Below are 97,667 nucleotides of genomic sequence, written 5' to 3' on the forward strand. Positions count from 1 at the left end.
CATTCCTACCACAAATGGAATTAGTGATAATAAAGTTAAACGCCAATCTAGTGTAAACATGTAAATAAACAATAGAATAGGTCCTACTAAATTTGCCGTAAATTCTGGCACTAAGTGGGCAAGGGATGTTTCCATAGAATCAACTTGCTCAACTATAATATTTTTTAATTCTCCAGATGATCTTGATAGTACATCTCCCAATGGCATCTTGAAAAGTTTCTTAGAAATATCATTTCTGATTTCTCCTAATGAGTTAAAAGTTGCGGTATGGGAAATACTTGTTGATATTCCTGCTGCCACTTCTTTAATAACAAATGTTATTAAAATATTTATGCATAGTGGAGTATATAAGCTAATATCCCTTATGCCATTAATCAAATTCACAATAATTTTCGCCATGTATATATAAGAAAAAAGCCCAGCCACTACTCCAATTATTGCCAGTAAGATTGACATAAAATATGAGCCTTTTCTTTTATTTACATATTCTTTTACTAAATTCACTTTAAAACCTCCTTTAGTAATATTTTTAAATAGTTTATTATATTTTTTTTATTTCAGAGGGCATTCTATTAAGCTCTCCAATCATCATTGCTATTCCAGCTAAAATCATAATTAAATCTACAAGAGGTTCAGCAAACCATACTGCCTTAACTCCAAATATCATTGGTAGAATAATCATGGCAGGAACGAATAAAAATAATTGTCTTAGCATGACGATTATGCCTGCCTTTTTAGCATTTCCTATTGCTTGGAAGAATGTTATAGACATAACCATTACTCCATATAAGATAAATATAGAATAGAATAGTCTAAAGTTTCCTACTCCCTGAGTTATAATACTTTCTTCTACTCCAAATAGGGAAAGGATGTTTTTTGAAAATAATAAGACTGGTAGCCAAAATATGGCTGCAAGAACAAGTCCTCCAATGGAGAATACCTTCATTGCCTCCTTTACCCTGTCATATCTTTTTGCTCCAAAGTTTGTACCAACAACAGGTTGCAAGCCTTGACTCATTCCCCAAAGTGGAATAAAGGAAAAGGCATATATTCTTAAAGTTGCTGCCATTAAGATAGCATTTGTATCTCCTCCATATTTAAAGGACATTTTGTAAAGCATGGTCTGCTGAATCATAAATAAAATTTGCATCATCATAGCAGATGACCCTACGCCAAACATTTCTCTTTTTATTTCCTGATCAGGTTTGATTTTATTTATTTTTACTGCTTTACTTTTATATTTGAAGTAATGGAGTGTTATTATCGCTTGAACAAATTGTGCTGTAATAGTTGCAAGTGCAGCCCCTTCTATTGCGTATTTTCCCATTAATTTCATTAGAATGGGATCAAGAATTATGTTTAAAAAAGCCCCTAGCCCCATAATGAGCATTGCTTTTTTCATTAATCCTTCTCCACGCATAACCATGTTTGCTGATTGAGTAAAGTTTACAAATAAAGAACCAATGAAAATTACTCGTAAATATCTGATACCATATTCTTTAATTTCTCCACTTGCTCCAACCATATCTAAAAAATGTGGTGCAAGTAAAATTCCGCCTATTGTAATAATTGATGAGAATAGAATAACCCAAAAGATTAAATTTCCCATAATTTTATCAACTGTTTTTTGGTCACCCTTTCCTATAGCTCTTGATAAAACTGATGCTGAACCTACACCAATAAGTGTAGATACACCACTATTGAAAAATGTAAGTGGCATAGCTACACCACAAGCTGTCATTGCTGTTTGTCCTATAATATTTCCTGCAAAAATTCCATCCATTAGTGGATAAAGACCTATTACTATCATTCCTATTACAGCAGGGATAGATAATTGAAAAAGTAAATCTATAGGTCTTTTTGTTAATAATTGTTCTTTCATATCTTGTTTCAAAAAATCAACTCCTTACACAATCAGTCCATCTTTAATAAATTTCAAAATATCTTTTTCATGTCCTTGAACATATACTTTCTTATATCCATCTTCTTCAAGCATTAACACAGAATTACAAACTTTAAAAATAAGTTCTATATCATGAGTTATTATGGCAAAAGGATATATTTTTGAATATCTTTTTATTATTTCAGAAATATCATTCATCCTCTTGTAATCTAAACCTGACGTAGGTTCATCAAGAATTATTAGTTTTCTAGCACTTAAACAAGCAGTTAATAGTGCAAGTCTTTGTTTTTGTCCACCAGATAGATTTTGTGGATGGTCATACCTATTTTCCCAAAGGTCAATATGTTTTAATTCGTTTCTAAGTCTATTTAAATATTCAACGTCATTAATTCTATCTTTTTGTAAAAGCTCATTTTCCACTGTATCAAAAAATATTTGGTATTCTACATCTTGCATCATATAATAAGCGTTTCTTAATCTTTCTTTTTTATTTCTCCCAAAGCTTGTCTTGCCTTTAAAGTTTAATAAACCAGCTAAAGATCTTGCAAGAGTCGTTTTACCTACTCCATTTTTACCTATAATCGCCATTATCTCATTTTCATATAAGCTTATATTTAAATTTTTTATTAATTCTTTTTTACCAATAGAAATACCAACTCCTCTTATATCCTCAACTACATTTTTGGAATTATCAATATTTTCAGATAGCAAAAAATTATAGTTAGTTGTTCTTAAAGAGTAATTTTTACAATCCTCTTCTGTTAATTCACCTTTTTTAAAGACTTTTTCGATTTTACCATCTTTCATATACAGAAAACGATCATATAAATCATTTAAATAGAACAATCTATGCTCAGATATTATTATCGTTTTTCCTAAGGATTTTAATTTTTCAAGAATATTCTTAAGTTCGACTATTCCCCTATAGTCTAAATTTGATGATGGTTCATCAAAGAAAATTATTTTAGTATCATAAACAAGAGTAGATGAGATAGCAACTTTTTGCTTTTGTCCACCTGATAAAGAATTGATATTTCTATATTTTAAATTTTCAATTCCCATCACACTCAAAGAGTCATCAACTCTTTTCTTTAATCCTGAAAGCTCCATTCCTAAATTTTCTCCAACAAAGGCAAGCTCATCCTCAACAATATTTGCGAAAAACTGATCTGTTGGATTTTGAAAAACATTTCCTATATATTTTGCCAATTCTCCATTTTTATATTGCGAAATATTTTTTCCTAAAATAGATACTTGTCCATATAATTGTCCTTGATAATGATTCGGAATTAAACCATTTAATATTCTTGTTAGAGTAGTTTTTCCACAACCAGATAAACCACTTATAACAACAAGTTCCCCTTCTTTAATATTTAGCTCTATATCTTTTAAAATTACCTTATCATTTCCATCATAAGAGAATTTTTTAATATCAGCTTCTATTACATTCATATTGACCTCCACAATAAGAAAATAGCTAAAAGTAAGAATACGATATCAAAAAATTTAAAAGTTATTTTATGATAATTGGTCCTTTCCCCTCTATATTCTGCTCCTTTAGATATAATAGATGAAGTCAAAGTTTCACTCACTTGCAAACATTTATAGATAAGAGGGATGAAATAAAGTTCAAAAGACATAATAGGATGGAGGGGACTTAATCTTAGTCCCCTTACCTTCATGCCATTCTTTATTTCTTTAAGCCTTAACCCCATCTCTGATATAAACTTCATTCCTATCACTATGCTTAGAGCAAACACATTTGGAATGTGTAAAAACTTAAGTGAACTCATCATTTTAAGTGGTGATGTATTCACAAGAATACCGCCAATAATAAATATCGGAAAGAGTTTTAATACAATTTCTACAAGACCTAAAATTGCATTTCCACCTATTCCTAAGTCTGTAATAGTTAATGTTTTGCCAACAATTAACAAGATAAGAACTGTTGCTAGTTGTTTAATAAATTGTTTTAAGGAAAAAGTTAAAGTTAGAAACATTGATATTCCTATCATAATATAGTAGCCAATATCATCTGTTATAAATAATATAATCGAAAACGCTAAAATTAAAACAAATAAGATTATAGGATTTACAAGACAGTTGTCATCTCTCCTTATTTTTTCCATTACAATATTCCTGATTTTTTACTCTTTTTAAAAAACTTATTATTTATATATAATCCAAATCTTCCTGCTATTAATACCAAGACGATATTAATGCCTATTGAGATTAGCATTGCCTTTGGTGTAAAAAAGGCATCCATAAAGGCAGCCTGTTCTTTAGTAAATACGCTAAAAACTTCAACAATTTTTTCTGGTCCAAGTAGTCTTACAAATGTCATTGCATGCATTGAAATAACAAACATTCCAGCAGATACTGCTAAGGCAACTCTATTATCATTTTTATAGTTACCTATAATTAATTCTGCTACAATAGCTGCGATGGCATTTACTATAAGCATTGGCCAATATCCACTTAATGCATAAAATACACCAAGCAACATGAAAAATATAAAAGCTATTCCTCTTTTTTGTAATTTTTTAGCCATAATTATAAATGGCGGAGCTACTACAAAGGAAGAAAATCCTGCCGCTATATATAAGGATAAAGTTCCTAACATTCCTGTGGCTGTTGATACAGCCATGTTTAATATAAACGCCACTACTGTAAAAATTGTAACTTGTACGATATCTTTTAATTTCATATAAACCTCCAATTTAAGATATATTTTTTCTTTCTGAGTAAACCCTAAGATTTACTTAGCATTATTATCTAAGATAATTCCTATCATTTTTTTTAATGCAAGTTTGTTCTTCACAAAATTTTCTCTTGCATTTAGAACTTCACAACCTAGAATAAATGTGTTAATCAAATCAGTTATTAATTCGATAGCTTCACTTAATTCACCTCTTACATCTTCATCAAATAACATTAGAATACTATCAGATGATGATTTTTTTAGTTTCTTATATAAGTCTTTTAACTTATCGTCATGATTTAATTCCTGCAAAAACATTGCATAAATTGAAACATAGTCACTCTGATATAGCATTTTTTCTAAAATAATCTCAGATAAAACTTCGCTAAAATCCTGACTTGTATTATTCATCTCATCATAGATTATCTTCTCTCTGTATTTATTTCCTTCTAACATAATGTCGTATAAAATTTCATAGGTAGAACCATAATGATGATACAACCCACCTCTAGAAAGCCCAGTAGCTTCCATAATGTCATTCATAACTGTATTTCTAAATCCCTTATCCAAAAAGACTTTCATAGCTGCTTGTCTAATCTGCTTTTTTCTTTCTTCAGCTTCCATTTTCATTTCATAAATAACCTCCAAACCGACACTATTGTCGGTATTATTGTATCAACTCTGATAATCATTGTCAATAGCTTCGCTTATACTTCTTTATTAATTTTTTTAAATGCGGTATAATTAATAAAACCTAATAAACGCTTAACGCTTATAACTTTAATAGCAAGCACAGTAAGTGTACGGACACTTACGAAAAAATTAATGGAGCAGCCCTTTACGGAATGCTCCATTTTTTTAATTTTTACCTTGTTAGGGAGAACCCTAAGACCCCGAAATATATTTTATAAAGGAGAATAAAATGGCAAATAGATTTAGAAATGAAAGAATAGAAATAAAACTAACTAAAGAAGAAAAAGAAGTTTTTGAAAAGAAAATGAAACTTGCAAACTGCAAAACTATGTCCCACTTTCTTAGGAAATGTGTATTAGAAAAAGAGATTTATGTTGTAGATTTAGAACCATTTAGAAACCTACAATGGCTACTTTCGAATGCAACAAATAATATAAACCAGATTGCAAAAGCTACTAATACAACTGGTGTTATTTACAAAAATGAAATTGAATCAATGAATAAACAGATAGAAAAATTATCAAAAGAAATATGGCAGATCCATTCCCTACTTCTTAACAAATCAAAAGAAAGTTCTGGTGATTAGTATGGCAATTACAAAAATACATCCTATAAAATCAACTCTAAATTTGGCAATAGATTACATTACTAAGAGTGAAAAAACTGATAAAAAAGTCTTGGTATCTTCATTCAAATGTCATCCATCTACTGCCCACATACAATTTATGAAAACACGAGAAGATAATGATACTAAAGGTACAGTTTTGGCTAGACATTTAATCCAATCTTTTCTACCAGGAGAGGTTGATCCTATAAAAGCTCACGAAATTGGAATGGAGTTATGCAAGAAAATTTTAAAAGAAGATTATGAATTTGTACTTGCAACTCATATAGATAGAGGACATATCCATAACCATATTATTTTTAATAATGTTAATTACAAGACTGGTAAATGCTACCAATCTAACAAAAAAACTTACCATAAAATCAGGTATCAAAGTGACGAATTATGTAAAGAAAATAAGCTTTCAGTTATTGATAAATACTATGAAGCTAACAAAAGAAAATATAAAACTGCAGGTAAATCCTGGTATGAGTATGACCAAAACAAGAATGGAAATTCTTGGAAATCTAAACTTCAATTTGATATAGATAGAATGATTAATAAATCTAGATCTTGGGAAGGATTTTTAGAAAATATGAAATCTCTTGATTATGAAATTAAGTTTGGTAAACACATTGCTTTTCGTCATAAAGATAAGCAAAGATTTACAAGAGCTAAGACTATCGGAGAAGATTATACTGAGGAAAAAATCAAAGAAAGAATAGATATAACTATTAAAAACAAAGCTAATCCTATTAAAAAACGTGTAGGAAATATTATTGATATATCTACTAATGAGAAAGCTCAATCCTCTAAAGGTTATGAAGTTTGGGCAATAAAATATAATATCAAAACAATGGCAGATTCAATAATTAAACTTCGAGAACAAGGAATTAATTCAATTACTCAACTCGATGACCTGATCAAAAAATCTGCTGATGATAGACAAGACTTATTAGATAAAATAAAGAAGATTGAAACTGAAATGAAGAGTTTATCCGAGAATATGGAAAATATAAATACTATAAATAAGTATCGTGAAATCTATAAATACCAAAAGAAAAATCCTGATGATAAGCAATTTGCAGAAGAATATTATAGCGAACTTTCCGTATATAAAATTGCCGCTAAAGAAATTTTAGAAAACTATAAAAAACTACCAAACACAAAAGAAATACTATCAAACCTCGATAAATTGCAAGAAAAAAAGAACACCCTTATGCTAGAGTATTCTTTGAATAAAGAACAATTTTCTGACCTTGTTCAATATAGGAAAAACTATGAAAATTATTATGGAAAGGAAGTGGAGAGATAAAAAGCTATGAAAGAGTAAACGATAACTCTGTGTAATTGCATTAAAGGGTATTATAATATTTATTGTTAAGTATAAGAATTTAAGAGTCAAGTCCATAATATTGTGTAAATTAAACTAGTACAATATTATGGACTTGACTAAATTTTTTAAATACCATTATATTTTAAAAAAACAATTAATACTAAACTTATAAAAATAGCACTAATAAAAGCTATCCAAAAAATAAATTTATCTACTTTAAACTTAGATTTAAATTTTTTTAAAGCTAAATTATATATTCCCACGCCCAATACACCACCTAATGTATTATTAATTATATCAGTTATATCAAATACTCCAATTGACAATGCGTACTGTAAAAACTCTATAGCTAAACTAAAGAAAAATACAAAAAGAATACTTTTTAAATTGTTTTTACGAAATAAAATAGATCTAATCATAATTCCCAAAGGTAAAAAAATGAGTATATTTGATACCATCTCATCAAAAATAACTTTAATATTAACTGTATTGTCATAATAAAATGGTAGTAAATTTATTTGTCGCTCAATCAATAAATTATTGATTGAAAATGTCATTTTAAATACTACAATAAAGATTAACCAAATTATATAGTATACAGTTAGCACTTTCATCCCAACTGAAATATATTGATTTTTCAATTTCATAATTAATTCCCCTTCAATCTATTAAAGTCACTTAAATTCCTTATTATACATTAACTTATATCTATTACAGTTTTCAATTAAATCATCGTGACTCCCATCACCTACTATTTTTCCATTATCCATCACAATAATTCTATCAGAATTCATCGCACATCTTATCCTATGGGTGATATATATAATAATCTTATCATTCAAATTATTTAAAATATTATCAAATATGATTTTTTCAGAAATTATGTCTAATGACGAGCTTGGCTCATCAAATAACAATAGACTTGATTTTCTATACATAGTTCGTGCTATTGCAATTTTTTGCCATTGTCCGCCTGAAAGTTCCTGCCCATTTTCAAACCAATTACCTACTACTTTATTAATATTATATTTACCATCATTTTTTAAAAATTTTGCATCAGCACTATTTAATGCTGTTAGAATCGAAAAGTCGTCTTCATTTCTATCAATTTGCCCTAATATAATATTCTCTTTTATTGTCCCCTCATATTTCAAATAATCTTGAAATAATGAACTAATCTGTATTCTATAAGATTCTATTTCAATATCATCAAATTTCATCCCATTAATTAAAAACACACCTGAATCTGGACTATATAATCCAGCTAAAATTTTTAGAAGTGTACTTTTTCCTGAACCATTTTCCCAAATTATTGCAATGGATTCTCCTTTTTTTATCTTTAAAGAAATGTCTTGCAGAGCTAAACTATTATCATCATAAGAAAAGCTTATATTAGATAACGATATTACATTAATGTAGCATCTTGCTCTATTCTGTTCAAAATATCGTAAGTTTTATTATCTTCAAGTTTTTTTAAAGGCAAATCAGCACATTTTCCCATTACTTTCCTCATAGAAGAATAAGTAACTTCATTACTTAACCTTTGTAAATAGTAGTTTTTAATATTATCTACTATTACAGATATAAATTGTAAAGATAAATATATAAGTATAAGTATTATAATATTATCAAATCTAGTGGAATGAATTTGAATTATATTAATTATTGTTTGTCCTAATTTAAGAACTAAAAACGGAAAAACACCACTTACAATTGACAATATTATAGTAATCGCAAAAGAATTTTTATCTACTTCATAAATCATCTTGAATGCTATTTTTATACATTCAAGATGATTTATTTTATCCTTACCCATATATTTATCCTCTACTTCCCATTAAAATATTTATTGCTCTATTTTGTTATATGATTTTATACTTAGCAATAAATACAGAGCAATATTAATTAAAGCCATTATTACTAGAAACTTTGGAATCCATAAAATTTTACCTGGCAACTTAACAAATTCAAATTTTTGATACTGTTCAATTAAGCTATTTTCTGCAGTACCTAATCCCAAAGACGGCAAAAAATAAAATATTGATTTAAACAATTTTTTTCCATACAATAATGATGGAATAAAAAATAAAACACTCGATATGGCTGATGAAACCATAGAAACTTTTGAATTTATAGCGACAAATATTGACATCATTGAACTTGCAATAGTAAATAATATACTTAACAAAAATACACTTAATATAACTTTACCTATAGTTAAATTAGATATTGACAGTTGATTAAATAGTAACATTTGAAAAGATGAATCTAAACCATTAGTATAAAGATATTTAATAGTTCCATAATAAATAGATATATTTAATATCAAATAAAGCGATATAATACTTGCTAAGGCAAGTATCTTGCTGCAAATATATTTATTTCTTCCATTTCTAGTTGTTCTAAAAATTGAATCTAGGTAATTTTCTTTATCTTCAACAATGCATTGTGATGAAATCAATATACAAATTAGTGATAATACCGTTATAAAAATATTTACGAAAAATAGTATATCTTCACTAAAATATCCTCCATAATAAAATGGTTTATTTACCTCTTTATATTTTTCTAGAGCAAATTCTGTTATCTTGTCATTGTCATATTTCTGTTTTATGTCCCTTTCCAATGCATCATAACAACTTTGATAAAAATTTAAATCTTTTTCTGTATCAAGTTCGTTTACATCAAGTAAACTTCCAGATGTTGTAATTGTATATGGGTATGTTATTACTCTTAATATAGGATCAAATTTCGATATATTTTTTTTAGCATCCTCTGATAAGTTTTCTCTACTGTTTACATTTTCATTATTTAATATTTCTTTATAAGATTTTACTACTTTAGTTATTTTTTCTTCTGTCAAATAACCTTCAGAGGCTTTATTATCCTCATTAAAATGATCTATAGCCTCTTTTCCAAAATAGGTAATTGTATCACCAGAACTTATATCATCATATTGTACACTTCTATAAGTAATAAATGATATCAAAAAAGTAAAAAATAAACCCACGACCAAAAAAACTCTTACTGATTTTTTAGATAAAAATCTTTTTAGTTCCTGTAAATATATGTTCATAATCTATACCTCCCCTACAGCTTTGACAAAGCAAACTAGTCTTATTATTTATAATTAATATAGAAGCCCACAAAATATAGACTAAAATTTCTATATAGTGTGAGCCTCTATGATTCATCATTAATATGATGCTCTAAGAGTTTTTAAAGCGCGAACTCTGTTACCAGTTCTATATTCTCCTTATTTTATTTTTTTCATCCCACGATAAAATTGGATCATAATAATCTTTTAAAATCATTCTTTCTTCATAAGATTGTGGTCTTGTATATATGCTTTCATGTGGTCCATAATCTATGGAAGATGTTAATATGTTTATATTCTTAGGCAACCAATCGCATTCATTTAAATAAACTTGTATCTTATCATACTTATCCTCATAATCAGGTCCTTCGATTACCATGTTTAAGGTAATGTTTTCTTTATTATTATATTTTTCTGCTTCTAGGGTTATTAAGTCCATAATTACCTCCAATTTTTGAATACATCATTACTACTAAACTTGGTAAAATAATAATATATATTACAGCTGATATCATTATAAGACTTGATGAACTCATCCAATTTCCAAAAACATTTACAAAATTAAAATCAGCTATTTGATTTTGTAATGAATTGAGTAGTCCTACTCCTGAAGATGGAAAAATATAGTTTATAGCACTAATCATACCAATAGGAGAAATTATTGTTGGAAATACTGCTAATAAAATTGATTTCATTATGGATTCAACTTTTCTTTTACTTAATACAGAAATAATTAGTGTAGCAAGAATGGTTGAAATCAATATGATACTATTACAAATAAGCATATATTTATTAAACTGTCCAAAGTTCCAATTATGCAAACTTAAAGCACTAAACATCATCTGAACAGAAGTCTTTTTATACTCTGTTCCAAAAGCATAGTCTAATATAGAGCCTTGTATGAAGTTTCCTAAGAGCAAAGTTAATACCGAAATCGTAAGTATTGCTAGGATTTTATAGATGGCAAACTTTCTTCTGCCATATTTAGTTGTTTTAAATATATAATCTAAATCATTCTCACTATCTGACGAGAATATTGGAGCTGCTACTACAACCATTAAAATTATTATTATCGTATTATAAAATCCTCTATAATCATTTGCATCTGTACTATAATATCCATAATATTCATATGGAGTCTTTATTTTACTCAGTGCTTTTTCAGATTTTTCTATAATTTGATTCTGAGCTTTATTAGGATATTCATTTTCAATTACTTTATTTAGATAATCAAATACTTTATTGTAAAAATATTTGGTATCATTGATATCTATGCTTAAAACTGGAGGAAGGTTATTACTTTGAGAATCAGTGAATACTTCATTTACTTTCTTACTTATATGTTCTATAGGCATAAGCTTCTTTGTATTAATTTCAGGTTTTAATTCAGACCTATCAGTAACATTATATTCTCTTAGTATTTCTCTATATTTTTTTGTGCCATTATAAATTAAATCTTCTGTTATCTTTCCTGAATAAGGCTCTTTAGCTTTTTTAATATATTCTATTGCTTCTTTTCCTTTTAAATTTTTTACTTGATCTCCTTCTCCATAGGTAATTTTTGTAAAATTAATTGGAGCTATGGAAAGCAATATAGCAAGTAGTAATGAAAACAATATTATAATTTGATTTGATCTTATTGATAAAATCCTCTTTATCTCATTTAAGTAAATTTTCATTTTAATTCACCTTAAAACTTCTATCTTCTGGAAAGACCCATAAATAGAAGTCTTCTAGATGAGCTTTTGTTAATTTAGAATTATTTAAAACATCATCTTTATCTGATATGTATCTAATGAGTACGTTTCCATCATCTTGTTGTTTTACATTAACAACATTCAATTGTGTTTCTTTTTCTGCATATTCTCTATTTGATATAGATGCTTCGTATACCTTATTCTTAATTTTAGATATCAGTTCATCAGTTGTTCCAGAATATACAAATTTACCATCTTTCATAATTAAATTTGATGTTGATATATATTCAATATCAGAGACTATATGAGTCGAAAGCAAAACTATTTTATTTTTTGATATTTCCGTGATAAAATTTCTTAATTTTATTCTCTCACCAGGATCAAGTCCTGCTGTTGGTTCATCTAAAATTAATATTTTAGGATCATTTAAAATAGCTTGACATATTCCTACTCTCCTTCTCATTCCTCCTGAAAGCTTTACTACTTTTTTGTACTTGACATCAGATAAGTTTAATACTTCTAGGAGTTTATCAATCATTTCTTCTGTTTTGCTCTTGTCTATACCTTTTAAAGCAGCTACATATTGTAAAAATGAATTTACAGTAAACTCTGGAGCACAAATAAATTCTTGAGGTAAAAACCCTAACAAATTCCTATATTCTTCTCCTAATTTGTTGATTCTTTCCCCATTATATAAAATTTCGCCTTGACTCGGTGTACTAATTCCAGTGATCATTTTTATTAAAGTTGTTTTCCCAGCACCATTTGCACCTAAGAGTCCCCAAACACCTGGACATAACGTAGCTGATGCATTATCAACCGCTAATTTATCTTTAAATTTCTTACTTACGTTTTTAATCTCTAATTCCACTAAACTACCTCCCTTATCTTTTATGCTTCCTTATTAAAAAGTAAAAAAATACATCTTCATGTTAGTGATAAAAATTTTACTCCTCTATGATTTTATTTTAATTGATACAATAAAAAAGTGTTTTAATATTCTATTGATTAATTCTTAAGATTTCATTAATTTTTAAAAAATAAAAAAACACCTTAATTATGTAGTTTTATACATAATTAAGGTGTAATCCTCATTTATTTTTTAATCTTACAATGACAATAACTTCATTATTAGAACTTTCTACCTCTATCTTACCCTCATGTAATTCAATAATTTCTTTTGCGATAGGTAAACCTAAGCCAGATCCCACTTTTTTTGAATTTCTTGCTAGATTTAATCTAGTAAATTTGTTAAACATATTTCTTATCTGCGCTTCTTCTAGTGTATCGGCCTTGTTAATAATTTTTAATATTACACACTTATACGTTTGATATATTTTAACTTTTATCTCTGTATTTGCATAAGAATATAAGATTGCATTTTTTAAAATATTCTCTAAGGCTCTTTTCATTTTATTTGGATCGACATTTACAAATATTGAGCCTTCACTTGAGATATTTATCTTATGATTATTCTCTTTCATCATAGGATAAAGCTCATCTCTTAATTGTATTAAAAAATATTCTAAATCAATTTTTTCTTTATGAATACTAAATTCACCATTATTTAATCTAGCAATTTCAAAAAATTGGTTTATAAGATCTTCTAATCCTAATGCTGTTTCTAATAATTGTCTAATATATTTCTCTCTTTGCTTATTAGGCAAGTCTTTCATTTCATCGAGCATTGATAAATATCCAATGATAGATGTCAAAGGAGTTCTTAAGTCATGTGCTAAGTAGGTGATTAAATCATTATCTTCATTTTCTCTTTTTTTAAGCGTATATTCTATCTCTTTTTGTTTAAATTTTAATCTATTTATGGAATCTTCTAAAGTTTTATAAGGAGTCGGGAAACTAACAACATTCTCATCCAAATCGTCTATTTTTTTGCATAAGTCAATATAATCTTTCTCTAATTTTGAAAATTCTTTTATTATAATAATTAATATCCCCAATAATAAAATAACAAAAAAAATCAGATCCAATCTATTAACAAAAAATTCGTGTATTTCATTATTAAATCTAAAAATATTGCTATCTATTGCAAGCATACAACTCATTAGAATAAATAAAAATACCATAATTTTTATTACTATTTTTTTTAGTATATATTTAAAATATTGATCTTTATCCAATTTTATACCCAACTCCCCATACAGTTGTTATTATATTGTTTTGCACTCCTAACTTTTCCCTAATATGTCTAATATGAACTGAAATAGTATTGTTTTTTACATAATAATCATTTGGATAAATTTTATAAAACAAATCCTCAGATTCTAAAACTTCTGATTTTTTTTCTAGTAATGACTTTAAAATAATAAATTCAGTAGGAGTCAAATCAACATTTTCCCCATCTACTAATACCTCTCTTGATTTTATATTTAGATCTACATTTTTATAAGTCAAAATATCTTCAGAATTTTCTCTAGTTTCTAAATTATAATTATTGCACCTTCTTAATTGTGCCTTTACCCTTGCAACTAACTCTCCTGGCAAAAATGGTTTAGTTACATAATCATCCGCTCCAAAGGTTAAGCCCTTAATTTTACTTGACTCATCATCTTTTGATGTAAGCATAATAATTGGATAATTAAAAGACTCTCTAATCTTTTTGCATAAATAATATCCATCTTTATCAGGTAACATAATATCTAAAATCGCTAAATCAAATTCTTCTTCCTTAATATATCTAATTGCTTCCTCTGAACATGTTGCCTTTTTTATAATATAATTTTCATTTTCTAGATATATCTCTATTAAATCTAAAATACTTTCATCATCTTCTACTACTAATACTGAGTAATTCATAACTAAATTTCCACCATTTTAAATCTATCACTTTTGTCAAAACAACTTTAAAAAAATAAAGAAATTTTTTAATTAAAAGAATCAAGAAGAACAATACAACATCCTTTTAATGAATTAAATATATCTTTCTAAATTTCTTAAATCTATAATTTTTGATTTAATATACATTTCTTTCGTTGTTTATAAATGTCTACTTATAGATATTGTACCATTATTCTTTATCTCATTTCAATATCTATATCTACTATATTGATAATAGATTGTCTTTGCTGTCATCACATATACTATATCTTTTAAAAAGTTTTCGTCTGTTCTAGCCTTCTAATCGTCTTTTCTTTTTCAGACTTCAAATCCAAAACATTTTAGCTTTGTTGGTTTAATAACTTTGAATTTTGTTGCATTTATTTTAATCCTAACTTCTTTTCTATACATTGGTTACTAAAACTATTACTCTATTTGCCACTACACTGTTTGCTACTGTTAGTATACTGTAATCTACATATCTAACCAACCTTAATATCATATTCATGTTCATCAAGTCAGGTCGTTCCTCTCTTCCACATATCTCCATGTGAAATTTCAGGATTGCTATGGAATTCGTCGACAAATACGCTGTTTAGGGACTTTCACCCCAGTATTGGAACTTGCCCCATCATACAATACAGTAAGCAGACAAAAACCTGCCCCCTATAATCTTTTACCTTTCTATGCTTTTATCATTTTTCTTCTTTTCATCCACTTTCATATCCCCTTTAGTCTTAAATTTCTTTAATTTCTCTATTGTTGATATTTTTGCTTTAGTATGCTCTTTAGCTTTTAATAATTTGGCAGAGTATACTTTTAGACTTGTGTATTCCTTATTATCTTTTCCTATGCTTTTTAGCTTGCTTTAGGTCTTTTTTAAATCTACTTGTAAACTTTATCTTATACTTCAAGGGCTTTCCTCAAGTCATCCATATTGTCATAGGATTTCACATTCGTATCTTTAGCTATCATTCTTCCTTCTTCAATCGCTTTTATAGTTTCATCACTTGGAACATTAAGTTTTAAATCAAAAGGAATGCCACTTTCTCTAATACTCGCCCTTAAAAACATGTTAATGGCAGTAGTCATATTTAAGCCTAGACTGGAGTAGATTTTTTCGGCAGCTTCTTTTATTTCTTTATCTGTTCGTATATTCAAATTTGTTGTAGCCATTTCCCCATCTCCTTTGACCTTATTATATGACCAAATTTGTGCGTAGTCAATACACTGTCATTATATTTTATGCATTAATTTTACTGTTGATATTCTTCATTATCATACTCAAGTAAATCACCTGGTTGACAATCAAGCTCCTTACAGATGCTAGCTAAAGTATTAAATCTGATACCTTTGGCTTTTCCTGTTTTTAATATTGATAAATTTGCTTCGGTTATCCCTATCCTTGCTGCAAGCTCTTTCGATGTCATATTTTTCTTTTTTAACTCTTGATCAAGATTTATAATTATTTGATCCTTCATTTTCAAATTATACTTTCCGAATCTTCTTTTAAGGATTTTCCCGAATTAAATATAATCATTGATGAAAATGCTATAACCACCAAAATTATGTTCGTTAAATAATCCTTAATAGTTAAATTAAAAACACTGCTAATATTGTCCACTTTAAAATAATTGAAAACTAGCATAGAAATAATTTGACAAATCGTCAGAATTATAAGTGCTATTAATATATCTCTCGAATATTTTGAATTTAAGTCTGAAAAATAATCTTTCTTCTCTAAATTCACTAAAATCTTCTCAAATTTATCCAATGAGAAACCAGCAACAATGAATACCATAAGGGCACTCAAGCATGAATAAATAATAAAAGGAAGTGAAACTTCTTGTAGATTAAATTGATAAGATTCAACTACTTGTATTACATCATCTTTAAAAATCAGAGTTAATACACTTCCAAGCAAGGTAAAACCTGCTCCTAAATATGAAATATATCTTAAAACCTTAGATAATATAATCGCTATTTTAAAAATAAAACTCTTCATAACTTCTCCTCAACACTTTCATTTATCTATTATCATCTACATCTTTCAATTCTTGTACTTTATCTTCCAGATTATTTAAATCATCTTTAGAAAGTTCCCAGGTTAATGATGATGGCATCAAGGGCATTCCCTCCATTGTAATATATGGATAATTTTCATAAATATAAAAATCTATCTTTGTAGCTTTTTTATCCTCTCTCTTGCTGGTTAATATGAAATGGTAAGACTCTATTGCATCATCTGGTATTTCTTTAAAATAATTGTCGAAGTTTTTATCATTAATATTTGCTACGCTCATTCCTGTTAAATTGCCAAAGTAGTCTAAAACTTCTTGTTCTTCTGTTTCAACAATTTTTTTATTGTTAGAATCAAATATTTCAATCTTTTCTTCTTTTTTACTACTTGTTTGTTCTGTTGTAGTATTTGGACTACAAGAAGTTAAAACTATAGAAAAAACAAGAAAAATAGTCATTGTTAAAAATCTTTTTCTCATAATAATCCTCCACATCGAATTATTGTAAAACGATAATTGTCTTTGATTATTATTGTAAAACAATAATTATAATTTGTCAATATCATTCGTAATGACTTAAAACTTATCAAAGTCTTCTTGCGTAGCTACTTATTTGTATTTATATTCATCGTTATTCTTTTCTGTAAACATATCATTTACAAGTCCAATTGTTAGTAGAGATAAATCAGAAACAGAAAGACCAAGTTCCACTGACCTTAGTAAAAACAAGGGTGTAGTCATTGGTCTTTCTGTTGGTCTTACTTTTTTTAGGGACTTCTTCTGACTTTATGTTTAGCCCCCATAATTCAATTATTTGAGGCAGAATTTTAAGACTCATTTAGAACTTTGTTAGAATCCGATTTTTCCATCAAAACATTAGTTCTAAAAGTTCTGGAATAAGAGCGATTTATAAGTCTCCATCATATCCCATATTTTTCTCAGTTAAAGCTGTTTCAATTTTACTGAGTGCAATCCTACTTTTATAATCTGTTATCTTATTATCTATACATCAATACTACAATCTCCACATATAGCACCATTATACAACCTATATACATATAAAAAAATAAAGGCAGTCCGAAGACTGCCGATATTTACCTCTCTGCACCTTTGCTATGGTCTTTCTTGTTTGACTTAACTTTGTCATCTGTCTTAAAGCTTTTTATTTGCCCTAATATGGACTTTTTATCCTTGCCTTGACTCTTTACTTGTTCTTTTGCTTTTAAGAGCTTAGAAGACAAAATACGAACATTTTTATGTTCTTTTCCTTTGTTGTCAATGCTTGTTTTTACTTGACCAAATATTTTAACAAAATCTCCTTGTTTTAGGTTCTCTAAATCTTTTGTCTTATCTCCATAGGCTGAACAATTCGTATAAATTTTATTCCCATCGTCATCTTTTGAAACAAGAGAAAAATTACTTACTTTGAACTTTTCTCCATTAGCATTTTCTCGTTCAAGATTTTCTACTTTGCCAGCTATATTACCCACGAGATTTATAAAATCATCTTTTTCTTCAATATCACTGACATTTTCAACAATCTTACCTTGTTCTTTCATATCATCAATCATATAGTCAAAGTCTTCATTTAGTAGACCTGTTGTGTCATTGTTCATATATAAAACATAGACTTCTTCAAGTGCCTTTTCATCATTGACACCTTTTTCTATGCTCACAAGTGCTTTTATAAAATCCTTGTAATTATCATTCATCATTTCTTCTAAGTTTTCTCTAATATCTTTGTATTCCATAATTTCCTCCTTGTACTAAATAAGGAGAAATATATGGATAATAGAACAAGAAAAAATCAACTTAAAATATATTTAACAGATGAAGAAAAAGAAATATTTGAAAAGAAAATGAAACTTGCAAATTGCAAAACAATGTCCCACTTTCTTAGAAAATGTGTATTAGAAAAAGAGATATATGTTGTAGACCTAGAACCATTTATAGATCTCCAATGGCTACTTTCAAATACAACAAATAACATAAACCAGATCGCAAAAGCCGCTAATACAACTGGTGTTATTTACAAAAAAGATATTGACTATATGAGAGAAAAAATAGAAAAATTATCAAGAGAAATATGGCAGATCCATTCTCTACTTCTAAATAAATCAAAAGAAAGTTCTGGTGATTAGTATGGCAATTACAAAAATACATCCAATAAAATCAACTCTAAATTTTCATGAAAAATTGATAGTTTATCAAAGTTGTGTAAAATTAAGTAAAACTCCAATTCTAGAGGAATAGATAAACATTGATAAATAAAAAATGTATCAACCCTTACCTTTTTATCAGGATTTAGGTTGATACACAAAATTATTTACAGACCCTTAAGATTTTAATTATTGATTTTATGACATTTTATATATTCCATCTGCTACATTATTTAAAAACTCATAATCATGCGAAACAACAATTACAACTTTATTGGATTTTTTCGCCAAATCTTTTATAGCTTCTGATACAATTATCATATTTTTGAAATCTAAACCACTTGTAGGCTCATCAAAGATTATGATTTCTTTATTTGAAAGTAGAGCTAAGGCAATTGTTAACCTTTGTTTTTGTCCTCCTGAAAGCGACATTGGGTGCTTATCTTTATATTTATCTAATCCAAGCCTATTTAGAACTACATCTACCTGATTTAATCTATCCCCAGGTAAATTTAATTCACATTCTTCTTTTACGCTTCGAGTGAATAATTGTGAATTAATGTCCTGTGTTACAAGGTATGTATTTTTTAATCTATCTTTATTATTTAAAAGTTTATTGTTAAAAAAAACACTTCCTGTATTTTTCTTCATAAGTCCTGAAATGCACTTTAACAGACTAGTTTTTCCTATACCATTTTTTCCTATTATTCCTAAAACTTCTCCTCTATTTAAAGAAATATTAATATCTTTAAATATTGGATTTCCATTTATTGTATACGATAAATCTTCACATAAATACTCATCATTTTTATTAAATTCTTTTTCAAGAACTTCCAACTTAGGAGTAGATAAGGTTCTAATTTTGAGATTATTTTCTTTTTTTGAATTAAATGATTTTATCTCTTCTTGTGTAAAACAATCCTTAATTATTCCTTCGTCTATATAATATGCTTTATCAATTATGTCTTTTAAGTAATATAATCGATGTTCTGCAACTATAATTGTCTTCCCTTCTTTTTTAAATATTTCAATATTGTTTTTTATCGTTTCAATTGTATCCATATCAAGATTTGAAGATGGCTCATCCAATACGACAATATCTGTGTTTAATGCAAAAATAGATGCAAAAGCTAAAATTTGTTTTTCTCCACTCGACAATGAGAAGACATTTTTCCCTAATAATCTATCTATATTTAAATTATTAATAGTTTTTTTAAAGCTTTTTTTTATTAACTCTGGATCAATTCCCATATTTTCAAGACCGAATACAATTTCTCCCTCAACATCAGAATTAAAAAATTGAGATTTTGGATTTTGAAATATTGAACCAACTTTTTCTGAAATTTTATATTGCGATATATTTCTAGTAGATTCTCCCTCTATTAAAACTTCTCCAACAAAGTCAGTTTCTTCTTCAAAATGTGGTATAATTCCATTTATTAATTTAGTCAATGACGTTTTGCCTGAACCACTTAGCCCCATAAGTAGTATACATTCGCCTTTTTCAACATTTAAGTTGATATCTTTTAATATTTTATATCCCGTTTTAGAGGTACAAGATACATCATTTATATTTACATAACCCATTCTAACTCACCTAAAATATAACCATAATTAAAACAACAAATAAAATAACTAATACATCATAAACAGTGAATTTAAAATCAATTATAGTTGTTTTTCTACCTGGATTCTCGACTCCTCGTGTTACAGCTGCCTTAGATAACTCTTCAGACATATCAATTGCAGAATTTATTATAGGTACAACAAATATATCCATGTTTTTAATCATACTAATCCCCCTAATCTTCATTGATTCTCTAACACAATGTATATCTTGTCTTAATGTGGGAAAATATCTATAAGTTATCATAAATGCTAAAATAAAATTTTCTGAGAATTTAAATTTTCTAAAAACTCCTGCAATTCCTCTTACGGTCACCGTTTTGTATAACAATGTTCCTGCCATTATGCAAGGAAAAATCTTCCTTGCATAAGAAACAGGTACAATAAATGTCGTTACAATCCACTTAGGTGAATAGGGAAAAACTAAATAATTTATTATTAAAAAAGTAATAAAAGTTAAATATACTTTTAATCCCGGTTTAAAATTTCCGCAAACTGTCAAAATAATCAACAAATAGCTCATTAAAATTAATTCACTTGCCAACGATCTACTTTTAAAGAAAAATATATTTACTAATAAAAGCAATATTATTGAGGTTCTAGGATCTAATTTTAATCGCTTGAACATTTCAATTCCTCGCCTCAAAATTTTTATATAGAAATGATTTTAAAATCCCACAAGATAATAATCCAAAAACAAATGGTGTTACAATTAATACAATTAACATCGGTGTGTTAATAAAAGTTTTTAATATATTAACATAATCTACTGGCATCCCCATTTTAAGAATTTTTGATATGAATTCATCTTTTAGAATCCATATTTGTGCTGGAGACCCTACCATACCTAATGAAAAGAAAGCATATGAAAGTGAATTCCATTTATAACTGTCATACTTTGATAGGTATCTTATCACTTCTGCCAAAATACTGGCAATTGCTAATGATGCAATTATTATTAAACTAAATTGACCAGTTAAGTAGTATATTATAGCAACAATAGCTCCCATTATTATGACTGCTCCTGTTTTTTTTACTTTTTGAACCATAATCATATATGGTATAGAACCAACTAAGGCTATAAAGCCAGGCATAAGTATCCACATTAATGGATGAAGACCGCCTAAAAGCATAAACCCAAAATTGATTGCAAAATATATTGCAGTAAATATACCTATCGTAATAACATCTTTTCCTTTTAACTTTTTATTATTCATTCTAATCCTCCTAATAAATAAATTCTTCTGCCATTTTTGTTTTTTCTATTAAATTCTTGTAAACTTTTGATTTTTGTAAAAGCTCTTCATGCTTACCTTCGCTTTCTACTCTTCCGTTTTCAAGAACTACTATCTTGTCAGCATTTTCTATGGATTTCATTCTGTGTGAAATGATTACAACAGTTTTATCTTTAATTAAATTATTTAAAGACTCTTGGATTTTCTTTTCATTGTCCACATCTAAACTTGCTGATATTTCATCTAATATAAGTATTGGTGCGTCCTTCAGAAAGGCTCTAGCTATAGAAAGTCTTTGTCTTTCACCACCAGAAAGCTCTGACCCATTTTCTCCTATAACTGTATCTAACCCATTAGGAAGTTTATTAATAAAATCCATACAATTTGCAAGGGTAGCTGCCTTTACAACTTCTTCATCGCTGGCATCTTTTTTACCTATACGAATATTTTCTAATATAGATGAGTTAAATAAAGTAACATCTTGAAAAACAATAGATATTTTCTTAAATAAAGAATCTGTGGAAATGTTTTTTATATCCTTTCCATCTATTAAAATTTGACCTTTATCATAATCATATAATCTTGATATTAATCTTAATATGCTTGTCTTTCCAGAGCCAGAAGCTCCAACTAGAGCCGTTACCTCTCCCTGTTTCGCAGTAAAGCTAATGTCCTTTAAAACCTGATTATCATCATAAGAAAAAGCTACATTTTTGAAGACTATATCAAACATATTCAGTTCTACATCTTTACCCTCTTGAATTTTTGTTTCCTTAATCTCCCTAATCCTTTCAACACTTGGATCTATATAGAACACTTCTAATAATCCTTCTTTTGATAAATCGAAAATATCTTTTATCTTTATGGCAGCCATTAAATAACCTAAGAGATATAAAATGTCAATCTCCCCAGATAGAATAAGGCTAATCCCAACAAAACTAACTACTGCAATACTTACAAAGCCAAGAGCAGAGGATAAACCCATTACAAAAAGAGAGCCTTGTTCAACTTTAAGATGTATTTTTTCACTTTCATCCATCTGCATATATAACGAAGACCTCACTTCATCGGATAAGTTAAAACTATTTATTTCTTGTTGAAGTTCAATGGTTTCTTGGAATTTTTCTGAGTTTTCTCTAAGTACCTTGTGATATTTCTTGTTTCCTTTTACCTGCGACTTTTTAGCAATAGGTATTAGTATAAAACTTAAAATAGTTGGGATCATTACTGCAAGCCCCATCTTAAAATTACCTATCATTAACATAATTCCAATTAGTGGGAAAAATAAAACCATTCCTCCTACTTTAGGAATTGAATGACTCATAGCGTGTTCTACTTTTTCCACATCTGCCATAATCGTTTGAGATATATCTGATAAATTATGTTTTGAAAAGTAGGATAGGGGAAGTTTTGATAGAGTTTCTGCAATATCTATTCTTAAATTAGCACTCTCTTCATAAGTTGTAGTATAAAGATCATCATATTCTTTGGCTAACAAAACATACATTAATACTAATGTAACAACAGAAACACCAAAATATAAATAAGGGCTTTTAACATTTTTCAAAATAAGCTCATCTGTTAACATCATTAAAATAAAGGCAGGAACCATATTAATACAGTAGACCAAGAAACTTGATATAGTAGATTTAGTGAGATCTTTAGCCCCTTTATCAGTCAGACAAAAGCGATTTTTATAAAATTTCCTCATCTTTAACCCTCCATTGATTTGCACTGTCATAAAGCTCTAATAATTCCTTATATTTTCCACCTTTTGAAATAAGTTCTTGATCACTGCCTCTTTCAATTATTTCTCCATTCTCTAAAACTAAAATTTCATCAACAGAACGAATACTACTCATCCTATGGGCAATCATAATAACTGTTTTATCTTTCATAAGGTTTTTAAAGGCCTTTTGAAGCTCATACTCATTGTCTGGATCAATAGAAGCACTAGCTTCATCCATAATTACAATTTTAGATTTCTTGAGCATGGCTCTCGCAATAGCAATTCTCTGTTTTTCTCCTCCTGATAAATAGACTCCTTTTGAGCCAATCATGGTATTCTCCCTTTCAGGAAACTTATTTAAAATAACATTACAACCGGCAAGTTCCATAGCCTTCATAACTTCTTCTCTACTTGCCTTTCTATTAGCAAGAGCAACATTTTCGTAAATAGATGTCTTAAAAAGTTTGCTATCCTGAAAAACAAAAGAAATTGTGTTTATTAGAGCATCCTTACTATAAGATTCTAAGGGTCTCTCTCCAATCTTTATACTGCCACTATCTACTTTGTAAAAACCAGATAATAGCTTTACAATAGTCGATTTACCTGATCCTGAATGACCCACCAAAGCATATTTTTTTCCTTCTTCTAATTTAAAAGATAAATTTTCTAGTACTTTGTTTTCATTATAAGAAAAATTCACTTTTTCAAACTCTATATTATAGTTTTTGAAATCACCAATCTCTCCATAATTTAATTTATCTTCATTCATTTTTTTATATAAGTCTTCTAAAGTATCTACAGCATACCTAGCGTTAAAGATGTTCATACTAGCCCACATAATTTTCATAAATGAAACCATCATTACTCCACTTAAAAACAAAATCATGAATAGTTCAACAATAAGCAAATTAGCATTATTAACTTTATTTATGGTAAAAACTAAAGGGATAGACAAAATTGCAATAATTCCAAAAAATATCCATTGATATAGAACATAAGGTTTTTTAGAACTAATTGAGTAATCAAGAGCATACTTAGAATAATCCTTAATCGCCTTATAAAGAGTTTTAAAAGACTCTACAGTAGCTCCGAATATTTTAACAACTTGCATGCCTCTGACATATTCAACTGTTTCACCACTTAAAATTTCTAAGGATTTTTGGTAGTATTCCATGAACTCTCCTCCACCCATCATGTTCTTTAAAATAAGAGCCCCTACTATTGTTAGTATAAGAATAACTAATCCCACTCTGCTACTAATAGAAAAGGCAAGTATTAAAGATAATACTGGAATTAAAAAAGCTTGAGAGTTATCTGGTATCATATGTGCTACTGCCGTATGAGTTTTAGCTGCATTATCATCAATAGTTTTTCTTATAATTCCAGATGGGTTTAAATCATAAAAGCGAAAACTTGCTCCTGTAAGTCCATCTATACCTTTTTTTCTTAAATTAGTTTCTAAGCGAAATCCAAGTTTATGAGAAAAAAAGTTTGACAAAAAGTAAACTAGTGCCCCTATCGTCAAATATAAGACAGCTTGAATGGACAAAGTCCTAGCTACTAATAAATCTCCTTCAACAATTGAACTTCTTAAAAGTTTATACAGTAACGAATATCCGTACACCATTAGAAATGCAGATAGTGCTGATAAAAAAACTGCTATATATCCATTATGTTTTTCTTCAGGCACATAGGAAAAAAGCCTTTTATAAATTTTCATATTTTCCTCCTTTAATATTCCTATTAGATTCAAATTCGCCTGAACGATAATAATTATCATTGCATTTTTATTATACATCAGTTATAATTACTAATACAATAGTTTTGAATTAATAAGGCTAATTGGAATATTGTCTAAAAGGGATAGTGTATTATGACATATTATGATTTTGTAAAAGAATATATGAACGTAGATGAATGTAAAAATAATAAGAAATATTCAAGTGCAGGGCATACATTTTGTTGGAGTAAAGATGATTCAATTAATGCAGAAGGCCTATATTGGTTTTATGAAGGAAATGGATTTATTATTGATATCCACGATTTTTATATCAATAAAGAAGTAATTCAAAATAATACTTATAGTATGTCGGACTATGTTTCGATATGCTCTAGCTATATTGTAAGTGCAAACGGCGAAAAATTTAACCCTTATCAAACTTTGACGCCAAACTCCTTATATACTCTTGATTTTGACAATATAGAAGATGACTTTCTATTTTTATTACACGAGAATAGTTACTATCTCACTGTTTCTGTTGGATTTAAAAGAGAACTTTTAGAAAAGCACCTGTCATCCATTAATATCGATCTTGAATCCTTTTATAGGGCTTTACTTCAAACAAATCAAATAATACTTACAAAGTCATTAGAAAAAGTAGCAATGGAAATATTAAATTGTAAGATGGACGCTCCTGCCGCTGATTTTTTCTTTAAAGCCAAGGCAAATGAGTGGATAAGTATAGTAATCGATACCTACTTAAATAGAAAAAAATATAAAATTGAGTCTGACGATAATAAAGCACTTGAAGATGTATCCAGGTTTTTAGATGATCATTTTGCCATGACTGTAAATCAGGAAACCCTTGAAAAAATATCTAAAATGAGCGGAACAAAATTAAAGAATTTGTTTAAAGAAAAATATGGTCAAAGTATTACAGAATACACCCAAAGAAAAAGAATGAATGTAGCTGAAACTCTTCTGTTAAATACTAAACTTCCTATAAAGGAAGTAGCAGAATCTGTTGGATATACATCCCATAGCAAATTTTCCATTTATTACAAAAGATACAAGGGAAAACTTCCTAGTGAAGTTCGTCATTTAGCTTGCAAGGATCACAAGTTAAAATGCGATTATTGTGATTAAGTATTTTTTTTACAAGCAATATTTTTGTATGAGTTTAAGTGGATATGCATATATGACCTAAATAAATTAGATTAAAAAATGAGCAAAAAATAAAGGCAGTCCGAAGACTGCCGATATTTACCTCTCTTCACCTTTGCTATGCTCTTTCTTAGTTGACTTAGTTTTGTCATCTGTCTTAAAGCTTTTTATTTGACCTAATATGGACTTTTTATCCTTATCTTGACTCTTTACTTGTTCTTTTGCTTTTAAGAGCTTAGAAGACAAAATACGGACATTCTTATGTTCCTTTCCGTTGTTGTCAATGCTTGTTTTTACTTGACCAAATATTTTAACAAAATCTCCTTGTTTTAAGTTCTCTAAATCTTTTGTCTTATCTCCATAGGCTGAACAATTGGTATAAATTTTATTCCCATCGTCATCTTTTGAAACAATTGAAAAGTTGCTTACCTTGAACTTTTCTCCATTAGCATTTTCTCTTTCAAGATTTTCTACTTTTCCAGCTATATTACCCACGAGATTTATGAGGTCGTCTTTTTCTTCAAGTTCATTGGTATTTTCAACAATCTTACCTTGTTCTTTCATATCATCAATCATATAGTCAAAGTCATCACTTAGTAGACCTGTTGTGTCATTGTTCATATATAAAACATAGACTTCTTCAAGTGCCTTTTCATCATTAACGCCTTTTTCTATGCTTACAAGTGCTTTTATAAAATCCTTGTAATTATCATTCATCATTTCTTCTAAGTTTTCTCTAATATCTTTGTATTCCATAATTTCCTCCTTGTAATAAATAAGGAGAGCCTTTCGCCCTCCTCTATCTTTCTTGTCCTTTTTCGTTTTTTTCTTGATTTTTATCTTTTTCTTCTTCTGATTTGAATTTTGATATTTGTCCTAATATTGATGGCTTCTCTTCCCTTGCGTGAAGATTATCCTCTACATCATAAGTTGATTCAAAGTAATCACTATCTTTAAAATCATTATCATACCTATCTGGTATTCCGTCATTATCAAGATCTTTTGCAAGTGGATCATAGAAGTTTCCATCATCATCTATTTCTAAGCCTAGAGCTTGTTTTAAATCTTCTTCATCTACTGATACCAGATCATCAAAACTAGACATTTTTATGGCTTCAGTCATATCTTTAATGGCTTGTGAATTAGATATATCTTCCTCTACAAAAGATTCTGTTCTAATAGCTACATTGTCTACATACTGAGTCCATGTTTTTTCTTCCAAATTTACCTCATATTGAATCGAATGCTTACCATCAGGTGTTTCTGTATAGGCAAGTCCTATATGGCTTAAATCAGGATATAATTTGTCAAAGTCTTCATAGCTATTAGATTCTGAAAACTCGTAGTTAGAATAATCAACTATCGCCCTCTTTAAATCTCTAATAGTGGTGATTGGTTTTCTAATTCTTCTACTTCTCCCATATCTAAAAGTTTATTAATTTCAGCTAGTCTTAGTGTCTTATCCCTTAACTCATCTGCTTTTTCAAATGGTTTAGTCAGTTCTACTTTGGCATTTTCTAAAGATTCTTTATAGTTTTCAAGATTTTGATTTAACCTCTCAAGTCTTGAAGGCATTTTTTCAATGGCATTATCCAGTCTTGTTATATTACCATCAGTAGAGTTTGAAAACTCTCCAAAGTATTCTGCTTTTCCTAGAAGTTTAAAGGTGTGAGTATTAGTCATAAAGTTATATGAAACTTGCAAGTCTAAATCTCTATATTTACCAATAACCTTGCTATCATTTATCTTTACCTTTTTTATTTCTTCTAGTAGCTTCTCTCCAGCCTCTTTCTTATCTACAATTTTATTTGTCCCAAGACTGATTGAAGTAAATTTACTATCTCCTTCTCCTAATTTTTCAACACTTGCAATATCTTCTTTAACTGCTTTTATTTCCATTTCAGTTTTTAAAATACTTTGAGGATAAATTTTATTTACCTTATCTTCGAGCTTATATTTATTAGACTTGTAGTTTGCTTCCAGCATTTTTAGTTTTGTAACTTCGTTATCTAAATCCATCTTTTCTTTAATTAGAGGATTACCAGTAGCTAAAGCCTTAATTTCTGAATAAGATAGACTTGCTTCATCAACATCTTCAGCAACACGCACAGGCGTCTTGCTTGTCATAATTTGAGATATGAATTTTTGCTTATTCTCTATTGTCTGGTCGAGTAGGTCGGGGATATTACTATCCCTTTCCCCTCTAAGAACCGTGCATGAGAGTTTCCCCTCACACGGCTCAAGTTTTTATAAGCCCTAATTAAAGAGCCAGCGTATTTTCTTTATCATTTATATTCAATTTTCTATGACACCAAGGGTGTACTAATGTTTTAAGGGTAATATTGTTTTGAGTTGTTTGATGTACTCTAAAGTCTGTATCCAGAGTTATTTTCTCTCCACAAACAGGGCATATTCCGTCTTGAGTTTTATACAGTCTATTTATAACTGTACGCCCTTTAAGTTCGTTTCGTATTTTTAACTCTTCTCTTTCTTCAAAGTATATTTGCCAATTTTCATCAAATGGATTTGCTTCAGCTTGTATCTTGGTAAATCTCTTAATATCAGTATCTGTAGCATATTTAAGACGAAGATAGTATTTCTCGCCATTTTCCATTCTGTCTCCAGTTGCTACACTAAAAGTCCAAGTTCTATTTCCAATCGTATGGAAATACTTTTTAGCTATCCATTTTCTACTTTTCTTAGGATGTCTACGAACACACCAGTTCCACAGGCATTTATATATTTCATAATCAAGTTTTTCAAACGCTTTTGATGAAACATTATATTTCTGATAGTTTATCCAACCTATAATAATTGAATTTAATTTTCTAATCAGAATTTCTTGTTTCATTGACGGATTATCCTTTATGATTTGTCTTATTTTATCAACAATAGCCTTAAAGTTCTTTTCAGATGGTTTTGTTAGTAACTTATCTTTATACATCCTAATATTAACTCCAAGAAAGTCGAAACCGTCATTTATGTGCGTTATGAGTGTCTTTTCCTCAGACAGTTCTAACCCTCTTTCTTTTAAAAATTTTACAATGATTGGCTTAACACCATTTTCAAGCAATTCTGCACTTTCTCCTGTAACAATAAAGTCATCTGCATATCTAACAAAATTAACTTTTGGAAAATATGCTTTCTTATTTACTGTTCTTTTATGATATTTCTCTTTGATTGCTTTTTCTAACCCATCTAATACCATATTAGATATTACAGGTGATATTGGTGAGCCTTGTGGGCTTCCAGTTTCTGTAGGAAATAATCTTTGCTTTTCTATATATCCGCATTCAAGCCAAAGTTTCAATAACGACTTGTTCATTGGAATATTATTCATTATCCATTCGTGGCTAATATTATCAAAGCAACCTTTTATATCTCCTTCAAGTATCCATTTTGCAGATTTCTTTTTATTTAGAGATGTAAAGCATTGCTCAATAGCGTCCTGCGTACACCTTTTCGCTCTAAATCCATAAGAGTTAAAATCAGCTGTTGTTTCTGCAATAGGTTCAAGTGCAAATTTATATAGTGTTTGCATTGCTCTGTCTGTCATTGTAGGAATGCTAAGAGGTCTTTTCTTACCATTTTTCTTAGGTATATACACTCTTTTAAGAGGTTTAGGTTTATATCCTCTTAAGTTTAACTTTCCTATTGCATTATACTTTGCCTGTGGTGTTAGCCATAGTTCGCCGTCAACACCACTTGTTTTCTTGCCTTGGTTTTCAGTTACCCTCTTAATAGCCAAGGCTTTTGCATAAAATGAAGTTGTTAGTAAATGCTGTAAAGATTTTACCTTTCCGTATTTACTCATTTTCCACGCTTTCACAATACGCATTTGTAGTTTTTTAACATAGCTTTCTGCTACTGAAAAATCTATACTTTCCCAGTCTTTAGCTCTGTTAGTAGTAGCACACTTTTTACTGTTCATTTGCTTTCTCCTTTCAAAAATTCTACAAGTTCTCTTGTGATTAAAAACCAAATGGAAGTCTGCACTCTTTCAAGTTAGGGCAAATTTTGAACCCCTATCCATCTCATTACAAGATGGCGTTCGCTTTTTCCATTATCCTTTACCTGCACCATTATCAGCATTTCTTACGATTTACCTTGCCTTTTGGCAACGGTACAGGCTTACCATGTTCCACTTAATTAACATTGATAACTTAGGCTCTACCTCTCTGCCGGTAGTCATTTTGTCCGTGTAATCCCACTGTGGAAAGGATTATCCGACTACGCACCATTTTGGTTCAGGCTTGTCAGCAACTTTAGCCTGTTCACCTTAACGACATTTATCAGTAGTTCACATATGTTAGCCATATTATCAAGCCTCGCTCCCTAACCGCCTTGTTTCTGGCAGTTTCGGTATTCCCTCACGGTTCAACCTCAAGTAGGGCTACTTTAATATCGGCTTACCACACCTAAGTGCAGTCGATACTTGGCTCAACTAACGGAATAGTTGGTTTGGTCATTATGCCAAACAGTTAAATTAAGCGACTTCATGTCGCACCCACAAATAAGAATCAAAGGTATTTTCTGTTACATATCTAAAGATATTGACTTTATCATTTTCATTACCTTGACGAACAATTCTACCACTTCTTTGCTCTAGGTCAGACGGTCTCCATGGGACGTCTAAATCGTGTAAGGCTATTAGTTTATTTTGTACATTTGTACCTGCTCCCATTTTTTGAGTAGAACCTAATAAGACTCTTACTTCTCCTCTTCTTACCTTAGAGAACAATTCATCTTTTTGTTTGTCTGTATCTGCTTCGTGGATAAAGGCTATTTCTTCTTTAGGTATTCCCATATTCACTAGCTTATTTCTAATATCATCATAGATATTAAATTCTCCATCTCCTTTTGGTGTAGACATATCTGAAAATACTAATTGGGTCGATGAATTTTCTTTTGTCTTATCCCAGATTGAAAAGATATTTTTTACACATACATTTACCTTCGAATTAGGATCATCTGGAAGTAGTGGGTTTATTAATCTTTGGTCAAGGGCAAGTTTTTACCATCATTTGTAATCTTTAGCATGTTATCTTCTGTAGGCTCGACTTGGTTATTTCTAACCGCATCAGCTCTTTCTGAAATAGCTTCTAATATTTCTTTTTGTTCCTCAGTAGGTTTTGTTTTAATAACTTCGAAGTTTGCTTCTGGTACTGGCAAATTTAACATATCTGAAGTCTTTATATCTGCTACTTCTTTAAACATGCTCATCAACTCTGGCAAGTTATAAAACTTTGAAAATCTTGTCTTTTGCCTATAACCAGTGCCTTCTGGAGATAATTCAAAGGTGTTTTCTGTTTCTCCAAAAGTAGAAGCCCAAGCGTCAAAATGTTCTAATCCTCTTGCCTTTAAATCGTCATACTGAAGGTATCTTTGCATGGTATAAAGCTCTGTCATTGAATTTGATATTGGTGTACCAGTAGCAAAAACAACTCCCTTGCCATCTGTCATTTCATCCATATACCTACATTTCATATACATATCCGAAGACTTAAAGGCTTCACTCTGACCGATACCCGCAACATTTCTCATCTTGGTATGCAAAAATAAGTTTTTGTAATTATGAGCTTCGTCTATAAATAACTTATCTACTCCTAGTTCTTCAAAGGTTATTACATCATCTTTTTTAAAGTCATCATTTAGTTTTTCAAGTCTTACCAAGAGTTTCTTCTTTGTCTTTTCCAGTTGTTTTACTGTGAAATTTTCTCCTCTATTTCTTTTGTTCTCATCAATAAAGGAAACTATATCATCTATTTGATCTTGTATATGCCTTACCTGGTATTCCTTAGACATTGGTATTTTTTCAAATTGAGAGTGTCCTATAATAACTGCATCATATTCTCCCGTTGCAATCCTGCCAATAAATCTTTTTCTATTTTTAGGTTGGAAGTCTTTTTTATCGGCCACCATAATATTTGCTGACGGATATAATTGCATAAACTCCCTACCAATTTGAGTAGTTAGATGGTTAGGAACTACAAATAATGATTTACTTGCAAGTCCTAACTTTTTAGATTCCATAGCAGAAGCTACCATTTCAAAAGTTTTTCCTGCTCCTACTACATGGGCAAGTAGTGTATTTCCACCATAAAGAGTCCTAGCTATTGCATTTTTTTGATGTTCTCGAAGTCTAATTTCAGTATTCATTCCATCAAAAGTTAAGTTAGAACCATCAAATTTTCTATTTCTAATTGAATTGAATTTTTCATTATAAATCTTCTCTAGCCTATATCTTCTATCAGGATCTTCAAATATCCAATTCTTAAATTCTTCTTTTATCAGTTCTTGCTTTTGACTTGCTAGCATAGTTTCTTTTTTGTTTAATACAGAAGTCTTAGACCCATCATCATTTATTATTTGGTCAAATACTTTTGTATCTTTTAGATTAAGAGCATTTTCAATCAGCTTATAGGCATTTACTCTACTTGTACCATAAGTCATGTTAGCAAGGTCATTAGTCGAGTCAACACTTTTACCCTCAATATTCCATTCACTTGAGTGTGGCGAGAACCTAACATTTATATTCCACCTATCATAACCTGGTGTTTTTAAAAGGTTAAAAGTAAAGTCTTCTATATCTTTTTGAGGTATCCAGGTTGCTCCTAACCTTACATTTATATCAGAAGCAGTAAGTTCTTCAGGCATAACTTCTTGTAATTTTTCTCTTTGATATTTGAGTTTGCCTAACTCGTTTAATAGTGTATCTTTCTTTTCAGAAGGTGCTAAATCTATTACATTTTCAATTTCTCCGATATATGAATTGAGGTAGCCAATCTTTTCTCTGATATTACCACTTAAATATTCATCAGCCGATACATATGAAAAATGAAATGGATCGTCATTGTCAAAGTTCTCAAAGGGCATTCTGTTATTTATTAGGTCTGTATCCTTAATATCTAAAAATATCTCGCCCTCAAGCTCACCAATTAAGGTGTTCCTATCTTTACTTGTGATAGATTCCATATATTCAAAATCTACATATCCTTTTTGTGAAACTGATAAGACTAAAGCTTCAAGGGAAGTGTCTACATGATCTACTACCTTTGCCTTTGTTATTGTTCTTTTTGAGAATATATCACTCTTAGCTTTGAAATTATCCTCATCATCAAGTATTTCTATTGATGAAACCAAAGGAAAGTTTGAGTCTTCCTTTAAGGCTCTAGTATTTGATAAGGAGTTAATAAAGCCATGTTTCTTTGAAAAGTTATCATAGACTTCATTTAACTTTGCTTGTGACTCTTTTATTTCATCGTCTGAAAAATAGTCCTTTTGTTTTTCTATTACATCTTTTAAAGCATTCATTACATCAAGATAATCTTTTATCTTTTCTTTATTTTTATCTGATATATTCTGCTTGATTAAGACTGAGTTTTCTCTTAGGTAGACCTCTTCATCAATAATAGTGTAAGAAAAATTCTTAACATCATCTGTTGCTGGAAGACTTAATTCTTCATCTTCCAATAGTTCGACCTCTTCATATTTTGAATTTGAAGATATTTCCTTACTTGCAATATCCATTAAGTCTTTTAACTTTTCATCTTCTTTTTCATCACAAGTAATAGTATTGCCAAATCTGCCAGATACTTCTTTCATATTCCCTAATACCATCTGAGGATTATCTACAAAGTATTTATTATAAGTCAAACCCTTTTTATCAGTTGCTAGATGAATCCAATCATCATCTCTTTCTATAACTGAATCTCTCTTTTTCAAGAAAATAATATCTGAAGTAACTTCTGTACCAGCAAGTCCTTTAAATATTGTATTAGGAAGCCTCATAGCTCCTAAAAACTCACATCTTGCATTAATATATTTTCTAACAGATTCATCTTTTTTATCCATAGTTCCAGATGAAGTTATGAAGGCAATAATTCCTCCATTCCTAACCTTATCTATTGACTTTGCAAAAAAATAATCGTGAATCAGAAAGTTATTTCTGTTATACTCACGATCGTTAACTTTAAAATCTCCAAAGGGAACATTTCCTATTACCAAGTCAAAGAAATTATTTGAGAAGTTCGTTTCTTCAAAACCTTTAATTTGAATATTGGCTTCAGGATAAAGTTCTCTTGCTATTCTTCCGCTTAGACTATCTTTTTCTACTCCATAGACTTTAGAGCTTTGTATTTCACTTGGCATATTACCAATAAAATTACCGACTCCTGCAGATGGTTCAAGGATATTCCCAGTCTTAAAACCCATATCTGTTATGGTCTTATATATTCCATCCATTACCTCTCTAGGTGTATAAAATGATGTTAGAGTAGACTCTTTAGCATTCAAATACTCTTCATTTGTTAAATTTTCCTTTAAAATATTTCTTGCTTCAAGCCATTGACCTCCCTTTTCTTCATCAAAGACATTGGCAAGACCACCCCAACCTAGATAGTCAGCAAGATAGGCTTGTTCATACTCCCTTGGGCTCCTATTTTCATTTTCAAGTCTTTTGAGCATTTTAATAGCTTTGATATTTTTATCTAGTCTTTCTGATGGTGTTAGGTATTCTGAGTAAATATGATTTTTCAAGTCATAATTTCTAGCAAAACTTAATCTTTCCTTATTAGGTTCATAGCCTAGATTCTTTAAATCTTCTTTTCCCCTCAATAAGTTTTCGGCTGCTTGTCTTGGGACATTATACCTATCCATCACTTGGTCAATTTCAGGATTGTGGTCATCAATAAAGCTTTCTTGTTCTACTTGTCTTTCAATTTGTTTTTCATGCTCAGATAATTTGTGTATCTCATAGTTTCCACTATCTAAAAGGTCATCAATCTTTCTACTTTCTTCAAATGTTTCGCCCTTATATAAGGGGATTTCTTCTCCATTAACTTCTACCTTAGTTCCTGTTTCAATTAATTTAATTCCATTAAAGGTATTCTCATCTTCTAAAATAAATTCCTTACCAACTTTTACTGCTAGTTTTTCTGATGTTTGACTTAGATTTTCAAAGATTTCTTCAAGGTATGAATCGTTTCTATATGGAATTACTTCCGAACCCCTAATCATACCTCCCATATATTCCATATTATCTCTGATAGTGACAGTTTTAAGTCCTCCACTTAGTTCATCAAAATCTGTAATGGTAAAGTCCTTATCTTTATATCTAACCTGATCGCCTATCTTAAATTTAGGTTCTATCTTTTCCTTAACTTCTTCTTGAAAAGATTTTTCCTCACTTAGTGCAACTTGGTCTTCTAAATATGAAAATTCACGCTCATTTACTTCTTCACCATCACCAAGGTCAATCCTATAATGCTCGACAACTTCGCCATCTACATAGTGGTCAAAATAGAATTTGAAATATCCGATATAATCATCAGTCATTTCTCCAAATTCATTTTCTCCAAGAGTTTGATTATGGTCTTTAACATCAATATCCTTTTGTCTTAGGACATTTATTAATTCTTTGGTTACTATTTGCCCACTATAATCGGGAACTAATTCGTGGTTTTCATTAAATTCTACAATCCAGTAATCTTTTCTATTTTCAGTGTTTTTGTCATCAAAAAAAGAAGCTTCATCAGCTTCCTTTTCTTGGCTTATTTCATTTTCTAGGCTTCCACGTATTCCTTGATTGCCATCTTCTTTACTGTTGCCATCAAGTTGTTCATCTGTCCTTGGTATTCCTCTGGATTCTCTCTCATCATCTTCTCTGTCAATCCTTGTGCTTTCATCATTTTGACTTTTTCTCTCTTGATAAAGTCCACTGCCTGATTTTGAATTTCCTTCAGATGGTTCAAAAGTGTTTTCTCCTCGTACATTTTCTGAAGTTTCTTCCAGTTCTCCATCTCCTCGCTCCCTACCAGGTAAGACAGTCTTAGAACTGCGTATGTTGGATTCGGAAATCTCTCCATAAATTCCAGATCCCTCTCCATCATGTCCAAGGTTTTCTCTTCGATCTTCATTGCTATTTCCTCTGTCGCTTCCATCTGTGAAAACTCGTCCATCTCTAATTCTTGACCTATCATCTCGTCTATATAAATCATTTTGACCTCCTCTATCTTCGTTTATATTTTCTATATCTCTATTATAGTCGGCAGCGACCCTTTCTGTCAGCAGCCTAGCACGATCCATTCCCTTAGATTTTTCTATTGTGCTATCTATAATATCTTCACTAACCCTTGATATTACAAGACCTATCTGTTCTAAAGAAATAGTATTAATCCTAGAAAAATTATTTTTTAAATTTTCCGTATCCATAGGATAGACTGTATTAAACCTATTAGCTACTGCATAAGATATTGAGTCTCTCATAAACTTTTCAAAACTCAGTCTATCCTCTATATCTATTCTCAAATCAGCAAGAGCCAAGTTAATATATTCATCTCCATAAATTCGACTCAAAGAAAATATATTTTCATTGAGTGAATCACTATCTTCAAATGAATAATCTCTTATTATTTCTTTTAAAGCCTCGTTATGATTTTCATGATCAAACTGCCATAAGCTAACCTCATTAATATTCCTATCCATTGATGTGGTCTGACTAATATCGAAAATATATGAAATTCTTTGATTTACATCACTTCCAACTAAAGTTGGAATACCCTTTTGACCTCTCATAACAACTCGACCAAAATATTTTTTCCACATATCAAAAGTCGCACAAGCTCTAGCTTCAGGTTCTTTGTTATATATACTTAGTTGGCTAGAAAAATCATATTTTTGATTGTTACCTATAACCTTTAAGAGTTTTAAATACTCTTTTTCATCTTGTAACACTTCATACTTTATTGCTTCTTGTATATTCTTAAAATCATTTACTTGCATTTCCTACCTCCATTCTATGAATTTCTTTTATAATAGCCATTAAAACATCAACCACAATAGAATTGCCGGCCTGCTTATAAAGCTTGCTTGAAGTACAATTTTTTCTTCTTGGATGTGCTTCTTCTAGTTTGTTAATATCAATGTCATCAAAACCCATGAGTCTTAAACATTCTCTTTCTGTTAAATACCTATATTTACCATTTCCAATATCTATTATTCCAGAATTAGGTACTCTCATCTGTTTTGTAGAAATAGTATAAGAAAAATCTTTAATCACTTTTAGTCGCCCTCTAAAACTATTATCTATGCCTTTATTTAAAAATTTCAGCATATAAGGTTGGGTCATTGTGTAAAGTTCACTTACATCCTTTTCTAAAAATTCACTTAGTGATCTTGTTTCTTTCCTCTCCAATTTATTAAAAGAAAAGTTATTTGCTCCAAGACACGAAACAACAAATATCCTTTCTCTTTTTTGAGGTATCCCAAAGTCCATTGCATTTAAGATTTCATATTTGCTTTCATATCCAAGGTTTTCTAGCTCTTTTAGATAAATAAAAAAGGAGTCCCTCATATTTCTATCAAGGACTCCCTTTACATTTTCCCAAATTATCCATTTAGGTTTATCTTTCATTTCTTTGATTATTCTAATTGTTTCAAATAGTAAGCTTGATCTAGTGCCTGAGTTTTTCACTCCTCCCTGCTTTTTTCCAATTCTTGAAAAGTCTTGGCAAGGACTTCCATGCATTATTAAGTCTATATTCTCATTAGGTACTTTATATCCTACTACTGATTTTGGCTTATAATCTTCTCCATAAAGTTCATTATATGATTTAACACAAGCCTTATCTATTTCTACATAATCAACAACTTCATAAGGTATCTTTAAATTAATAAAAGCCTTTCTAATAGCACCTATGCCACCGAAAAGCTCTAATATTTTTACCTTATTCATTTAGATTATTCTTGTACCTATCTACAAGCTCCCTTATACTATCTTCTATTTCTCTTAAAAAGTCTTCTTTATCAACTTCGCCAGAGCTAATCTTTGCAAGTTTCATTTCCCATTCAGATGTTGTTTCTGCTGACTTAAACTTATCCTCTACAATTGATACAAGCCTATTGCCTTTTTCTGTTACAAGTAAATTTTTCTTATCTCTTCTTATGAGATCTTTATAGATAAGATTTTCAATAATTCCTGCTCTTGTAGCTGGTGTTCCTAAGCCTTTTCTTTCAACTTCTATATCTTTATCCAAAGACTCTACTCCTGCACTCTCCATAGCCTTTAAAAGTGTATCTTCATTATAATGACTTGGAGCTTTTGTAAATTTTTTCGATATATTTTTAGAAGTTAGCTTAATTTTATCTCCAGTCTTTACATCTGGTAATTCATTTTCTTGTTTTTCTTTTCCATAGCTCTTTAGATACTTGGTATAACCTTCATCGATTATAGTCTTGCCACTTGCATTGAAGTTAAATTTATCATATTCATATCTGATTTTTCTACTAGATTCCTTTAAATTATCCGAACATGAAGCAAGTAATTTATCCTTAATTAGATTATAGATTTTACTTTCTTTATCAGATAAATCTTTGGCTTTTCCAACGCCAGATATAGTAGGAATAATTGCATAGTGGTCTGTAACCTTAGATGAATTAAAAATAGACTTAAAGTTTGATTCATTAATTTTAAAATCATCTTCAAGTCCTTCTAATAATTCTTTCATAGTAGTAACCATATCATCGGTTAAATACCTGCTATCTGTTCTTGGATATGTGATTAGCTTTTTTTCATATAAAGCTTGTGCCAGATTTAAAGTATCATTTGCTGAATACCCAAAGTATTTATTCGCTTCTCTTTGTAAGGTAGTGAGATCATAAGGCTTATCTGGTTTTGTGCTTATTTCTTTATCTTCTACCTCTGTAATAACTATTTCATCTTCTAGTAGATTTAATAGTTGTTCCGCAACTTCAATTTTATCAATCCTATCTGATACAAGTTTCAATACTCCATAAGATAGGTCAACTGTATAATATTTTTGCTTCTTAAATAGGTTTATTTCACTATCTCTTTTAGCTATTATATATAGAGTTGGTGTTTGTACTCTACCAACTGAATATGTTTCCTTGTAAATGCAAGAATAAAGCCTACTTAGATTCATTCCTACTAGCCAATCTGCAATGGCTCTTGCACTTGCTGATCTATATAAGTCTTCAAAGTTTTCTCCGTTTTTAAGATTTCTAAAACCATCTTCAATAGCTTTGTTTTCCATTGAAGATATCCAAAGTCTTTGAATCTTCTTCTTACACTTAGTTTGATTATATACAAGCCTAAAAATAAGCTCTCCTTCTCTACCAGCATCACAAGCATTTATTACTGTATCGATGTTCTTATCGTTTAAAAGTTTCTTTAAAACTCCATATTGTTTCTTAGTGCTTTTAGATACTTCATAAATATATTCTTCTGGAATTATAGGAAGAGTGTCGATTGTCCATTTCTTCCATTTTTCATCTATCTTATCTGGACTTGCCATTTGAATTAAATGACCTACGCACCATGAAACAATGTATCCATTCCCCTCATAATATCCGTTTTTTCTTGTTCTTGCTCCAATTACTTTTGCAATTGTAACCGCTACACTTGGCTTTTCTGCTATTACTAACTTCATTAATACCTCCATAAATAAAAAAAGAGCGAAAGATTTCTCTCTCGCTCAAAGTTTTTCTCCCGAATATTGTATTATTTTCGGGAGAATTCTATTTTCTTTTTAACTTTATTTGTTTACTTTCCAATGTCCATCTTTAGCACTGCCTATATACTCGATTGTTTTTTCGTCTGTTAGAACTTTTAAATCTCTTTTTATAGTTCTATCGGTTACATTAAATTGTTTAGATAAATCATAGGCAGTTATTTTAGGATTACTTTTTATTATTTCAAGAATTTTATCACGCCTAACACTTGGCTTTAATTTTTGACCATTATTTTCTACCTCACTTTGAGTGACATTTTGAGTGACATTTTGGGTGACATTTTGAATGTCATAATTTAGATTTTTTAGAATCGTAATAAAAGAAGATTCTGTTGACTTAAAGACTGGTTTTAATTCTTCTTTATAATTTTCTTCTGCTTCATAAGCTTCTATGATTTTTCTAAGTCCAGATCCTCTCCTTTCCATTAAATCCATTCTTGCAAATACATCCGCTATAATTGGGTTTCTTCTTATTGAAGATACGTTTAATGGATTTAGATCTTGGACGAAAGTTCCATCATACATACCTCCAGGAGAATAGATTTCTAACCTATCATCATAGATATCTACATGAACTTCACTTCCTATCACAGAATAATCTCTATGAATTAATGCATTTACTAAGGCTTCCTGCACTGCTCTTTCTGGATATTCTGGATATTCTATTCTATAGACTGGACCTTTTTTCCACATCTTTTTAGAATTTCTCTTCACAAAGTCTAAAGATGCTTTTAAAAGATAAATTATATTACCTTCAAATTCAGCATCATCTAAGGCATCCATTCGACCATTCGCTTTAGTAAGCCCATTCCACCTAGTACAAAATACTCTTGACTGATAAACTTGATAGTTATCTGCAAATAAAGCTCCTGCTATGGTTAAATTATTCTCGTCATTTACAAGTCCAAAAGATTTCAAATCTTTTTCTTCAAAATCTTTTCCCGTTCTTTCTTTGTACTCAATTTTAAGTTCCTTAAAGCTTACATCTTCTAGTTTTTTCTTTGACTGAAGTGAATCGTAACTTATATGTTCTCCCTTTAAAGACAAATTAAAAAGATCAATTCGACTTGCAGGGACACTTTGATTTCCTACTCTTTTATAAGCAGTTCTCGTTCCACCATCAACTACAAAATATGGTGTGTTCTTCCCAGCAAATACACTTAAAATCAATATAACTTTTCCATCAAGCTCCTTGATTTCCATATCAAATTCTGGATTCGGATCCATTTTAATTTTTATGATTTCAGAAATATTTTCAGAAACTTCTTGATAGTCACTAAGTCCAAGAATTGTGTTATCTTCTTTAACTCCAAATATTAGCTTCCCACCTCTACCATTAGCAAAGGCTGACACAGATTTTAACCAAGACTTTGGTTTGTTCCTTTCTAATTTTTCTTTTTTGTCATATAGATTTGTTTCTCCAAGATAGTCTTTTAAGTTCAAAGTATCCCCCCTCTCTGACAAATATTATACTTAATTATACCATATTTTTGTATTGTTTATTCGATGATAGGACTTGAGATTTATAATAGTTCATCATCTTCATCGTCTTCATCTAAAGACTCTTCATGACTTTCTTCATTGTCAGATTCATCTTCTGACTCACTAATATAATCCTCATCATCTTCTTCAAAGTCTTCCAACATTCTATCTTCTTTTGCTTTGACTACTTTAAAATAATATCCTGCTCCTACAACTCCTCCAATTACAAGTGCAATAATTAGAAATGAACCTATTCCGCTTTTCTTTTCTTCTTTTACTGGTACAGCCTTAGGTTCTTCTTTTTTTACTTCTTCTTTCTTAGGCTCTTCAACCTTTATAGTGTTTTTATCTTCTGATTCAATCATATTAAGCAGGTCTTGCTCTCCTACTTCTGTCAATAGCCTTACATTATCTTGATTTGATGAGTGATCTACTATTAGGTGCATAGTTTTTCCACTTTTGGTTTGAAATGTTAAAAATTGTCTTACATCAACTGGATTTTCTTTATCTTTTTCTGTATCTCCACTTGGTGTAATATCTTTTCCATTCCTATCTACATTTTCAATTACTGAACCTCTTGCCTTATTTTCCTGTGTTGCAAGATTATTTACTGCCTTTGTATTACCACCTTTTACAAGTGGGGTTTTCTTTGGTGGATTATTTGAAGGCTTGGTTGCTTCACTTGTATTTCCTTGTATTCTTGGAACATCTTGATAAGGAATTTCTTCTTTTGATGGTGTAAAAACATCATCTTTCAACATTTTCTCAAATTCTTCTTTTTGTGGTTCATAGATTGATTCGTTTTGACTTTCAATTTGTCCTTCATTTGTCATCGCAAATGTAGTTGCTGGTACTGTAAATGTAAAAAGGAGTAACGCTATGGCTACTCCTCGTTTAATACTCTTATTCATTTTTCTATCCTTTCTTATTTTACATTTTTAAATACATAGACTGCTTTTCTAGCATTGTCCCATTCTATTGTTTGGTTTTTGCCATCTTTAATATCTCCATGACTTGCTCCAAAAGCTTTAGCAATATTTGAAATTGAAGCATGAATTCTTCCATTTATAATCACTGGCTTAACATCTGAATTGTAGACCTTTCCATCTGAATCTTTCATAACACCAGTATCAATATTTAGTCTTAATGTCTTTTTTGCTAGGATATTATTCTCTTTATTTGAGAAAATAGCTTCACGAGTAGAGTTGTCATACTCAACATTAAAACCTAGAGTATAAGCAATATATCTTACTGGAATCATAGTTCTTCCTTGGTCTACATAAGTTTTTACATCCATATATACTGTTGTCTTACCATCTTTGTTGATAATGTTATAAAAGTTTTTGTCTACTTGGAAAACTGCAAATTCTTTTTCATCTTTAACTTGTTTTTTGTCCTGTTTTTCTTCTTGCTTTTTCATCTTGTTAAGATCAAATTGATTTAGGATATTCTTATCATCAGCTTTCAAAATTTCGTCCCACTTTTTATCTTGAGATTTATTATCTTCTTTCTTATCTTTGTTTTCTTTTTGGAGTTTTAGAAGTTCATCTAATTTCTTAGATAAGTCTTGGTTTAGATTTTTGTCTTTTTCATCTTTAACTTGTTTTTCAAGTTCTTCTTTCGCTTTTTTATTTGCTTCCTCGATTAACTTCTTTGCTTCTTCAATTTTCTTATCTAATTCTTCTTTTAGCTTTTTAATTTCTTCTTCAGAAGCTTTTTGTTTTTCTTCTAGTTCTTTAATTTTTTCTTCTAATTCTTTTTTAGTATTTTCAGAAGATTCTTTTAAACTATCAATAGCCTTTTGAAGCTCTTCAATTTTCTTAAAGCATTCTGACTTAGAATTTTCTGTCTCTTTCTTTTTATTCTCTAATTCTTTTATCTTAGTATCTTTTTCTTCAAGAACTTTTTCTAAGTCCTTAATTCTATTATTTTTATCCTCAATTTCTTTAGTCTTCTTTGAAAGTTCCTCTTCTAAAGACTCGAGCTTTTCTTGCATTTCTTTGACTTTATTTTCGTTTTTATCGGTCTTTTCTTTCTCAGCTTCTAACTCCCATTTTGTAGATGAATAATCTTCTTTTAGTTTTGCATTTTCATCTTGTAATCTTTTTAATTCATCTTTAAGTTGAGTAATTTCTGCTATTAGTTCATCATTATTGGAGTTTCTAAGATTCTCAATTTCTTTATTCAATTGAACAATCTTATTATCTTTATCTCTAATCTTTTCTTCTAATTTAGCCTTTTCTTGTTTCAGATTCTCTCCATTATCTTTGCAAGATTCTAACTTTTCCTTTAATTCATCTATCTTTGATTGGTCTTCTTGTTTCTTATCATTTAAGTCTTTGATCTGATTTTCTAAATCACTAATTTTACTTATAGAACTTTCTATCACTTTTTTACTACCATCTGTATCATCAGCTTTAGCTAGTACATTAGTAGTTGAGGTTGATGTTAAAACTAATAAAAGAGCCATAAAAAAGGCTCTTAGTCTGTTCGTATTAAATTTCTTCATTATGAATGTTCTCCTTTTCTTTTAATTTTTCTTCTATTTTTCTGTCATTAATTTTCTCCATTAATTCTTCCAAGCTAATATTGTTTCTCCTAAGAGTTACAATTATTTCTTCATTCTCAACTTGTATTTCTTCATCGCAAATTTCCTTGTATTTTGCATTTAAATCTTTTAACTTCTCTTCTATTTTTTTCTTTTTGTTCCTGATACTTATAAGTTTTCTGTTCACACAATATCTCCCTTCTATCTTGGTCTTCCAAAACCATAAAAGTGTGATTTCCAATATTTTGAATTTATTGATGTGTATTGAATTGGATCTCCTGCGTGAATCATCATTCCATTACCTGCGTATATTCCTACATGAGATATTGGAGTTCCACTGTTATATGTTGAATGGAAAAATATAATATCTCCAGGTTGAGCTTCACTTGGACTTACTGGATTACAATAGTCTTTGTATATTCTCCATGCAGTTGTTCTTGGCATACTCTTTACACCAGACTTTGTAAATGACCAACATACAAAACCTGAACAATCAAAGTTAGATGGTCCACTTGCTCCAAACACATATCTTTTGCCTATATGTTTTTCTGCTTCATTAAATAAGGCTTTTGCAGTAGCTGAATCAAAAGCAAGACCAGGATTTCCAAAGTTTGGATTGTCTACTATTTCTCCTAAGTCCCCATTACCCGATCCAAAAACATCTCCCATATTCCCCTTAGCTTCAAGAAGAGCTTCATAATGAACTACATTGTCTGGATAATCTTTAAATATTTCCCTAACAACTTCATCCATTTCTTTTTTCTTTAAAGTTACAATTAACTTTTTATATTCGTACTCTTCTTTTTCATAACTAGTATAAGGATTGCCACGACTATCATATCTAGTTCTTGCTACTGTTCTTGTTCTAATTTCAATTTCTTCCTTAAAATCAAGCTTATACATCTTATAGAAAAATTCTTTTAAAATTCCTTTTACTTCAGATGCTGATTTTACTTCTCCACATCTTGAAGTTATATAGGATAAAAGTTCATGGGTATTATGACCAATTTCTCCTTCTTTGTTTATGATATATTCGTCATATCCAGGGTGACTTGTCTTTATACTTTCGATTTGTGATTGTAGGTCATACTCCATTGACGAAAATTCTTGATTAACTTCACTTAGAACTGTATCTTGTGATAGGTATGTTGTTGTCATTACTGAGTTTACTGAGTTGCTTAGTCCACTCATACCAACACTTCCACCACCAATCATGATTGATATCATAAGACCTAGTCCTATTACTAGAAATAGAACCATCTTGCTTTTTCTTACTATTAGCTCTTTAGAAGCCTTACCTAAACTTAAAATAGCTTTTTTAACTCTATCTACAAGTCTTGTTTCGTGCTTTTTAGATATCATGCTTTTCATTTGTTTTCTTTGGTAAAACTTTTTAAATCTATTTTTCTTTATATAAGCATCTGATTTTTTTAAATCTTCTAATCCACTTTTAAACTCCAACTTGCTTTTTCTCTTTCTTATTTTCTTATCGAGTTTAGATAGCTTTTTTAAGGACTTTTTCTTTTTGTCTAGCTTATACTTCCTTATTCCATGCTGGAGTTTAGAGCTTACATTGGCGACCTTTTCTCCAGATTCTACACCAGTATTATCAGATCCTGAACTTAAATAATCTCTCACTAACTCTGAAGACTTAGCTCCAGATAATAAAACTCCAGAAGATAGACTTCCTTTAGTTTTATTCTTTAAGATATTATCCTTTAGATTGCTTTTAGACTTTTCAAGCTCTCCAATCTTTTTATCTGATATAAAATCTTTAACATCTTGTGCCTTCTTAGAATCTTTTCTTGTAACTTTCTTAGATTCATCTTTTAAGTCATCGATTTTCTTTCGAGTGAATTTATCACTTTCATAATTTTTTCTTTTGTAGTAGGTCTTCTTTTTGTTAACTTTCTTTTGTTCTGAAGCTTTAAGGCTTGTTTCCTTTTCATCTTTTATAAATTCTTGATTATTGTCTTTAAACTCAGGATTATCAAATGTTTTATCTGTATCAACTTCGCTTAGCTTACTTTCTTTATCTATCTCTTTAGAAATTTTTTCCTTATCTCTAAACTTCTTTTCTTGATAAAGTTTCTGCTTTTGCTTTTTATCGATATTAGTATTACTTTCGTTCTTACTTACTTCATCTTTAACAAGCTTATCTTTTCTATATACTCTCTTGCTTTTCTTTGCTTCGATAGGTTTATCTTCACTTGTCTGGATTCGCTTAGACTCTTTCTCGTTAATTTTGTCTTGGAATTTATCCTTACTATGGATAAGTTTATCCTCGTAATTTTTAAGAACTTGTCTTTTACTTGATTCCTTCTTATTGCTTATTGGTTGAGCCTTAGCTGAAATATCATCTGTTGTTAATTTATTAGAGTTAACATTTCTACTGTTTTCACTATCAAAATTTACCTTTTTGTAGTCTACATCTAAGTCTTCATCAAGTTTAAAGCTTTCATCTGCCCTTATTTCAAGATTAGTCTGTTTAACTTCATTAGCCTTATCCTTATTATCTAAAACTTCTTTTCTGATTCTTTCCTTGTTTTTAGCCTTCTGAAAATCTTTTAGTTTATCCTGTTTTTGATCTTTAGCTAATACATTCTCATGGATAAGTTTAGATTCTTTTTCTGAAATTTTATCTCCGAACCTATCCTTAGTCTTAATTATCTTATTTGTATAATCATCTGAATGAACAAGTTTACTTTCAAGATTCTTTTCAGGAGCGTCCCTATTTCGTATAATTTTCTTTTGAAAATCTTTTTTTAGTTTTTTATCCATATCACACCTACTTAGCTTCTTCTGGTTTAGTTGTCATTAGCTTATATAGCATAGTGTCTTTAGGGAATTTATCAATAAATGGAACAATAGTATTTCCAAAGAATAATAGTCCCTCACCTGCATTTGAGTTAGTAATATAGTTTAACTGATAAGGTGATATTTTTAATTTCTTAGCAAGAATATCTCTATCTCCAGATGCTTGATTTAACATTAGAACAAAGTCTGTATTATCAAAGATATTTTCAATTTCCTGACTTGTTAAAAGGTCTTTTACGTTTTGAGTTATACCTGTTGGAATACCGCCCCATTTTCTAAATCTTTTCCAGATTTCTACTGAATATGAAGCAGTTTGTGGGTCTTTTAATAAAAGGTGGAACTCATCTATATAGTATCTTGTAGACTTGCTTCCTCTATTAAGGGAAACCTTGTTCCAAACCTGGTCTTGAATTACAAGCATACCTATTTTTTTAAGTTGTGTTCCTAGCTCTTTTATATCAAAACAGAGCAGTTGTCTATTTAGGTCAACATTAGACCTATTATTAAATACATTAAGACTTCCTTTAACATAAATTTCCATTTCTGTTGCGAGTTTTCTACCAACTCCCTCTTCTTGGGATAGGAGCATATCATATAAATCTCCTAATATTGGCATATTTTCTAGTTTTGGGTCTTCAAAATATTTTTGATATATCTTTGGTAAGCACCTATCTATAACAGATTTTTCTGCAGCAGTAAGACCAGATCCTCCTACTACAAGTTCAAGCATAGACATTATGAAGTTCGCCTTATCCTTTAAAGGTGCGTCCCCATCTCCATAGTTCATATTTATATCTAGTGGATTTAGGTAGTCCTTTGACTTTGCCGAAACTTTAATAACTTCTCCATTAAATTGTTTTACAAGGTTTGAATACTCGCCTTCAGGATCACAAATAATTACATCATCATCTGTGACAAGAATTGCATTTGCCATCTCTCTTTTTGCCGAGAAAGATTTACCAGAACCTGGTGTTCCTAATATTAGTCCGTTAGGATTCTTTAGTTTCTTCCTATCTGCCATAATCAAGTTTTGGCTAAGGGCATTTAAGCCATAATACAAGGAATTTGCCGAATCAATAAATAGCTCTTCTGTTGTAAAAGGCATAAATACTGCCGTTGATGATGAAGTTAAAAATCTTTTTATCTCGACTTGGTTAACTCCTAGAGGTAAGACAGAAACAAGTCCTTGTTCTTGTTGATGAGATAATCTTTTTACCTGACAATTATGTCTGTTAGCAATTGATGAGATTTGAGCAATAGTATTTTCTAATTTTTGATTAGTCCTAGCAAAATTCATCATTACTATGGTAACTACAAAGAGCCTTTCATCTCTATTTTGTAAGTCAGATAACATGGACTTAACATCCGCACCAAAAGTATTTATATCTGAAGGAATAATATCCATATCATATCCAGCACGAACTGCTTTCTTTTGTTCTTCAATTTTCATTCTGTCTAGGTCTGTATTTTTTCTTTTAATGAGTTTAATAGCTTCTGCTTGTTCAACTACATCTATATGAAAAGCTACATAAATATTGTCATCAATATCTAAAAACTCAGATAACATTCTGTCTGATAACTCACTTGCAAGTATTTGAAAATGACTTACTGCTCCAATGAATTTCCCAAATTTAAAATTATTTGCTGGTGCAAAATTAAAGATATTGGGAGTTATATGTGATTTTGTAGACTCTTTTTTCTTCAAATCTTTATATGAAAAATCAAAGTTCTTGTCTGGATTTAACATATCGTGAACAAGTCTTAATCTTTCTTCGCCATCAAGACTTTCTGCTCTTACTCCCATAGATTTAAAGTTGGATAAAATATCCACTTCAAGTCTATTTAACTTTGCTCTTGCTTGCTCTAGGTTATCGGCTTCTGTTGTAAAGGTTATATACTTCATCTTTTTAAGTCCGTTATTGCCCTTTGCAAGTTGAAGCTTTAACATCTCCCTAAACTCTTTTCTTACATCGTCATAAAAGTCTCCCTTATCAGCAATTTTAATTGCGTCTTGTAGGTCTTTATTTCTCCCTAATTGATTTACATATGAAAGTTCTATGTGGACACTTGGATCAAAAGAATTTAAAAAGTTGGCAAATTGGTTAAAGATTAAATCTCTATCTTCTTCCAATGCCAACTGGTAATTTATATCTTGAAATGAAATTGTCTTTGAATAATTTTTTTCATCTAACTGGCAAATGCCCTCTGGTAACATTCTTATATATGGAATTGTATCCTCAACTGTAAATCTCTTTTTCTCTTTCTTTAAAAGTACACTTAGAAGACTATTTGTCGGATCTTTCTTTGTTTTTAGCTTTCTTACTTCCTTTCGGTCTTTTTTTAATTGTTTTTCCCTTAGATTTAAGTCGCTGATTTGCTTTTTTCTTTGCTTCAAGGTATGCCTCCTTTCTTATTCTCTTAGTTGGTTGATAAAACTTATGAAGATAGAAAAATTTAAAATATTTTTCAAAAGTTAAGGTGTCTTTTTCATATAAGGTTATAAAAAAGATTGGCAGGGTTACTATTAGCATTACAATGATTGAAACATCATTAGGTAGATATTTCTTCATAAATAAATAGGTTGGTATGCCAATTAGTCCTGCCACAGAAAAACCTATAAGTTGTCTTTTAGTTAAGTTAAAGGCAACCTTTGTTTTAATCTTGTCCAAATCTTTTGGTATTGGTACATATGCCATTTTAATCTCCCTCTACTTCTTCTTTGGAAAGTTCAAGTATATGGTCATAATTAGATGTTGTTTCCTCTTCCAGGTAGCTAATTCTTTCTTCTAATTCTTCTTGTTTTTCTTCATTTTTGTCATTGTATTCTCCTTGATACATAACAAATTCATTGTGACATCTTCCGAGTCTATTTATTCTCCTCTTTAAATTTCTAATCTCTTCATTCCTTTTTTTCTCTTTTAAAATTTCATAAGTTCCTCCCAATAAAATTCCAAGTCCCAATAAAGCACAATTTTTCTTTTTTAACATTTATTCCTCCTAGTGCGTATTCATAATACTTTTTGCAACTGTTCCACTCTTAAACATCATAAGTCCAAGTAGTAGAGCATATCCTAATATACTAAACAAGCTTGCGTGAATATCTGTAACCTGTACCGTTCTTATTAAAACGGTGTAGATACCTAAACATACCATCAAAAACAAACCTTGTAGTCCCAAGGCAAAAAGTCCCTTGATATAATTTGTTCCAATCTGACCCCATTCTTTATTTCCCATAGTCGCAAATGGTATGGATGATACTGATGAGTAGACATATATTTCAAACATACGCCCATATACTATTAATGTAATAGTTAAAGATATACATTGAATTGCAATCCTTACAAGGCTTGTTTCAACTAGTATCATTAAAAGCTCACCTATTTCTTTTTCTTTTAATGTATCAACCATTGCAACTATCTGATCTCCTGAAACAGTGGCAGAAGTAGTGATTACCCCTGCCGCTTTGTTTACAAGATTTTGTGCCACATCAAAGACTGCCATTGAAAATTCAAAGGCATGGCTTGCAAGGTAGACTGCTATAAACATCTTTATAATGTATTTGAAAAACTCAAAAGTATCTGTATCATGCATATTATTCTTTTGCATAACCATATTTATGAGTTCAATACATAAAACTGCTGTTATGATAAGACCTGCTATTGGAACAATCACATTATCATTAATGTTTTTAATAAAGTTATATACTTCTCCATTCCAACCCATTGGCGTCTTCCCAACATCAGTTGCAATAACTCCTACCTTGTCATTTATATCTAAGAACATGGACTCAAGATTTGCTTTGATACCTCCGAGTAGCATATCCTTAAAAAATTCAGTTAGCTTGTCAAAGATACCAAACATAGACTTTCTCCTAATTTAAAGCATTTGCAAGTAGTGGAATTAATTTAATACCGATTAGTACAATTCCCCCACCAGCCATAAGCTGCTTAATACCTAATTAGAGATTGTAAAATACTTGTAGTGTGTCTGTATTTCCTATGAAATTGTAGTAAATATCAATTGTTTGGGTGATTTCTCCATTCACTACTTCTTTTTCGTGAACATAGATTTTTGAGATGAGCTCGTTTAAGGTTTCTTTGTCCAGCTTCTTTATATCCCTATGTTTTTTTATGAGTTCAATCCATTTTTTGACATTAATATCTTCAAGATCTTCTTTAACAATCAATTTTTGATTATCTTCTATTCTTTGGTTTAAATAGTCTTGTTCTTTCTGTGATTTTTCAAGAATTTTTTGGAAGTTACTTTCACTTATCTTATTATCTAGCCAGTCATCATATAGTCTTTCAATCTTTTTAGTTAAGTCTTCTACTCTTATCTGATCTTCATAAATCTTATCCATAATAAATTTTTGTTCTTCTTCATTATCAATTTCTCGTGATTTTTCAAGTGCTTTTATAATTTCTTTTTCGTCTTTTAATGCTATTTCTGCATTTTTCCTAATATCTTTAAGCACTATCTCATAAAGAGTATCGTAATAAATTCTATGTTGACTACATAATGACTTTCCATATCTTCTATAAGTGTTACAAGTGAGTAACTTTTCTCTTTTTTTCGATTTGTTTCTTCCAAGATTTAAAGATTTTCCACAATCGGGACATTTCACAATGCCTGCAAATATGCTTTCTTCTCCATTTTTGAATGGTCTTCTCCTGCTCTTTAATTTTTCATTTGCTATATTATAAATATCTTCAGAAATAATTGGTTCGTGTGTATTTTCTACTATTATCCATTCCTCTTTAGGTTTATCGGATAACCAACCTACTTTGAATTTATAATTAACTTTTTGACTAGCAATATGACCAATATAAACTGGGTTTTCAATAATTTCTTTTAGGGTTGTGCAGTCCCACCAATACTCTCCACCATCTACGGTCATTTCTAACTTAGTTTTTTTATTTCTAAGTCCTTTTTTTCTATTCCACCAGGTAGGTGTAGGTATTTTTTCTTCAAAAAGTCTTCTTCTAATTGCCTGGACTCCGTAACCACTAAAAGCAAGTTCAAAAATTTTTTCAACAATCCATGAAGTTTCATCATCGATTACTAATTTATGTGGATCTTCATCGTCTTTCCTATATCCTATTGGAGCAAGACAACCAATAAATTTCCCTTGCCTTGCCCTTGTCATATATGCAGATTTCATCTTTTTGGAAACATCTCTTGAATAAAACTCGTTTAAAACATTTTTAAAAGGAACTATTTCGTTGTTTTCTTGAAAGGTATCTACTCCATCATTTAAGGCTATATATCTGACATTGTTCTTTGGAAAGAAATTTTCTGTATAGTATCCAGTCTGCAAATAGTTTCTTCCAAGCCTTGATAAGTCTTTGGTGATGACTATATCTACTTCTTTATTTTCAACATCTCTAATTAACCTTTGAAATGATGGTCTGTTCGTATTTAATCCAGTATATCCATCATCTATATATACATCGTAAATACTCCAACCTTTTGATTTTACATAGTTTTCTAAAAGTTCCTTTTGGTTTTGTATGCTGGCACTCTCTCCTTTCTGCTCATCATCTTTAGATAGTCTGCAATAAATTGCAGCTTTGAATGAAAAGTGATTTGAATTTGTTTGTATCATTTCCTATTCCTCCTTGTTTGAGTTTTCAGAAATAACACAACTTTCTCTAAAACTATTTTTATTATAGCACTCTTTTTCATTACTATCAATATTATATTTGTTACACTCAATTTCATTGGTCTTGTTTAATTTGCTTGATTTTTTTATTAGTCTTAGAAAAGCGTCTGTATCTGTTCTTCTATTATCATAATTTCTTTTTACAATGTATTTTGTTTGTCTTTTTGTCATAGCTTATCCTTTCATGCAATAAAAAAAGACGATTAGATTTTTAATTTTCTAATCGCCTTTAAAGTGTCATATTTATCTTTTTATTATCTCTGGCATACTTTGATACCTTTTTAGACTTAAAGTCTTTAATAGTGGCTTTCCACCTCTTTTTATCTATAAAGATTCTCCTACATCATAGTTCATTTTTTTATTTAAACTTTTCTGTGTTAGTTTTTCTTTATCTTCTTCATACCATTTTAAGATTGTCACATAGTGGTTTTGATAGGTCTTACCACTGCTTTCCATGTATCTGGATAGTTTATTTATCATTATGTCTGTGTGTGAGTTTAGTTTTTCTTTAAGTTTTTTATATTCTTCTTTGCTTAGCCTTACATTTTTGTATTCTCCATAAAAGATGGGGGTGGACTGTTCTTCTCTCCCCTTATCTATACTAACCTTATCTAATCTACCCTTACCTATACTGGGTTGACCACTTGACAACCTTTGGTCAACCAGATGACAACCAGCTTTTTCTTCTAAAATATATGTTCCATTTTCTGTTTGATAGAGCTGTTGTTTTTGCTCTATATACATTGTTGGTTTATATCTGTCTTTTCTAATATAGTTATTTATCTTCCAATGAGTAATGACGATAATTCCCTGATCAAAGACTATCACAAAGCCTTTGGCAATAAGTATTTTCAGGTCATCTTCATTAGCTCCGATAATTTTGATGATCTTCTTAGGATTATTTACAAAACCATCATCATCTGCCCTCATTGATAGATGAAAATACAGGCATTGACTACTTAGTGGCATATCCAAAAATAAGTCGCTATCCACTATCTTTAGTGAAAACATTCTTTTATCTGCCATGCTCTCCTACCTTTCTTCAAATAAAAAAAGACGATAGTTTTTACTTCTACCGCCTTGCGTACATTTATTATGTTTTTAAAATTTATTTTAGTTCGTTTTCAATTTCTTCTATGGTTGGTAATGCTCCTTTTAAACTTTCGGGAATTAAGTTTTGTAGTTGATATTCTGAAATTCCAATAGGCTCTCTTGAGCTTTCAGAAGCATATTTTGCCAATACATTATCCTTTGTCTTACAGATTAAAAGACCTATTGTTTGATTATCCCCATCTCCCTTTAATATATGGTTTACAGATGTTACATAGGTTCCAAGTTGTCCTATATCCGCAGGTTTAAATGCGGAAATTTTAACCTCCACAACTACATAGCAATGTAGCTTAATATTGTAGAATAACATATCAATAAATTCTTCTGAATTTCCAACTACAAGTCTATATTCTCTGCCCACGAACGAAAAACCTGTCCCTAGCTCCAATAAGAATTTTTGAATATTATCCATCAAAGCGTCTTTCAATTCTTTTTCATCATAATTTTGCCTTATAGATATAAAGTCAAAATTATACGGATCTCTCGTCATTTCATTGGCTAAATCACTTTGTGTAGCAGGCAAATTATTTGTGAAATTTGTTATTGCTTTTCCTTGTCTCTCAAATAGATCTGTATCCAAGAAATTTAAAAGCACAGCTCTACTCCAGCTATTTTCTAATGTTTTAGATATAAAGAAAAATGCTTTATTCAAATTTCCCTCACATCTATCCATAATATATCTTTGATGTCCCCATGGGATACTAAAAATCATATTAAAATCTCCACCGACTTTAGATATTTGTAAATCGTCCACAAGCTGTGGACGATTTAATGGCGAATACATTTCATAAAATTTTTTCATATATTTTAAATTAGTAACAGAAAATCCTTTAACATTGGGAATTTCATTTTTTAAATCCGAACTTAATTTTTTATAGAATCCGCTACCCCATCTGCTTTCTGCCTTTAAACTAATAATTTCTTCTCCTAAACTATAATAAAACTTTAGCATTTCAGAATTGACCGAAACTGCTGCTTTAAGTTGCCTGCTTGTATATGATTTTTTTATTTTCTCAAGCATTTTTATATATTCACTATCTCCTACAATAGCTAAATCTTTTTTATCCATTCTCATCACTCCAATCTGATTCTTTATTTTATTCTGTTTCTTACACCAATGGTGGGAGTTTTAATTTTTTATCATAATCAGCTTACTGTAAACAAGCTCATTTTATCATTACACATTTAGTTTAATTAATGTGATTATACCAAAAATGTTAAATCTTTTCTATCTCTCCCTCTATCTCTATATCTTTATCTATATCTTTCTCTATCTCTATCTCTTGTCGGACATGGGTTGGACTCATTAAGGACAATGTCCTCTGTTTATTTTGTCTGTATCTTCTTTTTTTCTCTGCCCATGCTGTTTCTGATCCGATTAGGTTTGGTATTTCAGTTAGGTAGTATTCATCATTTTCTGTTACAACTTCTAATAAGCCTTGATTGATTAAATAATTTACCGTAACCATTACATCATCGTCTGTTTCATCTATGGTTAGTGCTAACTCTTTTATAAAATCACTTTCTACTCCGTCATAATAGAGTTTGCCCTCATCTTTTAAGCTTAGTAGTAGAAGTTTTAAGTAGATTATCGTGTAGGTATCTCCTCCCGATATTTTCCTTAATCTTTTTATCCTTTTGTCTGTGAAAAATTCCTCTTTTAATTTTATCCAATAATATCTTTTGTTTGTTGCCATATCTGCTCCTTTCTTGATTTTCGATAATCGAAATTCTTGATTTCCGATTTTCGGAAGTCTTGTTATTATGGTTATCTAAGGGAGTAACTTTTCGTTACTCCCTTAGATTTCTCTGGTCATATCTTTTTTGTTTGGTTTTACTTTTTCTTTTACTTTTCTTTTGACTTTCTCTTTTGTCTTATCCTTGTTCTTGGATAGGTCTTTGTATTTCTTTATCTGCTTTAGGATACTTTCTTTTTCTTTTTTATTTTCCTTGGCTATGACTTGCTTAAAGGCATATTCCATCACTTTTATGTCTTTGGCTTGGAAAAATACTTCATAGTTTTGAGTTTCTTTGTTTTTCATTACTGAGAAACTTACTCCAAGTTTGTTTAGTTCTTTTTTTAAGTCTTTGAGGTCGCTTTGATCTATGCTTATATTTTCTAGTTGTCCTTTTTTGTAGAGGTCTTTTATTTTTATTTCATCGCCCATAAGACTTTTGAGGTTTCCGTTTGCTTTTTCTAAAGTATCATTCATCTTTTTTCTTATTTCTTTGTCTAAGTTGATTGATTCTTTTGCTGCCTTTATTGTGTATGTTATTATGGTTTGTGCTGCTTGACCTGCTTCTTTGCTTATTTCTTCGTTTATCATGTTTTATCTCCTTTGTTTGAATTAAAAAAAGGGAAGTATAGGCTTTAATTTTTCTATACTTCCCTTTGCTTGTTTTTATTTGGTTGTTGGTGATGGTGGAATGCTTATTTTAGATGTTTTTATAGCTTACTTAGGTATTTGTACCTTTTATTGTTTTTCTGCTCTTATTTTGCTTTTCCACCTTTAGTAGTTTATGTGTGTTCTTTTATCTGATAGATAGTTTTTCATGTTGGAATATATAATCTGTATTTCTTCATTGCTCATCGCTTTTATTTCTTCTGTGCTTTTATATGTTTTGTATGTTCCATCTTGATCTGCTTTTATGAGTTCGTCTATTAGCTCTTGCCTTTTATTCATCTCTATTACCTCCTAGATCTGCCTTTATTTTCTTGGACATATTATAGCTTGGATAAGATATTTTTACCAGGTCTTATCTTTCTTGATCCATTTTCTTGTTTTTCATCATTTCTCTGTATTCATTGTCTTTAATAACTTGGTCTTGGAATTTTTTAATCTGTGCTATTACACTTGGTTTTTCACCTTGTTTTATTAGCTTATCTATTTCTATGGATAAATCTATGCCAAGTTCTTTGTTTACAAAATCTACTGAATATTTTATATGATTAATTTCCTGATATTCATCTTTTATCTTATCTTTTTCTTTATTTATTTCTTCAAGATTTGCCATTAAAAGATCTTTTTCTTCATTCCATTTTTTAGGACTTAGTTTTTCTTTGTCTGATAGGAGTTTTTTTAATTTCTCTCTTACTACCTTATATTGGTCTATATCTTTCTTATGTTTATTATAAAATGCATCTTTTGTGAATATGTTTTTCTTTTGGTATTCTTCATAAACTTCTTTTTTAGCTTTGTAGATTTCATAGTATAGAATTTTCTTTTCTACATCTTCCATTTCTTTATGGATTGTCTTTGCTTTTTTATTTTGCCTATAACTATTAGACTTTAAACTTTCTATTTTTGTTTGTAACTGACCTATGGTTTCTATGTCATTTTTTCTTAAATAACTATATGCACTTGTTAGCTTTTTGAAGTCATACTTTTCTTTATTAGTTTTTGCATATCCTTTTAGGTATTTACCTTTTTCTTTTTGAATTTCTGAATAAGTTAATAGATAATTTGTTAGATTGAAAAGTTTAGGGTTTTCTATTACCTTATCTCTTTCTATATCCTTAAATTTTTCATAAGCAGTAGATAGGTTATCTAATAAATTCCCTATCCAACCCTTTAATGTTTTTATCTCTTCTTTTATTGTTTTTACAAGTTGATTATATTTTCTTATTTCTCTATTATAGTTTCCCTTGTCAGTTTCTATTCCCTTTCGTTCCATTGCACTTGCTGCTGATCCTAAATGGATTGTCGGTAGATAATCTGAATTTTGTCTTTTAAAACTCCTATGGTCTACTCTTTTTTCTATCTTGTTTTTTGCTAGATATTCGTTGCAAAGGTTTGAAAAATTTTCTCTCCATTTTTCTACATTGCCTTTATCATTCCAGGTTGTTAGTTCTACTTTTCTTGTCTTTGGTTTTCCATTTTTGTTTAAAATCTTTTCCCCTTTTTCATCTAGGATATATTCTTTTTTTGACTTTGCTAAGAACTCTCCTTTTTCGTTTATGGGTCGCATTATGGTCATTATATGACAATGAATATTTCCATTTTTGTCTTGACTCTCATCATGAATTGCATAATCTACTATCATTCCTTGTGATGTTAGATTTTCTTTTATAAATCTTTCAACTAGGTTTTTATTTTCACTTAAAGATAACTCTTTTGGTAGTCCTATTATGAATTGTCTTGCTAGTTGTGCATTAGAATTTTTTTCTGCCATTTCTACTTTATTCCATAAGGTCGACCTATCATTAAATTCTTTTGGTATATGATCAGGTAATATTATATTTTTTACTAATACTTTTTCTTTTCTTGTATAGTCATGGGTTACTCCGTCCCATTCATTTTTTATTTTTTCTCCACTTATATATGCTGCACTTGCTACTGCACTTTTTCCTTTTCCTCTTGATATTATGTTTACTGAAAAATGAAAACTGTCTGCCATTTTTATCATTTCCTTTCTTTCTTTGTTGTTTTAGGTGGAGGCTTAATAGATTTTTTATATCCACTTTGTGAATGAGCGTTTTGAAATGATAGAATTAAAAAAGCCGACTACTGAATTAATTTTTGTTGTTTCAGTATGTCGGCTTAATTGTTTTGTTCATTTCAAATTTTAAAAGTCAAGGGCGAGCCTTAGCGAGTTTATTTACCCTTGACTTTTAAAAAGCGAATGGTTGTTGCTCCCTGCAAGGGTTTGGCTCCGCAGGACGCAAACACCCTTTAGGGTGTATAATTGCGCCCTTAGAAAATCTAAGGGAGATTTAATTATTATATTTTTCCTAATTTTCTCTCATTATTTTTAGTGTTTCTTTAAATTCTTTTGTCTTTGTTGCTTCTTCTAGTAGGATTTTTATTTCTTCATCTGTTAGTTCTTCTGCATTTTCTATAAGGCTTTCTAAGATTGCTCCTCTTGTTATTAGCCTATGAGTTCTTTCTTTTCTTCTTTTCACTATGTCTTGTTTTAATATCTTCTTTTCTTGATTTTTTAGTTGCCTTAATCTTTCTTCTGTATCATCAATTTTATCTTTTATTTCTTTTGATTCTTGTCTTATTTGTTCTAAATTTTTCATACTTATATCCTTTCTTGTAATAAAAAAACGACTAGATTTTTATTTCTAATCGTTTTCGTTTTAAATATTATAATTTGCTATATTCCATTTTAATTTTATGTTTTCTATATTTCTTTCCATGTAATCACAATCTGAAGTACCTCTACTGTCTATTGGCAATTTAATTTTTATATCTGTCAATACTGTGCTAGATATTTGATCTTTATATTCAGTATTTTTTAAAGCTTGCCTAATAATTGAAGTTAAATAGAATGCTACTTCTCTATTCAATTCTTTATTTTTTAATTTTAAACAATGAATTTTCATATCTAGGCTTGCTTCATATTTATGATAAAAGACTGATCCTAAAATGAAACAGATATAAAATTTTCAAAAACTTTATAATTTTTATCATCTTTATACCCCTACTAAAATAATTAGCTTATATTTCTTAAATAAAATTCTTCCAATGTTTCTTCTTTTCTAAAAATTTCATAGACTTTTATGCCATTATTAACTAATAGACTAACAACCTCTGAACTGTCTTCTATATTTTCTTTAACTCGAATCCTGCCATTTTGAATATCAATTTTGGAGATTTCTTGTTCCTTTAATATCTCTACAGTTCTATTAATATCTGAAGTGTAGATTTCTATATAATTAAAATCTCTGCTATGCAAATCATCCAAACTTAATTTATCTATCACTTGACCGTCATTAATAATCGCTATTTTATTTACCAAGTTTTCCAACTCCGGAAGTACATGACTAGAAATAATAATAGTCACTCCATTTTCTTCATTTAGTCTTTTTAATAAGTCTCTTATTTCTACTATCCCGGTAGGATCTATTCCATTAATAGGCTCATCTAAAATTAGAAGTTCTGGTTTCCCCAAAAGACATACAGATAAAGCTAATCTCTGCTTCATACCAACTGAATAGTTTTTAACTACCTTACCATCATTGTAGCTTAATCCAACTAATTCTAAAGATTTCTTTATAGTATTCTCATTAGTAATGCCTTTTTGAATGGCAAAATATCTCAAATTATCTTTACCTGTCAAATTACCAAACAAGGTTGGATTTTCCAAAATTGCTCCAATTTTCTTTCTTCCTTCTGAAAGATTCTTCCCTCCAAACAATTCATAATCACCTTGAGTTTTCTCAGTAATTCCACAGAGAATTTTCATCAGTGTTGATTTTCCAGCACCATTTTTACCAATTATACCATAGATATCTCCTCTATTCACTGTTAGCGAACAGTTATTTAAAGCGTATTTGTCATTATATTTTTTTGAAAGATTATCTGTTTTTACTATAGCATCCATAATCCACCTCAATTGATTTCTTTTCTACTAAATCTTACATATCCGCTCATTAGATAAATTATAAAGATAAAAACAAAACTAATACTAGCTGTCTTCATAAAGCTATTTCCAATTTGCTCTGTTGCCAATCCTAAATCTAATAGCTTGAATGGTTGTATTAGAAGAAGGTTATTAAATACATCGTAGACTTTTCCTTCAGTCATATACATTCCGATTTGAAAAACTGATGGAATTATAACAAAGGAAGTTGCAATGCCTAGAGCAACATTGTTCAATAAATAAGTTAATCCCATGACACCATTGTTTACATTTATCATCAATATTATCATTCTAATCAAGAAAAAGACAAATCCGATATATGATCCTCCAGTGTAATCAGATCCCACTAGATTTTTTAATAAACTGAATAATAAAATTAATCCTCCCATTATTACTATAGAAAAAAGAGTAAAAATTTGTAAAGTAATAAGGTCGCATACAAATATGTGCTTTCTACTAAGCCCCATTGATAGTAGCTCTACTTTTATATCTTTTTTCTTAAAAATAGTCACGCTGAAAAAAATTGAAATTATAATACTAACAATCTTTAAAAATGTTTCCATAGATTCAAAATATTCTCCCGAATTAGAGTCTATGGATGAATAAATCATACTTCCTAGTAATATCAATGTAATAGCAAAGATAAATTTAAGATAATTTCTTGTATGAAAAATTCTAAAAATCTCAGCTTTAATATATTTCATGATCTTTTCACCTCTCATTGATAAATTCAAATCTATTTAGTTTACCTTCTAATTTTATTTTATTGGGCGTATTTTGATTAAATATCTCATCATAATTTTTTAAACCAAGTTCGCCTTCAACAATAGAGAAATTCAATATATTGTCTCCTTTAAACTCATTTTTTTCTCCAAAAATTCGGGATTTATTTAAATTTAGTTTACTATCACTAATATTTGTAGAACTCATACTTAAATCTGATAGTTCTAAATCAAGATTTAATTTGTTTATCGTTGAATCAGTAAGATCAACATCAATTGCATTACCCTTAATCCCTACATTCTTAAGCGTTGCATTCTTAATACTTATTGAACCAACTCTATCATTTATAGAAATCTTATCTATGTTTTGTATAGGTCCTTCAATTACCAATTTCAATTTAGATGATTCTTCGTCTAGTATTCCTATTGGTTTTTGTTTTAATATCTTGTTAGAGATACTAATTACACTATTTTTTTCTTCGACCTCTATAGGACTTACATAGTCTGATTTTAAATTTTCAATCTCTACATTGTAATTTTCACTTGTATTGGATACTAACTCTATATTTGTAATATTTGTATCAATTTGTAGTTCTTTGATTTTTTCAAATTTTTTTGTTCCTGTATAACTAGATGCCACTACAGGATCTAAGCCATTTTTGTCAATATAATATTCATCTTCAGATAATTTTAGATTTAGCTTTCCTCCCATACTGCATCCGACAAGAGTTAAAACTATACCTAATGCCAAGGTAATCCACAATTTCTTTTTCATATTAAAACCCCTTTCTAACTATTGATGTTTTTTTCCTTGATTCTTTTTATTATTAATTTCCCAATTAGGTTAATTATTTCAATCAATATCCCTGTTGCTGAAATAACTAAAAGTATTACTCCCAGTAGCAAACATAAACTTGCTATCGAGAATCCACCTAAAAAGAAGTTTTTTACTGTTCCAATAACTAATAAGATTACAGTGAAATAAGTAGCAGCTATTAAAAAAATAGCTGTAAATAACAAAGCCAAGAATACTATTAATCCTACCAAAATTGTTGGTAGTGATAAAATACTTAAGGTAATTATTGGTATCCCTTTAAAAATTTTCTTAATCGAACTGTTTTCATCTTCCCAGTTATCTATTTTCATAGATACATTTAATTCCCTAGCAATTTTATTTACATCATATTGATTTGGTATTTGATCTTCATCCGCTAAATTCATTTCATCAAATAACTCTGAGTAAAATAGAATTGCCTCTTCTCTTTCTCTGTTATCAAATTTCTTTAATTTTTTATCCAAAGTTTGTAAAAAAGATTTCCTAATCATCTCTACCCTCCTTACTTTTCAAAATAAAATCATCTACTGTATTTTTATACTTTGACCAGCTTTCTAATTGCTTCTCCAATTCTTTTTTTCCATCATCCGTTAAAGTGTAATATCGCCTACTTCTTCCATTTATGGATTTATTATATGTTGCAAGATAATTGGATTTTTGCAACCTTCTTAATACTGGATAAACGGTAGATTCTGAAATATTAAATTCATCTGATAACTCTTGGGTCAACTTGTACCCATAGGTATCTTCCTTATCGATTGCTATTAAAACACATAGCTCTAAAACTCGAGTATCTATTTCAAACAATCCCAATCACCTCACTTTTAAACTTATTATGCTATATGTCATATAGTATCCTTGTCTATATTATATGTCGTATAGTATTAGACGTCAATAGCTTAATTGTATTTTTCTAAGTATTCTTATTTTGACTATTGATGCCTCTATATAATCATCTACTTATTACATTATATGTTATATAACATCAAGATTTCTTGATTTAAATATATCCAGATATCCTAATCATGAACTAACAAAATAATATCTTCAACATTTTCCTAAGTCGACTTATGACGTCATTATACAATCTGTTTAAATATAGCAAAAAAATAAAGGCAGTCCGAATACTGCCAATATTTACCTCTCTGCACCTTTGCTATGGTTTTTCTTAGTTGACTTAGTTTTGTCATCTGTCTTAAAGCTTTTTATTTGACCAGTCTCTTGATCAATGTTGTCTTCAGCTTCATCAAAGCCTAATACCAATTTCGGATAATCCCTAGCTTGATCTTCTATCCTTAAAGTCATTTACTATTCCTCTTCACTAAAATTGTCTTCAAAACTAATAATATCATTAGGGGTGCAAGATAGAGCCTTACATATTCTTTCTAAATTTTTAAATGTAATTGGTTTATCCTTGCCCATTTGTGCCATAACATTTGTTGTAAGTCCTGCCATGGCTATCACATCTGTTTTCTTTAATCCTTTTTTTGCTAACTGTATCCATAATGGTTTATAGTTAAGTGCCATAATATCCCTCTTTTTCTCTTCATTAGATTTATTTAATTATAGCATAAATATTGATTTCATTCAATCTTACATTGATTTAGTGATTTGTTTTAGAGAATTTGTTGTGTTATTCCGTCCTTATTTTGCCATAAATTGCTTAATACCTTGAGATTTAGCACCAGGGTTATCATTACCATAACCCTCCATCAAGTTAATAACTCCCCATGCTCCTAAACCTGCACCAATTGCAGTTACAAGTGTCTTTAAAACTCCAACTCCAGCTGTAAAAAATTCCATATTATTCCTCCTCGTTTTCTTTCTTATTTTCTATTTTGTTTAGTGATTTAACTATAAAATTCTTGTAGACCTTATCTCCTTTTTTATTTTCTTTGAAATAACCAAAAACATGGATTAGATCTCCTTTTTCAAATTCTTTAACAATTTCTACCTTTTCTCCATATACTGAGCAATTTGTATATTCTTTGCCCTTTCCATATTTTTTAACAAGAGCAAAATTTGCTACTTGAACACTTTCTCCATCTTTTTCAAATTCTGAAAATTCAGCTTCCTTAACTAAATTTGCATTAATATTTATCATTTCTCTATCCATTAATTTCTTCTCCTTAATCTGTAAATTTCAATTAAAAAAGCGACTGGATCTATTTATTTCCAATCGCTATACATTATTCCTTATTAAATTGTTCTAAGTAGGAGCTCTTATCCTTAACATCTTAACCTCCTAATTTTGAGTATAAAAAAAGCAGTAAACTTTATAATTACTGCTTTAATAAAATATCCTATATTATTAATCATTAAATGAACAATCTCGACAAATACCACCTACATCTTCTCGCCTATCCTTAAATCCCTTTCCACATTTAGAGCAAATAAATGCATAATCATTATTGTAATTCTCCTCTTCTAAATAAGAGTCATCGTAGTCTTCTTCATTTTTGTTTATAGAATCTTGATCTATCTGAATTTCAATTATTTCAATATCTGTATATTCTTTATCATTATTAATATAAAAAGAATCTTCTTCGATATCATCTTTATTAATTAATCTTGTGACATTAACTATGACACTTCCACTAAATTCTTGTTCTATTGGTGGTGATTGTATGACTTCTTTTGTATCATCATCACGTCCCCAATAATCAAAGGATACACAACTTAAATTTATTAAATATTCTAGCTCATAAGTTATACTAACAATCTCGTCTGTAAACTCTTCATAAGTATCTAATATCTCATTGAATTCACAATTATTTATATCTAATTCTTCAATACCCTCACTTCCAATAACATACGATTCTAGATAATAATAGTTGTTATTATAAATACTGTCAACTATATCATTAGAAATATCTTGTTTTACTCTTTCTACATATGACACATCTTTTCTATTTAAATCTACATAAACATTAAAATCATATCTATCATATACTTTTGAAGCGAAATTCTGAAACATTCCTGTTGTTAAAAATTCAATATTTACATTTGGATTTTTTTCTTTAAATTCACTTAATAATTTATCGTGAACTACTAAATTATCTTGACTATCCTTACTCCACCAGTCTTCTTTTATATCATTCGTAATAAAAATAATATCTTTTACTGATTTTTCAACTGGTAAATCTAATATCTCTTTCCAAACAAATAAATCTCCAAATTTTTCAACTCCATCTTTATTAATGTCCTCATATCCAGGCGGAATTTTATATTTATACCTAAGTTCACCCTCTCTAATAATTTTTAATTGTTCACTAAACCTTATCCTATTACCTATCCTATTATTTTTTTCTAAATATGAAATAAGATTATCTATATCTTTAATTATTTCAGGAGAATCTGTTGTTATTTCATCATATTCAATACCAACACTATTTTTATAAGATTTGATTATTTGTTTTAATTCAACTAACTTGTTATTTAAATCATTCTCCAAATTTTTTCTTCCAAAATAATTATATTTAGATGATTTAATCAAGACACTCTCTAAATTTTTTTGACTCCTTTCAATTACTCTTAGTAAATCTTTTTCAAAATTTTGATACTTTTTTTTCAATTGTCCGAATACGCTATATTTATTTTTATTAAATTCTTTATACACTTGATTCGGAATCCATATTAAATCCTTACACTCCTTGAAAATTTCTAATATGTTTTTGCTACTGTATAATGAATATCGAGCTAAGTCAAGTATTACATTTGTATCTAATACTATTATAGAGGTTTTTCTATTTATTATTTTTTTAAATTTTTCATAATTCAATTAAAGCACCAACCTTATTATTTAATTACATTCACAAAATTATTAAGTTTTTTCCATTTTCTAATCTTAGTCCTAAATGTTCCAAATGGTGCTACTGTATTTACATGGATAAATTTATATACTTCCCAAGTTGCAGTTTTTGTTGCTTCATCTGCCCATTTTCTCATATGTGGTTTAAATAATTCTTCCTCTGTAAGATTATCTATCAAAGAGTAAATATCTTCTATATTCTGTGATAGTTGTTCTTTTAATTCCTTTAACGATTTATGAGCATAGGTATCTGTAAACCATTGATACAATTCTCCAAGTTGATTCCACTTAAATTTGTCAGATGGCGTTTTAACCTCAATTCCCTTTTTTTCATCTTCTTCCCATTTCAAAACTAAAGTTGTCCAACCTACTTGATAGGCAAGATTTTCAGCTGGTGTCCTATCAACTTGATCTACTCTTTTATCTTTTAATTCTTCTGGGATATTATCAAACTCTGAAATATATTTTCCAAAAGTTTTCTTTATCTCATTTTTTAATTCTTCCTTACTTTCATAAGACCTCATATGCCTACCTCCATGGTTTATATAGATATTATACCAAAAATATTTTTATCCTAGGCTTAATTCATAATCTTGTAATCAAACTGTTCCTGTTTATTTTTATTTTATCTCTATTTGTTAAATACTCTTCCACATCAAACAAGTTTTTCTTATCATAATCTTCCAACAACTTGTAATTCTTATGCTTTGTAATATCGAATTTATCAGATAGAAAAGGTCTTACTCCTCTTAACTGATAAATACACTTACCGCCATCCATTACAGTTATTTCATCTTGACTCATAAGTTCCTTGCCAGTTTTTTGGTAATTTAGACCAAAAGATTTTTGATTGGATCTTGTTTCTGATGTGTTATATAGGTCTATGGTTTCTTTTCCTAAGGTTTCAGATAATTCTTTTACTGTTGTTTTTTCTTTTCCTCCTAAAAAGAGTGTAGAGTCGCAGTTACCAACTATTGTATCTGCATGGTCTTTATAGATTGCTTTTAATTGAGATTGTGCTTGCAGTATTATGCTTGCCGATATTTCTCTTGAACGAATTGTTGCAATCAATTTTTCAAATTTAGGAATTAATCCTATATTTGCAAACTCATCAAGTAGACACCTAACATGAACTGGAAGTCTTCCACCATACACATCATCTGCCTTATCACATAGAAGATTAAATAGTTGAGAATACATTATTGAAACTACAAAGTTAAAGGTATCATCTGTATCTGATATTATTACGAATAAAGCAGTTTTTCTATCTCCAATTTTATCAAGCTCTAATTCATCTTCGCTCATTAGTTCTCTAAGCTCTCTTATATCAAAAGGTGCAAGTCTTGCTCCACAAGATATTAGAATTGACTTGGCAGTTTTTCCTGCTGCCAGCTTATATTTCTTGTATTGCTTAACTGCAAAATGACTTGGATCTTTCTTTTCAAGAGCTTCAAAAAGCCTATCAATTGGGTTCATATAGGTTTCGTCATCTTCTCTAACCTCACTTGCGTCAATCATATCTAAGAGTGTTTTAAAATTCTTTTCTTCTTCAGGTGCTTCATAATAAATATACCCAATAAGAGCAGTGTAATATAACTTTTCAGCCTTTACCCAAAAATCTTCTCCTGCCTTTTCTCCATCTCCCTTGGTGTTAGCAATTATGGTTTGGACAAGCTTTAAAATATCTTTTTCACTTCTCAAGTATGCAAAGGGATTGTATTTCATAGATTTTTTAAAGTTTATTGTGTTTAATATCTTTATGTCGTAACCATTTTCATAAAGCATTTTTCCACATTCTAACACAAGTGTGCCTTTAGGGTCTGTTACTACATAGGAAGAATGCATTTGCATTAGATTTGGCTTTACATAAAATCTCGTTTTACCTGATCCAGAACCACCTATTACTAATACATTTTTATTTCTGGCATATTTAGGGTTTTTAGGTCTTGAGTTCATTGTTAGTCTTTCGGTATTAGTTATGAGAACATTGTTTGCAAACTTAGGGTCAATATATGGAGCAATATCCTTACTTTCTCCCCATCTTGCAGATCCATATTCCTTGCCTTGCCTATATTTCTTTTTGTTTTTACCTTTGCTGTAAACAATTAACTTAACAAGACCAGCAACTGAAATACCTACTAACAAGTCCCTTGGATTAAGGCTTGGTATATAAGATAAAGTTCCTATATCAGAAATTCCCACCATTATTTTATCAATAATATCTCCTCCAACATAGGAATTGATGTGCTTAGAAAAGATATTTCCAATGTAGAAGAATGATAGATAAGGAATGTTTGATAATATAAATTTCTTTGGGTTGTCTATTTTAATTAAATTTTTAATATCAGAAAGAATGGCTTCCAATATCTTATTCATCGTAGAAACCTTCACTATCTAATAAAATTAGTAGGTAGTGTCTTCCCTTTGGTGTTATTAATGTTTGTATTCCTACAAGTGTACCTAGTGGATCAATCCATTCTTTTACTTCAAAATATCCCTTGTTCTTATCTGCATAAGGTAAGAGTTTCTTTTTCTTATCTCTGTAAATTAATCCCTTATCCATTAGAAAACTTATAAATTGATTTTGTGGTATTCCTAACTCTTTGGCAGTATTTCTAAAGTTTGTAAGTAGGTTATAATCTACTAATTTGTCATAATAGTCTGCCTTTGGTCTTAATTCTTCAATTTCTTCTTCTCTTTCAGCAATAATTCTATTGGCTACAAGAATTGCATCTGCAAGTAGATCTTCATTAGTTTTCTTTTCTTGCCCTACTATATATCCTCCGTTTTTTCTAATACTTGGTAAGACTTCTCTAGTTACCCAAGCTTTGAATATTTTTGCTTGTGGTAGTTTTGATGAGAGGATAAGTGAATACAATCCTGATTCGTTAATTATTGAAATATTCTGTATTCCTCCAGGGGTGTTCCATTTCGTTACACCCTTATCTTCTTCGTCTACATGGTCATAAATAGCTTTTCTGGGATTGACATATCCCAACATCGTTGCTACTTCATTTGCTATAAAGAAAAACTCACCATCTTTTTCAATAACAGTGAGTTTCCCAAAATTCTTATTTTCAAATGTTTTTAGATTACTTATCATAAGCTTTGCTCCTTATGTTTATTTTTAACTTTATCTTTACTAATGGTGTCCTTAGCCATATCTTTAAACTTATTTATAGTCTTCGTTATTGAATCTTTTCTATCGGCCTTTTTTTCAGAAGCCTTAACTGCTTTTTTAAAGGCGTGTTCCATTACCTTTATATCCTTAGATTGAAAAAACACAGAGTGGTTGCCAGTTTCCTTATCTTTCATAACAGAAAACTTCACTCCGTGTTTATTTAAAATTTTCTTTAGTTCTTTTAACTCAGGATCTTTTAGATTAATTTCTTCTAACTGTCCCTTTTTAACCATATCTTTTAGCTTTACTTCTTCTCCATTATTTTTTATTACATTTTTCAAGCCTCCTTGTTCTTCTATTTGCTTGTGTACTTTCTTTAAGGCATCAAGAATTGCTTTACTTGTTGCTTTTGCAAGTCTTACTTCAAGATTAAGACTCGACCTAGATACTTCTTCATTAATCATCTATTCCACCTCCATATAAAAGTAACTCTTTGTATTTTCTTAACTTCTCTTGATGGATTTTTCTTCTAAAATCTTCTCCTATAACTTTAACTGGTATTGTCATTTCAAGTATTCTTGAATATATCCTCTGATACTCAAGGTCAATATTAGGATTTTGAATAATTTCTAATGATAAGTTTGTAGTGAAAATTGTCGGCCTACCCTTTAAGTATCTTGAGTTTATAATGTTATATACTTGTTCTCTTGCATAGGATGTGTCCCTTTCAATTCCAAGGTCATCTAAGATTAATAAAGGAATATTAGATAGGTTATTTATAATTTCGTTTGAATCTAGCTTAAATGCTGATTTTTGTATTTGATTTATAACCTGGGATAAATTCATGATTTTAACTCTAACTTGTTTTCTTTCAATTAATTCATTTGCAATTGAACAAGCAAGATAAGTTTTTCCACTACCAACATCTCCATAAAATAAAAGTCCTACATTGTCTTCCTTCATTTGTTCAAAATTTTTAGCATAATTATAGGCAACCTTGTAAGCTTGACCTTTTTCATTTAAGAATCTCTCAAAAGTATATTGGTGTTGGTTTGGCGATGAAAAACAATCTCTTTTTAGCGATGATATTCTAGTTAATATTTCTCTTTCTTCGTTTTCCTTATCTCTTTTTATTTCACATTCACATTTAATTCTGGGAATAAACTTTGTAAATCCGAGGTCAAGTAATTCTCCATCGACTCTTTTACCACATGATTTACAATAGATATGTCCATTTCTTTCAATATCATTTTCTCTTAATACAAAATCTTTTAAGCTTTTCATAAACTCTCTCCTATATCGTAATTCATTTTCCTTGTTGTATTATCATTAATGTTTTTTGCCTGATCATTAAGATACCAATTAATTATCGTTGCCTTGTGGTCTTGATACACTCTGTTATTTGCTTTCATATATGACGACAATCTATCAATGTATTCATTAATTCTACTTCCTAACTCATTTGTTAATTCCTTGTATTCTTCATCAGTCAAAAATATATTTTTATATATTCCATAAGGCTTTTGTCCCTTACTAAAATCATTCTTTCTTAACTCATTATTTTTAATATTGTTATAGTTACTTTCCGATTTTCGAAAATCTTGACTTTCGATATTCGAATCTCTTGAATTTCGATTATCGAACTTCTGGAATTTTGTTTTTCGAACTTCTTGATTTTTTAATTCTATATTATTAAATATGCTCATAAAATCTTTAACATAAATTCTGTTAGGCTTTCCCAGTCCTTGTCTTTTCTTTTCAATTAGTCCTATCCCTGATTTAATATCAAGTTCAGCTATTAATTTGTTTGCTTTTTCACTGGCACAATTAAATTGATCTTTTATACTTTCAATTGTGTAGTAAATAAAGACTTTTCCGTCTTCATCTATCCAGCCATTTTTATATGAAAGACCCATTCGATTAAGCATATATGAATACAAAACTTTTGCTTCAATAGAAATGCTCTCAAAAACTTCATCTTCCATTAATACCATAGGTAATCTAATGAAGTTATACATCTCAGATTGCCTATTATAAAAATAATCAAAATTCATTCTTACCTCCTTTCTTTAAAATAAAAAAACGACAGAATTATTGCTTTCTATCGTCTGAGATTTGCATATTAAATTTTCATCACAAAATAAGACTCTTTAAAGAATCTTTAGTTTTATTGGTATGCTATTTACAATATCCATTATTAAAATGGATACTCTAAGCAGCACACCAACTATTTATTTTTTGAATTTTAAACTTTGGTAGAAGTCTTGAACTCCTTGTATTTACATAACTATTTGCCTCTATCACTATTATGACACGAAACCCGTCTGTTATCTCCAAGGCGGGATCACCCCCGCTTACGCGGGTACAACAGAAATCATTGCAGATGGTCTTACGAGGTTAGAGGATCACCCCCGCTTACGCGGGTACAACATACACTTTGCCATGTATCCTACAGCTGAAGAAGGATCACCCCCGCTTACGCGGGTACAACTCTATAAGCTGATCTACTAAATCTAAGCATTCAGGATCACCCCCGCTTACGCGGGTACAACAGTAAATATTTCTCTATTTTAAGCAATTCTTATTATAGCTTTTTTAGAAATTCATTTACTTGGCTTGCTAAGTCAACTGTCACTAGAGCATCAGCTAAGGCTCTATGGTCAACTTTCTTTTTGATCCCGTATTCTTTAAGGACTGTTTCTAGTTTATAGTTTTTTAGAAACATTTTTTCTCTTTTTACATAAGTTTTTAGGTCGTAGGTAGTGTTTGTGATTTCTTTTAGAGAATTTTTCTCTAAATTGTAATTTAGAAACTTCATATCAAAGTTAAAGTTATAGCCAACCAGAGGGTAGTTTTTTATAAAACAAACGAAATCTTCTAGTACTTTCTTTTCGTCCCCTCCATTTATTAGGTCATTACCAGTTATTCCAGTCAGTTTTATTATTTCATTTGATAGTTTTATTTCCTGCCTTATAAGACTTTCGAATTTATCTAAAACTTCACCTTGACTATTAGTGAGTACAGCTCCAATTTCTATTATCTTATGCTTTTCATTGTCTAATCCACTTGTTTCTATATCTACTACTACATATTTTTTCGCTTGAGTTTTTCCTTGGTAGGTTCTAGCTTTACGATGTTTTGCTTGTTTGCTAAATCCATGTTTTATCTTAGTTTCCTCTTTTTTATCTGATCTGACTAATACTAAGGGAATTCCATCTAAGTCTACTATATTTCTATTTGTGTTGTGGGTTTTAAAGGTATATCCAATTTCATTTCTATAGGCGTAAGTCATTGTAGCCGAGCCGTCACCTATATTATCTATTATCCTTTGCCAGAGATTTTCTCGTACTCTGCTATTGAAATTACCTACATACACTCCTGCATCTATTTCTTGCATCCACTTAGTCAAATCTCCCCTAAGAGAATTTTTAACCTTACTTATTGTAATTATAGTTAGAGGCATCAGTCTACCTCGTAGTTAATTCCGTATGGAACATGGTTTTCTTTTTCATCCCATAGATTTATGGTTTCTATTTCAAATATATCCTCGTCATCAATACCCATTAGGAATTGCAAATCTCTGGTAATTTGCTTGGCAATTTTCCTTTCCCTAAATAAGTCTCTCATTTTTCTTCTAGATATACTTCCTATATCATCATCCTCGCTTGATTCTTTCACTATTTCAAAGGCAAGTGGGATGCTTGTTTCTGCCTTGTATAGGTCGGCTATATCATAAACAAAAGATTTATCGTGGCCTGTATGGACAAAACCCAATCCTGGAGCCATTCCAAGGGCAGTAATTATACTGTGGCATAATCCATACAAGCATACATGACATGCTGATAAGGCTTGGTTGATAGGTGTCGAATCATCAAAATCATCTGGGTTGTAGTCTCTTCTTGTCCATTCAACATCAAATAGTTGACTATTTTTCCTATAGACCGATCTAATCCTAGATCCTTCTCTTCCTCTTAGTTGTTGCATGGTTAGTCTGCTTACATCTTCACCTTCAAATCTCATAGCATACATAAGTCTTGCAACTTTTATTCGACTTTTGCTATTTGATACAAGTTTGGCTTGTTTTTCTAATAATTTGGTTGAGTGAGCTAAGGGTCTTCCGTTAGAGTAATTTCTGACTCCATTTTCACCTACCCAAATTACAGAAGTACCCGTATCTCCTAATAGCTCCATAGCCCTATGGGTTATCTCTACTCCAGGACCAAGCATCAAAATTCCAATCATAGCAGCTGGTATTTTTACTAATCCTCTGATGTCTCTGGCAGTTATAGCTCCATCTATCCTGTTAATCTTAGCCCTTTCTATATAGATAAATGTTACCCTATCGGATATTCTAGGTAGATCTTTTAGGTCAGTCTTACTGTTAAATACTTTATTTTTCATAAGGAATTATTGTAAGCATCCCAAAGCCATAAGCTTTTTTTCTGCCAATACCATTTTTTAGGCTTTGTCTAAATGTTTCTATGTCACTTATAGTTAGGACTCCCTCGTAGCTTGCTGACACAAGAGCATAGGGTTTCTTATTAACTTTCTTGTAAGGAAGTAGTTCTTTTTCAAAAATATCAAAATCATTGGGCAAAACTTCAAAACCATTTTTATCAGTTCTGGCTAAAAAGAAATCCGCCAAGTCACGTGTAGGTACAGGTACAATCCTTCCTCTCTCATCTTTATTTCCAGTTGATTTTGATATAACTGTATTTAGTTTTACCCTAAATCTCGCTTTCATCCCTTCTTCTAGACTATCTATAAATTTATCATAGTCCTTACATAAACTAGTTCCAATAACACCATATTTTTCTAGTATTTCTATGTTAGGTTTACTTTGGCTTTGAATTAGTAAGTAGGTTTTCTTGTTTAGTTTATCTATTCTCCAAAGCTTTCTTGTTCTGATTCCTTTTTCTATTTCTTCTGGAAAGCAAGATTCTACAAATCCATGGTAGGAATTTAAGTCCTTGAGATCACGCATTTTTCGTCTATTGTACACATCTAGTTCTACTCTTGATAAATACATTAGCCCTCCTTACAATGCTTTAAATGGGTCATGGCTTGTTTCATAACCAAAGCTTATTGAAGATTCACTTTCAAATCTTGGTATAAATTTTCTTCCTTCATAAGAAAATGATGCCACCCTGTCATTTCTTATTTTTTCTTTACCAGCTAATAAATGACTGTCTGCGTAAAGGCCTGCCACATAGCTAGGATGTCTCTTTTTAAAATAAGAACTTGCCTGCCAGTCTAACTCTTTTAGGGCATCAATTGGACCAAGCTCCTTTACACCAATTAGAAAATCTGCAGGAGGAGGACAGGATCTCCTGCCCATATAGGTTTGAAAGTATGGATTTCCCAAAGCTCTATAGAGCTTTTCAATCAACTCATCATTTGATCCAACAGCTACAACAAATACTCCATCTTCAAGATAATATCTGTTAGTAACATAGTTTCTTTCAAACGTTCCATTTTTCTTGTACTTACTAGCTATATGATAATCTCTTATTAGGTTTGGCCTTTGGTCAACCCTAACCGCAAAGTCTATTTCGTTTAATTCACTTATTCTTTCATCATCTCTCCTGTAACCAAGGCTTGCTGCTAACATCCCAATTATAGCTGATTTTGAGGGATAATGATCTGTATATCTAGTCTCAAACTTAGAACCTGTTCCCCAAGCTTGCATGGGGCCAGATAGTTTTAGAAGTATTGTTTTCACATCTACCTCCTAGGATAAGTTCGCTTTTATTTTCTCTTCTATATCGTAAACTAAGTCTTTTATGGAGTCTTTCCTAGTGTCAATATCATCAATATCCATGTCGTAAGCAACTATACAAGACTTATATGCTGCATTTCCTAATAGCTTTTCATACTTTGTATTTTCATCAAAGAGTCTTTCAACAGATTTTTTCTCATAGCCTTCTTTTGATTTGATTGGATTTTCAAAGGCGGTCACCAAATTTAGCGGTCTATCCTTTCTTAAAGTAAGAAGGATTGCCTTTGGAAGAGTTTGATTAGCAAAAGAATTAATTTTTCCTGTAGGAATTGATTTAATAAAAGCTTCTACGAAAAGCCTAGAAGCATAAGCACAAGCTTCTACATCATCAAGTTGGTTTTTAAATTCATGAAGGGCGATGTTTGCATACCTATATACTGTAGATGAATTGTATTCTATAGTTCCAAGCATCCCTGCACCAACATTATCTTCTTTGGCTAGGTCATCAACAGCTGTAAAATAATCAAATTCTCTTTCTATAGCATGAGTTGAGATTGCATGAGCAAATTGACAAGAAGCATCTTCATTTAAGGTAGGGGCATCTGCTACCATTCTTCCAAATAAGGATATATCTATAGATGGATTATCTTTTAATATTTCTTGAAGGATTTTCTTATCCTTTATGCCATCAAGAGCTGCCTGAGCAAGGTCTGTTGCTTGCTTGTTTGATATAAAGAAAAGAGCCTTAACTTTTTGTTCTTTTGTAGAAATTTTCGCCTTATTTAAAGTTTCTTCGGCAAGTTTTAAGGCATCTTCATGACTTTTATTAGAATCTAAATCTACTATTTTTTCTGCTATATAGTTAACTATATCCCTACTTCTAACGCCTTGATTTTCTAAGTCATATTCGTCCTTAAAATACTTTCTGACTGCTCTCTTCCAAGCTTGCGAACTTACTCTAGCTCTAGTTACTCCTCCATATTGAGCAGTTTTGGGACTTCCTGTATCGTCCCTGTTTACATTTGATGGTGGTAGGGTTTGTATTAGGTGGATATCTAGAAATAATCTGTCTTTAGTCATTTTCTTCTCCTTTTTATCTTGTAATATTCCAATAATAATCTCTTGCCCATTTTATCCTAATAGGGTTTACATCTCCTAACAAGTAAGCATATAAATCATTTGAAAGGCTAAAAAAGTCAACCTGTTCTTCGCTTTTTGCCTTTAATAGTTTTATAATTTGTCTAAGGCGATATTCTAACATCCTATAATTTGGTGAACTAATTAGAGAATTAAATCTTAGATCAACTGACTTATTAGCACTCTTATCCTCAGGATTTCTCAAAGATCTAAGACTTTGACCCAAGCTTTTATATGGAAAATCTTCATTTCTATAAATAACAGACCTATCTTCTCCTTGCTGATAGATTGCATAAATTTGTAGGGTTGTTAGTATAGCTTGTTCATAATAATTTAGATTTTTCCCTGTACCAAGTTTATCTTCTGGTATCATTGAAAAGATAAAAGCCAAAGACTCTATATTTTCGCCAAGATCCTTATTTATTGAATTTCTTAACTGGGCCAAAATCGCCTTAGTGCTAGACTCTTTTTTAGTATTTTCCAAGTAAGTTAGTATATGCTTACTCGTTTTATAAACATTAGTCTCTTTGTTCACTTTATCTCCTTTCTATAACTTTGTTTAATATACTGGTAAACTTATTAAAAGATGTAACAATATTTAAGCTATTCTTAGGGTCACCGATATATCGGTAGTCTCTAATAGAAGCTGATTCAAGTTTCATATAAGCTTCTTTATAAACAATGTCCTTTAATATTTCATCCCATTTTATCAAAATACTTTTCTTATCAGTGGATTCTCCTATTGATTCTATTAGATCTCTAAAGGGTTTATCTACAAGATAATACATCTTTTCTATTTCATTATTTACATAGCCGCTTTTATCAAGACCACGAATATTAACTATATCCCTTAAAAATCCACCATATATATTACTTATGACATTTTTGGTCTTTTCTACCATTTCATAAATATGGTGGGTCCAATCTTCCTTATTTTCACCTATTAGTAATTCTATATACAAAGGCATATAGTCGTAGATTTCATTAACTGGTACCCAAGATGTTGCATTGCCGTCATCTTCTAGAGATAAGGTATTTATCAAAATGTTTCTATCATTTATTTTTCCTTCAATCACTTTTAGCCAAGAAATTATCCCCGGTTTAGGAACCTTATCCTCACTACTTGATCCATAAGAACTTACTTTTCCTAGAGTAATTTGACCAAATGATCTCCACATTGATTGATTAGCAGGGTGTTTTTTAGGTGTGGATCTTTCCTTGTTTGGTCCTGTCTTATTTGTCCCATATATGGTCATTGGTTCCAAGAAATTATCGAGGTGGTCTACTTCAGGAAGCTTTATCAAGTTCATTACAAAGTCTTTACCAATTTTATAAGATGGATCTATATACAGGGCCCTGGAGTATGTCGTATAAAGCTCTGACATATTATCTATAGGTAAATAATTTAAATAAGAATGAAGTAGTTCGCTATCTTTAAACTCCCAAGCAGGTTTTTGGATATTATAAGAATAGCTTTGATTAGTAAATAGTACAAAATTTAGCATCAAGGTCTTAAAGAGATTGTCCCCCTTAAAATAAATCGCACCCAAATCATATAGCCAACCCTTAGAATTTCTAGTCTTGTAATTTTCATTTCCATATATGGTTTTATCAGAAAGTCCAGTATATCCCTGAAAGCAAATTAGCCATCTAGCTATCTCATCATCTCTTAGAATATTTTTACTAGCTTCACTTTTTGGAGAAAAGAGAGCCTTTTTATTATTAGATTCTGTTATAGTTCTATTGATAGTTTTTCCAGAAATTTGTCCTATGGACTTACCCTTGATTTTATCTATACTCATATTATCTTCAGTCACTTGAAAAAACGGATACTTTTCATCATAAAGATAAAACCTATCATGCCACTTATCTAAATAATCTATAACTATCCTTGGGAATTTCCCAGCTTTCCACAAATTTTCCCACGTAGACATCAAGTCATCTTCGTAGTCCTCGTAATCTTCTTCATCTACAGGATAAATTTGTTTCATATTTTCATCCACTTCAATTTCTTCGTAAGGATTTCCAAAAACATCATACCTAGAAAAAACTGTATGCATGACAGATAATAAAACTCTCATAATGGCGAAATCTTGGATATGCATATCACCTGTTATATCAAGGTAGTCCTGAGAGTTTTCAAAAATATCTCTCATAGATACTAAATTCTTCTCTCCCTTCTTATCTACCATGACTTCTATCCACGGTTCATCTATTAAGTTAAATCTTCCCATAATCACTCCTTCCTTTCATATGATAGACCTAATTTTTCAGCATAATTAAGATTACAATTTCCTAGGTCAAAGTCGCCATTTTTATCAAATATTATAGCTAGATTTCCCTTTAGCCAAGTATACTTATCCCAGTTTCTTAAGTATTTGATATAATAGTTTTCCAAAATTTCTATATATTTATCTAAATTTTCGCCATAAGACATACCAGTCGGAAGTTTTATTGTATGTTTTGCTATTTCTTTAGCTAGGTTATTATCAAGCTCTCCTAACGCATTTTTATCCCCAAAATATCCATATCCACCTACTTTTTCTTGTAGGCAAATAAGCTCTATACTATCTGCACTATCTCTTACCTCACAAGCTCCCTTAGTTTCTGATAACTCAGCTATATTATTAGAATTTTCTAACCATTTACTTATATTTTTGTCAGGTCCAACATTATGCTTTGGATTTGCTAGAGCGAATTTATCTGCTTGAAATTTCTTATTTTGCTTGTGTGCATGATACTCAATTTTGCAATCTTCATAAGCCTTTCTATATGTTTCTTCAATTTCAATATCAGTATCAGAATAAACCTTCTGCACAAGATCTGACACATCTTTAGGAATATAAATTTCACCTGGTAAGTAAAATTCCGTTCTCATCAAAATGTATTCTTGATATACATGTGTTGATCCCTTATCAAAATCGTATGATACGGAGTCCATTACATATACTTTAGGGTTAAGAAAATTTTTAGGTCTTTTAGTTTCCTTATGCCTATGAAGTCTTCCAATTCTTTGGATAAGTAAATCAATTGGAGCAAGATCAGTGTATAAAACATCAAAGTCAATATCTAGAGATTGCTCGATAACTTGAGTTCCGATTATTATTTTAAAATCAGGTCTCTTGCCATTTTTCCCAATAGTTTTAAGTAGATTATTTTCTTTTTCTATTCTTTCAGTTGATATGAAGGAAGAATGGAGAATTTCTACCTTATTTTCTCCGAATATTCCAATTAGTTCTTTTGAAAGTTTCTGACACTTCTTAACAGTATTTACTATTACTCCAAAAACGCCTCCACTTTTCGAATCTTTTCTTATTCTTTCCGCTATATTTTCGCTTTCACTCTTATCTAATTTGATTATTTAAAACCTTTTGGAGGAGGTTTTCTCAAAATCTTTAAACTGGATAATATTATTTCCGTCAGTGAAGCTTACAAGAGGATAGGATTTTTCTGTCTCAAAGTCCATTGGTTTTTCTATATCTTTAGATTTTTTGTTTTGGCCTAGAAGATATGCTTTGATTAGCTCATTTCTTCTCTTTAGAGGAAGGGTGGCAGATAAAATTATTACCGGAACTTTATAGGCTCCAAGCCATTTAAGCGCTTGGTCTAGATAGATATTCATGTAAGTAGAATAAGCGTGTGCCTCATCAATTATTACAACCTTATTTGAAAATCCAAGGTGTCTTAACATAAGGTGTTTTTGTTTAAGAGCCATGAGTAGAAGTTGATCGATGGTACCCACCGTAAAATCATCTAATATTGATAATTTGTTACCAGCAAAGTATGAGTTCACACTAACTCCATATTTATCTTCCTCGTAAATATTTGAAGATGGCTTTATAGAAGTAAATTCGTCATTTAGACTTGCCTTTCCATGGATTAGCCTAAGACCCATATCCCCCTTTTTAAGACTAGAGAGGTTATTTAGCCATTCTTTCATCCTTAGAAAAATACCATTAGAAGTTGCTTGACTTGGTAGAGCAAAAAACAATCCTGAACGGTGGGACTTTTCCGCCATAATTTCTGCTCCTATAAGGGCCGCTTCTGTTTTGCCAGATCCTGTAGTTGCCTCATAGATAAGTATTCCTGGTTCTTTTATCTTTTTTACAATATCTGTCAAAATCTCTTGGTCTTTTCGTGGTTTGAAGTTAAATCTTTCTTCAAACATTTTTGACGTATCGCAAGGTTTAGGATCCCAAGGATTTGCTTTATCATTTTGCCAAGATATAAAACCTTCTTCAATTCTATTTTTTGATCCGCAAAAATCATCTATAGGAATTAGAGGAAAATACTTTTCGTTAGATGCTATCCAATCAGCAAGAATTAAAAGACCCGAGAAAATTACCTGAGCACTTTCTTGTAAAGTTACAATCTTTGAAATATCCTCTAACCCACTAATATCTAAAGCATTTTTTATAAAATGTTCATGAAGATTATCCCAATTTTTATAAAGTACGGAAGTTTTATCATCACTTTGATAGACTTCATACTTATATTCCTCTAAAGCTTGATAAGCATCTGTGCTTATTGGTTTCCCATGATGAGCCCCTAGAATAACGGAAACACTAGGATCAAGTCCTTTCTCGTTTAGGATATATTCGCTAACTAAATTGTGTCTAAAGTTCCTTATCATATAATAATTTACAAAGTCAAAACCACCAGATTTAAGTTTATCAAAAATAGCTAAATCTAAATCAGGATCAATAGGGAAAGTTTTTTTGAACTCAAAATTTGCACTACATTTTCCAAGATCATGACTGTATCCTAAAAACATAGATAGATTTTTAGGATAATCCTCATCAATTGGAGAAGTTTTTCTAATATTTTCATAAATATTTTCCTTAACTCCTTCACTTAACCAATGTTCCCACAATAGACCTGCTACATATGCAGTATCTTCTAAGTGGATGTAGAGAGGTAACCAATAATAATCACCATCTATTCTTTTTTTCTTAGCCCATAAATACCTGTAATCCATATTAGCTCCTAGTTTTATTTTCTTCATTTAATTCATGCACTGCCTCTGCTATAATTCAAACAATCGTTTTCTTAGTTGTTAAAATTTTTTCTATTTTAATATTTCTATAGTTAGTTTTTCTAATTAACTTTCTTCTACCAACAATTAAAAATATCTTTTCATAAATTCTATTAGAGGTAAGTTTCCATCCTATTTTTGTATCTTTTGTCTTTTCCATTAATTCTCCTTATTGAATTTATAAATCTAGGAGCCTAACACCCGCTAACGCGGGTACATAAGAGATTACTTTGTTAAGTGTATGATAATCCGGGATCACACAAACTTACGTCTTACATAATGGATTATCATATACTATCTTCTCTTGTCTATATAATAGCAGATAATAAAAATATGTCAATAGTTACTTTAATTTATTTTATGAACTTCATAGTATTACATTATAAAATTTAACTTGTAGTCTTATTATCCCAACAAAAAAAAGACCCTCAGAGGGTCTTTTTGTACGTCATATTTTTTATGTAGTAAAAATTATTCTTGGTCGATTGCTTCTACAGGACATACTGCTGCACAAGAACCACAGTCGATACATGCGTCTGCATCAATTTCGTAAGCTGCATCACCTTGTGAGATAGCTCCTACTGGGCATTCACCTTCACATGTTCCGCAAGAAATACATGTATTTTCATCTATTCTATAAGCCATATTATTCCTCCTATTTATTATTTCTTATGTCTATAATATACAACAGACCAACCCAAAAGTCAAGAATTTTTTTATATTTATTCTAATTTTAATTTAATAATGATAATTTATTCAAATTGATACTAATTATCATTTTTAATATTCTAGTTCTTCGTTAGGATAACTTTTTTCCATTTCTTCATTGGAATCTGAATCTTTAAGTTTTACTCTTACTTTACAGCATTCCCTAACATAATCATTGTCTAAAACTATACCTACTCCGTCACAAGTATTAACCTTTTGACCTTCTTTAGGCATATTGTTTTTAGCTTGTTTATAACATTCTTCTTCATAAGACAGACAACACATGAGTCTTCCACATATTCCAGAAATTTTGCTTGGGTCAAGTGTAATATCTTGGTCTTTTGCCATCTTTATAGATAGAGGTTTAAAATCATTTAAAAATCTTCCGCAGCAGCATTTTTGGCCGCAAGGACCATAATGTTCTATCATTTTTGCATGATCTCTTACTCCAACTTGTCTAAGTTCTATCCTATTTCTATATATTGCAGCTAAATCTTTGACTAGAGACCTAAAATCCACTCTCTTTTCTGATTTAAAATAAAATGTAATTTTACTCCTATCAAATGTAAATTTAGCATCAATAATTTTCATATTGAGTCCATGTTCCTCAGACTTTTGTTGACAAACATCTATGGCAGCTTTGGCATCTTGCTCGTTTTTCTTATGATAATATATATCATCTATTGTTGCTTTTCTTATAACGGGCAATAATTTTTCTTTAAAATTATCCTCGTCCACATCTACATCTGTCAATGCGACTTCTGCTATCTCTACACCATTAGATGTTTCAACTACTGCCAAGTCCTTGTAATCAAAGTCCATACCACAAGAGTCGAAATAATATATTTTTCCTGCTTGTCTAAATCTTACTCCTACGACTTTCAATCAGTGTTTCCCCTCTCTATATATGGTAAAAATGATTTTTTCTATACTTAAATCATAATTAATATTTGTTCTGTATGCTGTCTTTATATCTTCTAATAAACTAATTATTTTTTCTATGATATCTAGATTCATCTTATCAAACTTTCTTATTAGATAAGCTTCATTGCTAGGTAAAGTCATTCCGCTGTACTTATATTTTATAAGATTTTGAAATAGGTTGAGCATAGCATTTATAATTTTTGATCTATCATCTTTAAACTTGCTGAAAAACTCTTTTTCTTTATAATATGCCTCGATTTTGCCGGAATAAACATCAGCTATAATTCTATAAAGCTTGTCTTTATCCACCGATAAATCAATATCTGAAGTTTTTATTGAAATAATCTGGCACCTAGACCTAATTGTTGGAATAATTGAATCCCTATTTACACAAGTGAAGATAATTTTCACATAAGGCTTTAGTTCTTCCAAGCTTTTAAGCATGGCATTTGCTCCAACATCCCTCATATCTTGTGCGTTGTGGATTATATATATTTTAATCTTGCCATTGTCAGGTCTTAGGTAAACGTCTTTTAGAATATTCCTAATACTTTGAATATCTATAACATCCCCTTCTTTATCTAGTACATATAAATCAGGGTTGTTTTCAATATCGCTTGCTACTTTGTAGGAAGTAAAGACATTTTTTGCAAAATCAAGGGCAAATTCCTTATTTGATGAAGGATTTTTTCCCTCAAAAATATAGGCACTTGCAAGTTTATCATTCTTTAACTGTTCGTCTAAGATACTCATAGTTGAATATATTTATCAACATCTATCAAGAAGATTGTAGCTCCTCCTACTGTAATATCTATTGGAACTGTATTTGTTAGAAGAGAGCTTTCTGCTGTTGGATTAATTATTGTTGTTGTAGTACTTCTCTTTTTGCAATTTTTCTCAATAATTCCTAACACTTCATCCAAATCCTCTTCTTCCACACCTATAAGTAAAGTGGTATTTCCCTTTTTAAGGAAACCACCTGTTGTTGCAAGCTTAGTTATTCTGTAGCCCTTATCTGTCAAAGAGTCTACCAAAAAGTTAACATCAGCATCTTGTACTATAGCTATCAAAAGTTTCATTGTTTATCCTCCAATGATTCATATATAAGTTGTATCGCTTGTCTTGTAACATCTTCTATCGACAAACTGGCATCTATCTTCTTTATTTCATCTTCATATTCATCTGCCATTTTCTTGTAAGCATCAAATATTTTTTTGTGAAAATCGAAGTCTTCATTTTCTAACCTATCTGCTGTAAAATTCTTTCTTTTTCTAATCAATGCAGTTTTATAGTCTATATCAAAAAATATAGTAAGGTCAGCTCTAATATTGTCAGTGGCAAAATCATTTATTTTCTTAACTTCTTCTATACCAAGATTTCTACCAACTCCTTGGTATAGAAGAGAACTTAGTACAAACCTATCGCAAAGTACAGTCTTACCAGCTTCTAAGGAAGGCCTAATTTCTTCTTCTATTAGTTGAGCCCTTGAGGCAGCGAATAACAGACACTCGCACCTAGCTGTCATTTTCTCGTTGTCATTGTCTATAATTATATCTCTAATTTTCTCAGATATATCTGTACCACCAGGTTCTCTAAAGGTTAGATATTCGATACCATCTTGGTCTAATATTTTTTTTACTTCGTTTAATACACTTGTCTTACCTGATCCATCTGGACCTTCAAATACAATTAATTTTCCTCTCATATATACCATTATACCATATTAAATGATTTTTCATTTACAAATTTCGACCATATTTGGGTAAAAAAAAAAGACCATATGGCCTTTTTTATTATTCTTCTTCGCTAGTTTCAGTTTCTTCTGTTTCATCAACAGTTGGAACTTCAGCTGCATCTGCTTCTTCGCCTTCTTCAGGAATTTCTTCCTCATTTGGCTCTTGTAGTGAGCAGATAACTTCATCATCTTCAAGTAAAATTGTGATATCATCAACCTTAGCAATATCAAGATCAGCTACAGTTCTGTTATCACCAATTTGAAGGTCACTTACTTCAACATCTGCAGTTTGTGGAATGTATCTTGGTAGACATTCTACTTCTACAACGTCTATATTTTGAACAAGTACAGAAGGTTCAACTCTGATATCATCTCTTCCAACTAGTACAACTGGAACTTGAACTCTGATTGTTTCGTTTTGATTAATAGCTTGGAAATCAACATGTAAAAATATATTTTTGAATGGGTGATTTTGGTAAGCTTTTATAAGAACGTCTTTCTTTTCATCTCCAAAATCTAATGTTATAATTGTTGATGTTCCTGCTTTTTTAAGTACTTTTTCAAATTCTCTAGATGTTACTTGAACATTAATATTTTCTTCACCTTTGGCATATATAACTGCTGGTACAAGTTCTTCGTTTCTAAGCTTGTTAACTTTGTTTTTACCAGTAGCTTCTCTTTTTTGTGCTTGTAAAACTATCTCTGCCATTTTGCCTCCTTATATATTCATACTCACTAATTATACCTCATAATCTCATCATTTACAATTATATAGTTTTGTAAACAAGCTATTGGGTATAATAATAACATAAGAAACAGAAAGGATATATTATGTCAAGGAAAATAAAATTCGGAACAATAGATGTAACTGTAGACGGTGAAAAATTACAAGTCGGTGATTTTGCTCCAGAATTTAGAGCTATTAATAATGATTTGAGCGATTATTCTTCCAAGGAAGACGAAGGAAAGATTAAATTAATTTCTGTAATACCATCAATTGATACTTCCGTTTGTGAAATTCAGACAACAATGTTCACAAAGGCTGCAGAGAATTTTTCAGATGATGTAGTTTTAATAACGATATCAAATGACCTACCATTTGCCCAAGCTAGATTTTCAGAAGATAAGGAAATTTCTAATAATAAATTTGTATCAGACTATATATACAATGACTTTGCTAAGAAATACTCTACTCTAATTAATGAATTGCAATTATTAAATAGATCAGTTTTTGTAGTTGATAAGGATAACAAAATTGTCTACTCAGAATATCTTGATCAAAATACAGACCTTCCAGAATATGAAAAAGCTATAGAAATAGTAAAAGACTTAGATAAATAAAAAAAACTCCAGACCAAGTTTTGCTTGGATCTGGAGTTTTTAAATTAGGCCTTCTAATAAACATAAAGTTGTAATTGCCCCTATACCTTTTTTATTTGTAAGAACTTCAACATTCAATTTTTCTAAACTATTGTAATCAATATCTCCTAGGACTTTCCCATCAACTAGGCTAGTCCCTACATCAATAAGAGTCATTCCATCTTTAAAGTAAGTTGAATCATAATAATTTGCTTTGCCAATAGCAGATATAAAAATATCAGAATTTCTTATTACATCTTTGGTGTTTTTTGAATTGCTGTTTAGAACAGTTACAGTGGCTCCCATTGTCACTAAATGCATAGCTAGAGGCTTACCTATAACATTTGTTCTATTTGCTATAACAATGGATTTTCCCCTAGTATCTTTAAATTTATCATCAATGAACATAGCAACTGCTTTTGCAGTAGCTGGCAAGTAATTGATATCTCCCTCTAGACTTAAGCCCAAATTTTTATATGTGAATGAATCTAAATCTCTAATAGTAATGAAACTTTTCATAGTTTTAATATTAGAATCATTGCTTCTAAATGGAGATAAGACTATGAATCCATCATTAGCTTCAAATGAATTTACGTAATTAATTATATCTTCTACTGATTCGTCTGTAAATTCATAGTCAACGTATTCAATTTCTAATTCATTGCATCTTTTAATAATTACTTTTTTATAATAAATTGCTTCTTTTGAAGGTTTTTTGCTTAAGATGATTATCTTATTTTCTATCTTATGATCTTCTAACTTTGTTAAAAGCAATCTTTTAAGATCATCAGTTGTTAAAATTTTCAATTTTCCTCCACTAAAAAAGCCCCAATTAGAAATCCTAATTAGGGCATCATAATTTCCTAGAATATTCTTCTTGCTCCTATATAGCAGTTTGTATAGTAAGAATTGTATATATTATCGAATCTAACACCTCTGCCATAGCCTGCAGCATGAACAAATGTACCATCTGAGCTTGTCATAATACCAACGTGGTCAATTGAACCTGTACCTGCAGTAGAGAAAAATACTAAATCTCCTGCTTGTAAGTTATTATAGTCTACACTATAACCATATGAATATTGTTGTGCTGATTGATGAGGAATATAAACTCCAATTTGTGCATACGCATATGAAGTAAGTCCTGAGCAATCAAATCCTGAATTTGGATCAGATGCGCCCCATATATATGGCATACCAATAAATTGAGATGCAATATTAGCTGCACTTAGACCAGATCCTGATGCTTCGTATGATGGCTCATATGAAGATTCTTCAACATAATCATTTGATTCAGTTGTTTCTTTAACTTCTTCAACTATTTCTTTAGCAACTTCTGTATCTGATATAAAATCAAGTGAGATATAAGAAGTTTGTCCGTTGTAATTTACTTCAAGCCAACCATTTTTAGCTTGGCCTTCTACCCAATCACCTTTTCTATATGATCCAATAACATTTCCGTTACCTGGACTTGTTCTAACATTTAGGATTGAAGTATTAACCCAACCTGAATAATAATATGATTGTTGAGCTTTAGCTTCTTCAGCCTTCTTTGCCTCTTCAGCTATTCTTGCTTCCTCAGCCTTTTTAGCTTCTTCGGCTTTTCTTGCTTCTTCAGCTTTTTTAGCTTCTTCAGCCTTCTTTGCCTCTTCAGCTTTTCTATTCTCAATGTCATTAACTAAAGTTTCTGGATATGCTTCTACTAAGAAATCATCTTTTATGTATCCAAATTCTGTTTTCAAAAATCCATCTTCTAGTGTTCCTTCTACCTTGTCACCAGCTTTTAAAGATGAAATGATATTATTATCTTCTAGATTTTTGCTACTTCTAACATTTAATACTTCAGCATTTACGTATTTAACAAGATTTATATTGTTATTTTCTTCTTTAGCTTCTACTTCTTTAGATAATTCAATAGCTTCGTTAGAATCTTCTTCGCTTACTACATCAGCCTCTTTAACTTCTAAAGGCTTTTCTTCTACTACTTCTTCATTATCAGCTACTTCTATTTCACTATTATCTACAATATCTTCTTCAGAATCTTTATTGTATTCTTCTTCAAGATTATATTTAGTTTCAACAACTTCATCATCAGATTTTACATCTGATTTTTTACTAGCTTCAACTTCAACAACAGCATTTCTTGCAGCTGTTTCTATTAAATCTTCAACTTTCTCATTTTTGTTAGCTGTAGCATTTTTATTTTCTGCTATTTTTGTATTTTTAACTTCATTAGTATATTCGCTTTTAACGACATCATAGTCAGAATAACTATCTACATAGTCTACCTCTGAGATTAGTGAATTTGTATTTTGATCTTGGTCTAAATTACCTATTGTAGTAGCATATGCGCTTGCACCAGCTGTTACTGCAGCTACGACTGAAAGCATAGCTCCTATTTTCTTTTTGTTCATTAAGTCCTCCATCATTAAACGAAAATTTGTTAATATTTATTATTTATGTCTTGCACTCAAATCTGTTTATATTTTATATCTTTTTAACAAAAGTGTCAAGATTTAGTTACAAAAAAATTACACTTTTCGATGATTCTTTTAGCTTTATTGGAAATATCCTATCAAATAACCAATATAACTAAAAAAAACACAGAAAAATGTAATCATATTTAACATTTTCTTCATAATTAGTTACAAAATGTTAATTATTTATGTAAGGAGCAAATCTATAAGCCGTGTTCTGTCTTAGATAATCATCTGTCTAGGCTTATTGTCGCCAACAAGCTCAAGCGAACAACCATACTGGACCGTGTCGAGCAAACATCCTACTGTCCCTTTCGTTCTTGCACCGGATGGGGTTTACATAGCCTACCTATCACTAGATAGCTGGTGAGCTCTTACCTCGCCATTCCAACCTTACCAAAAAAACTGGCGGTATACTTTCTGTTGCACTAGCCTGAAGATCACTCTTACTTGACGTTATCAAGCATCCTCGCTCTGTGGTGCACGGACTTTCCTCGTGGACTAATCCCCGCGATTATCCGATTTACTCCATCTTTTATTTTACCTCAAATATTGTTACAAACAAACTAAAAGAATTTTCTAAATGAATCTTCCTTAGAATATGTTAAAACTTTCCCATCAATCATGCCTCTTATTTCATCTTCTAACATAAATATTACATGATTCTCGCTTGCAAAATGCCCAGCATCTACTATTATTATTCCCTCGTTAGCTAGGTCCATGCCGTCGTGATACTTTACATCACCTGTTACAATCATATCACACTTGTTTGATATAGCATCTTCGATTAATTCAGCTCCTGCACCACCACATACTGCAATTTTTTCTATATCTTTATTTATATCTCCGTAGACAACAAGACCCTCTGCTCTAAGTTCATTTTTTATTTTTTCTACATATTCTGTTGCACTTTGTCTATTGATTATTCCAAATCGTCCTAATCCAGGATTTTTGTCTCTTTCCAACACTTTAGTATCTTTTATATCTAAAATGTTGCAGAGATTGTCATTTAATCCGCCATCCGCTATATCTAAATTCGTATGAAATGCATAGATAGTAATATCATTTTTAATAGCCATTTGTAATCTTTTGTAGAATTTTTTACTAAAATCAATAACTTTAGCACCAGCAAATAAATATGGATGATGAGTGATAATTAAATTACAGTCATTTTCTATAGCTTTTTTAATTCCTTCTTCTTCTAAATCCAAAGATATAAGAACATTTTTAAGCTTATCGTTTGGATTGCCGACTTGCAAGCCTGAATTATCCCATGATTCTTGTAGGCTAAAAGGATATTTTTCTTCCAGTTTATCTATTAATTCTCTAATTTCCATTGTTTTCTAATCTCCTCTATGGCGTGCAACTTTTCTTCTATTCTATCTAAGCTTTTTCTATCTTTAGATTTTTCTAAAATCGCTTTCTTAAAAGAAGTATTTTTCTTATAATCTATATTCAATTTTTCTTTAAGTATTTCACTTTTATTTACTATATTATCTTTACCGTAGTATATTTCACCTATAGAAAGATTTTCTCCATTACCAAACTTAGCCTTTATAATATCATAGTATTTGCCATTATCATAGGTTAAAAAATCATTTATAATTTCAAAACCATTATCGATTAAATATACTCTAAGTTTTTCTGTGTTAATATTGCTAGCTAAAATTATATAGTCTAAATTATGAGCGAAATCTAAGGACTGATCAATTATATCTATAATTGTATTTGCACCCATTCCTGCTATTACTGCAACTTGATTCTCATCCTCAGCAATCCCTTTAAAACCATCAGTAACTTTTGTAGAAATCTTATTTTCTAATTCTGGCGTTAAGGCACTCCTAAGTTTATCTAGTGATTTTTCTGAAATATCTGTCGCTAGTATTTCCTTGCTAATTCCATTTTTTGCTAAATATAAAGGAACTAATCCATGATCAGTTCCTATATCTATAACTTTTTTATTTTTGTCTATTAGACCTATAATATCTAATAATCTTTTTTTATCTTCCATTATAAAAAGTCTTTCAATAATTCGCTCTTGTTTGGAGATTTTAGCTTTCTCAAGGCCTTAGCCTCAATTTGTCTAATTCTCTCTCTTGTAACGTCAAATTCTTTTCCTACTTCTTCTAGAGTTCTTGGAGTTCCGTCTATCAATCCAAATCTAAGTTGTAGGACTCTTTTTTCTCTTGCTCCAAGACAAGATAAAACATCGTTTAATTGTTCGCGAAGCATAGTGTAATTGGCAGCCTCTCCTGGATCAATTGCTGTATCATCTTCTATAAAATCTCCTAAGTGGCTGTCATCTTCTTCACCTATTGGAGTTTCTAAAGAAACAGGTTCTTGAGATATTTTTCTAATCTCTTGCACCTTTTCTACCTCAATACCCATTTGTTCCGCAATTTCTTCGTTTGATGGGTCACGGCCTAGATCTTGAACAAGTTGTCTTTGGATTCTAACAAGTTTATTAATTGTTTCAACCATATGAACAGGTATTCTTATAGTTCTCGCTTGATCTGCGATTGCACGTGTTATCGCTTGTCTAATCCACCAAGTCGCATAAGTTGAAAACTTAAATCCTCTATTGTAGTCGTACTTATCAACAGCTTTCATCAGACCCATATTTCCTTCTTGAATCAAGTCCAAAAAGCTCATGCCACGCCCAACATATTTTTTGGCAATTGAAACTACAAGTCTAAGGTTAGTCTCAGCAAGCTTTTGTTTAGCCGCTTTAGAAATAAAAACAGCTTTTTTTAATTCATAATAGTCAGCTTCGCTTAAATCATCATCAGTAATAATCTTGTAAGCCAAATCTCTTAGTTCAATACTCGCTTCAATTTCATCTAATTCTTCTTTGCTTAGTTCTATCTTGTTAGAGATCGCCCTTGCTCTTTCGCTAGTTACGATAAAATCGTTTAAAATCATCCTATCATTTGTTTTGATTTGCTCTTTATTTGCAGCTTTTGACAATATATCATTGAAGGATAAATAAACAAGATTTACAATGTCATCAGATTCTGTGATATTTAACATATGATCAAATGAATCAAAGAGATCACATAATGAGTTTGCTTTGCTCTTATCTAAATCATCTTCACTTACAGAATTTTCTGCAATATTACAAATCATTACTTTAGTTTTTAACTCTTCTAGAGTCTTTTTGTCTAAATCTTCATCCATAATTTGCTTAAACAAATCGCCCATGTTCAAAAGACCGTCAATCTCTTTTTGAGTTTTATCATCTAAATTTCCATCGTTTTTAAGATCTTCATTTGCAAGTTTTAATATGTTAGCTAAATCTCCAAAGAAAATGTCATTCGCAAGTTTAGTCTTATTTTGTTTATTAAATTTAACCCCATTGAGTTTTTTTCTAGCTATCTCGCCCATTTCCATTCTACGAGCAAGAATTATCTCTTCTGTAGCTGTAAGTAGACTAACTTTTCCAATTTCTTTTAGATACATCTTTACAGGGTCGTCTACTTTGACACCTACCATGATATCTACATTTTTATTTAAATTTTCTTCTACTTCATCTTCTTCTATTTCTTCTTCCAAATCTTCATCATCAGAAAGATCGTCTTTCATATCTTCTGTTACTTCTTCATCTTCAAGAACAGTTTCTGATTTTTCTACAATCTCTATTCCTAAACTAAGGACTTGGTTTATAACAAACTTCTTGCTATCATCTTCCATTTCCTTGAAGTTTTCAAATGTATAAATCTGCGAATAAGTAATTAGTCCATCTTGAGACTCGCTGATCGATTGGAATTCCTCTATTATTTCTTTTAGAACATCATCATCGAGCAATTTGCTGTCATCGCTAGTCATTAATACTCCCCTTACCTAAAGACTATCTATTCTTTAATCTTTTAAGTTCTCTTTTCCTATTAAAAAGAATAATTTTTCTCTTCAATTCTTCTGCTAGTATAGGATTAGTATTATCTCTTATATAATCAAGAATATACTTATAGTCCTTATCATCTAGATTGAACTTACTAACATCCTTTTCTTTCAAAAAAGTTTTGACATTATTTATCTTTTCGTCTTCAATAGCTTTATCAAAAAAATCTCTGTGTTTTTCGTAGTCGGACCTTTGGTTGAAAAATAATCTCAAAACTTCAAGCTCATTTATGTTAAAATTATTGGTTTTCTTCTCTACAATTATAGGTTTATTATTAAATTTACCTTTATTTTTTATTTTTAAGTCAGTATCTTTATTATACCTGTCAATAGCTTGTTTTAAAGTACTTTTGTCTATCTCAAATAACTTGGAAACATTGTTGATAAAAATCTCTCTTGTTAGTTCTTGCTTTATCGAAGAAAGAAAAGCTACAAATAAATTCAATTTATCAAATCGTTCCGCAGGTGTTGCCTTAGTATATTCATCAAGGATTTTTTCATATTGATAATTTAATGAGTCATTTGCATTTTTTATTTTATCTTCGAAAGCATCTTTACCATTTTCTCTAATAAAATCATCTGGATCTTTACCTTCACTTAGACTTATTATACTTGGATTTACACCTATATCGTGAAATATAGTTATGGCCTTTTCTGTAGCCTTTATTCCCGCACCATCTTGGTCATAGCAAATATAAATGTCATCTGAATATCTTTTTATTAGATTTGCTTGATCTTTTGTCAAAGCTGTACCTAATGATGCAACAGCTATATCTAGTCCGTGGTTGTTTAATGCAATTACATCCATATATCCTTCTACGAGAATAATTTCTTTTCTTTTTTGTCTTTTATATACATTGAGCCCATATAGATTATATCTCTTCTTAAAAATACTTGATTCGGGTGAATTTAAATATTTTGGCATCTGTCCAGAAACAGCTCTTCCACCAAATCCTATGACTTTTCCATAGTGATTTATTATTGGAAATATTATTCTATCTCTATACTTATCATAATAATTTCCTTTTGAAGATTTCTTTATTAGACCCAACTCTTCTATATCTTCTTCTTTATAATTTTTCGATCTGATGTAGTCATATAAATCATTCCATGAGTCTTTTGAATATCCTAACATAAAGGTATTCACAATTTTACTTGAAAGTCCCCTTTGCTTAAGATACATTTGAGCCTTCCTATCAGTCAACAAATTTTTGTAATAAAACATCATGATATCTTTATTTATTTCATAAAGTTCGTTATTTCTCTTGTTAACCTTAGGATTTTCTGTATAGTCAATACTAATCCCAGCTTTGTTAGCTAGAAACTCCAAACTTTGAGGATAATTTAACCCTTCTTTTTGCATTATAAAAGAAACAACATCTCCTCCTGCTCCACAACCGAAGCAGTGAAATAATTGTTTCTTGTCATCTACAGTAAAAGATGGGGTTTTTTCATTGTGAAAAGGACATAGTCCCTTAAAAGAAGATCCTGATCTTTTCAGATCGACGTATTCTCCTATAATATCAACTATGTTTGAACTTTGTACTATTTGATTAATCTTATCATCAGAAATTAAACCCATAAAATCACCTATCTAAATTATACTTATCTTGCTTTTCTTTTCAATAAAGTGGTTTTCCAGTTTATGTCATTAATTTTTTAATTAAATTATAAATTATTGTTAAATTTTAGAATTATTGTATAATATCAGTAATATTATATTTGTTTTTACATACTAATTTTACTAAATGATTTATTTGAAAATTTTAGGGGAATACAATGGATAGCACAAGCGAAAGCATCTTAGAGTCGAGTTTATTTAAAGATGATATTGATATCAAAGTTCTAGATGCTAGAGAAAATATTATTACTAACGGCAAAAATTCTAGGATACAATTTAATCCTTTCATTTATTTTTATTTTTTAGCAGAAGGTAGTGGAACTTTTTTTATAGAAAGTGATGCTGTAAAAATCAAAAAAAATGACTTGGTTATAATTAATTCTAATATTGGTCACAATATTTTTGTAGATGAGAATGAATATGCATGCAGAAGCATAGGATTTGGTGTTGAAAGCATAGGTATAAATACTGTTAAAGAGGAAATCAACAATAATAAAGCTGATGAAAAAATTGATTCAAACAAAGACCCAAATTCTTTAGACGAGAGTGAAGATGAAGAAAAAATAAAATTAGAAATAGATAATTACATATTAATTCCTTGTAAGGAAGAAGGAAAAAGAGTATACGAAATTTTCTCAAGTATTGTCGAAGAGTTTTCTAGTGATGATTTATATGCTAGAACTCTTGCTGATAGCATGGCATCTTATTTTATAATTAAATTACTAAGGTTATTAAAGGGAAAAATTGAAATAGTTCATGATGTAAATATAAACAGACAGGTCGACTACATAAAATCTTATATCGACGGCAACTACTCGACAGACATAAAGCTTGAAGAACTTTCTTCTCTTGCCTATATGAATAAATTTCATCTAATTGCTGAATTCAAACAAGCCTATAGGGTAACTCCTATTGAATATTTAATTTTAAAAAGGGTTGAAGTATCAAAAGGTTTATTGATATCAACAAACCACTCTATGGAAACAATAGCCCATATTGTAGGCTTTAATTCTCAGTCCTATTTTAACCAAGTATTTAGAAAAAAGGTTGGATTTACTCCATCACAATTTAGAAAGAAACACAGACTATAAAAGCCGCCAGCTAAGTTAAATCTTAGCTGCGGCTTTTTCAATTATCCTCTATTCTAACCCTAGTAATTATATCATTATCAATAGATAAAACCCTAAATACATATTGACCATATACAATAGTTGTATTTTCATGTATATCTTTTATATTCTCTTTTTCTGCAAGCTCATAGATAAGACCTGCCAGAGTATGGGTCATAGTTGGAAGATTTAAATTATATTCTTTATTTAGCTTATTAATTGAAACTGAAGCATCAAATGTGTTATCAAGTTTAGCTATAAGTTTTTTATCTGATAAAATAAATTTCATCACAGCAAATATTATAGCAACAGAAACTGTTCCTATCAGTATATCTGTCAAACCTTGAGAGTATACCAACATTTTTCTAGCTATTACAAAAAGTATCAAAGTCAAGATAGACTCGTGACTTCTTGTAATAATCATTGCTATAAGTTCAATTCCAACTATTAATAGAAGAGCATGCTTTAGAAATTCATTCATAAGCATATACGAATTCTGTAAATTTTCTACTCGCATTATTTCTAAAATATAATGGATTAGCTTAGGAATACCTGAGCAAACTCCTAATATTACTATAATACAAATTAATATTTCAATTATATTAACCGTTTTATCTATAAAATTATTCGCCTTATTATGTTTCATCAGTAGTCAACACCCTCGGTATAATCACCGCTAGCATTCCAAATCAAAAATTCATTTTGACCTGAATCATATATTGCTTGTATTTGCGCTTCAACTGCCTCTTTGTCATATTCCATCCAATTTCCTTCACCAATCCAAGTTGCCGTAAAATCTTGGATCCATGGACGTGATACAGGCGGATGTTCAAGTTGAGATAGATATTCTTGTTCAGCTGCTAGATATCTTTTTACTAATTCGTATGGCTCAAGATCTGGTTTTTCAATATCAAATGATGTCAATCCCCAGTGAGAAGGATAAATCATAGATGAGATAACATCAGTTTCATTACTCATTTCTCCAAAGTCTTGACCTATACCATCTGCTCTTTGAACTTGAAGGGCATATCCAAAGACATCTATTGACATAGGAACATTCATATCTTGAAGTTCTTCCCTAGCTCTTCTAACAAATCCAGTTATAGCTCCTACTCTCTTGTCCCCTTCTTCCATTTCCTTATCTTCAAATTCACCTCTAGAATAGTTTAGTGTATCACCAAACGTTTCAAAACCTTCGGCAAATCTAACATAGTCAAATTGAATTTCATCAAATCCAGCCTTTGCAGCAAGTTTCGCTATCTTTATATCATAGTCTTGCACTTCTTTTAGAAATGGATTCATGAAAGCTTCCCCATGTCCATTTGTCCATAGTGTGCCATCTTCTAAGGTAAATCCCCAATCAGGGTGTTTTTCAGTAATTATAGAATCCTTGAAGGTTGTAACCCTTCCTATTACATATATGCCTTTTTCGTGCATTTTTTCTACGAAATCTACTGGATCGACTATATCAGTTTTAGAATATTTTATATCTTCGTCATCCGTATCAAAATTCATGGTAACATTACCCCAATCATCCTTGATATCTACGACTATAGTATTTAAGCGAGTATTTTCCATAAGATCCATTATTTTTTCGTAGGTTTCTGGATCATTTATATTATAAGTATTAAAATATAAACCTTTAACCCCATCTTTCGGATAATACTTGCTCTTTTTTTCATTTAGAGAGAGAAGTCTAGATGTATCATAGTCCATATTATAATCATCTGGTGTTACACCAACCTCATAAGGTACTCCGACTTCTTTATCTACTGCATCATTTACTAGCCCTTTATTTTCCTCTTTATTAGAAGCATCTTCTTTTGAATTATCATTATCTACATTTTCGCTAGCTTCATTTTCTGTTTTACTAGTTTTCGTATCCACGCTTTTTTTAGAGCAAGAGGCAAGAACTAATACACACAAGAGGAAAAATGAAATCAGAACTTTTTTATTTTTCATATAAAAACTCCTTAAGAAATAAGAGCGAACCCATTGGTCCGCTCTTATATACTTGTATTAAGTCATTTGATCGGATCACTCTAGGAGTGAACCTAACTATATATCTTAAAGTTAAACTAAAAATAATTTAAACTTATTTTACTTAAATCGCTAAATTTAAGCCTTGTTTATGTTACGATTTAATATTTTGTTATAATGTTATATCCCTTAAATAACAATTAGCGTTAATACAAATTATAACCTGTTTTTATCACTAAATATTATTAAGCAATAATCTTTGTAACAACTCCAGATGCTACTGTTCTACCACCTTCACGTACAGCGAATCTTAGTCCTTCTTCTAGTGCGATTGGTTTTTGTAGTTTGATCTTGAATGTTGCGTTGTCTCCTGGCATTACCATTTCTACGCCTTCTTCTAGTTCAATATCTCCTGTTACGTCTGTTGTTCTGAAGAAGAATTGTGGTCTGTATCCACTGAAGAATGGTGTGTGACGTCCACCTTCTTCTTTTGTTAGTACGTATACTTGACCTTCAAATTCTGTGTGTGGGTTTACACTTCCTGGTTTTGCTAGTACTTGTCCTCTTGAGATTTCGTTTCTTTGTACTCCTCTTAGTAGTAGTCCTACGTTATCTCCTGATTCTGCTTGTTCTAGTGATTTGTGGAACATTTCTACTCCGGTTACTACTGCTTGGCTTGTTTTTTCTTCAAGTCCTACGATTTCTACAGTATCACCTACTTTTAGTGTTCCTCTTTCTACTCTTCCTGTTGCTACTGTTCCACGTCCTGAGATTGTCATTACGTCTTCTACTGGCATTAGGAATGGTTGGTCGTTGTCTCTTTCTGGAATGTCAAAGTATTCGTCTACTTCATCCATTAGTTGTAGAATCTTGTCTGACCATGGACCTTCTCCACCTTCTTGTAGTGATTTTAGTGCGCTTCCTACTACTACTGGTGCGTTGTCTCCATCGAAGTCATATTCACTTAGTAGGTCTCTGATTTCCATTTCTACTAATTCGATTAGTTCTGGATCGTCTACTTGGTCTTCTTTGTTTAGGAATACTGCGATTTTTGGAACGCCTACTTGTCTTGCTAGTAGGATGTGTTCTCTTGTTTGTGGCATTGGACCATCAGCTGCACTTACTACGATGATTGCGCCGTCCATTTGTGCTGCACCTGTAATCATGTTTTTAACGTAGTCAGCGTGGCCTGGAGCGTCGATGTGTGCGTAGTGTCTGTTTGCTGTTTCGTATTCTACTACTGATGTGTTGATTGTGATTCCACGTTCTCTTTCTTCTGGTGCTTTGTCGATGTGTTCGTAGTCTACGAATTCACCTGTACCATATTTTTTGTTTAGAGCTTGTGTGATTGCTGCTGTTGTTGTTGTTTTACCGTGGTCAACGTGTCCGATTGTACCAATATTAATATGTGGTTTGCTTCTTTCAAATGTTTGTTTGCTCATT

At 30.3% G+C, this 97,667-nt stretch carries 95 protein-coding genes, 1 other RNA gene and 4 pseudogenes; 6 read left to right on the forward strand and 94 right to left on the reverse strand.

The genetic code is table 11. The features are described from left to right. The 6 genes from E0D87_RS08565 to E0D87_RS08590 form a co-directional block, all read right to left on the reverse strand. Positions 1-504: ABC transporter transmembrane domain-containing protein (locus tag E0D87_RS08565; RefSeq protein WP_130820202.1), on the reverse strand; the 504-nt coding region annotated here is incomplete at its 3' end. Positions 505-541: 37 nt separating this feature from the next. Further along, positions 542-1,894, reverse strand: a complete 1,353-nt coding sequence (locus E0D87_RS08570; protein WP_130820104.1) for an MATE family efflux transporter — start codon at positions 1,892-1,894, stop codon at positions 542-544. 12 nt (positions 1,895-1,906) lie between these two features. Then, positions 1,907-3,355 (reverse strand): ABC transporter ATP-binding protein, encoded by a 1,449-nt coding sequence (locus E0D87_RS08575; protein ID WP_130820105.1) that lies wholly within the window; start codon positions 3,353-3,355, stop codon positions 1,907-1,909. Next, on the reverse strand, positions 3,352-4,032 hold the full coding sequence (locus E0D87_RS08580; protein ID WP_035111397.1) for an energy-coupling factor transporter transmembrane component T family protein: 681 nt from the start codon (positions 4,030-4,032) through the stop codon (positions 3,352-3,354). The genes E0D87_RS08575 and E0D87_RS08580 overlap by 4 nt, the downstream gene beginning before the upstream one ends. Continuing rightward, positions 4,032-4,610 (reverse strand): MptD family putative ECF transporter S component, encoded by a 579-nt coding sequence (locus E0D87_RS08585; RefSeq protein ID WP_002838928.1) that lies wholly within the window; start codon positions 4,608-4,610, stop codon positions 4,032-4,034. Before E0D87_RS08585 ends, E0D87_RS08580 begins: the two co-directional genes overlap by 1 nt. Before the next feature lie 51 nt (positions 4,611-4,661). Further along, on the reverse strand, positions 4,662-5,234 hold the full coding sequence (locus E0D87_RS08590; protein ID WP_035111395.1) for a TetR/AcrR family transcriptional regulator: 573 nt from the start codon (positions 5,232-5,234) through the stop codon (positions 4,662-4,664). A gap of 292 nt (positions 5,235-5,526) precedes the next feature. On the opposite strand from E0D87_RS08590, the gene E0D87_RS08595 reads away from it, so the two are divergent. Further along, entirely contained in the window at positions 5,527-5,883 is a 357-nt protein-coding gene (locus tag E0D87_RS08595) for a plasmid mobilization protein (RefSeq protein WP_004835595.1), read from the forward strand. Between the two features lies 1 nt (position 5,884). Further along, positions 5,885-7,216 (forward strand): relaxase/mobilization nuclease domain-containing protein, encoded by a 1,332-nt coding sequence (locus E0D87_RS08600; RefSeq protein ID WP_130820106.1) that lies wholly within the window; start codon positions 5,885-5,887, stop codon positions 7,214-7,216. 146 nt (positions 7,217-7,362) lie between these two features. Here the strand turns inward: E0D87_RS08600 and E0D87_RS08605 are convergent, their stop codons facing one another. From E0D87_RS08605 to E0D87_RS08670, 15 genes are all read right to left on the reverse strand, one after another. Further along, the gene (locus tag E0D87_RS08605) at positions 7,363-7,884 is read right to left on the reverse strand and encodes a VanZ family protein (protein WP_004812176.1); all 522 of its coding nucleotides are present in this window, start codon (positions 7,882-7,884) and stop codon (positions 7,363-7,365) included. Positions 7,885-7,911: 27 nt separating this feature from the next. Further along, entirely contained in the window at positions 7,912-8,652 is a 741-nt protein-coding gene (locus tag E0D87_RS09295) for an ATP-binding cassette domain-containing protein (RefSeq protein WP_341272808.1), read from the reverse strand. Then, the gene (locus E0D87_RS09300; protein WP_236587200.1) at positions 8,643-9,053 is read right to left on the reverse strand and encodes an ABC transporter transmembrane domain-containing protein; all 411 of its coding nucleotides are present in this window, start codon (positions 9,051-9,053) and stop codon (positions 8,643-8,645) included. The genes E0D87_RS09295 and E0D87_RS09300 overlap by 10 nt, the downstream gene beginning before the upstream one ends. Before the next feature lie 30 nt (positions 9,054-9,083). After that, entirely contained in the window at positions 9,084-10,313 is a 1,230-nt protein-coding gene (locus E0D87_RS08615) for an ABC transporter permease (RefSeq protein WP_035112649.1), read from the reverse strand. A gap of 169 nt (positions 10,314-10,482) precedes the next feature. Next, positions 10,483-10,773, reverse strand: a complete 291-nt coding sequence (locus tag E0D87_RS08620; protein WP_004818854.1) for a hypothetical protein — start codon at positions 10,771-10,773, stop codon at positions 10,483-10,485. Further along, the gene (locus tag E0D87_RS08625; RefSeq protein WP_130820107.1) at positions 10,739-12,013 is read right to left on the reverse strand and encodes an ABC transporter permease; all 1,275 of its coding nucleotides are present in this window, start codon (positions 12,011-12,013) and stop codon (positions 10,739-10,741) included. The genes E0D87_RS08620 and E0D87_RS08625 overlap by 35 nt, the downstream gene beginning before the upstream one ends. A 1-nt stretch (position 12,014) precedes the next feature. After that, positions 12,015-12,902, reverse strand: coding sequence for an ABC transporter ATP-binding protein (locus E0D87_RS08630; RefSeq protein ID WP_012797171.1), 888 nt, complete (start codon positions 12,900-12,902; stop codon positions 12,015-12,017). Positions 12,903-13,122: 220 nt separating this feature from the next. Then, positions 13,123-14,169: a sensor histidine kinase gene (locus E0D87_RS08635; protein ID WP_130820108.1), complete on the reverse strand. Its 1,047-nt coding sequence runs from the start codon at positions 14,167-14,169 to the stop codon at positions 13,123-13,125. Next, the gene (locus tag E0D87_RS08640) at positions 14,162-14,845 is read right to left on the reverse strand and encodes a response regulator transcription factor (RefSeq protein WP_130820109.1); all 684 of its coding nucleotides are present in this window, start codon (positions 14,843-14,845) and stop codon (positions 14,162-14,164) included. The genes E0D87_RS08635 and E0D87_RS08640 overlap by 8 nt, the downstream gene beginning before the upstream one ends. A 924-nt stretch (positions 14,846-15,769) precedes the next feature. Beyond that, a complete protein-coding gene (locus tag E0D87_RS08650; protein ID WP_004812197.1) occupies positions 15,770-16,042 on the reverse strand; it encodes a type II toxin-antitoxin system RelB/DinJ family antitoxin in 273 nt (90 codons plus the stop codon). Positions 16,043-16,122: 80 nt separating this feature from the next. Beyond that, a complete protein-coding gene (locus tag E0D87_RS08655; RefSeq protein WP_130820110.1) occupies positions 16,123-16,347 on the reverse strand; it encodes a helix-turn-helix domain-containing protein in 225 nt (74 codons plus the stop codon). A gap of 2 nt (positions 16,348-16,349) precedes the next feature. Next, positions 16,350-16,871 (reverse strand): DUF2975 domain-containing protein, encoded by a 522-nt coding sequence (locus E0D87_RS08660; protein WP_130820111.1) that lies wholly within the window; start codon positions 16,869-16,871, stop codon positions 16,350-16,352. 22 nt (positions 16,872-16,893) lie between these two features. Then, the gene (locus E0D87_RS08665) at positions 16,894-17,364 is read right to left on the reverse strand and encodes a hypothetical protein (RefSeq protein WP_130820112.1); all 471 of its coding nucleotides are present in this window, start codon (positions 17,362-17,364) and stop codon (positions 16,894-16,896) included. Positions 17,365-17,493: 129 nt separating this feature from the next. Next, positions 17,494-17,625: a hypothetical protein gene (locus E0D87_RS09340; protein ID WP_278044795.1), complete on the reverse strand. Its 132-nt coding sequence runs from the start codon at positions 17,623-17,625 to the stop codon at positions 17,494-17,496. Positions 17,626-17,978: 353 nt separating this feature from the next. Continuing rightward, positions 17,979-18,635: a DNA-binding protein gene (locus tag E0D87_RS08670; RefSeq protein WP_130820113.1), complete on the reverse strand. Its 657-nt coding sequence runs from the start codon at positions 18,633-18,635 to the stop codon at positions 17,979-17,981. A gap of 33 nt (positions 18,636-18,668) precedes the next feature. Between E0D87_RS08670 and E0D87_RS08675 the strand changes: the two genes are divergently transcribed. Further along, a complete protein-coding gene (locus E0D87_RS08675) occupies positions 18,669-19,025 on the forward strand; it encodes a plasmid mobilization protein (RefSeq protein WP_130820114.1) in 357 nt (118 codons plus the stop codon). A 216-nt stretch (positions 19,026-19,241) separates the two neighbouring features. Here the strand turns inward: E0D87_RS08675 and E0D87_RS08680 are convergent, their stop codons facing one another. The 5 genes from E0D87_RS08680 to E0D87_RS08700 are packed head-to-tail and all read right to left on the reverse strand — an operon-like array spanning position 19,242 to position 25,353. After that, on the reverse strand, positions 19,242-20,630 hold the full coding sequence (locus tag E0D87_RS08680; RefSeq protein WP_130820115.1) for an ABC transporter ATP-binding protein: 1,389 nt from the start codon (positions 20,628-20,630) through the stop codon (positions 19,242-19,244). Between the two features lie 10 nt (positions 20,631-20,640). Further along, positions 20,641-21,297 carry an energy-coupling factor transporter transmembrane component T gene (locus E0D87_RS08685; protein ID WP_010815638.1) on the reverse strand — a complete coding sequence of 219 codons (657 nt, stop codon included), beginning with the start codon at positions 21,295-21,297 and terminating at the stop codon, positions 20,641-20,643. Position 21,298: 1 nt separating this feature from the next. Further along, positions 21,299-21,886, reverse strand: a complete 588-nt coding sequence (locus E0D87_RS08690) for an MptD family putative ECF transporter S component (protein WP_010815637.1) — start codon at positions 21,884-21,886, stop codon at positions 21,299-21,301. Positions 21,887-21,896: 10 nt separating this feature from the next. Then, on the reverse strand, positions 21,897-23,615 hold the full coding sequence (locus E0D87_RS08695) for an ABC transporter ATP-binding protein (RefSeq protein WP_010815636.1): 1,719 nt from the start codon (positions 23,613-23,615) through the stop codon (positions 21,897-21,899). Then, a complete protein-coding gene (locus tag E0D87_RS08700; RefSeq protein ID WP_010815635.1) occupies positions 23,599-25,353 on the reverse strand; it encodes an ABC transporter ATP-binding protein in 1,755 nt (584 codons plus the stop codon). The genes E0D87_RS08695 and E0D87_RS08700 overlap by 17 nt, the downstream gene beginning before the upstream one ends. Positions 25,354-25,506: 153 nt before the next feature. On the opposite strand from E0D87_RS08700, the gene E0D87_RS08705 reads away from it, so the two are divergent. Next, a complete protein-coding gene (locus tag E0D87_RS08705) occupies positions 25,507-26,499 on the forward strand; it encodes a helix-turn-helix domain-containing protein (RefSeq protein WP_130820116.1) in 993 nt (330 codons plus the stop codon). A 117-nt stretch (positions 26,500-26,616) separates the two neighbouring features. On the opposite strand, the gene E0D87_RS08710 is transcribed toward E0D87_RS08705, so the two are convergent. The 58 genes and pseudogenes from E0D87_RS08710 to E0D87_RS08985 all read right to left on the reverse strand — a co-directional run bounded on the left by E0D87_RS08710 (position 26,617) and on the right by E0D87_RS08985 (position 84,490). Then, positions 26,617-27,273 carry a DNA-binding protein gene (locus tag E0D87_RS08710; RefSeq protein WP_130820117.1) on the reverse strand — a complete coding sequence of 219 codons (657 nt, stop codon included), beginning with the start codon at positions 27,271-27,273 and terminating at the stop codon, positions 26,617-26,619. Between the two features lie 43 nt (positions 27,274-27,316). Beyond that, positions 27,317-28,689, reverse strand: a pseudogene (locus E0D87_RS08715) (helicase-related protein); the annotation flags it as partial. 88 nt (positions 28,690-28,777) lie between these two features. Further along, positions 28,778-30,448 carry a group II intron reverse transcriptase/maturase gene (ltrA, locus tag E0D87_RS08720; protein WP_130820118.1) on the reverse strand — a complete coding sequence of 557 codons (1,671 nt, stop codon included), beginning with the start codon at positions 30,446-30,448 and terminating at the stop codon, positions 28,778-28,780. A 576-nt stretch (positions 30,449-31,024) separates the two neighbouring features. Further along, positions 31,025-35,499 (reverse strand): annotated as a pseudogene (locus E0D87_RS08725) (helicase-related protein); the annotation flags it as partial. 1,786 nt (positions 35,500-37,285) lie between these two features. Then, a complete protein-coding gene (locus tag E0D87_RS08730) occupies positions 37,286-38,251 on the reverse strand; it encodes a DNA cytosine methyltransferase (RefSeq protein ID WP_036757767.1) in 966 nt (321 codons plus the stop codon). After that, positions 38,244-39,965, reverse strand: a complete 1,722-nt coding sequence (locus E0D87_RS08735) for a DNA topoisomerase 3 (protein ID WP_130820119.1) — start codon at positions 39,963-39,965, stop codon at positions 38,244-38,246. Before E0D87_RS08735 ends, E0D87_RS08730 begins: the two co-directional genes overlap by 8 nt. Before the next feature lie 105 nt (positions 39,966-40,070). Then, the gene (locus E0D87_RS08740) at positions 40,071-41,489 is read right to left on the reverse strand and encodes an AlbA family DNA-binding domain-containing protein (RefSeq protein ID WP_130820120.1); all 1,419 of its coding nucleotides are present in this window, start codon (positions 41,487-41,489) and stop codon (positions 40,071-40,073) included. Positions 41,490-41,569: 80 nt separating this feature from the next. Continuing rightward, complete coding sequence (locus tag E0D87_RS08745; protein WP_130820121.1) at positions 41,570-42,439, reverse strand: CD1107 family mobile element protein; 870 nt, start codon at positions 42,437-42,439, stop codon at positions 41,570-41,572. Positions 42,440-42,453: 14 nt separating this feature from the next. Further along, a complete protein-coding gene (locus E0D87_RS08750; protein WP_112890530.1) occupies positions 42,454-44,037 on the reverse strand; it encodes a stalk domain-containing protein in 1,584 nt (527 codons plus the stop codon). Further along, the gene (locus E0D87_RS08755; RefSeq protein ID WP_110058823.1) at positions 44,024-44,263 is read right to left on the reverse strand and encodes a hypothetical protein; all 240 of its coding nucleotides are present in this window, start codon (positions 44,261-44,263) and stop codon (positions 44,024-44,026) included. Before E0D87_RS08755 ends, E0D87_RS08750 begins: the two co-directional genes overlap by 14 nt. Before the next feature lie 14 nt (positions 44,264-44,277). Continuing rightward, a complete protein-coding gene (locus E0D87_RS08760) occupies positions 44,278-46,857 on the reverse strand; it encodes a CD1108 family mobile element protein (protein WP_130820122.1) in 2,580 nt (859 codons plus the stop codon). 7 nt (positions 46,858-46,864) lie between these two features. After that, positions 46,865-49,267: a VirB4-like conjugal transfer ATPase, CD1110 family gene (locus E0D87_RS08765; RefSeq protein WP_423190633.1), complete on the reverse strand. Its 2,403-nt coding sequence runs from the start codon at positions 49,265-49,267 to the stop codon at positions 46,865-46,867. Beyond that, a complete protein-coding gene (locus E0D87_RS08770; RefSeq protein ID WP_002836673.1) occupies positions 49,179-49,589 on the reverse strand; it encodes a PrgI family protein in 411 nt (136 codons plus the stop codon). Before E0D87_RS08770 ends, E0D87_RS08765 begins: the two co-directional genes overlap by 89 nt. Before the next feature lies 1 nt (position 49,590). Further along, positions 49,591-49,881, reverse strand: a complete 291-nt coding sequence (locus tag E0D87_RS08775) for a hypothetical protein (RefSeq protein ID WP_006740598.1) — start codon at positions 49,879-49,881, stop codon at positions 49,591-49,593. A gap of 9 nt (positions 49,882-49,890) precedes the next feature. Then, complete coding sequence (locus E0D87_RS08780; RefSeq protein ID WP_048942988.1) at positions 49,891-50,754, reverse strand: VirB6/TrbL-like conjugal transfer protein, CD1112 family; 864 nt, start codon at positions 50,752-50,754, stop codon at positions 49,891-49,893. A 10-nt stretch (positions 50,755-50,764) separates the two neighbouring features. Then, on the reverse strand, positions 50,765-50,845 hold the full coding sequence (locus E0D87_RS08785) for a Maff2 family mobile element protein (RefSeq protein WP_115354505.1): 81 nt from the start codon (positions 50,843-50,845) through the stop codon (positions 50,765-50,767). Positions 50,846-50,851: 6 nt separating this feature from the next. Then, the gene (locus tag E0D87_RS08790; protein ID WP_130820124.1) at positions 50,852-52,498 is read right to left on the reverse strand and encodes a recombinase family protein; all 1,647 of its coding nucleotides are present in this window, start codon (positions 52,496-52,498) and stop codon (positions 50,852-50,854) included. 3 nt (positions 52,499-52,501) lie between these two features. Beyond that, complete coding sequence (locus E0D87_RS08795) at positions 52,502-52,726, reverse strand: hypothetical protein (protein WP_019191471.1); 225 nt, start codon at positions 52,724-52,726, stop codon at positions 52,502-52,504. 153 nt (positions 52,727-52,879) lie between these two features. Further along, positions 52,880-53,581 carry a replisome organizer gene (locus E0D87_RS08800; protein WP_130820125.1) on the reverse strand — a complete coding sequence of 234 codons (702 nt, stop codon included), beginning with the start codon at positions 53,579-53,581 and terminating at the stop codon, positions 52,880-52,882. Positions 53,582-53,663: 82 nt separating this feature from the next. Then, the gene (locus E0D87_RS08805; protein WP_130820126.1) at positions 53,664-54,734 is read right to left on the reverse strand and encodes a PDDEXK nuclease domain-containing protein; all 1,071 of its coding nucleotides are present in this window, start codon (positions 54,732-54,734) and stop codon (positions 53,664-53,666) included. 288 nt (positions 54,735-55,022) lie between these two features. Next, positions 55,023-55,362: pseudogene (locus tag E0D87_RS08810) on the reverse strand (phage replisome organizer N-terminal domain-containing protein); the annotation flags it as partial. Between the two features lie 102 nt (positions 55,363-55,464). Further along, the gene (locus E0D87_RS08815) at positions 55,465-55,992 is read right to left on the reverse strand and encodes a PcfB family protein (protein ID WP_130820128.1); all 528 of its coding nucleotides are present in this window, start codon (positions 55,990-55,992) and stop codon (positions 55,465-55,467) included. A 183-nt stretch (positions 55,993-56,175) separates the two neighbouring features. Beyond that, positions 56,176-56,349: a hypothetical protein gene (locus E0D87_RS09155; RefSeq protein ID WP_062551877.1), complete on the reverse strand. Its 174-nt coding sequence runs from the start codon at positions 56,347-56,349 to the stop codon at positions 56,176-56,178. Between the two features lie 73 nt (positions 56,350-56,422). Next, positions 56,423-58,063: a MobQ family relaxase gene (mobQ, locus tag E0D87_RS08820; RefSeq protein WP_130820129.1), complete on the reverse strand. Its 1,641-nt coding sequence runs from the start codon at positions 58,061-58,063 to the stop codon at positions 56,423-56,425. Positions 58,064-58,397: 334 nt separating this feature from the next. Beyond that, positions 58,398-58,688, reverse strand: a complete 291-nt coding sequence (locus tag E0D87_RS08825; RefSeq protein ID WP_130820130.1) for a DUF3847 domain-containing protein — start codon at positions 58,686-58,688, stop codon at positions 58,398-58,400. 60 nt (positions 58,689-58,748) lie between these two features. Next, a complete protein-coding gene (locus tag E0D87_RS08830) occupies positions 58,749-59,048 on the reverse strand; it encodes a restriction endonuclease subunit S (RefSeq protein WP_341272809.1) in 300 nt (99 codons plus the stop codon). Positions 59,049-59,104: 56 nt separating this feature from the next. Further along, a complete protein-coding gene (locus tag E0D87_RS08835; RefSeq protein ID WP_130820132.1) occupies positions 59,105-59,995 on the reverse strand; it encodes an ABC transporter ATP-binding protein in 891 nt (296 codons plus the stop codon). Between the two features lie 8 nt (positions 59,996-60,003). Then, positions 60,004-60,738: a hypothetical protein gene (locus E0D87_RS08840; RefSeq protein ID WP_130820133.1), complete on the reverse strand. Its 735-nt coding sequence runs from the start codon at positions 60,736-60,738 to the stop codon at positions 60,004-60,006. 7 nt (positions 60,739-60,745) lie between these two features. Continuing rightward, the gene (locus E0D87_RS08845; protein WP_130820134.1) at positions 60,746-61,531 is read right to left on the reverse strand and encodes a DUF4097 family beta strand repeat-containing protein; all 786 of its coding nucleotides are present in this window, start codon (positions 61,529-61,531) and stop codon (positions 60,746-60,748) included. A 14-nt stretch (positions 61,532-61,545) separates the two neighbouring features. Further along, positions 61,546-62,082, reverse strand: coding sequence for a DUF1700 domain-containing protein (locus E0D87_RS08850; RefSeq protein WP_008902140.1), 537 nt, complete (start codon positions 62,080-62,082; stop codon positions 61,546-61,548). Next, the gene (locus tag E0D87_RS08855) at positions 62,075-62,398 is read right to left on the reverse strand and encodes a PadR family transcriptional regulator (protein ID WP_040551382.1); all 324 of its coding nucleotides are present in this window, start codon (positions 62,396-62,398) and stop codon (positions 62,075-62,077) included. The genes E0D87_RS08850 and E0D87_RS08855 overlap by 8 nt, the downstream gene beginning before the upstream one ends. A gap of 330 nt (positions 62,399-62,728) precedes the next feature. Beyond that, positions 62,729-62,896, reverse strand: a complete 168-nt coding sequence (locus E0D87_RS09160; protein WP_019124114.1) for a hypothetical protein — start codon at positions 62,894-62,896, stop codon at positions 62,729-62,731. Positions 62,897-62,899: 3 nt separating this feature from the next. Beyond that, positions 62,900-63,118, reverse strand: coding sequence for a helix-turn-helix domain-containing protein (locus E0D87_RS08860; protein WP_004829719.1), 219 nt, complete (start codon positions 63,116-63,118; stop codon positions 62,900-62,902). 117 nt (positions 63,119-63,235) lie between these two features. Continuing rightward, the gene (locus tag E0D87_RS08865; protein ID WP_004825242.1) at positions 63,236-63,394 is read right to left on the reverse strand and encodes a Maff2 family mobile element protein; all 159 of its coding nucleotides are present in this window, start codon (positions 63,392-63,394) and stop codon (positions 63,236-63,238) included. 1 nt (position 63,395) lies between these two features. After that, on the reverse strand, positions 63,396-63,707 hold the full coding sequence (locus tag E0D87_RS08870; RefSeq protein ID WP_000373441.1) for a single-stranded DNA-binding protein: 312 nt from the start codon (positions 63,705-63,707) through the stop codon (positions 63,396-63,398). A gap of 195 nt (positions 63,708-63,902) precedes the next feature. After that, entirely contained in the window at positions 63,903-65,372 is a 1,470-nt protein-coding gene (locus E0D87_RS08875; protein ID WP_001105422.1) for a PIN-like domain-containing protein, read from the reverse strand. A gap of 17 nt (positions 65,373-65,389) precedes the next feature. After that, positions 65,390-65,926 (reverse strand): ClbS/DfsB family four-helix bundle protein, encoded by a 537-nt coding sequence (locus E0D87_RS08880; RefSeq protein ID WP_001258251.1) that lies wholly within the window; start codon positions 65,924-65,926, stop codon positions 65,390-65,392. 61 nt (positions 65,927-65,987) lie between these two features. Beyond that, positions 65,988-67,778: a VirD4-like conjugal transfer protein, CD1115 family gene (locus E0D87_RS08885; RefSeq protein ID WP_130820135.1), complete on the reverse strand. Its 1,791-nt coding sequence runs from the start codon at positions 67,776-67,778 to the stop codon at positions 65,988-65,990. Then, the gene (locus E0D87_RS08890) at positions 67,771-68,505 is read right to left on the reverse strand and encodes a phage antirepressor Ant (RefSeq protein ID WP_000625112.1); all 735 of its coding nucleotides are present in this window, start codon (positions 68,503-68,505) and stop codon (positions 67,771-67,773) included. Before E0D87_RS08890 ends, E0D87_RS08885 begins: the two co-directional genes overlap by 8 nt. Then, entirely contained in the window at positions 68,502-68,987 is a 486-nt protein-coding gene (locus E0D87_RS08895) for a PcfB family protein (RefSeq protein WP_002839711.1), read from the reverse strand. The genes E0D87_RS08890 and E0D87_RS08895 overlap by 4 nt, the downstream gene beginning before the upstream one ends. Further along, positions 68,980-69,807, reverse strand: a complete 828-nt coding sequence (locus E0D87_RS08900) for an ATP-binding protein (protein ID WP_130820136.1) — start codon at positions 69,805-69,807, stop codon at positions 68,980-68,982. Before E0D87_RS08900 ends, E0D87_RS08895 begins: the two co-directional genes overlap by 8 nt. Next, positions 69,804-70,577 (reverse strand): replication initiator protein A, encoded by a 774-nt coding sequence (locus tag E0D87_RS08905; protein WP_130820137.1) that lies wholly within the window; start codon positions 70,575-70,577, stop codon positions 69,804-69,806. Before E0D87_RS08905 ends, E0D87_RS08900 begins: the two co-directional genes overlap by 4 nt. Positions 70,578-71,107: 530 nt before the next feature. After that, on the reverse strand, positions 71,108-71,986 hold the full coding sequence (gene cas2e / locus E0D87_RS08915; protein WP_130820138.1) for a type I-E CRISPR-associated endoribonuclease Cas2e: 879 nt from the start codon (positions 71,984-71,986) through the stop codon (positions 71,108-71,110). Continuing rightward, positions 71,986-72,924, reverse strand: a complete 939-nt coding sequence (gene cas1e, locus E0D87_RS08920) for a type I-E CRISPR-associated endonuclease Cas1e (protein WP_130820139.1) — start codon at positions 72,922-72,924, stop codon at positions 71,986-71,988. The genes cas2e and cas1e overlap by 1 nt, the downstream gene beginning before the upstream one ends. Next, complete coding sequence (gene cas6e / locus E0D87_RS08925) at positions 72,914-73,552, reverse strand: type I-E CRISPR-associated protein Cas6/Cse3/CasE (RefSeq protein ID WP_130820140.1); 639 nt, start codon at positions 73,550-73,552, stop codon at positions 72,914-72,916. The genes cas1e and cas6e overlap by 11 nt, the downstream gene beginning before the upstream one ends. A gap of 9 nt (positions 73,553-73,561) precedes the next feature. Beyond that, entirely contained in the window at positions 73,562-74,245 is a 684-nt protein-coding gene (gene cas5e, locus E0D87_RS08930) for a type I-E CRISPR-associated protein Cas5/CasD (protein WP_130820141.1), read from the reverse strand. Positions 74,246-74,254: 9 nt separating this feature from the next. Continuing rightward, complete coding sequence (cas7e, locus tag E0D87_RS08935) at positions 74,255-75,322, reverse strand: type I-E CRISPR-associated protein Cas7/Cse4/CasC (protein ID WP_130820142.1); 1,068 nt, start codon at positions 75,320-75,322, stop codon at positions 74,255-74,257. 13 nt (positions 75,323-75,335) lie between these two features. Next, positions 75,336-75,914 carry a type I-E CRISPR-associated protein Cse2/CasB gene (casB, locus tag E0D87_RS08940; RefSeq protein ID WP_130820143.1) on the reverse strand — a complete coding sequence of 193 codons (579 nt, stop codon included), beginning with the start codon at positions 75,912-75,914 and terminating at the stop codon, positions 75,336-75,338. A gap of 1 nt (position 75,915) precedes the next feature. Next, positions 75,916-77,613 carry a type I-E CRISPR-associated protein Cse1/CasA gene (locus E0D87_RS08945; protein WP_130820144.1) on the reverse strand — a complete coding sequence of 566 codons (1,698 nt, stop codon included), beginning with the start codon at positions 77,611-77,613 and terminating at the stop codon, positions 75,916-75,918. Between the two features lie 2 nt (positions 77,614-77,615). After that, on the reverse strand, positions 77,616-78,257 hold the full coding sequence (locus E0D87_RS09165) for a hypothetical protein (protein WP_242618478.1): 642 nt from the start codon (positions 78,255-78,257) through the stop codon (positions 77,616-77,618). Between the two features lie 9 nt (positions 78,258-78,266). Next, positions 78,267-80,384, reverse strand: a pseudogene (cas3, locus tag E0D87_RS08955) (CRISPR-associated helicase Cas3'); the annotation flags it as partial. 28 nt (positions 80,385-80,412) lie between these two features. Further along, positions 80,413-80,574: a hypothetical protein gene (locus E0D87_RS09170; protein ID WP_165442743.1), complete on the reverse strand. Its 162-nt coding sequence runs from the start codon at positions 80,572-80,574 to the stop codon at positions 80,413-80,415. Between the two features lie 311 nt (positions 80,575-80,885). Beyond that, a complete protein-coding gene (locus E0D87_RS08960; protein ID WP_004835187.1) occupies positions 80,886-81,059 on the reverse strand; it encodes an indolepyruvate ferredoxin oxidoreductase subunit alpha in 174 nt (57 codons plus the stop codon). Positions 81,060-81,194: 135 nt separating this feature from the next. Beyond that, positions 81,195-82,007, reverse strand: a complete 813-nt coding sequence (locus E0D87_RS08965) for a PSP1 domain-containing protein (RefSeq protein WP_130820147.1) — start codon at positions 82,005-82,007, stop codon at positions 81,195-81,197. Continuing rightward, a complete protein-coding gene (locus tag E0D87_RS08970; protein WP_130820148.1) occupies positions 82,008-82,799 on the reverse strand; it encodes a DNA polymerase III subunit delta' in 792 nt (263 codons plus the stop codon). After that, complete coding sequence (locus E0D87_RS08975; protein WP_004835115.1) at positions 82,796-83,125, reverse strand: cyclic-di-AMP receptor; 330 nt, start codon at positions 83,123-83,125, stop codon at positions 82,796-82,798. Before E0D87_RS08975 ends, E0D87_RS08970 begins: the two co-directional genes overlap by 4 nt. Beyond that, positions 83,122-83,751: a dTMP kinase gene (tmk, locus tag E0D87_RS08980; protein WP_130820149.1), complete on the reverse strand. Its 630-nt coding sequence runs from the start codon at positions 83,749-83,751 to the stop codon at positions 83,122-83,124. The genes E0D87_RS08975 and tmk overlap by 4 nt, the downstream gene beginning before the upstream one ends. A gap of 88 nt (positions 83,752-83,839) precedes the next feature. Then, positions 83,840-84,490, reverse strand: a complete 651-nt coding sequence (locus E0D87_RS08985) for a 50S ribosomal protein L25 (protein WP_130820150.1) — start codon at positions 84,488-84,490, stop codon at positions 83,840-83,842. 122 nt (positions 84,491-84,612) lie between these two features. Here E0D87_RS08985 and tpx point away from each other — a divergent pair, with 122 nt between their 5' ends. Further along, positions 84,613-85,122, forward strand: coding sequence for a thiol peroxidase (gene tpx, locus E0D87_RS08990; protein ID WP_207278291.1), 510 nt, complete (start codon positions 84,613-84,615; stop codon positions 85,120-85,122). Between the two features lie 39 nt (positions 85,123-85,161). On the opposite strand, the gene E0D87_RS08995 is transcribed toward tpx, so the two are convergent. From E0D87_RS08995 to dnaG, 7 genes are all read right to left on the reverse strand, one after another. After that, entirely contained in the window at positions 85,162-85,947 is a 786-nt protein-coding gene (locus E0D87_RS08995) for a bifunctional 5,10-methylenetetrahydrofolate dehydrogenase/5,10-methenyltetrahydrofolate cyclohydrolase (protein ID WP_130820152.1), read from the reverse strand. A 56-nt stretch (positions 85,948-86,003) separates the two neighbouring features. Next, complete coding sequence (locus E0D87_RS09000; RefSeq protein ID WP_130820153.1) at positions 86,004-87,554, reverse strand: C40 family peptidase; 1,551 nt, start codon at positions 87,552-87,554, stop codon at positions 86,004-86,006. 253 nt (positions 87,555-87,807) lie between these two features. Continuing rightward, positions 87,808-88,147: RNase P RNA component class A (gene rnpB, locus E0D87_RS09005), an RNA gene on the reverse strand. Positions 88,148-88,183: 36 nt separating this feature from the next. Next, on the reverse strand, positions 88,184-88,954 hold the full coding sequence (locus E0D87_RS09010; protein WP_130820154.1) for a Nif3-like dinuclear metal center hexameric protein: 771 nt from the start codon (positions 88,952-88,954) through the stop codon (positions 88,184-88,186). Further along, positions 88,936-89,628: a tRNA (adenine(22)-N(1))-methyltransferase gene (locus tag E0D87_RS09015; RefSeq protein WP_130820155.1), complete on the reverse strand. Its 693-nt coding sequence runs from the start codon at positions 89,626-89,628 to the stop codon at positions 88,936-88,938. Before E0D87_RS09015 ends, E0D87_RS09010 begins: the two co-directional genes overlap by 19 nt. After that, positions 89,628-91,442, reverse strand: a complete 1,815-nt coding sequence (rpoD, locus tag E0D87_RS09020) for an RNA polymerase sigma factor RpoD (protein WP_130820156.1) — start codon at positions 91,440-91,442, stop codon at positions 89,628-89,630. The genes E0D87_RS09015 and rpoD overlap by 1 nt, the downstream gene beginning before the upstream one ends. A 22-nt stretch (positions 91,443-91,464) precedes the next feature. Continuing rightward, the gene (gene dnaG / locus E0D87_RS09025) at positions 91,465-93,096 is read right to left on the reverse strand and encodes a DNA primase (protein WP_130820157.1); all 1,632 of its coding nucleotides are present in this window, start codon (positions 93,094-93,096) and stop codon (positions 91,465-91,467) included. 197 nt (positions 93,097-93,293) lie between these two features. Between dnaG and E0D87_RS09030 the strand changes: the two genes are divergently transcribed. After that, positions 93,294-94,226, forward strand: coding sequence for a helix-turn-helix domain-containing protein (locus E0D87_RS09030; RefSeq protein ID WP_130820158.1), 933 nt, complete (start codon positions 93,294-93,296; stop codon positions 94,224-94,226). Between the two features lie 37 nt (positions 94,227-94,263). On the opposite strand, the gene E0D87_RS09035 is transcribed toward E0D87_RS09030, so the two are convergent. The 3 genes from E0D87_RS09035 to tuf all read right to left on the reverse strand — a co-directional run bounded on the left by E0D87_RS09035 (position 94,264) and on the right by tuf (position 97,666). Then, a complete protein-coding gene (locus E0D87_RS09035) occupies positions 94,264-94,890 on the reverse strand; it encodes a transporter associated domain-containing protein (protein WP_004835180.1) in 627 nt (208 codons plus the stop codon). Then, entirely contained in the window at positions 94,890-96,206 is a 1,317-nt protein-coding gene (locus E0D87_RS09040; RefSeq protein WP_130820159.1) for a putative glycoside hydrolase, read from the reverse strand. Before E0D87_RS09040 ends, E0D87_RS09035 begins: the two co-directional genes overlap by 1 nt. A 263-nt stretch (positions 96,207-96,469) precedes the next feature. Continuing rightward, positions 96,470-97,666 carry an elongation factor Tu gene (gene tuf / locus E0D87_RS09045; RefSeq protein WP_130820160.1) on the reverse strand — a complete coding sequence of 399 codons (1,197 nt, stop codon included), beginning with the start codon at positions 97,664-97,666 and terminating at the stop codon, positions 96,470-96,472. Between the last annotated feature and the right edge of the window lies 1 nt (position 97,667).

This window comes from Anaerococcus vaginimassiliensis (assembly GCF_900626155.1).
Classification (GTDB): Bacteria; Bacillota; Clostridia; order Tissierellales; family Peptoniphilaceae; genus Anaerococcus; species Anaerococcus vaginimassiliensis.

Excerpts from the sequence above, each read along its gene's own strand:
- E0D87_RS08575 (WP_130820105.1), bottom strand. The coding sequence starts at position 3,355 with ATGAATGTAATAGAAGCTGATATTAAAAAATTCTCTTATGATGGAAAT.
- E0D87_RS08580 (WP_035111397.1), bottom strand. The coding sequence starts at position 4,032 with ATGGAAAAAATAAGGAGAGATGACAACTGTCTTGTAAATCCTATAATC.
- E0D87_RS08585 (WP_002838928.1), bottom strand. The coding sequence starts at position 4,610 with ATGAAATTAAAAGATATCGTACAAGTTACAATTTTTACAGTAGTGGCG.
- E0D87_RS08590 (WP_035111395.1), bottom strand. The coding sequence starts at position 5,234 with ATGAAAATGGAAGCTGAAGAAAGAAAAAAGCAGATTAGACAAGCAGCT.
- E0D87_RS08595 (WP_004835595.1), top strand. The coding sequence starts at position 5,527 with ATGGCAAATAGATTTAGAAATGAAAGAATAGAAATAAAACTAACTAAA.
- E0D87_RS08600 (WP_130820106.1), top strand. The coding sequence starts at position 5,885 with ATGGCAATTACAAAAATACATCCTATAAAATCAACTCTAAATTTGGCA.
- E0D87_RS08605 (WP_004812176.1), bottom strand. The coding sequence starts at position 7,884 with ATGAAATTGAAAAATCAATATATTTCAGTTGGGATGAAAGTGCTAACT.
- E0D87_RS09300 (WP_236587200.1), bottom strand. The coding sequence starts at position 9,053 with ATGGGTAAGGATAAAATAAATCATCTTGAATGTATAAAAATAGCATTC.
- E0D87_RS08615 (WP_035112649.1), bottom strand. The coding sequence starts at position 10,313 with ATGAACATATATTTACAGGAACTAAAAAGATTTTTATCTAAAAAATCA.
- E0D87_RS08620 (WP_004818854.1), bottom strand. The coding sequence starts at position 10,773 with ATGGACTTAATAACCCTAGAAGCAGAAAAATATAATAATAAAGAAAAC.
- E0D87_RS08625 (WP_130820107.1), bottom strand. The coding sequence starts at position 12,013 with ATGAAAATTTACTTAAATGAGATAAAGAGGATTTTATCAATAAGATCA.
- E0D87_RS08640 (WP_130820109.1), bottom strand. The coding sequence starts at position 14,845 with ATGAATTACTCAGTATTAGTAGTAGAAGATGATGAAAGTATTTTAGAT.
- E0D87_RS08650 (WP_004812197.1), bottom strand. The coding sequence starts at position 16,042 with ATGGCTACAACAAATTTGAATATACGAACAGATAAAGAAATAAAAGAA.
- E0D87_RS08655 (WP_130820110.1), bottom strand. The coding sequence starts at position 16,347 with ATGAAGGATCAAATAATTATAAATCTTGATCAAGAGTTAAAAAAGAAA.
- E0D87_RS08660 (WP_130820111.1), bottom strand. The coding sequence starts at position 16,871 with ATGAAGAGTTTTATTTTTAAAATAGCGATTATATTATCTAAGGTTTTA.
- E0D87_RS08665 (WP_130820112.1), bottom strand. The coding sequence starts at position 17,364 with ATGAGAAAAAGATTTTTAACAATGACTATTTTTCTTGTTTTTTCTATA.
- E0D87_RS09340 (WP_278044795.1), bottom strand. The coding sequence starts at position 17,625 with ATGACTACACCCTTGTTTTTACTAAGGTCAGTGGAACTTGGTCTTTCT.
- E0D87_RS08670 (WP_130820113.1), bottom strand. The coding sequence starts at position 18,635 with ATGGAATACAAAGATATTAGAGAAAACTTAGAAGAAATGATGAATGAT.
- E0D87_RS08675 (WP_130820114.1), top strand. The coding sequence starts at position 18,669 with ATGGATAATAGAACAAGAAAAAATCAACTTAAAATATATTTAACAGAT.
- E0D87_RS08680 (WP_130820115.1), bottom strand. The coding sequence starts at position 20,630 with ATGGGTTATGTAAATATAAATGATGTATCTTGTACCTCTAAAACGGGA.
- E0D87_RS08685 (WP_010815638.1), bottom strand. The coding sequence starts at position 21,297 with ATGTTCAAGCGATTAAAATTAGATCCTAGAACCTCAATAATATTGCTT.
- E0D87_RS08690 (WP_010815637.1), bottom strand. The coding sequence starts at position 21,886 with ATGAATAATAAAAAGTTAAAAGGAAAAGATGTTATTACGATAGGTATA.
- E0D87_RS08695 (WP_010815636.1), bottom strand. The coding sequence starts at position 23,615 with ATGAGGAAATTTTATAAAAATCGCTTTTGTCTGACTGATAAAGGGGCT.
- E0D87_RS08700 (WP_010815635.1), bottom strand. The coding sequence starts at position 25,353 with ATGAAAATTTATAAAAGGCTTTTTTCCTATGTGCCTGAAGAAAAACAT.
- E0D87_RS08705 (WP_130820116.1), top strand. The coding sequence starts at position 25,507 with ATGACATATTATGATTTTGTAAAAGAATATATGAACGTAGATGAATGT.
- E0D87_RS08710 (WP_130820117.1), bottom strand. The coding sequence starts at position 27,273 with ATGGAATACAAAGATATTAGAGAAAACTTAGAAGAAATGATGAATGAT.
- ltrA (WP_130820118.1), bottom strand. The coding sequence starts at position 30,448 with ATGAACAGTAAAAAGTGTGCTACTACTAACAGAGCTAAAGACTGGGAA.
- E0D87_RS08730 (WP_036757767.1), bottom strand. The coding sequence starts at position 38,251 with ATGAATAAGGTAAAAATATTAGAGCTTTTCGGTGGCATAGGTGCTATT.
- E0D87_RS08735 (WP_130820119.1), bottom strand. The coding sequence starts at position 39,965 with ATGAAGTTAGTAATAGCAGAAAAGCCAAGTGTAGCGGTTACAATTGCA.
- E0D87_RS08745 (WP_130820121.1), bottom strand. The coding sequence starts at position 42,439 with ATGAATAAGAGTATTAAACGAGGAGTAGCCATAGCGTTACTCCTTTTT.
- E0D87_RS08750 (WP_112890530.1), bottom strand. The coding sequence starts at position 44,037 with ATGAAGAAATTTAATACGAACAGACTAAGAGCCTTTTTTATGGCTCTT.
- E0D87_RS08760 (WP_130820122.1), bottom strand. The coding sequence starts at position 46,857 with ATGGATAAAAAACTAAAAAAAGATTTTCAAAAGAAAATTATACGAAAT.
- E0D87_RS08770 (WP_002836673.1), bottom strand. The coding sequence starts at position 49,589 with ATGGCATATGTACCAATACCAAAAGATTTGGACAAGATTAAAACAAAG.
- E0D87_RS08775 (WP_006740598.1), bottom strand. The coding sequence starts at position 49,881 with ATGTTAAAAAAGAAAAATTGTGCTTTATTGGGACTTGGAATTTTATTG.
- E0D87_RS08780 (WP_048942988.1), bottom strand. The coding sequence starts at position 50,754 with ATGTTTGGTATCTTTGACAAGCTAACTGAATTTTTTAAGGATATGCTA.
- E0D87_RS08790 (WP_130820124.1), bottom strand. The coding sequence starts at position 52,498 with ATGATACAAACAAATTCAAATCACTTTTCATTCAAAGCTGCAATTTAT.
- E0D87_RS08795 (WP_019191471.1), bottom strand. The coding sequence starts at position 52,726 with ATGACAAAAAGACAAACAAAATACATTGTAAAAAGAAATTATGATAAT.
- E0D87_RS08800 (WP_130820125.1), bottom strand. The coding sequence starts at position 53,581 with ATGGCAGATAAAAGAATGTTTTCACTAAAGATAGTGGATAGCGACTTA.
- E0D87_RS08805 (WP_130820126.1), bottom strand. The coding sequence starts at position 54,734 with ATGGATAAAAAAGATTTAGCTATTGTAGGAGATAGTGAATATATAAAA.
- E0D87_RS08815 (WP_130820128.1), bottom strand. The coding sequence starts at position 55,992 with ATGATAAACGAAGAAATAAGCAAAGAAGCAGGTCAAGCAGCACAAACC.
- E0D87_RS09155 (WP_062551877.1), bottom strand. The coding sequence starts at position 56,349 with ATGAATAAAAGGCAAGAGCTAATAGACGAACTCATAAAAGCAGATCAA.
- mobQ (WP_130820129.1), bottom strand. The coding sequence starts at position 58,063 with ATGGCAGACAGTTTTCATTTTTCAGTAAACATAATATCAAGAGGAAAA.
- E0D87_RS08825 (WP_130820130.1), bottom strand. The coding sequence starts at position 58,688 with ATGAAAAATTTAGAACAAATAAGACAAGAATCAAAAGAAATAAAAGAT.
- E0D87_RS08835 (WP_130820132.1), bottom strand. The coding sequence starts at position 59,995 with ATGGATGCTATAGTAAAAACAGATAATCTTTCAAAAAAATATAATGAC.
- E0D87_RS08840 (WP_130820133.1), bottom strand. The coding sequence starts at position 60,738 with ATGAAATATATTAAAGCTGAGATTTTTAGAATTTTTCATACAAGAAAT.
- E0D87_RS08845 (WP_130820134.1), bottom strand. The coding sequence starts at position 61,531 with ATGAAAAAGAAATTGTGGATTACCTTGGCATTAGGTATAGTTTTAACT.
- E0D87_RS08850 (WP_008902140.1), bottom strand. The coding sequence starts at position 62,082 with ATGATTAGGAAATCTTTTTTACAAACTTTGGATAAAAAATTAAAGAAA.
- E0D87_RS09160 (WP_019124114.1), bottom strand. The coding sequence starts at position 62,896 with ATGACTTTAAGGATAGAAGATCAAGCTAGGGATTATCCGAAATTGGTA.
- E0D87_RS08860 (WP_004829719.1), bottom strand. The coding sequence starts at position 63,118 with ATGGCACTTAACTATAAACCATTATGGATACAGTTAGCAAAAAAAGGA.
- E0D87_RS08865 (WP_004825242.1), bottom strand. The coding sequence starts at position 63,394 with ATGGAATTTTTTACAGCTGGAGTTGGAGTTTTAAAGACACTTGTAACT.
- E0D87_RS08870 (WP_000373441.1), bottom strand. The coding sequence starts at position 63,707 with ATGGATAGAGAAATGATAAATATTAATGCAAATTTAGTTAAGGAAGCT.
- E0D87_RS08880 (WP_001258251.1), bottom strand. The coding sequence starts at position 65,926 with ATGAGGTCTTATGAAAGTAAGGAAGAATTAAAAAATGAGATAAAGAAA.
- E0D87_RS08885 (WP_130820135.1), bottom strand. The coding sequence starts at position 67,778 with ATGAATAAGATATTGGAAGCCATTCTTTCTGATATTAAAAATTTAATT.
- E0D87_RS08890 (WP_000625112.1), bottom strand. The coding sequence starts at position 68,505 with ATGATAAGTAATCTAAAAACATTTGAAAATAAGAATTTTGGGAAACTC.
- E0D87_RS08895 (WP_002839711.1), bottom strand. The coding sequence starts at position 68,987 with ATGATTAATGAAGAAGTATCTAGGTCGAGTCTTAATCTTGAAGTAAGA.
- E0D87_RS08900 (WP_130820136.1), bottom strand. The coding sequence starts at position 69,807 with ATGAAAAGCTTAAAAGATTTTGTATTAAGAGAAAATGATATTGAAAGA.
- E0D87_RS08905 (WP_130820137.1), bottom strand. The coding sequence starts at position 70,577 with ATGAATTTTGATTATTTTTATAATAGGCAATCTGAGATGTATAACTTC.
- cas2e (WP_130820138.1), bottom strand. The coding sequence starts at position 71,986 with ATGCCTCTAACTATAATTACAATAAGTAAGGTTAAAAATTCTCTTAGG.
- cas1e (WP_130820139.1), bottom strand. The coding sequence starts at position 72,924 with ATGAAAAATAAAGTATTTAACAGTAAGACTGACCTAAAAGATCTACCT.
- cas6e (WP_130820140.1), bottom strand. The coding sequence starts at position 73,552 with ATGTATTTATCAAGAGTAGAACTAGATGTGTACAATAGACGAAAAATG.
- cas7e (WP_130820142.1), bottom strand. The coding sequence starts at position 75,322 with ATGACTAAAGACAGATTATTTCTAGATATCCACCTAATACAAACCCTA.
- E0D87_RS08945 (WP_130820144.1), bottom strand. The coding sequence starts at position 77,613 with ATGGGAAGATTTAACTTAATAGATGAACCGTGGATAGAAGTCATGGTA.
- E0D87_RS09165 (WP_242618478.1), bottom strand. The coding sequence starts at position 78,257 with ATGAGAACGGAATTTTACTTACCAGGTGAAATTTATATTCCTAAAGAT.
- E0D87_RS09170 (WP_165442743.1), bottom strand. The coding sequence starts at position 80,574 with ATGGAAAAGACAAAAGATACAAAAATAGGATGGAAACTTACCTCTAAT.
- E0D87_RS08960 (WP_004835187.1), bottom strand. The coding sequence starts at position 81,059 with ATGGCTTATAGAATAGATGAAAATACATGTATTTCTTGCGGAACATGT.
- E0D87_RS08970 (WP_130820148.1), bottom strand. The coding sequence starts at position 82,799 with ATGAGTATCTTAGACGAACAGTTAAAGAATGATAAACTTGCAAGTGCC.
- E0D87_RS08975 (WP_004835115.1), bottom strand. The coding sequence starts at position 83,125 with ATGAAACTTTTGATAGCTATAGTACAAGATGCTGATGTTAACTTTTTG.
- tmk (WP_130820149.1), bottom strand. The coding sequence starts at position 83,751 with ATGAGAGGAAAATTAATTGTATTTGAAGGTCCAGATGGATCAGGTAAG.
- E0D87_RS08985 (WP_130820150.1), bottom strand. The coding sequence starts at position 84,490 with ATGGCAGAGATAGTTTTACAAGCACAAAAAAGAGAAGCTACTGGTAAA.
- tpx (WP_207278291.1), top strand. The coding sequence starts at position 84,613 with ATGTCAAGGAAAATAAAATTCGGAACAATAGATGTAACTGTAGACGGT.
- E0D87_RS09000 (WP_130820153.1), bottom strand. The coding sequence starts at position 87,554 with ATGAACAAAAAGAAAATAGGAGCTATGCTTTCAGTCGTAGCTGCAGTA.
- E0D87_RS09010 (WP_130820154.1), bottom strand. The coding sequence starts at position 88,954 with ATGGAAATTAGAGAATTAATAGATAAACTGGAAGAAAAATATCCTTTT.
- E0D87_RS09015 (WP_130820155.1), bottom strand. The coding sequence starts at position 89,628 with ATGGAAGATAAAAAAAGATTATTAGATATTATAGGTCTAATAGACAAA.
- rpoD (WP_130820156.1), bottom strand. The coding sequence starts at position 91,442 with ATGACTAGCGATGACAGCAAATTGCTCGATGATGATGTTCTAAAAGAA.
- dnaG (WP_130820157.1), bottom strand. The coding sequence starts at position 93,096 with ATGGGTTTAATTTCTGATGATAAGATTAATCAAATAGTACAAAGTTCA.
- E0D87_RS09030 (WP_130820158.1), top strand. The coding sequence starts at position 93,294 with ATGGATAGCACAAGCGAAAGCATCTTAGAGTCGAGTTTATTTAAAGAT.
- E0D87_RS09035 (WP_004835180.1), bottom strand. The coding sequence starts at position 94,890 with ATGAAACATAATAAGGCGAATAATTTTATAGATAAAACGGTTAATATA.
- E0D87_RS09040 (WP_130820159.1), bottom strand. The coding sequence starts at position 96,206 with ATGAAAAATAAAAAAGTTCTGATTTCATTTTTCCTCTTGTGTGTATTA.
- tuf (WP_130820160.1), bottom strand. The coding sequence starts at position 97,666 with ATGAGCAAACAAACATTTGAAAGAAGCAAACCACATATTAATATTGGT.